This is a genomic window from Streptomyces sp. AC1-42W (genome assembly GCF_003248355.1).
Classification (GTDB): domain Bacteria; phylum Actinomycetota; class Actinomycetes; order Streptomycetales; family Streptomycetaceae; genus Streptomyces.
In genome coordinates this window covers 753,988-869,330 of sequence record NZ_QKWY01000001.1, presented here as the reverse complement: position 1 = coordinate 869,330, position 115,343 = coordinate 753,988, and the positions used below count along the sequence as shown (strand labels likewise).

92 protein-coding genes, 2 tRNA genes and 3 pseudogenes (2 of these 97 only partly in view) are annotated in these 115,343 nt (G+C 70.7%); 43 read left to right on the top strand and 54 right to left on the bottom strand.

The window, feature by feature from the left end:
* From pglZ to DNK56_RS34895, 5 genes are all read right to left on the bottom strand, one after another.
* Positions 1 to 717: the 5' portion of a BREX-2 system phosphatase PglZ gene (gene pglZ, locus DNK56_RS03925; protein WP_111330462.1), read on the bottom strand. It extends 2,025 nt beyond the left edge of the window; only the first 717 of its 2,742 coding nucleotides appear in the window; the start codon lies at positions 715 to 717; the stop codon falls past the left edge of the window.
* A complete protein-coding gene (locus DNK56_RS03920; protein ID WP_111335439.1) occupies positions 717 to 4,598 on the bottom strand; it encodes a hypothetical protein in 3,882 nt (1,293 codons plus the stop codon). The genes pglZ and DNK56_RS03920 overlap by 1 nt, the downstream gene beginning before the upstream one ends.
* A gap of 353 nt (positions 4,599 to 4,951) precedes the next feature.
* Positions 4,952 to 5,404: a PIN-like domain-containing protein gene (locus tag DNK56_RS03915; protein WP_111330460.1), complete on the bottom strand. Its 453-nt coding sequence runs from the start codon at positions 5,402 to 5,404 to the stop codon at positions 4,952 to 4,954.
* A complete protein-coding gene (locus tag DNK56_RS03910; RefSeq protein WP_146610531.1) occupies positions 5,401 to 6,138 on the bottom strand; it encodes a DUF433 domain-containing protein in 738 nt (245 codons plus the stop codon). The genes DNK56_RS03915 and DNK56_RS03910 overlap by 4 nt, the downstream gene beginning before the upstream one ends.
* Positions 6,139 to 6,279: 141 nt before the next feature.
* Complete coding sequence (locus DNK56_RS34895) at positions 6,280 to 7,179, bottom strand: hypothetical protein (RefSeq protein ID WP_158558552.1); 900 nt, start codon at positions 7,177 to 7,179, stop codon at positions 6,280 to 6,282.
* 156 nt (positions 7,180 to 7,335) lie between these two features.
* Between DNK56_RS34895 and DNK56_RS03895 the strand changes: the two genes are divergently transcribed.
* Together DNK56_RS03895 and DNK56_RS35735 are read left to right on the top strand one after the other, a co-directional pair.
* The gene (locus tag DNK56_RS03895; RefSeq protein WP_111330452.1) at positions 7,336 to 8,232 is read left to right on the top strand and encodes an IS982 family transposase; all 897 of its coding nucleotides are present in this window, start codon (positions 7,336 to 7,338) and stop codon (positions 8,230 to 8,232) included.
* 455 nt (positions 8,233 to 8,687) lie between these two features.
* Positions 8,688 to 9,218, top strand: a complete 531-nt coding sequence (locus DNK56_RS35735) for a hypothetical protein (protein ID WP_241989751.1) — start codon at positions 8,688 to 8,690, stop codon at positions 9,216 to 9,218.
* A gap of 175 nt (positions 9,219 to 9,393) precedes the next feature.
* On the opposite strand, the gene DNK56_RS03885 is transcribed toward DNK56_RS35735, so the two are convergent.
* Positions 9,394 to 9,843 carry an ATP-binding protein gene (locus DNK56_RS03885; protein ID WP_111330450.1) on the bottom strand — a complete coding sequence of 150 codons (450 nt, stop codon included), beginning with the start codon at positions 9,841 to 9,843 and terminating at the stop codon, positions 9,394 to 9,396.
* A 272-nt stretch (positions 9,844 to 10,115) separates the two neighbouring features.
* Between DNK56_RS03885 and DNK56_RS03880 the strand changes: the two genes are divergently transcribed.
* Both DNK56_RS03880 and DNK56_RS03875 read left to right on the top strand, forming a co-directional pair.
* Entirely contained in the window at positions 10,116 to 10,943 is an 828-nt protein-coding gene (locus tag DNK56_RS03880; RefSeq protein WP_111335433.1) for a helix-turn-helix domain-containing protein, read from the top strand.
* A 17-nt stretch (positions 10,944 to 10,960) separates the two neighbouring features.
* Complete coding sequence (locus DNK56_RS03875; RefSeq protein WP_111330448.1) at positions 10,961 to 11,146, top strand: DUF397 domain-containing protein; 186 nt, start codon at positions 10,961 to 10,963, stop codon at positions 11,144 to 11,146.
* Positions 11,147 to 11,210: 64 nt separating this feature from the next.
* On the opposite strand, the gene pglX is transcribed toward DNK56_RS03875, so the two are convergent.
* From pglX to galU, 13 genes are all read right to left on the bottom strand, one after another.
* Entirely contained in the window at positions 11,211 to 14,984 is a 3,774-nt protein-coding gene (pglX, locus tag DNK56_RS03870; protein WP_111330446.1) for a BREX-2 system adenine-specific DNA-methyltransferase PglX, read from the bottom strand.
* Between the two features lie 114 nt (positions 14,985 to 15,098).
* Positions 15,099 to 16,565, bottom strand: a complete 1,467-nt coding sequence (locus tag DNK56_RS03865; protein WP_111330444.1) for a hypothetical protein — start codon at positions 16,563 to 16,565, stop codon at positions 15,099 to 15,101.
* Positions 16,562 to 17,956, bottom strand: coding sequence for a KGGVGR-motif variant AAA ATPase (locus DNK56_RS03860; RefSeq protein WP_111330442.1), 1,395 nt, complete (start codon positions 17,954 to 17,956; stop codon positions 16,562 to 16,564). Before DNK56_RS03860 ends, DNK56_RS03865 begins: the two co-directional genes overlap by 4 nt.
* A complete protein-coding gene (locus DNK56_RS03855) occupies positions 17,953 to 18,438 on the bottom strand; it encodes a hypothetical protein (RefSeq protein ID WP_111415652.1) in 486 nt (161 codons plus the stop codon). The genes DNK56_RS03860 and DNK56_RS03855 overlap by 4 nt, the downstream gene beginning before the upstream one ends.
* Positions 18,439 to 18,479: 41 nt before the next feature.
* Entirely contained in the window at positions 18,480 to 19,493 is a 1,014-nt protein-coding gene (locus DNK56_RS03850; RefSeq protein ID WP_111330438.1) for a MarR family transcriptional regulator, read from the bottom strand.
* A 395-nt stretch (positions 19,494 to 19,888) separates the two neighbouring features.
* Positions 19,889 to 24,403: a BREX system serine/threonine kinase PglW gene (pglW, locus tag DNK56_RS03845; protein ID WP_241989750.1), complete on the bottom strand. Its 4,515-nt coding sequence runs from the start codon at positions 24,401 to 24,403 to the stop codon at positions 19,889 to 19,891.
* 109 nt (positions 24,404 to 24,512) lie between these two features.
* A tRNA-Ala gene (locus DNK56_RS03840) sits at positions 24,513 to 24,586 on the bottom strand.
* A 97-nt stretch (positions 24,587 to 24,683) separates the two neighbouring features.
* A complete protein-coding gene (gene sepX, locus DNK56_RS03835) occupies positions 24,684 to 25,823 on the bottom strand; it encodes a divisome protein SepX/GlpR (protein ID WP_111330434.1) in 1,140 nt (379 codons plus the stop codon).
* A gap of 135 nt (positions 25,824 to 25,958) precedes the next feature.
* Positions 25,959 to 26,606 carry a GNAT family N-acetyltransferase gene (locus DNK56_RS03830; RefSeq protein WP_111330432.1) on the bottom strand — a complete coding sequence of 216 codons (648 nt, stop codon included), beginning with the start codon at positions 26,604 to 26,606 and terminating at the stop codon, positions 25,959 to 25,961.
* Positions 26,607 to 26,623: 17 nt separating this feature from the next.
* The gene (locus tag DNK56_RS03825) at positions 26,624 to 27,136 is read right to left on the bottom strand and encodes a MogA/MoaB family molybdenum cofactor biosynthesis protein (protein ID WP_111330430.1); all 513 of its coding nucleotides are present in this window, start codon (positions 27,134 to 27,136) and stop codon (positions 26,624 to 26,626) included.
* Positions 27,133 to 27,633: a cyclic pyranopterin monophosphate synthase MoaC gene (moaC, locus tag DNK56_RS03820; RefSeq protein WP_111330428.1), complete on the bottom strand. Its 501-nt coding sequence runs from the start codon at positions 27,631 to 27,633 to the stop codon at positions 27,133 to 27,135. The genes DNK56_RS03825 and moaC overlap by 4 nt, the downstream gene beginning before the upstream one ends.
* Positions 27,634 to 27,755: 122 nt before the next feature.
* Complete coding sequence (gene glp, locus DNK56_RS03815; protein WP_111330426.1) at positions 27,756 to 29,069, bottom strand: molybdotransferase-like divisome protein Glp; 1,314 nt, start codon at positions 29,067 to 29,069, stop codon at positions 27,756 to 27,758.
* Between the two features lie 4 nt (positions 29,070 to 29,073).
* A complete protein-coding gene (gene galU / locus DNK56_RS03810) occupies positions 29,074 to 29,976 on the bottom strand; it encodes a UTP--glucose-1-phosphate uridylyltransferase GalU (protein WP_111330424.1) in 903 nt (300 codons plus the stop codon).
* 107 nt (positions 29,977 to 30,083) lie between these two features.
* On the opposite strand from galU, the gene DNK56_RS03805 reads away from it, so the two are divergent.
* Positions 30,084 to 30,668, top strand: a complete 585-nt coding sequence (locus DNK56_RS03805) for a 5-formyltetrahydrofolate cyclo-ligase (protein WP_111335431.1) — start codon at positions 30,084 to 30,086, stop codon at positions 30,666 to 30,668.
* Positions 30,669 to 30,739: 71 nt separating this feature from the next.
* On the opposite strand, the gene DNK56_RS03800 is transcribed toward DNK56_RS03805, so the two are convergent.
* Positions 30,740 to 33,493, bottom strand: a complete 2,754-nt coding sequence (locus DNK56_RS03800) for a penicillin acylase family protein (RefSeq protein ID WP_111330422.1) — start codon at positions 33,491 to 33,493, stop codon at positions 30,740 to 30,742.
* A 275-nt stretch (positions 33,494 to 33,768) separates the two neighbouring features.
* On the opposite strand from DNK56_RS03800, the gene DNK56_RS03795 reads away from it, so the two are divergent.
* The 3 genes from DNK56_RS03795 to DNK56_RS03785 all read left to right on the top strand — a co-directional run bounded on the left by DNK56_RS03795 (position 33,769) and on the right by DNK56_RS03785 (position 37,545).
* A complete protein-coding gene (locus DNK56_RS03795; RefSeq protein ID WP_241989749.1) occupies positions 33,769 to 35,391 on the top strand; it encodes a potassium/proton antiporter in 1,623 nt (540 codons plus the stop codon).
* Positions 35,392 to 35,707: 316 nt separating this feature from the next.
* The gene (locus tag DNK56_RS03790) at positions 35,708 to 36,994 is read left to right on the top strand and encodes an MFS transporter (protein WP_111330418.1); all 1,287 of its coding nucleotides are present in this window, start codon (positions 35,708 to 35,710) and stop codon (positions 36,992 to 36,994) included.
* A gap of 209 nt (positions 36,995 to 37,203) precedes the next feature.
* Positions 37,204 to 37,545, top strand: coding sequence for an FmdB family zinc ribbon protein (locus DNK56_RS03785; RefSeq protein WP_111330416.1), 342 nt, complete (start codon positions 37,204 to 37,206; stop codon positions 37,543 to 37,545).
* A 141-nt stretch (positions 37,546 to 37,686) separates the two neighbouring features.
* Here DNK56_RS03785 and DNK56_RS03780 read toward each other — a convergent pair whose 3' ends face one another.
* A complete protein-coding gene (locus tag DNK56_RS03780; RefSeq protein WP_241989748.1) occupies positions 37,687 to 38,853 on the bottom strand; it encodes an IS630 family transposase in 1,167 nt (388 codons plus the stop codon).
* 87 nt (positions 38,854 to 38,940) lie between these two features.
* Here DNK56_RS03780 and DNK56_RS03775 point away from each other — a divergent pair, with 87 nt between their 5' ends.
* The 4 genes from DNK56_RS03775 to DNK56_RS03760 all read left to right on the top strand — a co-directional run bounded on the left by DNK56_RS03775 (position 38,941) and on the right by DNK56_RS03760 (position 41,625).
* Complete coding sequence (locus DNK56_RS03775) at positions 38,941 to 39,270, top strand: hypothetical protein (RefSeq protein ID WP_111330414.1); 330 nt, start codon at positions 38,941 to 38,943, stop codon at positions 39,268 to 39,270.
* Between the two features lie 77 nt (positions 39,271 to 39,347).
* Positions 39,348 to 40,181: an S-methyl-5'-thioadenosine phosphorylase gene (locus DNK56_RS03770; protein ID WP_111335426.1), complete on the top strand. Its 834-nt coding sequence runs from the start codon at positions 39,348 to 39,350 to the stop codon at positions 40,179 to 40,181.
* Positions 40,182 to 40,512: 331 nt separating this feature from the next.
* Positions 40,513 to 41,007, top strand: a complete 495-nt coding sequence (locus tag DNK56_RS03765; RefSeq protein ID WP_446750452.1) for a hypothetical protein — start codon at positions 40,513 to 40,515, stop codon at positions 41,005 to 41,007.
* A gap of 123 nt (positions 41,008 to 41,130) precedes the next feature.
* On the top strand, positions 41,131 to 41,625 hold the full coding sequence (locus DNK56_RS03760) for a large conductance mechanosensitive channel protein MscL (RefSeq protein ID WP_111330412.1): 495 nt from the start codon (positions 41,131 to 41,133) through the stop codon (positions 41,623 to 41,625).
* 22 nt (positions 41,626 to 41,647) lie between these two features.
* Here the strand turns inward: DNK56_RS03760 and DNK56_RS03755 are convergent, their stop codons facing one another.
* From DNK56_RS03755 to DNK56_RS03730, 6 genes are read right to left on the bottom strand one after another with little or no spacing between them, the layout of a single operon-like run.
* Positions 41,648 to 41,863, bottom strand: coding sequence for a hypothetical protein (locus DNK56_RS03755; protein WP_111330410.1), 216 nt, complete (start codon positions 41,861 to 41,863; stop codon positions 41,648 to 41,650).
* Between the two features lie 36 nt (positions 41,864 to 41,899).
* On the bottom strand, positions 41,900 to 42,310 hold the full coding sequence (locus DNK56_RS03750; protein WP_111330408.1) for a hypothetical protein: 411 nt from the start codon (positions 42,308 to 42,310) through the stop codon (positions 41,900 to 41,902).
* Positions 42,307 to 43,128 carry a QcrA and Rieske domain-containing protein gene (locus DNK56_RS03745; RefSeq protein WP_111330406.1) on the bottom strand — a complete coding sequence of 274 codons (822 nt, stop codon included), beginning with the start codon at positions 43,126 to 43,128 and terminating at the stop codon, positions 42,307 to 42,309. Before DNK56_RS03745 ends, DNK56_RS03750 begins: the two co-directional genes overlap by 4 nt.
* Complete coding sequence (locus DNK56_RS03740) at positions 43,125 to 43,727, bottom strand: 4Fe-4S dicluster domain-containing protein (RefSeq protein ID WP_111330404.1); 603 nt, start codon at positions 43,725 to 43,727, stop codon at positions 43,125 to 43,127. Before DNK56_RS03740 ends, DNK56_RS03745 begins: the two co-directional genes overlap by 4 nt.
* Positions 43,728 to 43,734: 7 nt before the next feature.
* Complete coding sequence (locus DNK56_RS03735; RefSeq protein ID WP_111330402.1) at positions 43,735 to 46,059, bottom strand: molybdopterin oxidoreductase family protein; 2,325 nt, start codon at positions 46,057 to 46,059, stop codon at positions 43,735 to 43,737.
* A complete protein-coding gene (locus DNK56_RS03730; protein ID WP_111330400.1) occupies positions 46,056 to 47,225 on the bottom strand; it encodes an MFS transporter in 1,170 nt (389 codons plus the stop codon). The genes DNK56_RS03735 and DNK56_RS03730 overlap by 4 nt, the downstream gene beginning before the upstream one ends.
* A gap of 309 nt (positions 47,226 to 47,534) precedes the next feature.
* Between DNK56_RS03730 and DNK56_RS03725 the strand changes: the two genes are divergently transcribed.
* A complete protein-coding gene (locus tag DNK56_RS03725; protein ID WP_111330398.1) occupies positions 47,535 to 48,290 on the top strand; it encodes a DUF6227 family protein in 756 nt (251 codons plus the stop codon).
* Between the two features lie 93 nt (positions 48,291 to 48,383).
* On the opposite strand, the gene DNK56_RS03720 is transcribed toward DNK56_RS03725, so the two are convergent.
* Positions 48,384 to 49,907, bottom strand: coding sequence for an MFS transporter (locus tag DNK56_RS03720; protein WP_111330396.1), 1,524 nt, complete (start codon positions 49,905 to 49,907; stop codon positions 48,384 to 48,386).
* Positions 49,908 to 49,969: 62 nt separating this feature from the next.
* Here DNK56_RS03720 and DNK56_RS03715 point away from each other — a divergent pair, with 62 nt between their 5' ends.
* Positions 49,970 to 50,932 (top strand): helix-turn-helix transcriptional regulator, encoded by a 963-nt coding sequence (locus DNK56_RS03715; protein ID WP_111330394.1) that lies wholly within the window; start codon positions 49,970 to 49,972, stop codon positions 50,930 to 50,932.
* 139 nt (positions 50,933 to 51,071) lie between these two features.
* On the opposite strand, the gene DNK56_RS03710 is transcribed toward DNK56_RS03715, so the two are convergent.
* Positions 51,072 to 52,070: a sigma-70 family RNA polymerase sigma factor gene (locus DNK56_RS03710; RefSeq protein ID WP_111330392.1), complete on the bottom strand. Its 999-nt coding sequence runs from the start codon at positions 52,068 to 52,070 to the stop codon at positions 51,072 to 51,074.
* Positions 52,071 to 52,423: 353 nt separating this feature from the next.
* Here DNK56_RS03710 and DNK56_RS03705 point away from each other — a divergent pair, with 353 nt between their 5' ends.
* Positions 52,424 to 53,488 carry a questin oxidase family protein gene (locus DNK56_RS03705; protein WP_111330390.1) on the top strand — a complete coding sequence of 355 codons (1,065 nt, stop codon included), beginning with the start codon at positions 52,424 to 52,426 and terminating at the stop codon, positions 53,486 to 53,488.
* 19 nt (positions 53,489 to 53,507) lie between these two features.
* Here DNK56_RS03705 and DNK56_RS03700 read toward each other — a convergent pair whose 3' ends face one another.
* Positions 53,508 to 54,290 (bottom strand): dioxygenase family protein, encoded by a 783-nt coding sequence (locus tag DNK56_RS03700; RefSeq protein WP_111330388.1) that lies wholly within the window; start codon positions 54,288 to 54,290, stop codon positions 53,508 to 53,510.
* 170 nt (positions 54,291 to 54,460) lie between these two features.
* Between DNK56_RS03700 and DNK56_RS03695 the strand changes: the two genes are divergently transcribed.
* Together DNK56_RS03695 and DNK56_RS03690 are read left to right on the top strand one after the other, a co-directional pair.
* The gene (locus DNK56_RS03695) at positions 54,461 to 54,973 is read left to right on the top strand and encodes a MarR family winged helix-turn-helix transcriptional regulator (protein WP_111330386.1); all 513 of its coding nucleotides are present in this window, start codon (positions 54,461 to 54,463) and stop codon (positions 54,971 to 54,973) included.
* Between the two features lie 342 nt (positions 54,974 to 55,315).
* Positions 55,316 to 56,512, top strand: a complete 1,197-nt coding sequence (locus DNK56_RS03690; protein ID WP_111330384.1) for an IS110 family transposase — start codon at positions 55,316 to 55,318, stop codon at positions 56,510 to 56,512.
* A gap of 8 nt (positions 56,513 to 56,520) precedes the next feature.
* On the opposite strand, the gene DNK56_RS03685 is transcribed toward DNK56_RS03690, so the two are convergent.
* Positions 56,521 to 58,095 (bottom strand): MFS transporter, encoded by a 1,575-nt coding sequence (locus tag DNK56_RS03685; RefSeq protein WP_111330382.1) that lies wholly within the window; start codon positions 58,093 to 58,095, stop codon positions 56,521 to 56,523.
* Between the two features lie 192 nt (positions 58,096 to 58,287).
* Complete coding sequence (locus tag DNK56_RS03680) at positions 58,288 to 58,947, bottom strand: TetR/AcrR family transcriptional regulator (protein ID WP_111330380.1); 660 nt, start codon at positions 58,945 to 58,947, stop codon at positions 58,288 to 58,290.
* A gap of 332 nt (positions 58,948 to 59,279) precedes the next feature.
* Here DNK56_RS03680 and DNK56_RS03675 point away from each other — a divergent pair, with 332 nt between their 5' ends.
* Both DNK56_RS03675 and DNK56_RS03670 read left to right on the top strand, forming a co-directional pair.
* A complete protein-coding gene (locus tag DNK56_RS03675; RefSeq protein WP_111330378.1) occupies positions 59,280 to 60,560 on the top strand; it encodes a M6 family metalloprotease domain-containing protein in 1,281 nt (426 codons plus the stop codon).
* Positions 60,561 to 60,607: 47 nt separating this feature from the next.
* Positions 60,608 to 60,680, top strand: a tRNA-Arg gene (locus DNK56_RS03670).
* Positions 60,681 to 61,330: 650 nt separating this feature from the next.
* Here the strand turns inward: DNK56_RS03670 and DNK56_RS03660 are convergent.
* From DNK56_RS03660 to DNK56_RS35725, 3 genes and pseudogenes are all read right to left on the bottom strand, one after another.
* On the bottom strand, positions 61,331 to 63,442 hold the full coding sequence (locus DNK56_RS03660) for a KAP family P-loop NTPase fold protein (protein ID WP_241989746.1): 2,112 nt from the start codon (positions 63,440 to 63,442) through the stop codon (positions 61,331 to 61,333).
* Between the two features lie 142 nt (positions 63,443 to 63,584).
* Positions 63,585 to 64,597: pseudogene (locus tag DNK56_RS03655) on the bottom strand (hypothetical protein).
* 87 nt (positions 64,598 to 64,684) lie between these two features.
* Positions 64,685 to 64,914 (bottom strand): annotated as a pseudogene (locus tag DNK56_RS35725) (methyltransferase, FxLD system); the annotation flags it as partial.
* A gap of 1,078 nt (positions 64,915 to 65,992) precedes the next feature.
* Here DNK56_RS35725 and DNK56_RS03645 point away from each other — a divergent pair.
* The 5 genes from DNK56_RS03645 (at position 65,993) to DNK56_RS03630 (ending at position 71,414) form a co-directional block, all read left to right on the top strand.
* Entirely contained in the window at positions 65,993 to 66,535 is a 543-nt protein-coding gene (locus DNK56_RS03645; RefSeq protein WP_111330376.1) for a hypothetical protein, read from the top strand.
* A 69-nt stretch (positions 66,536 to 66,604) separates the two neighbouring features.
* Complete coding sequence (locus DNK56_RS03640) at positions 66,605 to 69,052, top strand: hypothetical protein (protein ID WP_111330374.1); 2,448 nt, start codon at positions 66,605 to 66,607, stop codon at positions 69,050 to 69,052.
* 334 nt (positions 69,053 to 69,386) lie between these two features.
* Positions 69,387 to 69,764 (top strand): hypothetical protein, encoded by a 378-nt coding sequence (locus DNK56_RS34610; RefSeq protein ID WP_146610532.1) that lies wholly within the window; start codon positions 69,387 to 69,389, stop codon positions 69,762 to 69,764.
* A gap of 151 nt (positions 69,765 to 69,915) precedes the next feature.
* The gene (locus DNK56_RS03635; protein ID WP_111330372.1) at positions 69,916 to 70,479 is read left to right on the top strand and encodes a hypothetical protein; all 564 of its coding nucleotides are present in this window, start codon (positions 69,916 to 69,918) and stop codon (positions 70,477 to 70,479) included.
* A gap of 41 nt (positions 70,480 to 70,520) precedes the next feature.
* Entirely contained in the window at positions 70,521 to 71,414 is an 894-nt protein-coding gene (locus tag DNK56_RS03630; protein WP_111330370.1) for a phosphorothioated DNA-binding restriction endonuclease, read from the top strand.
* A 123-nt stretch (positions 71,415 to 71,537) separates the two neighbouring features.
* On the opposite strand, the gene DNK56_RS03625 is transcribed toward DNK56_RS03630, so the two are convergent.
* Positions 71,538 to 72,929, bottom strand: a complete 1,392-nt coding sequence (locus tag DNK56_RS03625; RefSeq protein ID WP_111330368.1) for an MFS transporter — start codon at positions 72,927 to 72,929, stop codon at positions 71,538 to 71,540.
* Positions 72,930 to 73,191: 262 nt separating this feature from the next.
* On the opposite strand from DNK56_RS03625, the gene DNK56_RS03620 reads away from it, so the two are divergent.
* Together DNK56_RS03620 and DNK56_RS03615 are read left to right on the top strand one after the other, a co-directional pair.
* A complete protein-coding gene (locus tag DNK56_RS03620; protein WP_199563890.1) occupies positions 73,192 to 75,282 on the top strand; it encodes a restriction endonuclease in 2,091 nt (696 codons plus the stop codon).
* Positions 75,283 to 75,304: 22 nt separating this feature from the next.
* Positions 75,305 to 76,186 (top strand): GNAT family N-acetyltransferase, encoded by an 882-nt coding sequence (locus tag DNK56_RS03615; protein WP_111330363.1) that lies wholly within the window; start codon positions 75,305 to 75,307, stop codon positions 76,184 to 76,186.
* 61 nt (positions 76,187 to 76,247) lie between these two features.
* Here the strand turns inward: DNK56_RS03615 and DNK56_RS03610 are convergent, their stop codons facing one another.
* Positions 76,248 to 78,089, bottom strand: a complete 1,842-nt coding sequence (locus DNK56_RS03610; RefSeq protein ID WP_111330361.1) for an MFS transporter — start codon at positions 78,087 to 78,089, stop codon at positions 76,248 to 76,250.
* A gap of 202 nt (positions 78,090 to 78,291) precedes the next feature.
* Positions 78,292 to 80,619 carry a D-alanyl-D-alanine carboxypeptidase family protein gene (locus tag DNK56_RS03605; protein WP_199563891.1) on the bottom strand — a complete coding sequence of 776 codons (2,328 nt, stop codon included), beginning with the start codon at positions 80,617 to 80,619 and terminating at the stop codon, positions 78,292 to 78,294.
* A gap of 179 nt (positions 80,620 to 80,798) precedes the next feature.
* On the opposite strand from DNK56_RS03605, the gene DNK56_RS03600 reads away from it, so the two are divergent.
* The 3 genes from DNK56_RS03600 (at position 80,799) to DNK56_RS03590 (ending at position 83,126) form a co-directional block, all read left to right on the top strand.
* Positions 80,799 to 81,521, top strand: a complete 723-nt coding sequence (locus tag DNK56_RS03600) for a GOLPH3/VPS74 family protein (protein ID WP_111330356.1) — start codon at positions 80,799 to 80,801, stop codon at positions 81,519 to 81,521.
* Positions 81,522 to 81,816: 295 nt separating this feature from the next.
* Positions 81,817 to 82,686 carry a helix-turn-helix domain-containing protein gene (locus tag DNK56_RS03595; protein WP_111330354.1) on the top strand — a complete coding sequence of 290 codons (870 nt, stop codon included), beginning with the start codon at positions 81,817 to 81,819 and terminating at the stop codon, positions 82,684 to 82,686.
* Positions 82,687 to 82,919: 233 nt separating this feature from the next.
* The gene (locus DNK56_RS03590) at positions 82,920 to 83,126 is read left to right on the top strand and encodes a DUF397 domain-containing protein (RefSeq protein ID WP_111330352.1); all 207 of its coding nucleotides are present in this window, start codon (positions 82,920 to 82,922) and stop codon (positions 83,124 to 83,126) included.
* Between the two features lie 157 nt (positions 83,127 to 83,283).
* On the opposite strand, the gene DNK56_RS03585 is transcribed toward DNK56_RS03590, so the two are convergent.
* Positions 83,284 to 84,396, bottom strand: coding sequence for an ADP-ribosylglycohydrolase family protein (locus DNK56_RS03585; RefSeq protein WP_111330350.1), 1,113 nt, complete (start codon positions 84,394 to 84,396; stop codon positions 83,284 to 83,286).
* Between the two features lie 173 nt (positions 84,397 to 84,569).
* Between DNK56_RS03585 and DNK56_RS03580 the strand changes: the two genes are divergently transcribed.
* Positions 84,570 to 85,490: an aminoglycoside phosphotransferase family protein gene (locus tag DNK56_RS03580; RefSeq protein ID WP_111330348.1), complete on the top strand. Its 921-nt coding sequence runs from the start codon at positions 84,570 to 84,572 to the stop codon at positions 85,488 to 85,490.
* 27 nt (positions 85,491 to 85,517) lie between these two features.
* On the opposite strand, the gene eccD is transcribed toward DNK56_RS03580, so the two are convergent.
* Positions 85,518 to 86,987, bottom strand: coding sequence for a type VII secretion integral membrane protein EccD (gene eccD / locus DNK56_RS03575; RefSeq protein ID WP_111330346.1), 1,470 nt, complete (start codon positions 86,985 to 86,987; stop codon positions 85,518 to 85,520).
* Between the two features lie 199 nt (positions 86,988 to 87,186).
* Here eccD and eccCa point away from each other — a divergent pair, with 199 nt between their 5' ends.
* Entirely contained in the window at positions 87,187 to 91,161 is a 3,975-nt protein-coding gene (eccCa, locus tag DNK56_RS03570; protein ID WP_111330344.1) for a type VII secretion protein EccCa, read from the top strand.
* Here eccCa and DNK56_RS36420 read toward each other — a convergent pair.
* From DNK56_RS36420 to eccB, 7 genes are all read right to left on the bottom strand, one after another.
* Entirely contained in the window at positions 91,158 to 92,324 is a 1,167-nt protein-coding gene (locus tag DNK56_RS36420) for a S8 family serine peptidase (RefSeq protein WP_274543583.1), read from the bottom strand. The two genes, eccCa and DNK56_RS36420, sit on opposite strands and share 4 nt — an antisense overlap.
* 128 nt (positions 92,325 to 92,452) lie before the next feature.
* Positions 92,453 to 93,892 carry a hypothetical protein gene (locus DNK56_RS03560; protein WP_111330342.1) on the bottom strand — a complete coding sequence of 480 codons (1,440 nt, stop codon included), beginning with the start codon at positions 93,890 to 93,892 and terminating at the stop codon, positions 92,453 to 92,455.
* 36 nt (positions 93,893 to 93,928) lie between these two features.
* Complete coding sequence (locus DNK56_RS03555) at positions 93,929 to 94,423, bottom strand: hypothetical protein (protein WP_241989745.1); 495 nt, start codon at positions 94,421 to 94,423, stop codon at positions 93,929 to 93,931.
* Positions 94,424 to 94,459: 36 nt separating this feature from the next.
* Positions 94,460 to 94,741 carry a WXG100 family type VII secretion target gene (locus tag DNK56_RS03550; RefSeq protein ID WP_111330340.1) on the bottom strand — a complete coding sequence of 94 codons (282 nt, stop codon included), beginning with the start codon at positions 94,739 to 94,741 and terminating at the stop codon, positions 94,460 to 94,462.
* A gap of 75 nt (positions 94,742 to 94,816) precedes the next feature.
* Complete coding sequence (locus DNK56_RS03545) at positions 94,817 to 95,167, bottom strand: WXG100 family type VII secretion target (protein WP_111330338.1); 351 nt, start codon at positions 95,165 to 95,167, stop codon at positions 94,817 to 94,819.
* A gap of 144 nt (positions 95,168 to 95,311) precedes the next feature.
* Entirely contained in the window at positions 95,312 to 96,643 is a 1,332-nt protein-coding gene (gene mycP / locus DNK56_RS03540) for a type VII secretion-associated serine protease mycosin (protein WP_446750446.1), read from the bottom strand.
* 25 nt (positions 96,644 to 96,668) lie between these two features.
* Positions 96,669 to 98,222, bottom strand: coding sequence for a type VII secretion protein EccB (gene eccB, locus DNK56_RS03535; RefSeq protein WP_111330336.1), 1,554 nt, complete (start codon positions 98,220 to 98,222; stop codon positions 96,669 to 96,671).
* A 247-nt stretch (positions 98,223 to 98,469) separates the two neighbouring features.
* On the opposite strand from eccB, the gene eccE reads away from it, so the two are divergent.
* Positions 98,470 to 99,657: a type VII secretion protein EccE gene (gene eccE / locus DNK56_RS03530; RefSeq protein ID WP_111330334.1), complete on the top strand. Its 1,188-nt coding sequence runs from the start codon at positions 98,470 to 98,472 to the stop codon at positions 99,655 to 99,657.
* Positions 99,654 to 100,373, top strand: coding sequence for a hypothetical protein (locus tag DNK56_RS03525; protein ID WP_111330332.1), 720 nt, complete (start codon positions 99,654 to 99,656; stop codon positions 100,371 to 100,373). Before eccE ends, DNK56_RS03525 begins: the two co-directional genes overlap by 4 nt.
* A gap of 79 nt (positions 100,374 to 100,452) precedes the next feature.
* On the opposite strand, the gene DNK56_RS03520 is transcribed toward DNK56_RS03525, so the two are convergent.
* On the bottom strand, positions 100,453 to 103,035 hold the full coding sequence (locus tag DNK56_RS03520) for a bifunctional FO biosynthesis protein CofGH (RefSeq protein ID WP_199563892.1): 2,583 nt from the start codon (positions 103,033 to 103,035) through the stop codon (positions 100,453 to 100,455).
* Positions 103,036 to 103,286: 251 nt separating this feature from the next.
* Here DNK56_RS03520 and DNK56_RS03515 point away from each other — a divergent pair, with 251 nt between their 5' ends.
* The 3 genes and pseudogenes from DNK56_RS03515 (at position 103,287) to DNK56_RS35710 (ending at position 106,574) form a co-directional block, all read left to right on the top strand.
* Positions 103,287 to 104,486, top strand: coding sequence for an RNA-guided endonuclease InsQ/TnpB family protein (locus DNK56_RS03515; protein ID WP_111330328.1), 1,200 nt, complete (start codon positions 103,287 to 103,289; stop codon positions 104,484 to 104,486).
* A 352-nt stretch (positions 104,487 to 104,838) separates the two neighbouring features.
* Positions 104,839 to 105,664, top strand: a pseudogene (locus DNK56_RS35715) (serine/threonine-protein kinase); the annotation flags it as partial.
* 250 nt (positions 105,665 to 105,914) lie between these two features.
* On the top strand, positions 105,915 to 106,574 hold the full coding sequence (locus tag DNK56_RS35710; protein ID WP_241989742.1) for a hypothetical protein: 660 nt from the start codon (positions 105,915 to 105,917) through the stop codon (positions 106,572 to 106,574).
* 6 nt (positions 106,575 to 106,580) lie between these two features.
* On the opposite strand, the gene DNK56_RS03505 is transcribed toward DNK56_RS35710, so the two are convergent.
* Positions 106,581 to 107,006 carry an ATP-binding protein gene (locus tag DNK56_RS03505; protein WP_111330326.1) on the bottom strand — a complete coding sequence of 142 codons (426 nt, stop codon included), beginning with the start codon at positions 107,004 to 107,006 and terminating at the stop codon, positions 106,581 to 106,583.
* Between the two features lie 133 nt (positions 107,007 to 107,139).
* Between DNK56_RS03505 and DNK56_RS03500 the strand changes: the two genes are divergently transcribed.
* The 6 genes from DNK56_RS03500 (at position 107,140) to DNK56_RS03475 (ending at position 111,075) form a co-directional block, all read left to right on the top strand.
* The gene (locus DNK56_RS03500) at positions 107,140 to 108,006 is read left to right on the top strand and encodes a helix-turn-helix domain-containing protein (protein ID WP_111330324.1); all 867 of its coding nucleotides are present in this window, start codon (positions 107,140 to 107,142) and stop codon (positions 108,004 to 108,006) included.
* Complete coding sequence (locus DNK56_RS03495; protein WP_111330322.1) at positions 108,003 to 108,248, top strand: DUF397 domain-containing protein; 246 nt, start codon at positions 108,003 to 108,005, stop codon at positions 108,246 to 108,248. Before DNK56_RS03500 ends, DNK56_RS03495 begins: the two co-directional genes overlap by 4 nt.
* A 116-nt stretch (positions 108,249 to 108,364) precedes the next feature.
* Positions 108,365 to 109,072, top strand: coding sequence for a polysaccharide deacetylase family protein (locus DNK56_RS03490; RefSeq protein WP_241989741.1), 708 nt, complete (start codon positions 108,365 to 108,367; stop codon positions 109,070 to 109,072).
* A gap of 169 nt (positions 109,073 to 109,241) precedes the next feature.
* On the top strand, positions 109,242 to 110,456 hold the full coding sequence (gene fxlM, locus DNK56_RS03485; RefSeq protein WP_111335414.1) for a methyltransferase, FxLD system: 1,215 nt from the start codon (positions 109,242 to 109,244) through the stop codon (positions 110,454 to 110,456).
* Between the two features lie 116 nt (positions 110,457 to 110,572).
* Positions 110,573 to 110,827 (top strand): type II toxin-antitoxin system Phd/YefM family antitoxin, encoded by a 255-nt coding sequence (locus tag DNK56_RS03480; protein ID WP_111330318.1) that lies wholly within the window; start codon positions 110,573 to 110,575, stop codon positions 110,825 to 110,827.
* On the top strand, positions 110,824 to 111,075 hold the full coding sequence (locus tag DNK56_RS03475; RefSeq protein ID WP_111330316.1) for a type II toxin-antitoxin system RelE family toxin: 252 nt from the start codon (positions 110,824 to 110,826) through the stop codon (positions 111,073 to 111,075). The genes DNK56_RS03480 and DNK56_RS03475 overlap by 4 nt, the downstream gene beginning before the upstream one ends.
* 33 nt (positions 111,076 to 111,108) lie before the next feature.
* On the opposite strand, the gene DNK56_RS03470 is transcribed toward DNK56_RS03475, so the two are convergent.
* From DNK56_RS03470 to DNK56_RS03450, 5 genes are all read right to left on the bottom strand, one after another.
* Positions 111,109 to 111,339 carry a hypothetical protein gene (locus DNK56_RS03470; RefSeq protein ID WP_199563894.1) on the bottom strand — a complete coding sequence of 77 codons (231 nt, stop codon included), beginning with the start codon at positions 111,337 to 111,339 and terminating at the stop codon, positions 111,109 to 111,111.
* Positions 111,340 to 111,453: 114 nt separating this feature from the next.
* The gene (locus DNK56_RS03465) at positions 111,454 to 112,590 is read right to left on the bottom strand and encodes an RNA-guided endonuclease InsQ/TnpB family protein (protein WP_241989740.1); all 1,137 of its coding nucleotides are present in this window, start codon (positions 112,588 to 112,590) and stop codon (positions 111,454 to 111,456) included.
* Positions 112,591 to 112,754: 164 nt separating this feature from the next.
* Complete coding sequence (locus tag DNK56_RS03460) at positions 112,755 to 113,123, bottom strand: hypothetical protein (RefSeq protein ID WP_241989739.1); 369 nt, start codon at positions 113,121 to 113,123, stop codon at positions 112,755 to 112,757.
* A gap of 60 nt (positions 113,124 to 113,183) precedes the next feature.
* Positions 113,184 to 113,642: a hypothetical protein gene (locus tag DNK56_RS03455; RefSeq protein WP_111330314.1), complete on the bottom strand. Its 459-nt coding sequence runs from the start codon at positions 113,640 to 113,642 to the stop codon at positions 113,184 to 113,186.
* Between the two features lie 51 nt (positions 113,643 to 113,693).
* The gene (locus DNK56_RS03450) at positions 113,694 to 114,857 is read right to left on the bottom strand and encodes an ATP-binding protein (protein WP_241989738.1); all 1,164 of its coding nucleotides are present in this window, start codon (positions 114,855 to 114,857) and stop codon (positions 113,694 to 113,696) included.
* A gap of 359 nt (positions 114,858 to 115,216) precedes the next feature.
* Between DNK56_RS03450 and DNK56_RS03445 the strand changes: the two genes are divergently transcribed.
* Positions 115,217 to 115,343, top strand: partial view of an HD domain-containing protein gene (locus DNK56_RS03445; RefSeq protein ID WP_111330310.1) — the start only. The gene runs 467 nt beyond the window's last position; 127 of the gene's 594 nt are visible here — the first part of the coding sequence; it begins with the start codon at positions 115,217 to 115,219; the stop codon falls past the right edge of the window.

Genomic DNA, 115,343 nt, shown 5'->3' with positions numbered 1-115,343 from the left:
CGCGTCGGCGCCTCGTTGGTCGGCGGCCAATGCCAGAAGCGTGGGTGCGGCCGGTCCGACGGCTTTCTCCAGCCACTCGCTGAGACCCGCACGCTCGGCGGCGGGAAGGGCTGCGAACAGGGCGGGGCCGGCGCCGGTCCGCGTCCAGGCGAACAGGGTGTCGGCGTCGAAGTCCAGGGTGTCGGAGGTGGTGTCGCCGAGCCCGAGCCGTGCGGCGAGCAGAGCCCGTACGGCACGGTCACGGGTGAGTACGGCTCCGCCGCGCGGCCAGTGGTCCGCGGGTTCGGCGTCGAGCAGAGCGTCCAGGAGCCACTTCTCGCCGACCATCCGGGCGTCGAGGTCCGTGGCTCCGAAGAGCTGTTTGACGATGTCCGCCGGGTCGACCGTGAGGGAGCGTCTGCGTACGGCGTGGGCGCGCAGGTCCCAGCCGAGTTGGTCGGCGGGGACGGTGCCGGTGACGACGAGAACGCTGTCGCCGTCCGGGTCCTCCTGGGACCGGTGGCGCTGCCAGGCGTCGACGATCCCGAGGGGGGAGTGCTGTTCGGTGATGCGGACCCGGCGTTTACGCCCGTCGATCCGGAGTGTGAACTCGGTGTCCGGGCCCCCTCCGTCGTAGGTGGCGTCGACCAGGACCAGGCGCCGGTCCTCCGCATGCGGGAGTTCGCTCTCCAGGAGGACTTCGATGGCGCGGCGGCCGGCCGCGGGGCGTACGGCCATCAGCTGCCCTCTTCCGTGCTCTGCTCGTCCCCGTTCCTCACCGCACGCCAGATGATCTCCACCGAGGTGTCCGGGTGGGTGGCGCGGAACTGCTCGATCTCCGCGCGGACAGCGTCCAGCTCGTCGCTGAGCAGTGACTCCAGCGACGACGGGCCGGAGGCGATGACCCGCCGGGCGGACTGTGCCGGGCCCTCCGAAGCGACCTGCGGCTGTGGGGGCTCGGGCACCGCCGGGGGAGGGACCGGGTCGGAGGCCACGGGCGGGTTCCCGTGCCGCGAGAGGGGGATCAGGTCCGGTCCCGGAGCAGGGGGCGGCGGCGGGGTCGCCCGCTCCATGTGCAGAGCCGCCTCCACGATGGCCATGCCGGTCTCCGGTACGTCGCCGAGTACGGGTACCAGCGAGCGCTCGAACTCGGAGGACCGGGCCGTATCGGCGACCTGGGTCAGCAGTCGGCGTGCGCGGTCGCCCAGGCTGTCGTCGCGGTCGCTGAGGCGCCGGACGTTCTGGAGGACCCGCCAGGCGGCGTCGGCGTCGTCCAGGGCCCGGAGCACCGCTTCCGCGGTGGTCATGGTGTGGGCCAGATCCCGGTCCGGGGTCTCGTACGTGAGGCCGGAGAGTTCCCGGACGAGTGCGGTCGCGTCGCTGCCGTGGCGGCTGAGCCGGGCGAGCACCCCGGCGGCTTCGCGCAGCATCGCCGTACGCGGGGCGGGGGTGTCGCCGTCGAGGCCCAGCAGCGACGCGTGCTGGTCCAGTGAGGCCCGGATGCCCGTGACGTGGTTCTCGTACTCGGCGGCCTTGTCCCGGACCTCTTCGGCGAGCTTGTTGACGTTCCGTGCGAACAGGGCGGGTTTGGCGCGGACCCCGAAGAGCCGTCCGGCACGGTCCCGGGCGCGGGCGTACTCGTCCTCGCTGGGCAGCGGCTGGGAACGCAGCGCCCAGCCGGGGCCGATCGCGGCGAGTTCGGGCGCGGCGGTCTCCGGGCCGGAGTGGTAGACCCAGGCGCGGTCGTCGAGCAGGGCGTACGCGGCGATCAGGAGGTTCGTCGTCTGCCTGTCGAGGCCGTCGTAGCCGAGGTCCCGGGTGATCCAGCCGCGGATGTCCTCGACGTCGAGCGGTCCGCGTTCCTTGTGCTGGGCGGCGGCCTGGTTGATGCGCGTACGCCAGTCGGCACGCAGCACGAGCGGGCCGTCGTGGACGGTGCCGAGTTCCAGGGGCTCCACGATGCGCTTGACGGTCCTCAGCTGGTGGCTGTCGACCTCCGCCCGTCCGCCCTCGTCCATGGCCCGGGTGATCCACTCCAGGGATGTCCGCAGCTCACCGGTGGTGACGGCCTTGTTCTGGCCGCTGGGGTGGCGGCCGAAGTCGGGGTGCTTGGGGTGGAGCGCGGCGAGGAGCCCTCCGGCGAGGTGCAGCGCGTTGTCGGCGAAGGGTTTTCCGCCTTCCGGCTGCGGGCGCGGGAAACGGGGGTCCAGGCAGAGGACATGGCGGCCTTCCACGACTTCGGCGGCCGTGGTGCCGTCCTTGGCTTCGGCGATTCCGTACACCTCGGCGAGCGAGCCGGTGAGGGTGCGGGTGAGGGTTTCGCGGCCGACCTCCAGCTGGCGGCGGGCCTTGGCGCGGTCGTCCGGCGGGTAGTTGCGGGTGTAGTCGGCGAGTCGGTCGCGCTCCAGCAGGAAGTTGATCCGCATGAGCCGGCCGAGCTGGGCCTTGCGCTGCTCGGAGAAGAAGTCGGGCAGCCAGACGAGGGTGGGAGCGGTGTGCCCGTCCCGGATGAGCTCGACCACACGCTGGTAGTCGTCGGTCGGGTAGTTTCCGTCGTCGTCGAAGGGGTAGTCGACGACGAAGCGGATGTTGCCCGGGGTGGCCGGTGTGAACTGCTCGTCCGACAGGTCCCGCGGGTCGCGTACGTTGCCGAACACGAACTCCGCGGTGCGCCGGGTTCCGTGCCAGATGATCTCCTTCTCGGGGACGAGCCGGCCTTCCCCGACTCCGAGTTCCTCCCACAGCCGGTCCCGCAGCCATACGCGGCGCACGCCCGACCGGTCCTCACCGGCGACGGCGTCGAGGAGGGGTTCGACATCCAGGTCGGACAGGTGCAGCGAGAAAACGGGGTCGGTGTCTCCCTCGGCCCGCAGTTCGGTGGGGTACTCGCCCTGCAGGGCCCGCATCCGGTCGATGACCTTCTGCCCGACGGGCACGGTCCGTGACCGCACGGAACCGTGGTTGAGGGCGGCGAGCCGTGCCCCGGTGAGACGGCGCAGCGCGGGCACGTCGGGGGCGAGCGCGGCCAGCAGCAACGTCTTGACGAAGCGGTCGTCGGCGAGGAAGTCGGGGTGGTCGTCCCGTCCGTACTTCTCCAGCAGGTGGAGACGGGCCTTGGCGTGGAACCGCTGAGCCGCCTCCGACTCGTGCTTCAGCTTGTCGGTGAAGGCGGCCCCGGTTCCGTCGATCAGGACGTCCCAGAGGTCGCCGAGGGGGATCAGCCGACCGAGCTCGGCGTCGGCGTTCTTCTCCAGGAGCTGCTGGACGAGTTTGAGGCCGGTGCGCTCGCGCTGGAGGGCGCCGGAGAGAGCGACGAGGACGTTCAGCAGGGCGGGTGAGAGCGGGTAGACGGTACGGAAGTCGTCCCAGCCCGCGTGCGTGGCACCGCCGTCGTCCAGCAGGACGTCCTTCACCAGCGGGCTGAACCGGTCGACGCCCTCGAAGGCGTTGTCCAGCACGTGTTCCTGCCCGGGCCTGGGCTTGAGCACCCGCTCCTTGATGATCTCCGGGAGGTTGCGGTCCTCCAGGTCGACGACGGTGACGCGCTCCTTGAGGTATTCCAGCGCCTGCTCCATGTTCTGCACGTCGGAGCCGAGGATGTCGGAGCCGACGAGCTGGGAGAGGTCGCGCTGGCGGGAGATGAAGGAGACGATCGGGACCGGGCGGTCCGGGTTGCTGGACTCGATCAGCTTGACGAGTTTCTGGATCTCGTCGTTGACGAAGGTCCGCTCCCGCATCCGGGCCTGCAGCCACAGGATCAGTTCGTCGAGGAAGAGCACCACGCCGTCGTAGCCGAGCGACTGGGCGTGCACGCTCATGGCACTGAGGCCGTCGTCCAGGGACACGTAGGCCGCCGCGTCGCCCCTGATGCTGTCCGCGTACGCCTTGTTGGGCCCACTGACCAGGGCTGATACGAGTCGCGCCCGCCCCTCGTCCCCGTGGGGCGCGGCAAAGGCGGCATCGAGCTCCGCAGTGGTCCAGGCGGTGTCGGCGACGGCACCGATCGGGGCGAGCCCCTCGTCGTCCTCGTCGTCCGCCGCGGTTCCGGGTGCGGCCTCGGCGGTGGGCAGCAGCTTCGCGAATTCCTCGTCCCCGAGGGAGGCGCGCAGGTTGCGTGCGTCGGACAGCAGCGAGTCGGCCTTGAAGACCAGCGGCGTGGGTGCGTCGGGGTGACGCTCGCGCACGGTCTTGACGTACCCCCCGAGCAGGGCGGAGTCCAGGTTGGCCGCCCCGACCAGGTGGTAGGGGACCATGAGGAACTTCTTCCCGCGCAGCCACTCGTCGTGCTCGGCGACCACCTCGCGCAACCGGGGCTTGGCGCGGGTGGCGGGATCGCCGTTGAGCACGGCGTGCAGCACGCTCAGGAAGTGGCTCTTACCGGCACCGAACGAACCGTGCAGGTAAGCGGCGTACGAGCTGTTCTTCTTCACCGCGCCGCGGATCAGTTTCAGCGCGGTGTCGAACTGCTCCCGCAGCTGCGGGGTGACGACGTACTCCTCGACCGTGCCGGCGGAGGATCCGGTGAAGCCCTTCGACAGTTCGACCTTGAAGTCACCGGCGTGGACGTCCTCCTTGATGTCGAGGACGTCCTTCAGCACGATGTCACTGCCCCTGGCCATCAGCCGCTCCCGCTCCCGCTCCCCGATACCTTCCGCCCGGCCGCCGCGGCCGGACACGCGGCGCAGTCACGATGTCACTCGCGTCCCGCACGTACACCCGTCCATCCTGCCAGCTCGGGTGTTCGCGGGAGCAGTGCGGACCGGAATGGATCAGCGGGGCGGAACTTCTGCCACCGGAGCAATGACACGGACACCGTGCCGAGGAGCCGCAGAGCGCGTGCACCCCACAAATACCGTTCCGACGGAACATCAACACGGCCGGGAACACGGGCCGGCGAACGGTCCCCGAAAGGCGCTGATCCGGCGCTGGTGGAGCCTCCGGGCCGGGGCGGCCCGAGCGGTCGTCCTGCGGATTACGCATGTGTACGCCGTCGCGCGGCCGCCAAGCGCTGCACGAGGACCTCTCTCGGGGTGTGGTTCAGTCCGCCGGCCGTCAGCTTGTGCACCCAGGGTCCTGGCTCGGCCGCTGCGGTCACGATGGCGTCGTGAAGGGCGTTGAAGCGCGCGACCTGCTCCGCCACCCTCATGTTGTTGTTCGGGAAGAGGAAGAAGCGCGCGGAGCACTCGACGACGGCTGCGAGCTCCAGCACGTTGGACACGATGCGAATGTCGGAGCCGATACAGATCCGCCCCTCACCGGTGGCGTCCCGGATCCAGTCGACGTCAGGCACTCCCTCGGCAGCCGCCACGCCGTAGCGTTCCCCGATGGTGACCGTGTCGGGGAACAGGCGCTTGACCGCTTCGGCGAACCGCTTCCCGTTGGTGCTCCGATCAAGGAAAAGCTTGATCCCCCCGGGTTCCGTCACGAGGCCGCCCTGAGTCCCATCCGGTCGGACACCTCGGTCACCTCGTCGACGGGCAGATCGAAGTCGTCCGCGATGTCCTCGCACGCCTCCCCTGCCTTCAGGAGTCCCTGGACCACATGGAGCGGGGTCCCGGTCCGGGTGAAATACGGTCGTCCGAAGTTGACCCCCGGCTGCACGCCCAGGTCAGCGACCTCGTACCCGGGCAGCACCAGCTTGGTGGCGTATCCGTCGGCGCTGGTCTCGTCGTACTCGATCCGTTTCATGTTCCGCTCGACGACCTCGCGGAACACGTACTGGCTGTCGCGCAGGACGACCAGCTTCTTGGCAGCGTCCTGCCGGTCACGGTCGCCGAGGTCGTCCACCACCTCGTACAACAGTTCCGCGCCCGAGACGAAGAACCGGCGGGACGCCAGTGCGTACTCCACGCCGAACCGTTGCCGCACCAGCTCCAGCGCCGGGCGGATCCGTTGCATCGGCATGTCCGCCTGCCGCAGGGCTGCCAGGAACATGCCCTCCGCCAGGCCGATGAAGGGAATCGAGGGCTGCGCGGAGGTAGGCCGTCCGAGGGACGTGATCATGGGGTCCCCGACCACGTCGGCGCGGTCGGGGAAGTGATTGCGGTATCCCCGCGCCCACGCCCGGAAGGTCGACGGCGCCATGCCCAGGTACTGCGCGGCCTCCGCCTGCGTGTACAGCGGAACGCTGAACCGCACGTCGTCGCGCTCCTCCGGCATGCTCGCCACCTCCACTTTCCTCAGTGTCCCAGCACCGTGAGGAAACAGTACGCGCACGAGCGAACGCACCGCGCTCCTGCGATGCCGGGCGGTACGTTCGTCAGCTGCGGGCCCGGGACCTGATCCCCTGGGTCGGGCAGTTCAGAAGCGGTCGATCTCGTAGATCTTCTGGCCCGTCGACGAGTAGACGGTTGCGTGGTCGGCGGTGTCGAAGGCCACCTTGTACGTCGCCTGGTTCGGACTCTGCGTCACGACTAGTGTGTAGCGGCCGTCGGCGTCCGGTTCGCTGGAGATAGCGCAGGTCATCGGGCCGCCGATGTCCAGCGGGGCGCCGTTGGCGTAGTAGAAGCCCGAACACCTGCCGTCCTCGCCGAAGACCTGGGGGCTGGAGGATCCGGAGGTCTTCCAGTTGCCGACCATGGCTGCCGCGCCGGCCTTTCCCGCGTCTCCGCCACCGGAGGACGCTGCGGCCTCTCCGCCACCTCCCCCGCCGGAGGACCCTGCGGCCTCTCCGCCACCTCCCCCGCCGGAGGACCCTGCGAGGGCCCTGACGCCGAAAATGGCCGCGACAATGAGCAGGGCTATCGCGATGAGCGTCTTCCAGCGATTCTGCTTGGCGAAGTTGAAGATCTTGGTGGGGGCGCTGATCTTGCCGAAGTTGGGTCCAGTGATGACGGCTCCACCGGCTTGAATGCCGGGGGACGGCACACCCGTTGCCGCGTCGGTGTCCGTGCGGCTCGGCAGCGTCGAAACGATGGCCTCCAGAGCCGCCGCGAACCGGGGGTCGTGGTTCGCTGCGTCCTGGAGAGCGGTCTCCGCACTTGCCCGCGCCGCAGGAGTGGGTTGGCCGTCTTGCTGCGACTCGGACACCAGTCGCCGGATGGCCGGGTCGGTGCCCAGCTTGGCCTCCACGACCTCCGACAGCCGCTGGGCGGCGAGTTCCAGCGTGCGGTCGGTGATCCCGTTGAGCTGCCGCCCCGCGGTTCGCGCCTTCCGTGCTGCCCACATGATCAGCATCCCGGCCACGAGTTCCATGCTCATTGCGCTGTCCTTACTGTCAGTGGTGGGTGTGACGCCGGTGACCCGTTCAAGAACCGACAGGTGCTCCGCATCGGCGGCGTAGCGGCGGTCTAGACGAGTAGTTCCGAATGTTGATGGTCCGCCCGGAGACATGGCGAGGGCGCCCAAGATCGTTTTGTGACGAACGAAGACTTGGACGCCCTCATCACCGGACTGTACGTGAAGATCGACGACGAGATCGGAGGGGCCCGATGCCTGGGCAGGCCACCGCAGTTGAGTGATTCCGAGCTGGTCTGTCTGGCCGTCGCGCAGTCCCTGCTGGGCTTCGCCTCGGAAGCCCGCTGGCTGCGTTTCGCTCACGGCAACCTGAGTGCGATGTTCCCGTACCTGCCCAAGCGGCCGGGATACAACAAGCGGCTGCGTGCGGCGCTGCCGCTGGTGAAGAAGGCAATACGGATGCTCGCGGTGGACACGGACTTCTGGTTCGACAACCAGTGGATCGTGGACTCCACGCCCGTGCCGTGCGGCATGTCCCGCCCGACGGTGAAGCGGTCGGACATGGCCGGCTGGGCCGGATACGGGTACTGCGCTTCGCACTCCCGCTTCTACTGGGGCCTGCGGCTCTTCCTGGTCTGCACGCCGACCGGCATGCCCATCACCTGGGCCCTGGCCAGCCCGAAGATCGACGAACGCGAGGTCCTGGCCGCGATGCTGGACCGCGAACCAGACCTGACCGCCGACCGGCCCGGTCTGCTCGTCATCGCGGACAAGGGCTTCGCCTCCAAGGAGTTCGAGACCGATCTCGCCTTCCGCGGCGCCCAGTTGCTCCGCCCGTCGTTCAAGCGGGAGAAGCGCCGCAAGGGCGAGTCGCTGCTCAAGTCGGTGCGGCAGCTGATCGAGTCGGTCAACGACACCTTGAAAGGCCAGCTCGACCTGGAGCAGCACGGCGGACGCACCTTCGAGGGCGTCGCCGTCCGTGTCGCCCAGCGCATCCTCGCGATGGCCGCCGCGATCTGGCACAACCACAAGACCGGAGCCCCGGTCCTGCGGTCGCTGACCGCATTCGATCACTGAACACATCGGAACTACTCGTCTAGGTGCGGCCCTCGTCGCACGGTCCGTGGCCGGCTGGAGGCGGATCGGGCGGCCTGTGGGCAGATGGCGCCCTCGCGTCCGCGCCACGCGAGGGGAAGCAGGACGTCCGCGCAGGTGAGCGTCACCGGCACCGGTCCTACCCGAAGCCCGACACATCGGGCCTTCCGGTGGTGCCGAAGGTAGCACCGGGGAAGCGCAGTTGAAGTAGTTTTCCCGGCTTTGCCGGGACTCGGCCCACCCGGCGCTACAGCCCTGATCCGGCCACGGCATGGCCCCGCCATCCGGAGTCCCCGCAGAGTCGGCCTCTGGCGAGCCAACGACAAGCCGCTCAAGCGTGAGTAGACTCATTTACGCGCACACGTGCACACTCAAGCGTGAGTAACCTTATAGTGAGTGCAGCCACCCACCAGGGGCGGCAACGGAGGGAGAGAGTTATGCGCGTTCAGGTTCTGACTGGGACCCCTGCAGAGATCGCGGAGTTCCTGCAACTCACCGAGGGCGACAAGGTGGACAATGAGCCCTCTGTCCCTGTGGTCTCGGGGAACGCCATGAGCTCGGCAGAAGTGAGCGCGTTCGTCGAGGAGCGGGGACGTGGCGCCGACACCAACGCCCGGGTTCTGGACTATCTCGAGCGCGTCCGCTCCCTCGGGTCCGTCGAGATCGTCACGGGCACATCGTCCCGGACGAAGGACGGACTCACGGACTACCTGATGATCCGCGATGACGGTGTCCGCCGCTACGGCGCAGCGGCCTACGTGAAGCCCGCGAACGGTGGACTCACCCTGCGCCTCACCAAGGAGGACGTTGCCGACGCCGACCCCGTCCGCATCAAGCTTCGCGACGTGCGGCCGGGGCACCAGTACGTAGTCAACTGCCCGCTGCGGGATACCGAAACGGTGCGCTTCGCCGTGGATCTGACCATCCGCGCCCTCCGCAAGGTCCGCGGGACTGACGACGCGGCGTAAGCCGGCGCGGGTTGCAGGCCGCGTTCCCCGGGGGCGCGGCCACCGTGGCCTGAAGGCTCGCCGGCCTCGTCGGAGGGCTCGGCGATCTGCTTGGTCACAGCGGAACCTTTCCCGTTACGTCGGACCCGTGTGCGGCACCGGAAGGTGCCGCGTACGGGAATCCGCCCTCGGCCGGTCAGTCGCGGGGCGGCACTGTCACCACCGCCCAGACCGTCTTGCCCGGGCCGCCCCTGCGCTCGTCCACGCCCCACTCCTGGCTGAGGGCCGCGACCAGCAGCAGTCCACGCCCCGTCTCCTCGTCGCCCGCGGGAAGGACCGCTCGCGCGGCCGGCCTGCGCTCCCCCCGGGTGTCGCTCACCTCCACGCGCCACCTCTCGCGGGTCACCCGAATCAGCCGCAGCCGGGCGTCGCGGCCGGGGACCCGCCCATGCGTGACGGCGTTCGCCGCCAGCTCCCCCACGATCAGGCCGACCGTGTCGTTCACCTCGGAGCCGTAGCGGTGGCCCCAGGCATGGACGCGGTGCGAGGCGAGCCGCCGTGCCAGGCGGGCGCCGCGCGCGGTGGAGGAGAAGCGCAGCTCGAAAAGGTCGCCGGGGTGCGGCGCGGTGAGGCCGGGGGTCGTCATACACCGAAGGCTCCCGCGCCGAGCATCCCTCTCACCAGGGGAAACGCCCGTACGAGCCGGTTCTGTCGGGGTCGGCGAGGCCACTGACGGGGCTGTACGGGCCCCATGGTCGGCCCCCGGCCGCCTCCGGGCACCGCGCCGAAGGCACGCGCACAGGTCACTCACAAGACGGACGTTTACGTGGAACCCGCCCTTCAGCGCCTCTTACGGTCCTAGCCTCTTGCCACTGCCTGCCGACCGACCGAAGGAGCGCGGGACTCATGGATGTTGCGATGGCCGACCCCGTCGAGAGCGCGGCGGAACCGGGCGGCGGGTTCCTGCGCTGCTTCGGCCGCCAGATGAAGCTGCTGCGCGAGGCCGCAGGGCTGACGCAAGCGGAGTTGGGCCTCATCGTCGGGTACGGCGAGGCCCAGATCGCCGCCGTGGAGCAGGGGCGGCGCATCCCGAAGCCTGAGATGGTGGACGCGGTGGACCTCGCCGTGGGCGCGCGAGGCGTGCTGATGGCGATGAAGGATGAGGTGGAGCGGGCTCGGTATCCGTCGTTCTTCCGCCGGTACGCGCAGTTGGAGGCGCAGGCGACGCAGCTCCACGCGTACGAGAACCACGTGGTGAAGGGCCTGTTGCAGACGGAGGACTACGCGCGAGCGGTCTTCGAGATGTGGCGTCCACTGCTCGACTCCGACACCATCGAGCAGCGCATCGCCGCCCGGATGGATCGCCAGAAGCTCTTCTCCCGACGCCCGGCACCGCTCTTGAGCTTCGTCATCGAGGAGTCCGCGCTGCGGCGCCCGCTCGGCGGACGAGCGGTTTTACGCGGCCAGCTGGAGCAGCTCCTGGTGTTCGGGCACGAACGGAACATCGAGATCCAAATCATGCCGACCAACCGCGAGGAACACGCCGGTCTGGCAGGGGCGTTCACGTTGCTCCACATCGGCGATCAGCGCAGGATGGCCTATACAGAAGTGCAGGCCGAGAGCGCACTGCACTCGGATCCGAAGAAGGTCGGCCCGTACGAATCGACCTACGGCGTCCTCCGGGCCCAGGCACTGACGCCGAGGGAGTCGCTGGCCTTCATCAAGAGGCTGTTGGGAGAACTATGAACAGGGAAGTACCGCCGATGAGCCCAGACGAGCGAGTCTGGTTCAAGAGCAGCTACAGCGCGGGCAACGGGGGCGACTGCGTGGAGGTCGCAACCGTCCACGCGTCTGTGTGCGTCCGCGACTCCAAGCAGCCCGACGGCCCCATCCTGAACGTGGGAAGCGCCGGGTGGACGCGGTTCGTGCGGATGGCCGCGCGCGGCTGACGCGCTCGTGCGCGCAGGTGGGCGGGACCGGCTTCCGGCCCCGCCCACCTGCGCGTGTACGGGCCTACTCCGCGGCCTTCTTCCGGCCGCCCCGCTTCCTCTCGGGGCGCCACGCGCGCAGGTCGGCCTCGGACAGATGGCGCTCGGTGCGGCCCAGGTTGAGCGCGCTCTGGAACTCCTCGGCCGGGTTGCCGTCCCACTCGTCGTCGAACTCGTCGTACCACTGGTGCACCCAGGGCATGACCTCCTGAAACCCGGCGAGAAGCGGCACGAAGCGGGGGTCCTCCTTCGGCCAGCCGTCCTTCTCCGCCCGGTCGTGGACGAGGTTGGCCAGCGCCTCGGCCTGCTCACGGTGGTTCCAGCCGGCCCAGCCGAGCAGAAGGGACGGGTCGTTGTCGGTCGACGCGTCCGGATAGGAGATGAACCGCTCCTTGGGTACGTCGAGCTTGCCCCGGTTCGACCAGTAGGAGTGCTTGAGGAAGTCGGCGCCGGAGTACTTCGGCGGAACCGTGATGTCGAGCCGCTGCCCGGTCCGGTCCTCCTCCCGCTGCTGCTCCCAGACCCGCTCCCACTGCGCGCGCTTGCGGAGGCCGGTCTCCTTGTAGCGCAGGACGCTGAGATACGGGACGTGCTCGGGCTCGATGACAGCGGCCAGCACGGTCGCCAGGGACGCGTCCCGCTTACCGAGGTGGTCGGCGGCGTAGAGAGCGGCGACGGACCGGACGTCCTCGTCATGGCGGAGGGCGTCGGCGAGCTGGTTGACGGTGAGGGGGCGGGGGGACGTGAACTCGTCCCGCTCCTCGAACCACAGGTCCTCGCGCTCGGCGGCGTCGAGCAGCCAGGTGCGGAGGGCGGCTGCTTCGCGCTTCTCCCAGGGCTCGGTGGACCAGCGGCGCTTGTATTCGGGGCGCTCGATGAGGCGGATGTCCTTGTTGGACTCGATGAGGTCGAGACGGGCCTGGACGACGTTCTTGTAGGCGTCGGGCCAGTCGGCGGGGATCTCGGTGATCGGCGTGGCCCCATGCCGCTCGAACCAGGTGGTCTCAGCTTCTTCGTCGCGCGCCCTTCGGGACAATGCGATCTCGAAGGCGCGCTGACCGAGGGCTACGCGCGGCAACTCGGCGTCGGTCAGGTCGGCAGGTTCATCAGGAAGCGTGGTCCGCGCAGTCTCAGTCGGCGTGAGCAGGCCGTACGCACCGTAGACAGCCCAGTCCAGCTCGTCCTGGAGGCCAATCATGCGAGCACGGATGTTAGCCAGGGCATCGCGTGCCGCGTTGAGTGCGGCGCGGGTGGGAACAGCGCGTGCCACGAGAGTCGAGGGCTCGTACGCCGATTGCTCCTGAGCCAGAACGTCGAGTTCACGGCCATGGGCGAGCGGAAGAGCCTCGGGAAGTGGGAACTGTTGAAGTTTTGTTCCCGTGAATTCGTAAAAACGTTCCCATTCTTGAGACTTGAATCCCTCATTGATGCCCTGACTACCCTTGTCATGGCTCACCTGCTTCAACCAGAAGCAAGCCGTCGAGGAGTTCAGCACCCCCAGCAACTCCAGGTGCCGCTCCTCGCCGGCCCCCTCCGGCAACTTGATGACGGGCGCGGAACGATTGAACACCTTGCCACCCCGGTCCAGCACGAAGTGGTTGTGCGTGGCAACGAACGCGAATGCAATCAACGCCGCCGCCTTCGTGCGTTCTCGCGACAGCATGATGTGCTCGTGCCACGCCATACCGCGATCTTCTCTGGTCTTGCCGAAGGTCAGACCAGCCCGAAGAGTGCTTCGGTACGGCCAAAAGAGAGAGAGATCCTGCAACGACAGGTTCGTGGTGTCGTCTTCGTACGGCCAGAGCACAGCGGCCCGCGTGCTCACGAGCCAATCCCTCATCACATCACCGGTCACGAGAGGTTTAGACGCCACTCGCTGGCGCTTCCACGTCGTCGGCACTCGACTGGCACCGAAAACATCGTCCTCGCCCAAGATGTCGTGGAACCCTGTCGACTCGATGACATCACCCAACTTATGGATGCCAGCAGCTTCTACGGCCTCCATGACGGCGCCTGCACCGCCACCGCTGAGCGACCACGGGTACGCGGCGAACCGCCCCCGTTCAGCGTCCTCGACGCTGACCCACTCGGACTCGCTCCCAGGCCTCCGCACCTGATCCCTGATCGCCGTCCACACCTGCCCCTTTGCCGGGTCCTCGGGCTGGTCCGGTTCTCCCCGCACACCAAGCACCGCACGAATCGGCTGCCCCTGCCGTGCCACCTGGTTCCGACCGGCCAGGATCACCGTCGGGGTTCCGTGCCCCGGAATGAAGGTCCCCGACGTATCGATGATGTGCGAGAGCTCCACCCCCGAGAAGTCCCGCTTCCGCTTGCTCTGGGGGTCCTTGTACGAGCCTCCGTGGAAGTACGCCTCGATGAGGACGTTCCCGAATTCGCGCTTCATGAAGGAGTTCGCGGTGATCTGCCCCGTGAAGCCACCGTCCCGGTGGTCACCACCACCCCGCACAGCCAGCTCGAAGATCCGCTGGGCGAACGGCACCGACAGCGCGTACTTCCCCGCGCAGGCCCAGTACTTGTCCCGGTAGTTCTGGTTCTCCTGCTTGTCCTTCACCGTGATGTACGGCGGGTTCGCCACCACCACGTGGTACGTCCCCTTGCCGAGCAGGTCCACTTCCTTCGCGTACTCCTCCGCGTCCTCCGTGCGGTAGTAGAACGTCTCGCGCTCCGCGAACAGCGACTCCGTGACGCCCTCCGCCCCCCGCCCGTGCAGCAGCGAGTCCCCCACCGCCACGCGGATCGGCATCTCCGGCGCGCCGCGCAGTTCCCGTGCGCCGCATTCCTTGAGCGCCGCCACCAGCAGGCGGAAGCGGGCGATCGACGCGGCGAACGGGTTCTTGTCCGCGCCGTGGACCGACTCCAGGGCGCGGCGGATCAGCACCCAGTCGTCCGTGCCGGGCTCCAGCTCGCGCCAGCGCGCCAGGATGCGGGTGAACAGGCCGAGCAGGAAGTGGCCCGAGCCGCACGCGGGGTCGATGCAGCGCAGGCCGCGCACCTCGCCGTCCGTGAGCTCGCCGCGCCAGCCGTCCGGCGTGTGCTTCCAGACGGGGTCGAGGCCGAACTCCTCGATGGCCGGGTCCAGCGTCAGGTCGAGGATGAACTCCTCGACGAACACCGGGGTCTGGAGCAGGGCGTACGTCTTGCGGGCGTGCTCGGAGAGGTCCTGGTACAGGTCGCCGAGGAAGCGGGTGTTCAGCTCGGGGTCGGAGAAGTCGTAGCGGACCTCGCCGTCCGCACCGCGTTCGCGCCAGAACGCCAGCAGCCGGGTCGCCGCCTCGTAGGACGGGGTGACCTCCCACAGCGGGTTGTGGCGGCGGTCGAAGAGGCCGGCCGCCGTCGGGTGCGCGTCGGCCAGCGCGCCGAAGGACTCCGTGAGCCAGTCGCGGTCGTTCAGCTCGGGGCTGCGGCGGAAGAAGTCGTCGTGGCGGTCCTGCGCCTCGGCCAGGCGCTCCCCCGGTCCGGAGAGCCAGGCGTCGGGGATCAGCCCGTTGTCCTCGCTGAAACGGACGAAGACGCAGGCCAGGATCCAGGCGGCCGCGATCTGCACGACCCGCTCGTCGCGCCACGTCTCGTACGGGAAGCCGGTGCGCTCGGACGACAGGGCACGGTCGTACTCGGCGTGCAGGGCCGTCGCGTACTCCGGCTCCGACTCCGTACGCTCCCGGAGGTCCTCCCGCAGGAGCACGACCTGCCGTTGCAGATCCTTGAGCAGGGCACCCTGATCGAGCGACCCGGCCTTCGTACGGTCTTCCTCGGACGACACCGGCGGAACCTCTCCCATTTCCCTGGCAAGCCTGCCGTGACCCACGGCACACGCGCATGCACGCATGCACGCATGCACACCGCCATCCTGCCAGCCCGGACGGGCCCGCCGGGAGCCGTAACCCGCAGCCGGTTATCCCGCCGGCATCGGCACCCCGCCCCGCCGCCCCACCCGGAACGCGATCCGGTACACGTCGGGCAGGTCCAGGCGCAGGTCGCTGCGGCGGCGCATGACGCCCAGGTCGATGAGTTCCTCGACCAGACGGGGCAGGTCGTCGGGGTGACGGGGGCCGGTGCGGACGCGTTCGGGGCCGTCCGTCTGCGCATACCGAGCTGCCTCGTCGCGCAGGGCCTCGGGGAGCCCCTGCTCCTTCCAGAGCCTGATCACCGTGGCTTCCACAATGGGGACCTGGCAGCCGCTGAGTGGCGCTATGGCGGCCTTCACCCACGGGGTGTCCTCACTGACCTCGTCCACCCGGATTTCCGACGCCGCCTGCACGCCCTTGCGGATGGCCTCGTGGTGCAGGGCGCGATCATGGGACGGGTACTCGGAGCGGGTCGATTCGGCGGCGGTGAACAGTGCGTGCAGGAAGCTCCGGGGGCTGACCTGCTCGCGGCCGTCCATGAGGTGGTTGGGAAGCCAGGTATAGGGCCGGCCCTTGCGGAAGTTCGCGCCCATGTAGGGGTCGGCGATCTGCTCGAACAGCTCGGTCTGCGCCAGCTCCTCGTTACGGAGGGCCATCGGCGGGACGTACCGCGGCCCGTCGGCCCCCTCCCAGACTGCGGTGAGTCCGCGGAAGCGGGCCGAGAGCTCGCCCTCCTCGTTGCCCAGGCAGTGGAAGAGGAGGCCGAACAGGTCCGTCTGCGACCACTCCAGCCGGGCCGCGTTGCCGGAGAGCTTGGAGGCATCGGGGAAGTGGTGCTTCGCGCCGTCGAACATGTCCGGCCGGATGAACACCTTGAAGCGGATGTTCCGCGTGCCGAACCGCATCTGGAGGGCGAGCTGGAGAATACCGGCGACCAGCCGGTCGGCCTGTTCCCGGTCACCGTGCAGGTGCTCCAAGGCATCGAAGAGGAGCAGGTGGACGGTGTTCTCCTCGTGCGCCTCCTGGTCCGCCCGCTCGATGGTGCGCTGGGCCGCACCCTCGTTCGCCCGCACCCAGGCGACCTTGTCCTTCCACTCGGGCAGGTTTTTCAGCTCCGGCTGGCCCAGGGCGGTCAGCAGGACCGCGTACCAGATCTCCAGCGGAGGCGTTCCGTCCGCGACCAGGTCGCGCAGGACGAACTGGCTGGGATAGCAGCCGGACTTGAAGTCCATGCCATGCCCCGGGGCGACGTTCAGCCGTCGCAGGCGTGCGATGCGGTACTCGTCGGCCGCGAAGCCCCGCAGGTCGCCGTCGAGGAGCGAGCGGTACCAGAACGTCTTGCCGACGCCCCGCCCGCCCTGCACCACGGTGTTGTCGACGTAGAGGGCGGTGCGGTGCGCGTCCGGCATGAACAGGGTGTGCGCGTCCGGCCGCCGGGTGTCGGCCTCCGTGGCGTCCCGCAACGCGTCCGACAGCAGGTCGCGGTACTCGCGCGCGGTGAGTGGCTCGGTCATCGCGTCCCTTCCTCGTCGCCGGGACCGGCCGTGATCAGCCGGGCGGCGGTGTCCAGGAACTCACCGTACGCGGCCTTCACGAACGCGCGGTCCTGCCAGTTGCGGGCGTCACCGGCGCCCAGTCCCACCAGGCCTGGCTCGAAGAGGATGGGGATCGGGTGGTGCGGGGCGGAGTCGTCCTTCTCGCTCGGCGCGAACGCGTAGCGGGCGATCGTGTCCGCCATGCGCGAAGGGGCCTCTCCCGGCGCCAGCTCGTCGTAGAGCGCGGCGAAGCACTCGTACGAACGGGCCGTGAAGGCGCCCAGATAGTCGTCCTTGGAGTGGTGGACGGTGTCCGGCACCATCGACGCCACCATGCGGAGCTTCGCGCGGATGTCCGGTGCCCTGCCCGAGGCGTGCCAGGCCGCGAAGAGGTCGCCGTAGCCCGTCCAGGTCTGGGCGTTGTCCGCGCCGAAGAGGAGCGCGAGGTCGCACAGGCGGGAGATGGCGACGGCTGCCACGTCGTGGATGCCCGCCCGGCTGTCCAGGAGCACCACGTCGGGGCGCAGGCCACTGTCCCCGAGCTCCACCGCCTTCTCGCAGGCCTCGACCGCATCGGCCAGCCGGTCGGCGAAGGAGGAGCCGGGAAGGTCGGCGTAGACGCGGTTGAGCTTGTCGACGTACGCGTACAGGACCCCGTCCGTGCCCTGTCCGCGCGCGGGCGCCACCCACAGCTCGCCCCTGCGGCTGCGCGGGACGTAATCGGTACGGGCCACAAGCTCCAGCCCGTCGGCGTTGCCCACAGCGGCCTCGACGAGGTGGTCCACGATCCCGTTGGGCGGCAGCCTCTCCGGCCCTGCGAGTAGCGGGCCCGCCCCCGGGGACTCCAGGTCTAGGTCGACGACCAGCACGATGTGGCCGTCGTCGGCCAGTCGGCGGGCCAGCATCGCGGTCGCCGTCGTGCGGCCCACACCGCCCTTGAAGCCGTACAGAGCGGTGCGATGCGTACGGGAGCCGTCGGCCTCGGGTCCGGGTGTGGACACCTTGGCCCAGTCCTCGCCGACTACCGTGTTGTCGAGGAGCCGGACGCTGCCCGCCCCGCCGGAGGGGCGCAGGGTGTCGGTCTCCGCGCGCCGAGAGTTCAGCAGGGCCTCGGCGGTGATCATCTGCGAGGCGAGGGTGAGCGGGCGGCCCGTGACGTAGGGGGTGAGCCGCTCGACCAGCGCGGTGTGCCAGCGTTCCCGCCGCTCGTCGTCCACCGCTTGCTCGCGGTCGTCGACGATCAGAGTGAAGCGTCCCCTTACATCTCTCACGAGCAGCACCGCGTACCCCTCGTCGGCCGCGGAGCGGGCGAGGGAGAGGGCGAGCGGCCGGGCTTCGTCGAAGCGGACGGGGGCGTTGCGGGGGCTCATGACAGGCTTCCGTTGATCAGGGCGTTCTGGTGCAGGGTGACGATGGCAAGGGTCGCTTCGTGGAGCGCCGCGACGGTCTCCTCTGTGATGTGCTCGCAGTGCCGGTAGCGGTCCTCCTCGGTCCAGTTCGCAAAGGCGTCGAGGTGGTCCCCCAACGCGGCGAGCAGTCGACTGCCCAGCGGACCGTGCGCGAGCACCGCCAACTCGGTTTCGCTCCACGGGAGATGTTTGTACTCCTGTACTCCACCGGTCGGCTTGCGTACCCAGGGCACCTTGGCAGCCTCGTCCGGCTTCTTCGGGTTCTTCGGGTCCAGGCTCGCCTCGGTGAAGAGCAGCAGGAGGCTCTTGAGCGCACACTCGGCGGCGAACCCGAGATGGTGGTCCGCGTTGGGCCATCTGCCATCGTCCCGGAGATACTCGGCGTCTCGGAAGTGGCGCTCTGCGGCGCTGGCGAAGTGCTCTTCCACGGAACGGTTCGACACTCTGCGGATCATAAGGTGATCGCGCCGGTCCGGGGCAGGAATTACCGCGACTCCAGCCGTTCCCGCAGTCGTTGCACGTAGGCCCGGACGTCACGCTCGCCAAGAGGGGCGTCCACGGGCGCCGGGCCGTCGTCCACCGGCCGGCGGCAGGGGCGGCACAGGCCGTCGCGGAAGGCCTCGGGCGGGCCGGGTGTGCGGCAGTCGGCGCACTCGATCATCAGGTGGCGGGTGGGGGCGCCCTGCGCGGCGGGAGCGGGGAGCTGCGGCGGGAGCTTGTCGACGAGGCGGCGGCGGACGAAGCCGACGGGTGAGTCGACGGCTTCGGGAAGCCCGGCGGTGAGGGCGCGGGTGAGGTGGTCCGCGTCCGCGCCGCGTGCGAACCACTGGGCGGCCAGCTGTTCCAGCGCCGCGCAGTCGGCGGCGGACAGGACCAGGCGGGGATCGGTACGGCCGAGCTCTGCCAGGGCGAGGTAGGCGGGCGAGGGGCCCTGCGGCCTCTCGGTGCGCTGCCGCGGCAGGGCCGGGGCGGGCGCCGGGGTCTCCGTCCCGGTCTCGGCAGCGGCGGGTTCGGCCGGAACCCACGGCGGTGGGCCCACCGGCGGCGGGCCCACCGGCGCCACAGGTGCCACCGGCGGCTGCGGGGCGCAGCGGGTCTCCTCGGCGGTGAGGAAGGCGGTCCACCACTCGTTGTCGCGGGCCGTGCGCGACCAGAAGGTGCGGGTGACCCAGCGGAGGCCCTCGCCGTCGTCGACCGCGCAGCGGACCTGGCGCAGATGACCGGCCACGGCCAGGGCGCGCAGTGCGCTGCCGACGGCCATCTGCCCGTACAGGGGCTGGCACTTGGCCAGGGACTTGATGCTCATCGCCGCGCCGTCGGGGAGTGTGTCGACGTATCCGGCGATGTACCGCTCCCGCTCGGGGAGAAACGTGAAGTCGTCGGCGGCGGGCGGGTTCTGGCCGGGAACGGCACGCTTGCCGTAACCGGGACTGGCCTTCGGATACGGAGCCGAGCGAGCGGGCATCGGCGGGGCGGGGCTAAGGTTTTGGGTAGCCACGAGATCGGTCTTTCCTTGGTGTTTCGATCTTGAGGTCAGACCCCGGCCGGTGTTGGCACACCGCGTCCGGGGTCGCCTGCGTCTGGCCGCACCGTAAGCAGCCGCGACACCGCGTCGCAAGTCGGTCACCGATAGTCATACTTGCTCGTCGTTACCGGGTAGGGAGGGAGGGGAGGTTTTCCCAACCCCCTTCTTCCACCTACCGGTTGTACAACAGCGCTCGACTCCCGGAGCCCGGGTCCCGACGCCCGGAACCCGGGTCCCAAGACTCGGGCGAAGCGCCCTCCCCGTACACACGAAAGAGGGAACGTGGCCGTTCCGGAGCTCGTATCCCGGGTCCCGGGACCCGAGTTCCGGGAAGCGACCCGTCGCGCCGGGGCAGACGCGCGCGACCCCTACGCCGCGGTCTCCGCCCGCAGCGCCTTCAACGACAGCCCGTCCAGGACCGCCCACTCGCTCGCCCGGTCCACGACGTCGACCGTCCGTCCGTCCAGCGCCGGTGTGGCCTGCGCGTCCTCCGCCGGGACCAGCAGCCACAAGCCGTGCGGTACGTCCGCCGGGCGGCGGGCCGCCTCCTGCAACGCGACCAGCAGCCCCCGCCCACCGGCCTCCCAGTAGCGGGCGGCCATACCGGCCTGATGGGCCAGAAGCACGGTGCGCGGACCCGCCTGCTCGGCGATCCCGGTGACGCGTGCGGTCACGCGCTCCGCCGCGAGACGGGTGTACGAGGCGAGCGCCGCGCCGATGACCCCGGTGACCGCGAACTTCGCGTCCGCCTTCAGCAGTGCCGGCCATCGCACGCCCTGCTCCTCGGCCAGTTCGCGCATCGCGGCGAGGAACAGTTCGTCGAGTGACACCGGAACCACCCCGTACCGGGCGGCCAGTGCGCCGGCCACGCCGGGCAGTTCCGCGCCCTTGAACGTGAGCGCCAGGAAGCCGCCGCGTCTGCGCGCGGTGTCCAGCCGTGCGGCGAGCACCTGGCGGGGGTCCCGGCCTCTCGCCAGTTCGCCCTGCGCCGCGGTGAACAGCGCGCCCGTACTGGTGAGCGCCGACACGGAAACCTCGTGGCGGCTCCCACGCGGCTCGGAAACGCGCGGCAGGAATCGCTTGCGCTGCGGCACGTATTCGAGCGGGAAGTCCGCCTGCGCCAGAGCCTCCGCCAACTCGACGTACGTGGTGTCCGCCAGGACCGCCAGACCGGGGAACCGGGCGCGCACCCGCGCCAGCAGATCCGCCGTGGAGATACCGACATGGGCTCGCACCCCGGCAGGCGCCTGCGAGATCCGCAGCGCACGCGGCAGATCGAGATCCAGCGGGAAAAGCTCCAGCCGCGGGGAGAACCCGACACCCCGGGCCATGGCCGCGGCGAGCTCCACCAGCCGTGTGTCGGCCGGCGGCACTATCCCGTCGGGCGCCTTCACCGCGCGCAGCTCGCGCAGCACGGTCGCCCGTCCCGGCAGCGGGTCGCGGTACGCCACCGCCGCCGCGGCCTCGCCGAGGCGTGCCGCGTACTCGGCCAGCTCGACCGGGGTCGGGTCGTCGGCGCCCGGCTGGTCCTCCAGCGCCAGCACGACCCGCCCGCCACGACGCAGCACGGCCAGCCGTGCCGGGGCCTCGCCCGGCACCCCCGGGTCATCGCCGCGCCTGCGGGCCTCGGTCTCCACCGCCGCCCGGACCACGGAGAGCGCCATGCCCAAGGTCTCCGCGGGACCGGCGTCCCCAGCGCCGTGCCGGGCGCGCAGTTCGGCCGCCAGCTCCTCGGCCGTCATGACCCGGCCCTGTTCGGCCAGAATCGTCACCAGCTCGTCGCGGATCCGGCCGAGCCACGGCAGGAGCGCCCACCGCTCGATCGCGGCGAGCTGGTTCTTGGAGACAGTGGTCTGGCTGACACCGAGCGCCTTCGCGATGGCCGCCTGGGCGGGCCACGGCTCCAGCGGCGCGGCGTCCGGAAGCTGAAGCGTGGCACGTACGACGTCGGGCCGCGGCTTCGTACCGCGGTTGCCCTGTGGCGGAGTGAGCCGGGCCGCCAGTGTGTCCACCGACTCCAGCACCAGCTCGGGGGCGTCCGCGGCGATCGGGGCGGGCGCCCTGGGGGCGGGCTTCCTGCGCAGGTCGTGCGTCCACTGACGGTGGCGCCGGTTGAGCTCCTTACGGATCACGTTGCCCGCGCCACGGGCCCGGGAGATCGTGTGGGGCGGGATGTCCAGCAGCGCGTCGACCGTGGCGGCCCCCAGCCCCGCGGCGACCGAGACGGCTCGGGGCGACAGCCCGGCGGCCTCCAGCGGAGTCGTCAGGGTGGCCGCTGCCGCCGCCTGTTCGCGCGCGTCCTCGACGTCCTCGGCGTTCACGCCCACGGTTGCCGGAGTGGTCGCGGGGCGGGCCGAGTCCGCGGTCCGGAACAACTGCCGCCATGCCTCGGTCATCTGGCGCAGGCTGTCGTAGCGCTGCTCGACATCCCGGTGCAGGGCGCGCTCGAAGAACTCCGTCAGCCCGTCACTGAGCGCCGGATCGAACAGCTCACGCGCCACGTACAACGTGGCGTCGAGGACGGTGCGCGGGTCGCCCTGGCCGTCCCCCCACACGGGGCGCTCGCCGGACGCCATCTCGTGGAGCGTCACCGCGGCGGCGTACCACTCGGCGTGATCGTCGTACCGAGCCCGGCGGCTGTCGCCCAGGAAAGGATCGAGATAGCCGCGCGTGCCGGCATGGATGTCCTGGTCGGGGGCGTTCGCCAGCGAGAAGTCGAACAGCATCAGCTGCCAGGAACCGTCACTGCGCTTGAACAGCCCCAGGTTGTCCGGCTTGATGTCCCGGTGGCGCACCCCACGGGCCGCGAGACTGTCCAGCGCGTCGAGAAGATCGTTCCCGAACCGCTCCAACTGGTCGTACCCCAGCGCCCCCTGGCCGCGCAGCCTGGAACCGAGACTGACCGGGTCCTGATCCCCCTGCGGACGGAACCCGCCGGCGTACTCGATCTCCAGGACCGTGCGACCGGCCACCTCGCGGGGCTCCGCGAGCAGCTTGGCGATATGGCCGCCGCCCACCTCCTTGAGCGCCTCCGCCTCGGCGAACAGGCGAGCGCCCTTCTCATGGTCCAGAGCGACTTTGAAGACACGCGGGAAGTCCTGGTCGGCCGCCCCGTCGGCCTCCGTGCGCCGCACGAGCAACGCACGTGCGGTGGCTCCGGTGCCCAGCACCCGGGTGACCGTCCAGATCCCGTCCAGCGACTGACCCGGCTGCACGGTCAGCGGATCCGCGACCGCGCTCCCCGGCCGGTCGGCCGGTGCGGCATCGGCCTCCGCGGCGTCCAGAAGACGCAGGAAGTCGTCGGGCGAGGAGAGCCGCTCCTGGAGATCGGCGGCGGTCGCCTGGAAGACCACGGAATCCAGGGCGGCCGAGACGCTGTCCGCCACCGCGTACGGGTGCAGCCCGCCCTCGGCGGCCAGCCGGTCGACCAGAGTGCTGCGCCGGTCCGCCGGCGGCCGGCCGGTCAGCAGGAGATAGGCGAGGCTCCCCAGGCCGAAGACGTCGAGGTCGACAGGGTCGGCGAACTCCTGATCCGTCTCGGGGGCGAGATACACCTGGGCTGTGTCCGCGATCAGGCCGGCGTCCAGCGGAGTGTCCCCGAGCGACCGGTGCAGGGACGTCTCGAAGTCACGGGCCGCGGTCTGCCAGTCCGCGATGCGCAGAACCGGTTCGCTGCCGTCCTCCCGCGCGGAAACGTACACGGAGCGGGCGGAGAGGGCGCGGTGGTAGAGCGACCGGTTGTGGGCGTACCGCACGGCCTCGGCCAGCTGCCGCACCAGATCCAGCCGGACCGGCGGAGTGAGCCGACCCCCGTACGCGTCCAGGTAGGCGTCCAGCCGCAGATCCGCCTCACGGTGCCGGAAGAGAATCGCCGGGCCGCCCTGGTGCTCATGGATCTGTACGGCCTGCACGATGCCGCGATGGTTGATGCCCTGCAGCACCTGGTATTCGCGGCGGGCCGCCCGGTCGACGCGGCGTCGCTGCTGTCCGGAGGCGGCCTCCCCGGCCAGATAGATCCTGACCCTGCCGCTCTCCTGGACCAGGCCGTCATCGCGTACGGCGAGCCGGTCCTCCCAGCCGGGTCCGGCGTCGAGGGCGCGCGGCGCCAGGCGCCAGCCGTCCCCGAAACGGAGGTGCGCCGTCGACTGGCTCACGCCGATGCGCTTCATCAGCTTCTCGAGCAGTTGGCTGTCCTGCGGGGTGACCCGCCAGTGCTCCCGCTCGGGCGGGAGCGCCAGCAGACCGTCCCAGATGCCCGGCAGCCCGCTCGCACCGCCGTCGCGCCCGAAGACCGCAGTGCGCTGGAACTCGTCCAGCTCGCTCACCAGGTCCGCGTCATGCAGGAAGACCGCGGGCTTGATGTACGGAATGCGCCTCGGATCCTCCTTCATGGCCCGGGCGGCCCGTTCGAGCCGGCCCTTGAGCTCCTTCGCCTTGAGGTCGGTGAGATGCAGCGGGTTCTTCAGGGTCCGCACCCGGTCGGCATGGAACTGCCACGTGTCCCCGTGGTTCACCACCCTCCCGGGATGCCCCTTGAGCTCCAGCAGATACAGGCCGCCCGGCACGCAGATCAGCAGGTCGCACTCATTGACCCGGCCGGAGTCCGCCGTGAACTGGAACGTCGCCCACGCCCGGTACGGCTCGGCCCTCGGCATCAACCGCCGGACGTGGTCGAGCCCTTCCTGCTCCCACCGGAAGCCGGAACGGCGTGGCTGGTACCAGTGCTCACGCGGAGCGGGAGGGCCCGGCTTCGGAGCGGACCGCCGCGGAGCTGACGCCACCGGAAGACCTCCTGATGTATGACGAGTGCGGGCACGGACAGGGAGGGACGGCGCCTTCGACGCGGTTGCCCTTTGCCCCGTAAGGCTCGGCCGGCCCGCCATACGGTCACCACATGCGCTCTGCGGCATCCCGACCGGCATCCTAATCTCACCGGCAAAGCCGAGAGCCCCCGCCGGGTTTCCCCGGCAGGGGCTCTCTGTTGCAGTGCAGTGGACCTGTGGGGATTTGAACCCCAGACCCCCTCGATGCGAACGAGGTGCGCTACCAGACTGCGCCACAGGCCCTTGCGACGTGTGAAACTCTAGCACCCTCCACGGGGTGCTCGGAAATCCGTTCCGCGCTGGTCAGCCGTGGCGGGTGCCGCGGCCGTCCGGTGCGGGGTCACTCGTTGGCCGCGCGGGGGCGGTCGCCGTCCTCGTACTGGTCGAAGAGCGGTGTGCGGCCCCGGTCGCGGGAGCGGCGGGGCTGCGGGGAGCGGCGGCGCGGCGCCGGGTCGTCGGCGGGCGGCGCGGTGTCCTGCTGGGCCGGTTCGGCGGTGCTGGAGCGGGCCGCGCTCCACGTCTCCGGGTTGCCGACCTCGACCCCGCCCGTGGCGCGCGGGGCGACCGGGGCGGTGACGTACGTCGGCAGGGGGACGGGGACGGGCTCCCAGCTGTCGCCCTGGGCCCGGCCGCGGTCGCGCTGCTGGTCCACCCACTCCGCGTGGTCCGTCTGCTCGACCAGCGCACGGCGGCCGGCCTCCTGCGGGGAGACCGTGGGGGCGGGCTCGGGGGCCGGGTGGCGCGGCTCGGAGTCCTCGTCGGCGTCGGCCGGGGCGGTCGCGGCGGGCTGATGGCGGCGCGGGCGGTTCTCGCGGAGCCGCTGGGCCGCCACCTCGGCGCGCCGCTGGTCCATCGTGAACGCGAACCGGCGCCGCTCGTGCGCCCGCAGATGCGCGATGTACGCGCTGAGCAGCACGGCCGGGACCGCGGGCGCCCACAGGAAGCGCAGGCCGCCGACCGCCGCGACGATCGCGCCGAGCGTGAAGGCGAGGAAGAGGACGACGGTGGTGCGCCGGCGCCGGGCGAGCACCTGGAGGCGCTGGGCGCGCCGGGCGCGTTCCGCGTCGATGCCGCCGGGGCGCGCGCGCCGGGCGGAGCCGGGGGCGCCCGGGTTACCCGAAGCGCCTAGGGCACCCTCCCGCTTGCGCGGGGCGCGCTCGGGCGCGCCGGCCGGGTCGTGCATCCGGACCTCGGTGTGCGCCGGAGGCGCGGCGAAGGCCCGGACGTCCACGGAATCCAATCGGTCCGTGCTCACGTCCGGGTCGGCGTCGGATGCCGCCTCGTCCCCGGTGCGATCCCCCAGCCCCTTGGCATACCGGCGCTCCATCGCCGCCCGGCCGGAGAGCAGCCGGATGGCGGTGCTGAAGCGCTCGGTCGGACGCTCTTCGTTCAGCTCGTCCTGCCTGCGGAGCCACATCGGCACCAAGTAGGCGGCCCAGGCCCCGACGATGACTGCGTAGATGAGGCCGCTGCTGCTCACATCTCACACCGTAGAGGGGTTTGCTCGGAGGCATCCGCCAATTGGCGCGGTGTGTCGCACGATCCGGCCGATATCGCGGACTTTTTTTGTGATTGTTCCGATCAACCGATTCGATTAAATCGAACACATTTTCCATTACGGGGTCGGCGGGTTCTCCGGCCGCTCCGGACGCGCCTGTTCCGCCGGGCGTGGAGCGGGCCGCGACCGGTGCCATCTGCGCAGCAGCCCGTCCTGTGCCTCCTCCGCCGTGAGCGCGTAGATGAGGTGGTCCCGCCAGGCGCCGTCGATGTGGAGATATCGCGGACGCAGCCCCTCCTCGCGGAATCCGAGTTTCTCCACGACCCGCCGGCTCGGCCCGTTCTCGGGGCGAATGCACACCTCGATGCGGTGCAGTCCGACCACCTGGAAACAGTGGTCGACGGCGAGCGCGACGGCGGTCGGCATCACCCCGCGCCCGGCCACCTCCCGGTCCACCCAGTAGCCGACGTGCCCGGAGCACATCGAGCCCCAGGTGACCCCGGCGACGGTCAACTGGCCGACGAGCCGCCCCCGGTACTCGATGGCGAACGGCAGCATCCGGCCCGCGTTGGCCTCGGAGCGCAGATGGCGGATCATCTGGCGGTACGTGGGCCGCTGGGCGACCGGCCCGCCGGGCGCGGGCGGCGGCACCGTCGCCTCCCAGGGGCGCAGCCAGTCGCGGTTGCGCCGGTTGACCTCGCGCCACTCGCGCTGGTCGCGCAGTCTGATGGGCCGGAGGGCGACATCGCCGTCCGCCAGGATCACCGGCCAGGTCGGGACGTTCAGCTCGGGCTCCCCGGTCGGGGGTGGTCGCCGCCGCGCAGCTGGTCGACGGCGTGCACGAGGAGCCGTTCCAGGACGGCGAGCCCGTCGCGCACCCCGCCGGTGGAGCCGGGGAGGTTGACGATCAGGGTGCGCCCGGCGACGCCGGCCAGGCCGCGCGAGAGGGCGGCGGTGGGGACCTTGTCGCGGCCCTCGGCGCGGATCGCCTCGGGGATGCCGGGGATCTCGTGGTCCAGGACGCGGCGGGTGGCCTCGGGGGTGCGGTCCGTGGGCGAGATGCCCGTACCGCCGGTGGTGACGACCACGTCGTACGCGGCGGCGGCGGCGCGCAGGGCCCGCTCGACCGGGTCGCCGTCCGGCACGACCTGCGGGCCGTCGACGGTGAAGCCGAGCCGGGTCAGCGCCTCGGCGATCAGCGGCCCGCCCCGGTCGGCGTAGACCCCGGCGGACGCGCGGTTGGACGCGGTCACGACGAGGGCGCGGTACGGGGACGGCGGCGCGGCGGCGCTCACGCGTCGGCCCCGGTCTCCCGGGCGCGTACCCAGTCGCCGGACTTGCCGCCCGACTTCGACTCCACCCGGATGTCCGTGATGACCGCCGCCTTGTCGACCGCCTTGACCATGTCCACGACGGTGAGCGCGGCCACGGACACGGCGGTCAGGGCCTCCATCTCGACGCCGGTGCGGTCGGTGGTCTTCACGGTGGCGCTGATCTCGACGGCGTCGTCGGCCACGGTCAGCTCGACGCCGACGCCGGAGACGGCCAGCGGGTGGCAGAGGGGGATGAGGTCCGGGGTGCGCTTGGCACCCATGATGCCCGCGATCCGCGCGGTGGCGAGGGCGTCGCCCTTGGGGACCCCTTCGCCCCGGAGCAGTTCGATCACACGCGGCGACACGAGGACCCGGCCGGCGGCGCGGGCGACGCGCGCGGTGACGTCCTTCCCGGAGACGTCCACCATACGGGCGGCACCCGCCTCGTCGATGTGCGTCAGCCTGTTCTGCGTACTCAACTCACTCCGCCTAGCGGTAGGGCGCCGGATTCCCCGGCGCCGCACCGGGGCGCGGGTCCGGGGGCCGGGGGGTGTCCCCCGGACGGCACAGCGCCAAATACCGTACCGCCACGGAGCCCCGGTCAGCGGAGCAGGATCACCTCGGTGTCGGCGCCGGGCTCGGCCGATGTGACGTCCTCGGGCAGCACGATCAGCGCGTCCGCCCGGGCGAGCGCGGCGATCAGATGCGATCCGGAACCGCCGACCGGAGTCACGGTGCCGGCCTCGGCGTCGTACGTGCCGCGCAGGAACTGGCGCTTCCCGGCCGGTGAGGACAGGGCCTTGTCGGTGGCCAGCACGGCCTTCGCCGTGGGGCGGCCGGTCTCCGACAGGCCCATCAGCGTACGGATCGCGGGGCGGACGAACAGCTCGAAGGAGACATAGCTGGAGACCGGGTTGCCGGGAAGGGCGAGCAGCGGGGTGTGGTCGGGGCCGATGGAGCCGAAGCCCTGCGGTTTGCCCGGCTGCATGGCGAGCTTGCGGAAGTCGACCCCGCCGCCGCCCGTCCCGTCCTCGTCGCCGACGGCGGACAGTGCCTCCTTGACGACGTCGTACGCGCCGACGCTGACGCCGCCCGTGGTGACGACGAGGTCGGCGCGGATGAGCTGGTCCTCGATGGTGGCGCGCAGGGTCTCGGCGTCGTCGGCGACGGCGCCGACGCGGTAGGCGATGGCTCCGGCGTCGCGGGCGGCGGCGGTGAGCGCGAAGCTGTTGGAGTCGTAGATCCGGCCGGGCGTCAGCTCGCCGCCGGGCTGCACGAGTTCGCTGCCGGTGGACAGGACGACGACGCGCGGGCGGGGCCGCACGGTGACGGTGGAGCGGCCGATCGCGGCGAGCAGCCCGATCTGCGGCGGCCCGATCACCGTGCCCGCCGTGAGCGCGAGGTCGCCGGGGCGGACGTCGCTGCCCCGGTCCCGGACGTGGGCGCGGGGCTCGACCGGGCGGTGCACCCGGACCTCGCCGCCGGCGCCCTCGGGGGCCTCGCTGTGGGCGCGCATCGCGGCGGCCGGGCCCTCGCCCGTACCGCCGTCGGTCCACTCGACGGGCACGACGGCCTCGGCGCCCTCCGGGAGCGGGGCGCCGGTCATGATGCGGGCGGCCTCGCCGGGGCCCAGGCGCCGGCCGGCGCCGAGTCCGTCGTCCCCGGCGGCGACGTCGCCGACGACCGTGAGGACGGCGGGGAACTCCTCGGTGGCGCCCTCGACATCGGCGACGCGGACCGCGTAACCGTCCATCGAGCTGTTGTCGAAGGGTGGCAGGGCGATCTCCACCACGACGTCCTCGACGAGGACGCAGCCCTGGGCCTCGGGCAGTTGCAGCTCGATGGGCTCGAGCGGCTTCACCGCGGCGAGGATGTCTTCCAGGTGCTCGTCCACCGACCAGATCGTGCTGCTCAACGTGTTACATCTCCTCGGTGACGTACCGGCGGAGCCAGCTGCGGAACTCCGGCCCCAGATCTTCACGTTCGCACGCGAGTCTGACAATGGCACGCAGATAGTCGCCGCGGTCCCCGGTGTCGTAGCGGCGGCCCTTGAAGACGACGCCGTGCACGGGGCCGCCGGCCTTCTCGTCCTCGGCGAGCAGTTGCAGCGCGTCGGTCAGCTGGATCTCGTTGCCCCGGCCCGGTTCGGTCCGGCGCAGTATGCCGAAGACCGCCGGGTCCAGGACGTAGCGGCCGATCACGGCGAGGTTGCTGGGCGCGTCGGCGGGCTCGGGCTTCTCGACCAGGCCGGTGATCCGCACGACGTCCGCGTCGGGCGTGGGCTCGACGGCGGCGCAGCCGTACTGCTGGATCATCGCGGACGGGACCTCCATCAGCGCGATGACGCTGCCGCCCTCGCGCTCCTGGATCTCGGTCATCCGGGTCAGCAGCGGGTCGCGCGGGTCGATCAGGTCGTCGCCGAGGAGCACCGCGAAGGGCTCGTCCCCGACGTGCGGTTCGGCGCACAGGACGGCGTGCCCGAGGCCCTTGGGGTCGCCCTGGCGGACGTAGTGCATGGTGGCGAGGTCGGTGGACTCGCGGACCTTGCGCAGCCGGTCGGCGTCGCCCTTGCGGGTCAGCGCCGACTCCAGTTCGTAGTTCCGGTCGAAGTGGTCCTCCAGGGGGCGCTTGTTGCGTCCGGTGACCATGAGGACGTCGTGCAGCCCGGCGGCCACCGCTTCCTCGACCACGTACTGGATGGCAGGCTTGTCGACGACAGGCAGCATCTCCTTGGGGGTGGCCTTGGTGGCCGGAAGGAAGCGGGTCCCGAGGCCCGCCGCCGGGATGACGGCCTTGCTGATCCTGGGGTTCGACTGGGTCATGCGCTGAACCCTAACGGTGCGGCATGGGCGGAAGATGAGCTTCCGGTTAACCTTGTCCTCATTTATTCCTATACGAGAGCCCGGCAGGTACCCCGTTGAACACCGACATGTCCGCAAAGGCACTCCTGCGGCGCGAACTGCTCGCCGCCCGCCGTCTCCTGACGGACCAGGACATCGAGCGGTACGCCGGAGTGCTCGCCCGCCACGCACTGGAACTCCCGGAGCTGGCCGGGGCCCGTACCGTCGCCGCGTACGTTTCGGTGGGCCGCGAACCGGGCACCCGCGCGCTGCTGGACGCGCTGCGCGCGCGGGGCGTCCGGGTGCTGCTCCCGGTGCTGCTCGCCGACAACGACCTGGACTGGGCGGCGTACGAGGGGGCCGAGGGGCTCGCGAAGGCGGGGCGCGGGCTGCTCGAACCCACCGGTCAGCGACTGGGCCCCGACGCCGTGCTGGAGGCGGACGCGGTGCTGCTGCCCGGCCTCGCGGTGGACGCGCGCGGCATGCGCCTCGGGCGCGGCGGCGGCAGTTACGACCGGGTGCTGGCGCGCCTGACGGCCGCCGGGGCCGCCCCCGCGCTGATCGTGCTGCTGTACGCGAACGAGGTGGCCGCGCGGGTCCCGGCGGAGCCGCACGACTTCCCCGTTCACGCGGTGGTGACACCCGAGGGCCCCCGGCGCTTCGGCGTGAACTGAAGCACCGGGGGCCCTCGGGGGCGCCTGCTACGGCCTGACGGCGAACCGGCTACGGCTTGAGGGGCAGCCCGCTACGGCTTGAGAGTCAGCGTGTCCGTCGTCGTCCCGGCCACGGCGTTCGTGCCGTAGGCCCAGGGCAGCAGTTCACCGTTGACCCACTTGTCGGTCTGGTCGGTGTAGTGCGCGCTGAACGCGTGCCCGGAGGCGCCGGTGAGGTTGATCCAGCGGGACTTGTCCCAGTCCCCCACGTTGACGACCATCCGCATCGACGGCACCCAGACGACCTCGTAACCGCCGGCCGCGTTCCAGCCGGTGGCGTTGACCGCGGCCTCGCCGCCGCCGAGCTCCCAGGGGCCGCGGTTGAGGAGCCGCTGGATGATTCCGGGGCCCTCGGTGCCCAGCGTCTGGTTCTTGAGGGTCAGCCGGTGCAGCCGGCCCCAGTTCCAGGTGGTGATGTCCTTGCCGAGCTTGGCGGTCAGCTCCCAGCGGGCGTCCTCCATGGCGCGGGCGAACAGCTCGTCACGGGTCTCGGTCGCCTTGTCCTTGCGGCTCCTGGGCGACTTCCACCACTCGCTGTCCGGCTTGTCCATGAGGTTCGCGACGACCTGGTACCAGCGGTCGCCGCCGTCCGGCTGGGCGGAGTCCGGGGAGCGCCGGCCGCACTCGCGCACCAGGCGCTCCTGCTCGTCCACCGGGCCGGAGCTCTTGGGGGGACGAACGTTCAGGCACTCGCCCTCGACGCGCAGCTCCTTGGGCAGCTTGTCGCCGAAGGCCAGCTTGAGGATGTTGCGCCAGACGCCGTTGAAGTAGGCGGCGGCGGCCGAGTCGGCCTCCTGGGTGTAGTCCCAGCCCTCCAACAGCTTCTGCGCCTCGCGGACGTCCTTGTCGGCGATGTTGATCTTGAGCAGTTCGGGCACCAGCAGCGCGGCGATCTCGCTGGTGTTGTCCATCTGCATCTTCTGCATGTCTTCGGTCGAGATCTTGCCGCCGCCCTTGAGCTTCGACTGGATGAGGTCGTTGATCCGCTGGCTGCGGCTGCCGTAGCCCCAGTCCTTCGTCAGCAGGTACGGGTACTCGTCCTCGTCGATCACGGCCTGGTTGGCGGTGACGATGTAGCCGCGCTCCGGGTTGTACTCGTAGGGCAGCTCGTCGAACGGGATCGGGTCCTTCTTCCAGCCGTACTCCGACGACCAGCCGGGGCTGGGCGTGGTGCCGTCGCCCTTCTCGCGGACCGGGATCTTGCCGGGGGCCTGGTAGCCGATGTTGCCCTTGGTGTCGGCGTAGATCAGGTTCTGCGAGGGAACCTCGAAGTGCCGGGCGGCCTGGCGGAAGCTCGTGAAGTCCTTGGCGCGGTTCAGCTCGAAGACGGCGTCCATGGAGTGGCCGGGCTCCAGCGCGGTCCACTTCAGCGCGACGGCGTAACCGTCCGCGCGGTCCGGGGCGGAGTTGGTGACGGGCGCCTTCTGGCCGACCTTCTCCAGCTCGCCGCTGCGGTCGGAGACCAGCGGGCCGTTGTTGGTCTCGCGGACGGTGATGTGCCGGTCCTTGCCGCCGGCGACCTTGATGGTCTCCTCGCGGACGGTGAAGGGCTTCGTCCTGCCGTCGTACAGGTAGCCGTCGGTGGTGACCTTCTCCAGGAACAGGTCGGTGACGTCGGCGCCGAGGTTGGTGAAGCCCCAGGCGATGTCCTGGTTGTGGCCGATGATCACACCGGGCATGCCGGAGAAGGTGTAGCCGGCGGTGTCGTACTTGCAGGTTTCGGAGACCTGCCGGCAGTGAAGGCCCATCTGGTACCAGAGGGACGGCAGCATCGGCGCCAGGTGCGGGTCGTTGGCCAGCAGCGGCTTGCCCGTGGTCGTGTACTTGCCGGCGACCACCCAGGAGTTGGAGCCGATGCCGTTGCCGTTCGGGCCGAGCAGCGCGGGGATCTCGTCGAGGGTGTCGGAGAGCGCGCCGAGCTGGGTGCTGAGGCCCTGGGTCGCGCCCGCCACGGTGTTCGGATCGACGGTGCCGGTGTCGGTCGCCTTCGGGTCGAACTTGCCGGTGAGCGAGGAGACCGCGCCCTCGGTGACGATCGGCTCGTGCTTGTCGTACGGGTAATCGGGGTAGAGCTGCTTGATCTGGTCGGCGTCGAGCCGGCTGGTCATCAGCGAGCGGTCGATCTCGTCCTGCATGTTGCCGCGCAGGTCCCAGGCCATCGCCTTCAGCCACGCGACCGAGTCGACCGGGGTCCACTCCGAGGGCTTGTAGTCGTTGGTGAAGCCGAGCGCGGCGTACTCGACGGAGATGTCCTTGCCGTCGCGCCCCTTGAGGTAGGCGTTGACGCCGTCCGCGTACGCCTGGAGGTTCTTCTTGGTCTCCTCGGACAGGACCGTGTCGTACTCCTCCTGCGCGACCTTGCGCCAGCCGAGCGTGCGCAGGAAGGAGTCCGTCTCGACCTGGCCGGAGCCGAACATCTCGGAGAGCCGGCCGGCCGTCAGGTGGCGGCGGACGTCCATCTCCCAGAAGCGGTCCTGCGCCTGGACGAAGCCCTGGGCGCGGAACAGGTCGGCGTCGGAGTCCGCGTAGATCTGCGGGATGCCGTAGCCGTCGCGCTTGACCTCGACGTTGCCGTCGAGCCCGTCGATGCGGATGGTCCCGCTGGTCTGCGGGTACGAGGCACGCACGGTGGAAACGGACCAGTACGCTCCGTAACCGATGCCCGCGATGAGCGCCAACACCAGGACGATCACGAGGAGGCGGGCGCGTCGCCCCTTCCTCTTCTTGCGCGGCCCGCCACCGGCGGTACCGGTGGCTCCGGAAGTGGCGGTTGTTGTGGCGGGCATCGCTGTCCTTCGAGGGCAGGGCGGTCCTGGGAGTGCAGGAGCAACCATAGGCGCAGCGCGCACGCCACTCGGACGCGGTATCAGGATGACTCGGATTGCGTAGCGATCGTACGAATACTCGAACGCATCAAGAAAACGTTAAAGATTAGGTAAGGTAACGAAGTACTGGCCGCCGGAAGACGATCCGGCAGGCGTACGCAGGAAAGGACCGGCCACTGACTGTCCACACGCTCAACGAACTCCTGCTCGTCTGCTCGCTCGTTCTGCTCGTCGCCGTGGTGGCGGTACGCGTCTCGTCCCGCAGCGGGCTCCCCAGCCTGCTCCTGTACCTGGGCATCGGCATCGCCCTGGGCCAGGACGGCTTCTTCGACGTCAAGTTCGACAACGCGGAACTCACGCAGGTCATCGGGTACGCGGCCCTCGTCGTGATCCTCGCCGAGGGCGGCCTCGGCACGAAGTGGAAAGAGATCAGACCGGCGCTGCCCGCAGCCGTGATGCTGTCGCTCGTCGGCGTCGGCGTGAGCGTGGGCGTGACCGCGGCCGGAGCCCACTACCTGGTCGGTCTGGAATGGCGCCAGGCGCTCATCATCGGCGCGGTCGTCTCCTCGACGGACGCCGCCGCCGTCTTCTCCGTGCTGCGCAAAGTCCCGCTGCCCTCCCGCATCACCGGCGTCCTGGAGGCCGAATCCGGCTTCAACGACGCCCCCGTGGTCATCCTCGTCGTCGCCTTCTCGACGGTCGGCGAGGTGGACAGCTGGTACGTACTGGTCGGCGAGATAGCCCTGGAGCTGGCCATCGGCGCGGTCATCGGCATCGCCGTGGGCTGGCTCGGCTCCTACGGGCTGCGCCATGTCGCCCTGCCCGCGTCCGGTCTGTACCCGATCGCCGTCATGGCCATCGCGGTGTCCGCGTACGCGGCGGGCGCCATGCTGCACGGCAGCGGATTCCTCGCCGTCTACCTCGCGGCGATGATCCTCGGCAACGCCAAGCTGCCGCACTGGCCGGCCACCCGCGGCTTCGCGGACGGGCTCGGCTGGCTCGCCCAGATCGGCATGTTCGTCCTGCTCGGCCTGCTGGTCACCCCGCACGACCTGCTGGACGACTTCTGGCCCGCCGTCGTCGTGGGCCTGGTGCTGACCATGGTGGCCCGGCCACTGGAGGTCTTCATCTCGCTGCTGCCGTTCCGGCTGCCCTGGCAGGAGAAGGCCCTCATGTCATGGGCCGGTCTGCGCGGCGCCGTACCCATCATCCTGGCGACCATTCCCATGGTGTCCGGGATCGAGGGTTCGACGCGGGTCTTCAACATCGTGTTCGTCCTGGTCGTCGTCTACACCCTCATCCAGGGCCCGACGCTGCCCTGGCTCGCCAAGGCGCTGCACCTCGGCGACAGTCCGTCCGAGGCGTCCGACCTGGGCATCGAATCGGCACCCCTGGAACGGCTGCGCGGACATCTGCTGTCCGTCGCCATCCCGGCCGAGTCGAAGATGCACGGCGTCGAGATCGGGGAACTGCGCATGCCGGCGGGCGCCGCCGTCACCCTCGTGGTGCGCGACAACGAGAGCTTCGTGCCCTCGCCCTCCACGGTGCTTCGGCGCGGCGACGAACTGCTCGTCGTGACCACCGACCCGGTGCGCGACGCCGCCGAGGCCCGGCTGCGCGCGGTCGCCGAGGGCGGCAAGCTGGCCGGCTGGCTCGGGACACCCGGCGGGCAACCAGCGGGCCAGGAGCCCACCGGGCCACAGCTCGGCGGGGCGCTCAAGACGGTGAAGAAGCTCGGCAAAGCGGACGAGACGAAGAAACGCGAGACCGCCCGGCGCGTGGCGGCGAAACAGGAAGCCGCCAAGAACGGAACCGCGAAACAGGAGCCGCGGCAACGCGACGCGAAGGCCCATCACTGAGCCCGCACCCTGTTCGCAGGCGATGGAGGGCGGTGCGCCCACCATCACAGGAGCGCCGCCCTTCCTCCCTGTAGCATGAAGGAAACCCAGAACCACCGATTGATCGACCAACTCTGCCTGACGCAGAGCTGGCGCGACCGTATGGCGGTCGTGGCGTCCTCCGTACCGGCCGCGCAGCGCGCACCGGCAGCGAGCGCCCGGCATCTACCGCAGTTCCGCGCGAAGAGGACAGCTCTCGGCAGCCCCCGCCCGGCCCGTACGCAGGCGCCGGAGACCACGGGGAGCACGGCCACCAGGCGGCAGAAAGGCAAGGACCGTGGCGTCCACGGTCTCCGACCGCCCCGGATACGGGCAGTTGCTGCGCACCCCCGGTGCGTGGACCTTCCTCCTTCCCGGCTTCGCCGCACGGCAACCCTTCGCGATGCTCACGATCGGCATCGTGCTGCTGGTGCAGCACACCACCGGCTCGTACGGCAGCGCGGGCGCCGTCGCGGCCGTCACCGGGGTCTCCATGGCCCTGTTCGCCCCGCAGACCGGCAAGCTCGCCGACCGGTTCGGCCAGCGGGCCGTCCTGCTGCCCGGCGTCCTCGTGCACGCCGCGGCCGTCTCGCTCCTGGTGGTGCTCGCCCTCGCGGACGCGCCCCTGTGGGCGCTGTTCGCCGCGGCCGTCCCCACCGGCGCCTCCGTCCCGCAGGTCGGCCCCATGGTGCGGGCCCGCTGGGCGGCCCTGCTGGGCGCGGCGCCCGGCCGCGAGGCGTCGCCGCTGCTGGCCACGGCCGCCGCGTTCGAGTCGGTGACGGACGAGTTCACCTTCGTCATCGGGCCCGTGCTCGCCACCGCGCTGTGCACCGGCGTGCACCCGGCGGCCGGGCTGATCGCGGAGGCCGCGCTCACCCTGCTGGGCGGGCTGCTCTTCGCCGCGCGCCGCGCCACCCAGCCGCCCGTCCGCGACCGCGCCCTGCCCGGCGCCGAACGGCACACCTCCGCGCTGTCCGTGCCCGGCGTACGGGTACTGGCGGTGGCCTTCCTCGGCATCGGCTCGGTCTTCGGCGGCATGCAGGTCTCGCTGACCGCGTTCTCCGAGGAGATCGGCAACCCGGGCGCGAACGGCGTGCTGTACGGGATCTTCGCCGCCGGCAACATGCTGGCCGGGATCGCCTGCGGGGCCATCGCCTGGAAGTCCGGCCCCCGCCGCCGGCTGATCACCGGTTACGCCGCCCTGGCGCTGACCGCGTCCGGTCTGTGGGCGACGCACTCGGCGCCGCTGCTCGCCGCGCTGGGGCTGCTGGTCGGCCTCTGCATCGCCCCGGCCCTGATCAGCGGCTACACGCTGGTCGAGGCGCTGGTGCCGGGCTCGGCGCGCACCGAGGCGTTCACCTGGCTGACGGGCGCGGTCGCGCTGGGCCAGGCGGCGGCGGTCACGGTGGCCGGACAGCTCGCCGACGCCCACGGTTCGAGCGCCGGTTTCCTGGTGCCGCTGGTGGGTACGGTGCTGGCGCTCGTCACCCTGGTGACGCTGCGTTCCAGGCTGACACCGGCCCGCGCGACCTTCACAGCCGCACGTGGCACGGTTCACCGCGACTGCGTCGCGGTCAGAGAATGACGATTGATTATTCCTCCGCGGAATACGTCACTGTGACTCCTCCGCCACAGGGTGGCGGCTTCTCGTCCGGGGTTTGGGTCCCCTCACGACGGCCAAGCCCTGACCGCTGCCCTGCGGCAGGTGACAGACATTACTGCAAATGACAGCCCCCAGGGGCTACGATGGACAATCGTTAGCACTCATCGAGTCGGAGTGCCAGGAGGAACAAAGTGCCGACCTACCAGTACCAGTGCACCGAGTGTGGCGAGGGCCTCGAAGCGGTGCAGAAGTTCACCGATGACGCCCTCACGGTGTGCCCGAACTGCGAAGGACGCCTGAAGAAGGTGTTCTCGGCGGTCGGCATCGTCTTCAAGGGTTCCGGCTTCTACCGGAACGACAGCCGCGGCTCCTCATCGAGCAGCACGCCCGCCTCCTCCGCCGCGAAGACCTCCGGTTCCGGATCGTCCTCGTCCTCCGGCTCCTCGACGTCGGACACGAAGTCCTCGGCCGCTCCGGCGTCCGCGTCGTCGTCCTCGTCCTCTTCCTCGACGAGCGGTTCGTCGGCCGCCTGAGCCTCCGGCTCACCCGGCCGTCCCACGATTTCCCGCAGACCCCGCCGAGCGCCTCGGCGGGGTTTCGCGTCCCCGTGCCCGCCTTCCGGGGCGCGGCGGGCGACGCTTAGTGGTCGGCTCCGTAAGTCCTTCGGGGGTTGATCATGGTGCCGGGGCGGCGGAGGATTCTTCGTGTCGGCCGGCGGGGTGCTGGTCGAGTCTGGCCAGCAGATCGTCCAGGTCGGAGGTGGTGAACTTCCACTGGAACGGCTGTGCCGTGGCGTTGTAGCGGTCTTCGAATTCTCGGAGCCGGTCTGTGACCTGGGTGAGGTCGGTGAAGTCGTTGGGCGAGACGACCTTGCGCTGGACGACGGAGAAGTAGATTTCCACTTGGTTCAGCCAGGAGGCGTGCACCGGGGTGTGGACCAGGACCGCGTTCGGGAACGCGTCCGACAGTCGGTCGGCGGCCTTCTTGCCGCGGTGGGAGGAGCCGTTGTCGACGATCCAGAACACGCGTTTCGCGCTGGCGTAGGGCTCGCGGGTCATGACCTGGGTGACCAGGTTCATGAACGGGGTGATGCCGGTGGTCGGCTCGCAGCGGCCGGACACTTTCGCGGAGTGGACGTCGTAGGCGGCCAGGTAGGCCAGGGCGCCGCCGCGCCGGTAGGTGTGGTTCACGCGCATCGCGCGGGCCCGGCCGGGCGGCAGGGTCGGATGACAGCGGCAGCGGGCCTGGATGGAGGTCTTCTCGTCCGCGCTGATGACGTACTCGTCGTCGCCGAGCGGGACGCCCCGCCAGGTACGGGCATACAGGTCCAGTACACGCTCGGCCTTCGGGCGGAAGTCCGGGTCGGTGACGAAGATCCAGGATTGGTACTGCCACGGTTTGATCGCGTCGTCGCCCAGCCAGCGACGGACAGTGGAGGCGGAGATCGAGCTGGCGATGGACCGGGCGACGACTTCGCGGGCAAGCTCCGGGCACGACCAACGCGCCAGCGGCACCCCTGTCTCGGCGGGCAGCCGGCAGGCCAGAGCCTTGACCTGGGCGGCCTGGAGCGCGGTGAACGAGGGGGGCCTGCCCGACCGGTCGAGGTCGCCCAGCCCGGCGAGCCCGTGCTCGGCGAACCGGCCGCGCCAGCGGCGGACCGTGTCCAGATGCAGACCCGTCTCCCGGGCGATGCGCGCGTTGGCGCGTCCGCGCGCCGCGTGCAGCACCACCTGCGCGCGCATCCGCAGCCGGTACTCGGTCTTGTGGCCGTAGGCCATCAGCTTCAGTCGCTCGCGCTCGGCGGCGCGCAGGGTGATCGTGCGGGCGACGGCAACAGGCAATGCAGGCGGGCCAATCCGGAGAAGTGGATCACAACAGGCCGAAGCTTGCCGTATCCGGTCCGTGGCCCCTCGGGCAGGATGGGCGCCATGCCCACGCCCTCGGAACACACCCGCCTCTCGCTGGAAGCCCGCCTCGGCGAGCAGGCCCGCGCCGTCTGGCCCCAGATTGCGCAGTTGCATGTCCGACACCGCGGAGCGTTCGCCTACGTGGAGGCCGAACTGGCCGACGGCGAACGGGTCAAGCTGATGCGACTGCGCTACACCGGCACCGTCAGCAAGAGGTGGGGCTTCGCCCCCTACTACGCCAGTGGCGACCGCTACGAAGACTCCCTGCTGCCCACCGGCAGCCCCACCGGCACCCCCGCGGAGGCGCTCGACTGCGCCTGCGAGCTCCACATCGCTGCAGTCGACATCTGACCCACTACCAGGCACAACGCCGGATCCGAAGTCAACCCCCGAAGGACTTACGGAGCCGACCACTTAGTGTGACGGTCATGGCGAACGCAGAGATCGGCGTGATCGGCGGCTCGGGGCTCTACTCCTTCCTGGAGGACGTCACCGAGGTCCGCGTGGAAACCCCGTACGGAGACCCCAGCGACTCCGTCTTCCTCGGTGAGACCGGCGGCCGCCGGGTCGCCTTCCTCCCCCGGCACGGCCGGGGCCACCACGTGCCCCCGCACCGCATCAACTACCGCGCCAACCTGTGGGCGCTGCGCTCGGTCGGCGTACGCCAGGTGCTCGCGCCGTGCGCGGTGGGCGGCCTGCGCCCGGAGTACGGTCCGGGCACCCTGCTCGTACCGGACCAGTTGGTGGACCGCACCAAGGCCAGGACGCAGACCTATTACGACGGGGAGACCCCGGTCGACGGGGTCCTGCCGAACGTGGTGCACCTGGGCTTCGCCGACCCGTACTGCCCCGAGGGCCGCAAGGTCGCGCTGGCCGCCGCGCGGGGGCGCGACTGGGAGGCCGTGGACGGCGGCACGCTGGTGGTCGTGGAGGGGCCGCGCTTCTCGACCCGCGCCGAATCGCGCTGGCACGCGGCGATGGGCTGGTCCGTGGTCGGCATGACCGGGCACCCGGAGGCGGTGCTCGCCCGTGAACTGGGCCTCTGCTACACCACGATGACCCTGGTCACCGACCTGGACGCGGGTGCCGAGGCGGGCGAGGGCGTCTCCCACGAGGAGGTGCTGAAGGTGTTCGCGGCCAATGTGGACCGGCTGCGCTCGGTCCTCTTCGACGCGGTGGCGGGGCTGCCGGCGACGGAGGACCGGGGGTGCCCGTGCGGGCACGCGCTGGACGGGATGGACACGGGGATCGCTCTGCCGTAGGGGCTCGTGCCGGGGGGGCGCTCGTGCCCTGGGGCGGGGCCCGGCTCGCCCCTGCGGGTGACGGGGTTTTCCACATGCGGTGGACGGTCCACAGGGCCCGGCGGGATTCGGGCGATCGGTGCATCGTGGTGGCTGTCCGGCGGCCGTGACCTGGGGGTTCGCGGCGGCCGGCCGACCCATCGGCTTCTGTACACAGGCGGTGTTCGCGATGCGCTCGTCCGGTTCCTCCTGCCTTTCCCCTGACGCTTCCCCGGCCTCCCGCACGGATGGGTCACCGGGTCCGCTGCCCGCTCCCGCGCCGTACGGGGTGCCGGCGTTCCCGCCGCTGCGGGTGCGCGGGGGTGCCGGGCAGCGGCTGCGGCGGGCGATGTGGCGTCGGCGCCGGTCGATGGCGGCGGGTCTGGCGCTGACGGCGGCCGCGCTGGCCGTCTCCGGGTTCGCCGGGGGCGGGGGCGCGGAGCCCGGTGGCGGTACGGCGCGGGCGGCGGTACGGGAGCGGGCCTCGCCCCCGGTACGCCTGGTGTCGGCGCCGGTACGGATCGCCGACGCGGAGACCGTGCGGCTGCTGCGGCCGGGCGACCGGGTGGACGTGGTGGCCTCGGACGGCCCCGGCGCGGCGGAGGCCCGCGTGCTGGCCAGGGGCGCCCGGGTGGAGCGGGTGCCGGGGGCGGGGGACGCGGGGGACGGGAGCGCGACGGGCGCGGGTGCGTTCGGCGCGGGTTCGCCGGGGGACGGGGCGCTGGTCGTGCTGGCGGTGCCGAGGGCTGCGGCCGCCGAATTGGCCGGTGCGGGGATCTCCGGCGGACTGGCGGTGATCCTGTGCTGATTCGTACTGACGAACTATGCCGTCACCGGGCAACCCTCCTGAATGGGGTGTTCGGCTGCCTTACTGCCGTAAGTTGCCGGGGAGTTCACACCCCTTGTGGCATTTACGGAGGAAAGCGCACCCGTGAGCGAGACGAAGAAGGTCAGTGTGCTGGAGGGCTTCAAGGCCTTCCTGATGCGTGGCAACGTGATCGATCTGGCGATCGCCGTCGTCATCGGCGCGGCGTTCACGAACATCGTGAACGCGTTCGTGAAGGGGGTCATCAACCCGCTCGTCGGTGCGTTCGGCACCAAGGACCTGGACAGTTACAGCTCCTGTCTGAAGGGCCCGTGCAAGACGGACCCGGCCACGGGCGAGGTGACGGAGGGCATCCAGATCCTGTGGGGCTCGGTGCTCAGCGCGACGCTGACGTTCCTGATCACCGCTGCCGTCGTCTACTTCCTGATGGTCCTGCCGATGGCGAAGTACCTCGCGCGGCGGGCCGCGATGCAGGCGGCGAAGGAGGGCGTCCAGGAGACGCTGGAGGTGAGCGAGCTGGAGGTCCTCAAGGAGATCCGGGACGCTCTGGTGGCCCAGCGCGGGGGCGGCGGCGGGAGCCCGGTCCAGGACCGGGGCTAGCACGGTCCCGGCGGGGGCCGCGTCAGATGTGGTGCGGCGGCTTCTCGTCCAGGAAGCGCGCCAGATCGGCCGCGCTGCCGCTGGACGGGGGCCGGTCGCCCCACGCCTGGTCGGTGTCGTCCGAGGCCCGCTGGTCCAGCGGATCGTCGAAGACCAGCGCCGGACGGGGCCGGGGCCGGGCGGGCTCGGCGGACTGCGCGTCATGCGGTTCGGGGGCGGGTCGGGGGGCGCTACTCATGCCCCCAGGGTACGACCGGCCGGCCCCGGCGGGCGGTCAGCGGTCCTTGGGGTCGAGCAGCCAGAGCCCGAGGACGACGAGGAACGAGAGGCAGAGGAAGCCGGCCCCCCACCACGCGGTGCCGGTGTTGCCCTCCATCCACTCGTCCACGATGACCGTCAGCCCCCACAGCTGCCCGATGACGACGCTCATGGCCAGCACGAGGCGTGCGGTGAGTTTGGAGGACCGCTCGGGCTCCTGGTCGGTGCCGGCGCCCGGTCCGGGCCCGGTGTGCCGGACGCGGGGGTCGCCGTAGCCGCTGGTGGGCCGGATCTGCGGATAGCGCTCGTGGACGGGCCGGTTCAGCTCGGCCCGCGCACTGCCGGGGTGGTACTCGGGGTAGCGCGCGGCGGGCTGCGGGGCGGCGGGGCGCTGCGGGGTGCCGGGGCGGGGGTCTTCGTCGCTCATGTCGGGCTCCCCGTGGTGTCGGTGTCGGACGCTCCGGCTCCGGTACGGCTGGTGCGGGTGCGGGACAGGCCGGGGGCGACCGGTCCGGGGGCCACCGTGCGGGCGGCTCCGGGGGCTGCGGGCCCCTCGGCGCCGTCGCGGACGCCGGGGCAGCCGAGCCGCGACGCCAGGTCCGGGCGCTCCTCGCCGAACTGGCGGCACAGCCCGTGTTCGAGGCTCTCGCCGGAGCGGGTGGTGCCGACCGCCCAGACGCTGCCGTCCTCCTGCTCGGTGAGCACCACCTTGGGCAGCCCGCGAGGCGGCGGACCGGCCGTCACCGCACCGCTGCGGGCATCGAAGACGCCCTCGTGGCAGGGGCAGTACAGCTCGCCCTCGGTGCCCCGGTCCTTGCGCCAGAGGACGGCGCAGGCGAGGTGGGTGCAGATCGCGGAGTAGCCGACGAGCGTGCCGTCGTTGAGCCGGACGGCGACCGCGCGGTCCTCCTCGTCCGGGTAGTCGAAGGCGATGGACTCGCCGGGAAGGAGTTGGGAGGCGATCTTCTTGGGGGCCGGGGCCTTGGCGTCGTCCGGGTCGCCGTGGCGGGGCAGGATGCCGGCGGCGACGCCCAGGCCGCCGACCGCGAGCCCGCCGGAGACGGTGGCGACGATGCGGAGGTAGTCGCGGCGGGTGGTGAGGGAGTCGGCGGCGATCCGGTCGTGCAGGGCCTCGCGCGGGTCGCCGGAGGCCGGCCGGCCGGGCGGTCCGGGTGGTGTGCCGGCCGGGTCGCGGGGTGCGGGCTGCTTCGGGTCGCCGGGCGGCGGGTAGTCGGTCTCGGTCACCGTCGCACGTCCTTCCCGTTGATCTCGACGACGGGCAGGCCGCCGGGGACCGGCCACTGGACCCGGTCGGCGGGCACGACCATCGCGACGCCGGTGCGGACCTCGCTCTCGCCGAACACGAAGGAGTCGGCGACCTGGACGCCGGGGCGTTCGGCCTGGAGTTCCTCGGCGGTCCCGTAGAAGAGGGCGCCGGTCGGGCAGACGGTGGCGCACATCGGGGCGAGGCCGTAGGCGGTGCGGTCGTAGCAGAGGTTGCACTTGAGCTGCAGCTTGGCCTGGAGGTCGATCTTCGGGACGCCGAAGGGGCAGGCGTTGACGCAGTTGGCGCAGCCGATGCAGCGGGTGGTGTCGGCCTGCTGGACGACGCCGTCGGCGGTCACCAGGATCGCGTCGGCGGGGCACACCTCGGCGCAGGGGGCGACGGGGTCCTCGCAGTGCATGCAGACCGTGGGGAGGGAGGCGACGGACTGGCCCTCGTCGGTGTAGTCGAGGTGGATCATGGACTTGCCCCGGTGCGAGTCGCACTCGCGGCAGGCGGAGACGCAGGCCTGGCAGCCGATGCAGCGCCCCGGGTCGATGAAGATCGTGCGGCCCATCATGCGGGCATCAGCTCCTCTCCGAGGTGCCGCGGCCCTGCGAGGAGGTGGGCGGCAGCGGGTCGGTGCGGGAGACCTGGGTCTCCGGGTAGGCGACGTGGCCGGGGGCCACCGGGGGCGCGGGCACCTCGTCGATCCGCTCGGCGTGCTCGATGCGGCAGGCGCACACCTTGTACTCGGGGATCTTGGAGCGGGGGTCGAGGGCGTCGATGGTGAGCGCGTTGGCGGCGGTGGGGACCGGCCAGTGGTAGGGGATGAAGACGGTGTCGGGGCGGATCGCCTCGGTGACCAGGGCGGGGAAGACCTCGCTGCCGCGCCGGGTGACGACGCGGACCGGTTCGCCGTTGCGGAAGCCGTGCGAGGGGTGGACCTCGGCCCAGGGGCGGGGGGTCTGTTCGACGAGGGCGCCCAGGCGGCGGGTCTGGTTGCCGGAGAGGAAGTGGGCGACGGTGCGGCCGGTGGTGAGCGTCATGGGGTGCTCGTCGTCGTACGGGTCCATCGGCGGGTGCCACTCCACGACCTGGAGGTGGATCTTGCCGTCCGGGTGGTAGGTCTTGCCGTCCTCGAAGAGGCGGGGGGTGCCGGGGTGGTCGGTGGAGGGGCAGGGCCAGGCGATGCCGCCGGTCTCTTCCAGCCGTTCGTAGGTGATGCCGTAGTAGTCGTTGACGGTGCCGGCGGAGGCGATCCGCAGTTCGTCGAAGACCTCGCGCGAGCTGGTGAAGGCGAATTTGTCGCCGGCGCCGAGGCGGCGGGCGAGTTCGCACATGACCCAGGTGTCGGTGCGGACGCCGGGCGGCGGTTCCTGGGCCTTGTTGTGCTTGACCACGCGGGCTTCGGCGTTGGCCATGACGCCGTCGTCCTCGGCCCAGCTGGTGACGGGGAAGACGACGTGTGCGTTGGCGGCGGTCTCGGAGAGGAAGAAGTCGAATTGGGCGTGGAACTCGGTGGCGTCGTAGCCCTCCTTGACGACCCGGTAGTTCGGCAGGGAGACGAAGGGGTTGTTGCAGATGCCGATCAGGCCGCGGATCTCGCGGCGCTGCATCTGCCAGACCATTTCCATCATCGAGGTCCCGGCGGGCGGGAGTTCGGACTCCTCGATGCCCCAGATCTCGCAGATCTGCCGGCGGTGCTCCGCGTTGTTGATGGAGCGGCCGCCGGGAAGGAGGTCGGACTTCTGGCCGTGCTCGCGGCCGCCCTGCCCGTTGCCCTGGCCGGTGATGGTGCCGTAGCCGGCGCCGGGCTTGCCGATGTTGCCGGTGGCGGTGCAGAGGTTGATCACGGTGAGGCAGTTCTCGACGCCCTGCGAGTGGTGCTCGATGCCGCGGGCGTGCCAGGCCATGGCCTTGGGGGCGCGGCCGAAGACGCGGGCCACCTGGACGATCTGTTCGGCGGGGATGCCGCAGATCTCGGCGGCGCGGGACGGCGGATACTCGGCGGCCTTGGCCCTGACCTCCTCCCAGCCGGTGGCGTGGGCGGCGAGGTAGGCCTCGTCGGTGAGGCCCTCCTCGACGACGACGTTCAGCACGGAGTTGAAGAACGCCGAGTCGGTGCCGGGTTTGAGGGCGACGTGGATGTCGGCGGTCCGGGCGACGGCGGTCTCGCGGGGGTCGATGACGATGAGGGTGGCGCCCCGGTCCCGCGCGCCCCACACGTACTGGGTCATCACGGGGAAGCACTCGCCGACGTTGGAGCCGGCGATGAGCAGACAGTCGGTGAGGAGGATGTCGGAGAAGGGGTTGCCGGCCCGGTCGATGTTGAAGGCGAGTTTGTTGGCGCCGGCCGCGCTGACCATGCAGAGCCGGCCGTTGTAGTCGACGTGCCGGGTCTTGAGGGCGACCCGGGCGAACTTGCCGACCAGGTACGTCTTCTCGGAGAACAGGCTCGCTCCGCCGAGCAGCCCGAAGGCGTCGTTGCCGTAGGTCTGCTGGATGCGCCTGATCTCGGCGACGGTGAAGTCGAGCGCCTCGTCCCAGGAGACCTCGCGCAGGGGCTCGTCGCGGGAGCGGCGCATGAGCGGGGCGGTGAGCCGGTCGGGGTGGTTGACCTGCTGGTAGGCGTTGACGCCCTTGGGGCACAGCCGCATCCGGTTGATGTCGTGGTTGCGGGGTTCGACGCCGAAGACCTTGCCGCCCCGGTCGACGCGCAGATACATGCCGCACTGGACGCCGCAGAAGCAGCAGTGGGTGGGGACGAGCGTCTCGCCGTTCTGGTCGGCGTGCCAGCGGTCGGCGGGAATGCCGCCGGCGTCGCGGAAGGCGCGGGTGCCCGGCGGTGCGAGGGAGGGGTCGAGGGGAACGACCGCGTGCGGTTCTGGCGTGCGGGAGTCCGCGGTCACTTGAAGCCCTTCTTCACCTGGGAGAGATAGGCGCTGCCTCGCAGCACCCGCTTGCAGCGCGGGCAGTATTCGGCCCACTCGTCGAAGTCGAGGCTGAGGTCGCGCATGGTGCCCCGGAGGTTGTCGACGTACGGGGTGGTGTCGATGGGTTCCTCGCAGCGGCGGCAGGCGAAGACCTCGTCGTCCTGCCGGCCGGTGTACTTGAACAGCTGCATGCCGACGGCGGCGGGGCGCTGGACGATGTGGAAGAACTTCCCGAACGGGATGTAGATGAGGGTGAAAACCACCGAGACCATGTGCAGGATCGCCAGGAACTCGTAGCCGCCGCCGTGCAGGAAGATCGAGGAGAAGGTGAGGAGCAGCCCGGTGACCGAGATGACGATGAGTGCGATCAGCGGCACCAGGTCGTAGGCGAACCGCTGGCCCGTGACGGCCCCCCGGTCCTTCATCCGCCGCCACAGGAAGTAGGAGGCGCCGGGGATGACGAGGACGGCGGCGATGTCCAGGCCGTGGAACATCAGCCAGCCCAGGAAGTCCAGGGAGTCGAACCCGATGATCTTGAAGCCCCAGATGCGCATCTCGTAGCCGGGCCCCGAGCCGGTGCCCGAGGTGAAGGTGAACCAGCCCCAGGTCAGCGGGAAGGTGATCAGCGCGGCGAGGACGCAGCCCCAGAAGATCAGCTGGTGGGCGGCCCAGCGGGCGTGCGAGCGGGCGCCGAGGAACTTCTGGAAGCCGAGGTAGGTGGCGATCATCTTCGGCAGCGCGGTGGGCGCCCGGCGGAAGTTGTCGGCGGAGAAGAGGCTCCCCCAGCCCTTCTTGAACAGCCGCTGGGCGCCCGGTGCGGAGACCCAGACGGTGTACCGGTACGCGACGCCGAAGGCGAGGAACACGGTGGCCACGGCGTACGGCAGCAGCGCGGAGTCGAAGTGCTCCAGCAGCCGGCTGCCGAGCACGATGGCCACGACGAGGAGCAGGGAGACGATCACGCCCGCGGCGGTCGCCCGCGCGGTGACGGACCGGGGCACGAACCCTCCGGCCCGGCGGGAGCCCCCGGCGAGGCCGGTGCGTCCGGTGTCCGGCGGACCGCCGCCCCCGTCCACGGCCCCGTTGCGGACTCCGGCGGCGGGCTGCGCGGCTGCGCCTGCGGCTTCAGGTGGCTCGGTCACGCTGCCACGGTAGGGCGGTACGTGATGATTGGTCCTGTTTTGTGGGCTCAGAGGGTGAGCGCGTCGCTGCGGTGAGCGACCGGCCCGCCCGGCGCGTCAGCGCCCGGAGCAGGCGCGCGGCGCGAACACGCGCCCCTGTTCACCACCACGCGCGACCGGGTCGCGACCTCGTCGTGCGCCGAACCGCGCACGGCGTGGAACCTTCCGCGCACGCCGTGCGTTTTTCTGAACCCCGGTCCTGATGTCAGCCCAAGGGGCTACGTTATGCACGCACCAAGTCACACGCGGCGACGGCCTGGAGACAGCACTGTGAGCGATCCGTACGAGACGACCGAGCAGCACGTCGAGCGAATCCTGCGCCGGACTCTCAACTCGTTCGAGCTGTCCGACCGCACGGTGGAGCGGCTGGGCACCGCGCTGGCCCACAGCAGCTCCCTGTACTCCTCGCACCACAGCGCCACACTGCACCGCGAGACCTACCGTCACACGTATCTGCTGAGCGACGGCTCCCCGCTGACCCTGTGGGAGCTGGTGCACGGCGGTCCGCGCGGCGCCGGCCACCCCGACACCCGCCGCCACGAGCTGTACGACGACGAGGCCGACGCCCACATCGCCGCCGCCCGGCTGACGGGCAGCCCGTGGGACGTTCCGGAGTTCGGCGACGAGGAGACGGCGCAGGCCGACCTGGAGCTGCTGTCCGCCCTGATGGCCGCTCCCCCGGCCCCGCACCCCCGGATGTACGCCCCGGACAACTCGGCGGACCACGCCCGCCGGGTGCTGCGCCGCGCGGAGAACGGGGACGGGCCGGGCGAGGAGACCGCCCGCCTGCTGCGCGCCGCCTTCGCCCACCACATCACCCAGGTGTTCGGCCGCCGGCTCCAGGTGGAGGGCCGCAACGCCGGGTTCACGCTGTACGAGCACGCGTTCCTGCTCCTGGACGGCAGCGAGACCAGCCTGTGGGAGGTCGAGCACACGGCGACGCCGGACGGCCGCCACATGTGCGAGGTGTACGGCGACGAGGAATCGGCGCGCTGCGCGATGGAGTCCCGTACGCGCATCTGCTGATCCGGGGCCCGGCGGAGGGGGCCGCGCATGCCGGTACCCGCGTCCCCCCCGGGGGGATGCGGGCACCGTGACTCTGCCGCGTACGCCGTCGGCTCAGTGTGTGAGCGCGGGCTCCCTGGCGGGCTCCTCCGCCTCGGCGGGCTCCGCCGCGTCCCCGCCCTCCACGTGCTGCTTCGGCCTGGCCGGCAGGGCGAACATCACCACGAAGATCAGGGCCAGCACACCGGCCACCCACCACAGCGACTGCTCGAAGGCGTCGGCGAAGGCCGGGCCGATCTGCGCCGGGGTGAGCCGGTCGCCGATCGCCCCGTAGAAGACGACCGACACCAGGCCGAGGCCGAGCGCGTTGCCCATCTGCTGCACGGTGTTGAACAGGCCGGAAGCGGAACCGGCGTGCTCCTTGGGCACCTCGGAGAGCACCGCGTCGGCCAGCGGGGCCACGATCAGGCCCATGCCGATGCCCATGACCACCAGGGGCAGCGCCATCTGGAGCGACGTGATCTCCATGCCGTAGTGGTGGGACTCCCAGATGTAGATCAGCAGCCCGGCCGCCATCAGCAGCGCGCCCGCCTGGAGGACCTTGCGGCCGAAGCGGGGCACCAGCTTCTGCACGGAGAGGCCGGCCGCCACCGAGACGGAGACGGAGAACGGGATTCCGGTCGTGCCGGCCCGCAGCGCGCTCCAGCCGAGGCCCATCTGCATGTACAGCGTCCAGACCAGGAAGAAGATGCCGAGCCCGATGCCGAAGGTCAGCTGCACGGCGATACCGGCGGCGAAGCTCCTGACCCGGAACAGCGACAGCTCCACCAGCGGCGACCCGTCGCGGTTGCCCTTGCCGCGCTCGAACAGCACGAGGACCAGGAAGACCAGGACGCTGCCCGCCATCGACAGGTACCCCCACAGCGGCCAGCCCAGCTCACGGCCGCGCGTCAGCGGGTAGATCAGCATCAGCATGGCGAGCGTGACCAGCACGACGCCGACCAGGTCGAGGCGCAGGGCCCTCGGCGACTTGGACTCGGTGATGTACTTGGCGCCCAGGATCAGGCCGAGGATGCCGACCGGCAGGTTGATCAGGAAGATCGGACGCCATTCCAGACCGGCGATGTTCCACTCGGTGAGCAGCGCGCCCAGCAGCGGACCGGACACCGCGCCGAGACCGACGATCGCGCCGAACAGGCCGAAGACCTTGCCGCGCTCGTGCGCGGGGAAGGTGGCGTGCACGATCGACAGCACCTGCGGCACCATCAGCGCCGCCGTGGCCCCCTGGAGGAAGCGGGAGGCGACCAGCATCTCCGGGTTGGCCGCGAAGCCGCAGAGCGCCGAGGCGAGGGTGAATCCGGCTATGCCGATAAGGAAGAGCCGCTTGCGGCCGTAGATGTCACCGAGGCGTCCGCCGGTGATGAGACCGGCCGCGAAGGCCAGGGCGTACCCGGCGACGATCCACTGGATGGAGCTGAACGAGGCGCCGGTGTCCCGTTCGATGCTGGGGATGGCGATGTTGACGATCGTGACGTCGACGAGGTCCATGAAGGCCGCGGTCATCACGATGGCCAGGGCGAACCACCGGCGGCGGTCCGAGGGAGCCGCGGGCGACGGCAGTGGTGCGGTGGAAGTCATGGAAAGAACTTAAACCGGCAATAGGTCAGTTCATGACCTGATGAGCGCGCATCCTGAGTGACATGACCGATACCCCGGCACGTCTGCTGAATCTGCTGTCCCTGCTCCAGACGCCGCGCGAGTGGCCGGGCAGCGAGCTGGCCGAACGGCTCGCCGTCAGCCCGCGCACCATCCGCCGCGACATCGACCGCCTCCGCGACCTCGGCTATCCGGTGGAGGCCTCGCGCGGCTCGATCGGCGGCTACCGGCTGGTGGCGGGCGCGGCCATGCCGCCGCTGCTCCTGGACGACGAGGAGGCGGTCGCCATCGCGGTGGGGCTGCGCGCCGGTGCCGGCCACGCCATCGAGGGCGTGGACGAGGCGTCCGTACGCGCGCTGGCGAAGCTGGAGCAGGTGCTGCCGGCCCGGCTGCGCCACCGCGTCTCCATCCTCCAGAACGCGACGGTGCCGCTGGCCCGCGGAGACGGCTCGACGATCGACCCGGAGACACTGACGGTGATGGCCTCCGCGGTCACCGGCCGGGAGCGGCTGCGGTTCGCCTACCGGGCGGGCGACGGGGCGGAGACCCGGCGGCAGGTGGAGCCGTACCGGCTGGTGAGCACCGGGTGGCGCTGGTACCTGGTGGCGTACGACCTGGGGCGCGAGGCGTGGCGCACGTTCCGGGTGGACCGGGTGAGCGACCCGTTCGCGACCGGCTCGCGGTTCACGCCGAGGGAGCTGCCGGAGGGGGACGCCGCGGAGTATCTGAGCAGTTCGATGGCGCGCCGGCAGCCGGAGTTCGAGGTGGACGTGAGCTTCGCGGCGCCGCGGGAGTTCGTCGCGTCGCGGCTGCCGGGGCGGATCGGCCCGCTGGAGCCGGAGGGCGAGGACGGCTGCCGGCTGCGCGCCGTGGTGCGGGACTCGCTGGAGTGGCTGGCGCTGCGCCTGGCGCTGGTGGACTGCGAGTTCACCGCGCATCAGCCGCCGCAGCTGGTGGCGTACCTCGCGGACCTGGGCGGCCGGCTGACCCGCGCGGCCACGCCCTGAATGAAGCGGGGGCGGGCCACGTAAGAAAGCGGGCCGCGTAAAGAAATGAGCCCCGGCGCCAGGGGGGGGGGTGGGCGCCGGGGCTCAGCTTCGGGGGGCCGGAGTGAGCGGCCCGATTCGGAGGTTACTGGACTCGGGCTCAGGCCGCAGCGTCAAAGCCCGTGTCGTGAGCCATTCGCTTCAATTCGAGCAGCGCGTGCTTCTCGATCTGGCGGATGCGCTCGCGGGTGAGGCCGTGCTGCTTGCCGACCTCGGTCAGGGTCCGCTCGCGGCCGTCCTCGATGCCGTACCTCATACGGATGATCGACGCCGTCCGGTTGTCGAGCTTGCCGATCAGCTCCTCCAGCTCCTCGCTGCGCAGCAGCGTGAGCACCGACTGCTCGGGCGAGATGGCGGAGGTGTCCTCCAGGAGGTCACCGAACTGGGTATCGCCCTCGTCGTCCACGGACATGTTGAGGCTGACCGGGTCACGGGCCCAGTCCAGGACGTCGCCGACGCGCTCCGGCGTGGAGCCCAGCTCGGCGGCTATCTCCGCGTGCTCCGGGTCGCGGCCGTTCTCGCGGTTGAACTCGCGCTGGACCCGGCGGATGCGGCCCAGCTCCTCCACCAGGTGGACGGGGAGCCGGATGGTGCGGGACTGGTCCGCGATGGAGCGGGTGATGGCCTGGCGAATCCACCACGTGGCGTACGTGGAGAACTTGAAGCCCTTGGCGTAGTCGAACTTCTCGACCGCGCGCACCAGGCCCGCGTTGCCCTCCTGGATCAGGTCGAGCAGAGGGAGCCCCGCGCGCGGGTAGCGGCGGGCGACGGCGACGACGAGACGGAGGTTGGAGCGGATGAACACGTCCTTCGCGCGCTCGCCCTCGGCGACCAGCGCCTCCAGCTCCTCGCGCGAGGCACCGCCGGCCTCGCTCTCCACTTCGCCGTCGAGGATCTGGCGTGCGAACACACCGGCTTCGACCGCCTGCGAGAGGTCGACTTCCTTGGCCGCGTCGAGCAGCGGTGTACGGGCTATCTCGTCCAGGTACATGCCGACCAGGTCGCGATCGGCGATCTCTCCGCCCACGGCGCGAACACTGCTCGCCCGGTTGGTCCCGCCGGTGGCGGACGAACGACGGGCGACGGCACGGGTTGCCATGCGTGCTCCCTTGCTGAGTAGGTCGCGACACCCTCTCGGGTGCCCTGCATCCGATGGAAACAACGACTGGAATCCGGACAGAATTCCCATGCCTGGCATTCAATTTCGCGATCATGCAGTACTCTGTTCCGCCACCAGGCCGAGCGCAGGGTGCACGAGTACCCCGGAAGACGCCGCTCACCGGCTCCGAGTTGCGCCCGAAGCCGCGCTGTGACGGGCGTCCCAGCCCCGGACCGGAGCCGGACGGAGCCGGAGCCGGACGGAGCGGGACCGGAGTCCTAGGCCCCATGCCCCGCGCGCCCTGGGACCGCAGCCCGTTACCGGGCAGGCGCCGGGTGCATAGCGTCACTGCTATGAACGAGACGACCCCCCGAATCGCATCCGAGTCCACCGCCGCCCCCGACGCCTCCGGCACCCTCGACGAGGCCCTGGAACGGCTGCACTCCTACGGCCCCGAGCACAACGGCTGGCTGAGCAACCACGCGCCCATGGCCGTCGAAGCGCTCGTCCGCCACGGCCAGGCGCCGGGCGTGCACCGCTGGATCGACCACTACCGGGCGAAGCTGGAGGACATGCCGGACCGCTTCGCCGAGGTCACCCCGGACAACTGGCGGGAGGCCCTGGGCGACCCCCGCCGCATCGCCGACTGGGCGGTGTACTTCGAACGGGAGACCGCCGACCGCCCCTGGCGCGACGTGCTCGCCGAGTGGTGGCCCCGGCTGCTCCCCGGCATCGCGGGCGGCGCCACGCATCCGGTGATCCGGGTCGGCCACAGCGTGCGCACCCTGCTGGCGGCCGAGGAGAGCGGTCCCCGCGTCGGGGAGCTGGCCCACGCCCTCGGCTACTGGGCCGCCCGCCACGACCCGCTGCCCCCGCTGACCCCGCTCGCCCCCGTCCCGGACGCCGGGGCCGCGCTGGCCGCCGTGGCGCGGGTGCCCGACCAGAGCGGCGGCATCCGGTCCCGGCTGGACCAGCTCACGGGGTTCCCGCAGTGGCCGGGCGCGCCCCTGAGCGATGCGCGGGAGGCGCGCGACCGGCTGGCGGAGCTGGTGCGGGCGGCGACCCACCGCTACGCGGAGTACGGGCACGGCGAGCCGGTCATGCTGGTGCACGCGGCGACCGCGCCCAACGCCGTACTGCGGACGCTGCCGGCGCTGCCGCCCGAGCTGTGGGCGCCGAGCGTGGCGGCCGCGTGGGCGGCGAGCGCCGCGGTGACCGCCGCCTACACGCCCGCCGAAGCCGTCGCGCCGCCGGCCGGGTACGCGGCCTCGCTCACGGCCGACGAGGTGTTCGCGCGGGCGGCTGCGCACGGCGACGACCACACCATCAAGTTCACGGACACCGCGCTGGACATCGGTGACGCCACGGCGCTGGCGGCCGCGCTGCGCTCGGTGGAGCTGAACCCTCCGGCGTTCTGAGCACCGGGGGCCGTGACCGCTACCCGAACTGCACCGACCGCTTCGCCAGTCCCATCCAGAAGCCGTCGATCACGCTGCGGCCCCGGTCCAGCTCGCCCTCCGCCGCGCCGAGGGTGACGAACAGCGGGGCGAAGTGCTCGGTGCGCGGGTGGGCCAGCCGGCCCGCCGGGGACTTGTGCTCGAAGTCCAGGAGGGCGTCGACGTCCTGCGCCCGGAGCGCGCGGTTCCCCCAGTCGTCGAACTCCGCCGACCAGCCGGGGGTGCCGCCGCCCGCGTGCCGCAGGGCGGCGAGGTTGTGCGTGAAGAAGCCGCTGCCGATGATCAGGACGCCCTCGTCGCGCAGCGGCGCCAGCTTGCGCCCGATGTCCATCAGCTTCTGCGGGTCGAGCGTCGGCATGGAGATCTGGAGCACCGGAACGTCGGCGTCCGGGAACATCTCGACCAGCGGTACGTAGGCTCCGTGGTCGAGGCCCCGGTCCGGGATGTCCTGGACCGGCGTACCCGCGCCGCGCAGCAGCTTGCGTACGCTCTCGGCGAGGTGCGGGGCGCCGGGGGCGGCGTAACGCACCTGGTAGTAGTGGGCCGGGAAGCCCCAGAAGTCGTACACCAGCGGGGCCGTCACGGTCGCGCCGAGCGCGAGCGGAGCCTCCTCCCAGTGGGCGGACACGATGAGGATCGCGGTGGGACGCGGCAGGTCCGCGGACCAGGCGGCCAGCTCGCCGGGCCAGACGGGGTCGTCGGCCAGGGGCGGGGCGCCGTGGGAGAGGTAGAGGGCGGGCATGCGCTCCGCGGTGATTGTCATGACACTCCCCAACTGCGGCTGCTCAAGGTAAGTCTTCGGCGGGAGACTCAAGGTTCGAGACTCATAGGTTCGAGCTTCGATGTTCGACAGGGAAGATTATTTAATCTTCAAGCTCCTACCTTGAGAGACCTTAGCCTTATCTAGTTAAACTTTCAAGAAAAGGTCGTACAATGGAGTACATGACCACGGCATCAACCAGTGCGCCGCACTGGCTCACCGACGAGGAGCAATGCGTCTGGCGGGCCTATCTGCACGCCACCACGCTCCTGGAGGATCACCTCGACCGCCAGTTGCAGGCCGACGCCGGCATGCCGCACATCTACTACGGCCTGCTCGTCCAGCTCTCCCAGGCGCCGCGCCGCCAGATGCGGATGACGGAACTGGCCAAGGCCGCCAAGATCACCCGCTCGCGCCTCTCGCACGCGGTCGCGCGGCTGGAGCGGAACGGCTGGGTACGCCGCGAGGACTGCCCCTCCGACAAGCGCGGCCAGAACGCCGTTCTCACCCCGGACGGCTACGAGATGCTCCGCCGTTCGGCCCCCGGCCATGTGAAGGCCGTCCGTCAGGCGATGTTCGACCGCCTCACGCCCGACCAGGTGCGCTCGCTGGGCGAGATCATGAAGGTGCTGGCGGCCGGCCTCCAGCCGGAGAGCGCGGACGCCGACCTTCCCTGGCTGCGCTGAGACACTTCCCTGGCTGCGCTGAGACATGGGCCTGCCCCGGTTCCCTCTGTACGGGGAACCGGGGCAGAAACGTATCCGCGCGGGGGCGGTGCCGGGCACCGGCCGTCAGTGGGCTCTACCTTCTTGATCGGGTTGATCGAGCCATTCGTAGGGTTGGGTCGCCCAGGGGTGCTGGGTGTGGCTATCAGTGGGCTGCCGTTTCGTGGCTACCATCGCTTCGCCGCCCGGCGCCCCACGACGACTCGGCCGCCGATTAGGAAGTGCGAACAAGTCGCTGTGTAGAGCAATGCCGGCGAGGTCGTCCGTGGTACGAACAGCACGCACACGTACGTCAGGAGCACGATGAGCCGGATATGGGCGGGGATCGACAGTGGCAAGGGCCACCATCACGGCCTCGCGCTGGACGCCGGGGGCAAGACCCTGCTGTCGCGGCGGGTCGCCAACGATGAGCCCGAGCTGCTGAAGTTGATCGGTGACGTCCTCGACCTGGCCGACGGCCGCCAGGTGACCTGGGCCATCGATATGACCGGCGGGGAGCCCGCGCTGCTGCTGGCTCTGCTGATCAACCACGGCCAGGAAGTCCTTTACATCCCCGGCCGTCTGGTGAACCGGGCATCCGACGGCTACCGCGGCGAGGGCAAGACCGACGCCCGCGACGCCTACGTGATCGCCGACCAGGCCCGGATGCGTCGTGACCTGCGGCCCATCCGCCCCGGTGACGAAGCCGCCATCGAACTCAAGCTGCTGACCGGACGCCGTGCCGACCTGGTCGAAGACCGCACCCGCGTGGTGAACCGGCTGCGCGGCACCCTGCTGAGCATGTTCCCGGCCCTTGAGCGTGCCTTGGACGTGACCAACACCGGCCCGCTCAGGCTGCTGACGGGCTACCAGGCTCCGGCCGCGATCCGCCGCGCCGGGACCGCGCGGCTGACCAAATGGCTGGCCAACCGCAAGGTCCGCAACGCAAGAGCCTTGGCCGAAACAGCAGTTGAGGCCGCCGAGCGACAGCACACCGCCGTCCCCGGGGAGAAGACCACCGCCAAGCTGGTCCACACCCTGGCCGAGGAGGTGATGGCCCTCAACGAGCAGATCTCCGAGATGGACAAGCTCATCGAGGGCCGGTTTCGCGAGCACGAACTCGCCGACATAGTCCAGAGCGTCCCGGGCATCGGCACCGTGCTCGGTGCCGAGTTCCTCGCCGCTATCGGCGGCAGCCTGGACGACTTCGGCTCCCCGGACGCCCTGGCGGCCTTCGCCGGCGTCGCCCCCGCCCCTCGCGACTCGGGCAAGGTCAGTGGCAACCTCCACCGGCCGCTCAATTACCACCGAAGACTCCAGCGCGTCTTCTACACCTCCGCGCTGGTCAGCGTCCGCTACGACCCGAACTCGCGGAAGTTCTACGACCGCAAACGCGCCGAGGGGAAGAAGCACGTCCAAGCCGTGCTCGCCCTCGCCCGCCGACGCGTCAACGTCCTGTGGGCCCTGATCCGTGACCGACGGTGCTATCAAGTCACACCCTCAGCGACTGCGGCCGTTTGACAACAGCATTAGGAAGCGACGACCGGGACCCTGAACTCGTCCTCGACGCCGTCGGCGCCACCCTCCGTGCCGGAGGCGGAACCGGCGGCAGAACCGGAACCGGAACCGGAACCGCCGCTCGTCGGCGTGCCCGCTGTCGGACGGCCCGCGTTGATGAAGGTCAGCGCGATCGCGGCGGCCACCACCAGGATGCCGACCGCCCACCAGATGGCTCCGGTGAAGCCGTGCACCATCGACTGGAGCTTCAGCAGCTCGGGGTCCTTGGCGCCGAGCGCGGCGTGCGAGGTGGCGTACGCCGTGGCGGCCGAGGCGGCGATCGTGTTCAGCAGGGCCGTACCGATCGCACCGCCGACCTGCTGCGAGGTGTTGACCATCGCGGAGGCCACACCGGCGTCACGCGCCTCGACCCCGTGCGTCGCCAGCGACATGGCCGGCATGAACGCCGTGCCCATGCCCAGACCCAGCAGCAGCTGGCCGGGCAGGATGACGGCGGCGTACGAGGAGTCGATGTCCAGCCGCGTCAGCAGCAGCATGCCCACGGCGGCGGTCAGGAAGCCGGGGCCCATCAGCGTACGGGCCGGAATCCGGGTCATCAGCCGGGCGCCGATCTGCGTGGACCCGGTGATCATGCCCGCGATCATCGGCATGAAGGCGAAGCCGGTCTTGATCGGCGAGTAGCCCTTGACGACCTGGAGGTAGTACGTGAGGAAGAGGAACAGGCCGAACATCGCGATCACGGCCAGGCCCAGCGAGAGGTAGACGCCGCCCCGGTTGCGGTCCGTCACCACGCGCAGCGGGAGCAGCGGCGAGGCGACCCTGGACTCGATCAGGACGAAGGCCAGCAGCAGGACGCCCGAGGCGACGAACGAGCCGACGGTCAGCGCGTCCGACCAGCCCGCGGACTCGGCGCGGGTGAACCCGTAGACCAGCGCGACCAGACCGAGCGCGGACAGGACCACGCCGGGAATGTCGAGCGGGGAGCGGTTGCGGCTGCCGGCCGGCTCGCGGATGACGAAGTACGCGCCCGCGGCGGCGATGATCGCGAACGGGATGTTGACGAAGAAGGTCCAGCGCCAGTTCAGCGTCTGGGTGAGGAGACCGCCGAGGATCAGGCCGACGGCGCCACCGCCACCGGCGATCGCCCCGTAGATGCCGAACGCCTTGGCGCGCTCCTTGGCGTCGGTGAACATCACCGCGAGCAGCGAGAGCGCGGCCGGCGCGAGCAGGGCGCCGAAGACGCCCTGGAGCGCGCGGGAGCCGAACAGCATGCCCTGGTTCTGCGCGGCGCCGCCGAGCGCGGAGGCCAGCGCGAAGCCGACGAGTCCGACGACGAAGGTGCGCTTGCGGCCCCAGAGGTCGGCGATGCGTCCGCCGAAGAGCAGCAGCCCGCCGAAGGCGAGGGCGTAGGCGGTGATGACCCACTGCTTGTTGGCATCGGTGATGCCGAGGTCGGTCTGGGCGTGCGGCAGGGCGATGTTCACGATCGTGGCGTCGAGCACGACCATCAACTGTGCGAGCGCGATGAACGCCAGCGCCTTCCAGCGACTGGGGTCCGGGAGTCGGATATCAGCTGTTTTTGACATGGGAGTAGCCACCTAGGAGCGCGCGAGGGCGCGGGAGATCGCGAACCGTGCGTGCCGCTGGTCACGGGCACGGCTGAGGTCGGGTCCGACCGGAAGGTCCGACCGGTAGGTCTGACGGGTAGGTCTGACGGGACTGTCGTCGGGTGTCGGGTTCGGATGCGGAAGAGGGAGGAGGGGCGGGCGCCGAGCAGGTCAGCTGCGGCGCCGCAGGTCCTCCAAGGTCGCCGCCGTTCCGGGGAGTACGGAGCGGGCCGGGGCCTCCAGTCCGTCCAGGAACAGCTGGATGTGGCGATGGGTGAAGCGGTCGATGTTCGGGCAGGCGATGCCCGGCAGCGGCCGGGTGAGCTGGGAGAGGGCGACCAGTACGTCACCGACGGCGATGTCGGTGCGCAGGCGCCCCGCGGACATGGCGCGCGCGACGAGCCCTTCGACGGCCTCTTCGAGGCGCCGGCGCTCGGCGAGCAGTTCGGGGTGGTCCTTGTCGAAGCCGCCGGACAGCATGGGGCACAGGGCGCCGATGCGTTCGTCGGCCGCGGCGTGGACGAAGCGGCTGAGCGCGGCGAAGGGGTCCGCCTCTTCGGCGGTGGCCTCCTCGGCGCGGTCGGTGGTGCGGGAGGTGACCGCGAGCACGACCTCGTGGACGAGGGCGGCGCGGTCGGGGAAGTTCCGGTAGAGGGTGGCGTTGCCGACGCCGGCGCGGCGGGCGACCTCGTCGAGCGGGACGTCGGGCCCGAACTCGACGAACATCTCGCGCGCGGCCGTCACGATCCGCTCCCGGTTGCGCAGTGCGTCGGCCCTCGGCCTGGGCGTACGCGGCTGCGCGGGGGCGGTTGCGGTACGGGCGGCGACCACGGCTGCGCTCCTTGTCTTCCGGTTCGCTGTTCTACGGCTCTCTTCCCCTGCGGCTCCGGTTCGGCGAACCAACCGGGGACCGCTTCCCCGTTTCGCGGGGACACCGATGCAAACGGGGAAACACTCCCCGCTTATTTCCGGGCACTTTGTGACCTGCGTCACGTGCACTGTCACCGAGGAAACCGACTCGGGCCGCCCGGGGAGACCGGCTCGGGCCGCCGGGGAAACCAGCCGAACGGCGCACCCAGCGAGCGCCCGGCGATCACCCGGCGGAGGCTGACGGCAGAGCGCAGCCGGGGCCGGCCGACTGCCGCGGACCGGAAGGTGCCCCGATGCAGCAGCACCGCCGCCGGATACGCAATCGCCGCCGCCCGCTCGCTCTCGGCGCCGCAACGTCCCTGGTCATCGCGGCCCTGGCGACGGCCAGCAGCACCCTGCCCCTCCAGAGCCCGATCGCGGCGGGCCCGGCCGCGACGGCCCCGCTGGCCACCGGACTCGGCCCCTGCCGGATCGCGTCGGCGATGGGCGTCCAGATGTCGGAGGGCATGCCGACCGAGCCCGGCTACGCCCGCTCCACCGGCCGCGTGCGCGCGCTGAACCTGATGATCGACTTCCCGGACGCGCAGGGCACCGGGCCGGCCATGGACCGGCTGGCCGAGTTCTTCCCGCAGACCACGGACTGGTTCCGGACGAGCTCGTACGGCCGGCTCACCTACATACCGGAGGCCCCGATCCGCTCGTGGCTGCGGATGCCGCTGCCCTTCGCGGACTACGGGATCGAGCGAGGCTCCCCGTACGAGCCGGGCTACCGCCACCTGGTGCAGGACATCGTGGCGGCGGCCGATCCGAAGGTGGACTTCGGCGCGTACGACCTGGTCAACATCCTGGTCACGCCGAACGCCGGGCCCTCGGCGCTGGACACGGTGCTCTCGGTGACGTTCTCGGGGAACGACGACGCCCCGCTCGCCGACGGGGTCCCGCTGTCCAACACCTCGTTCGTCTACAGCCGCCAGGACGACGGCTCCGGCTCGTACGCCCAGACCGGCTACCGGGTCCTCCCCCACGAGAACGGCCACGTCTTCGGCCTGCCCGACCTCTACACCCTGGAGGGCGGCGGCTCGGTCGGGCACTGGGACATCATGTCCGAGGACTGGGGCGCCAACAACGACCTGCTGGGCTGGCACAAGTGGAAGCTCGGCTGGCTGGACAACGACCAGGTCAGCTGCGCCGCCCGCCCCGGCACGACGGACCACGTCCTGGAACCCCTGGCCACCCGGGGCGGCCTGAAGCTGGCGTTCATCCCGCTCACCGCGGAGTCCGGCTACGCGGTGGAGGTCCGCACCCAGGCGGGCAACGACGAGGCGATCTGCCGCCCCGGCGTCCTCATCTACAAGGTCAACTCCGACGTGGACACGGGCCAGGGCCCCATCTCGGTGACCGACAGCACCAAGGACAGCCCCGGCTGCACCCGCCTCCCCAACGTCCACGCCGAACTCTCGGACGCCGCCTACCAACCGGGCGACACCTTCACGGACCGGGCGAACGGAATAAGGATCTCGGTCCTGGAAAAGGACACGAAGGGCGACTACCGCGTCCAGGTAACCCGCTCCTGACAACCACCCCCGCCCCCACCACCCGTTACACTGACGGCGGCGACCAAGCCTTCGTAGCTCAGGGGATAGAGCACCGCTCTCCTAAAGCGGGTGTCGCAGGTTCGAATCCTGCCGGGGGCACAGCTGCTAGCAGCGCGAACGCCAGGAAGGGCCAGGTCAGGGCACATGCCCGGCCTGGCCCTTCGTCGTCAGGTCCCGTTGCGCTCACGGTCTCAGACGTTCTCAGACGGTCTGATCACACGACCTCCGCCCCCAAACCGTCCCCCGTGGATCTTGATGTCTGCGCAGGTGGGGCGCCGCAGGTGCCGGGCACGAGGGTGCCGCCGTCGAGCCCGGCACGGTTGTGGTGCGCAGTCGCCAGCAGACGGTGAAGGGGCACATCCACCACCTACGCCAGATCGTGCCCGAGCCCGCGGAGCAAGCCATCGAAGACCCCGCTTTCGCAGCTCTCACCGCGGCCCTCACTGAGGCAGAAACAGCCGGACATGACCCGGATCGGCTCCTCCAGCAGGTCGCCGACCAGCGAGCCTTGGGCGACGCGCGCCGCCCCGCACGAGTCCTGACCTGGCGCATCCAACGCCAAAGCGCAAGGCCGACACCCAGCACACGGGCCCCGCAGCACAGCGACCCGCCGCTCCAAACCACACGGCAGCAGCCGCCACAGGCACGGCGGCACTGATCACGACGGCATCGACACTGGGTGTGAGCAGTTCCAGAAGGGCATGTCTGAGTCAGAATTGCGTCACTCGCCCCGCGGTCACGGCGCACGGTCAGAACTGAGGGCGCCATCCTGCGGAGTACTTCTCGTACAGGGCTAGAGCAGCTGTCAGTTCCTCATTTGACTCAACCGTGCCATCGTCGAGGGATTGGCGCAGGGATGCAACGGCTTCAGTCAGACCTGTCTCCCCACCGAATACGTTCACCAACGAGTCCCAGACGAGCTGCTTCTCAGTCCTCACCGCCACGCTGCCCATCGTCTGACTGTGCACAGGCGATATTGCGCTCTCGAACAGGCGCGCGACGACCCGGGCATCGGACAGCGATTCAGGGGTTGGAGGATCGTCTGTGTCGGCTGTCGCCACGACGACTGTCCGTAGCAGCATCCTTTCACTGGCAAGGTCCTCGGGGCGAGCCGCGCGAAGGAGAGAACAGAGTTCCTGCCTCATGGAGCGCGCGGATTCCTCCGTGATCAATCCGTGCTCGCTTGAGCCGCCCGCAGTCATGCTGAGCAGCAGGACCTTCCCGTAGAGGCTCTCAGTACCGTTGAAAAGACCTCTGACGGTGCGGTCGATCGAGTCTCCGCTGAGCGTGCGGAGCAGAACCTTCACCGGGCTCAGCACAGCCCACTCGCCACCGGGAGAGAGCATCCCAGTCGATCCCAACTGAACGCGCGGCAGCTGACGCATCAGCGCCATAGCCGTGGGCAGCACCTGCTCCTCGGACACGTCGCGAAGATAGGGGACAAGACGTTTGAGGACGTCGTCCAGCAAGGGATCCGGCACCTGGTCCAGCGCCTCGGTGAGTGCGGTCTCGTCGCCGAGCTTGTCCGCGACGTGGTCAATGCACCAGATGGGTGCCCGTCCGGTGGGAAGCTGCCGGTGAAGGTAGAAGTCCAGCACCTTGCTACAGGCCACGCGTCGGTCCCGCTCCCAGGTCGGGAGCCAATCAGAGCCGTAAGCGCTACCGCCGAAGAGCCTTTCGGCGGCAGGGAACAGCATTCGGATGACCGACTTGGCGTGGCCGTCCAAGAGACGGGTGAAGTCCTCCACGAAGGCGTTCTCGTGCGGTGTCTGCTCCCCGCTTCGCTGGTAGATCGAGGTGGTACGCGTGAGCAGGTCCACGCCGACCGGCAGCAAATCGTGCGCTGCGGGGTACCGGACACGAAGCGCCTCAAGCGCCAGGACGTCGACCAGACTCACTTCCGCGCGCAGGCTGCGAACGGTCAGGGGCACGGACGCCAGGTACCGCTTCACATCCCGAATGGTGGAGAACATGGGAAGAATGAGCTGCACGAACACATCCGGCCACCGCGCTTCATCGAGCGGTCCGGTGTTGATCCCATCCAGCGCCTCGACCAGTCCCCGGGTGATGACTGGTGAGAGCGCCTGCGTGGGGAGGGGAGGCACCTCCATCGAGATCTTCACGATCTTCTCGAGGTAGGAGGACCCCTCGACAGCCCCGTCCGTCAGCGCCGTCTCCACAACGCTGCGGTCGAAGCACAGGACGTAGACGATGTTCGGGAACGAGCCTGTCAGCCGCACTAGCCGGAAGAGGTCTCGGATCTCCTGCTGTGACAGGCGGTCAATATCGTCGATGAAGACCACGATCCGCCCCGGCAGGTCCGCGAGGAGTTCGGTGAGCTCCTCTCTCTGCTGGTGGATGGTCTCCTGCTCCTCGCCCAAGAGCTTGGACGCGCCCTCAGCGACGGCGCTTGCGCCTCCCAGGACGGCGCCAGCACCAGGGATGAACTTCAGCGGCGACAGGGCGGACGAGTACTTGCCCAGGCGCTCGGCGACTGCGCGGCCCGCGCTCTTGAGCTTGTCCTTAAGCCCGCGTCCGTCCCGCAGTTGTCCGGCGAGTTCGTCGAAGAAGAACCGCATGAGCTGGTCGGTGCCGGAGAAGAACCACGGGTTGAACTTGACGACCTGGACGTCGTCGGCCGCTGCCAGTGCGCTGGAGGTGAGGTTCAGCAGGGAAGTCTTGCCTGAACCCCATTTTCCCGTAAGCGCGACAACCGCGCCGTGCTTCGCGGAGGTCCTGCGGATCTCCGCCGCGAACGCGTCCGCGAGGCCGGCACGCTGCAGCAAGTCTTCGCTAGCGTCTTCAATAGGATCGTCCCCATTGAAGAGACTGCTTGCGTTGATCGAAGCACCGTCGTCCATGCCCACCCGCCCTTGGTCACTGTGGAAAGCGAGCGTAGTGCTGCCCACTGACACCGAGACGGTTGTCGGACGGCGACAGAAGATCATCCAACGCTGCCCGTCGGGAGGGAGCATTGGGTGGTTCGGCTGGGGCTTCAGCGACTCAGAAGCTTGCGAGGCTAACGCAAATCACGCAGTCGCTGGCGTGCAGAGCCGCTGTCAGTTCTCCTCGCAGTTCGTCCGGGAGGATCCCAGCGCCGAGGGAGCAGGCGCGCACCAGCGCGCGGCAATCCTGCACTTGTCGGTCCGTGGCGATCTCGGTGAACAGAGGATGAGCCAAGTTCTCGCGGTCCAGGTAGCCGTCTTCGGCGTCCGTCATCCTGCAGTGGAGGTCCTCGACGATGCGGTGCGCGGCGAGCGCCTCGGCGGAACCGATCGCGTGGAGGACCGTTAGTTCGAGCCGGGTGTCGAAGACGGTCACCCCAGGTTCGGTCTTCCGTCCGAGGTAGGCCGTCACCAGGTCCGTCAGGTAGCCGCCGACCGGCTGCCCGGCGTCGCGTCGGCATAGAACGGTCAGGCATGCCGTGACGGCTTGCTCCCACGGATCGCCGGGCACCGTGTCGGCAAGGAGGACAGCTGCCCACGCGGTGTCACCCGCAGCGCGGGCGGCGAGTACGGCGACCTGCCGACCGTCGAGTATCCGCATTCCGATGCCATGGTGGGCTTCGATGTGCGCCAGCGCCTCGATCCATCGCCCCTCGGCAGTGAGGGTGCGCGTGTCGTCTGCGGGGAGGACGCGCCACAGCCATGCGCGAACCTCCTGGCGGTCTTCACCGGTCGCAGTGAGGTTCGCAGGTACGTTGGCGCCCTCGAACCGGGCGGTGGTGCCCGCCTCGACGGCCTTGTACAGATCGCGCTCATGCCGGGGGGAAGGCGTGAAGGTAAGCGGGTGGCGTGCTGGTGGCACATCTCGCGGGCGAGATCGGAAAGGCCGAGGTCGAAGGCGATGAGCGCGGCCTGGTTGTAGACGGCCGATGCAAGCCCTTGGTCGGTCTTGTTCACCACAGCGTCGGCCAGGTCGACGAGACTGCGCACACGCTCGGGCAGTGGCAAGCAGGCGGGCCGGAATCGGGCGACGGGCGGGAAGCGCTGGGCTGTGGGGCCGTGCGGATCCATGTGTCCCCCATTGTGTGGGGGAGGGCTGGTGGGGCGAGGGTGCCCGCCGGCTGCGTGCCGCAGGCACCGTCCGCTACACATGGGGCGTCATCGCCAGTCGACGACGATGCGGTTCAGCGGGGTGCCGAGGCGAAGAGACCGGTGCGCTGCTCGATCTCGGGGGTGTCGAGAGGCTGAATCTCGAACGTGGCCTAACGGTCGCGGTAGTCGCGGTCCCCGGTGCGGATGACGTCGGCGACCCTCGCGGCCAGCTCATCGCTGCCGGGGCCGTGGCCGACGACACCGAACTCCCAGAACTTGCCACCCTTCGGGAGTCTTCAACTTCCCTCGGCTCTCGACCCTCGCCGAGCCCCCGATCGGTGTAGTGGGCAACGTGCCGCCGCAGAACGCGGCCCAGCGCCCGCATGCGCGTCCGCGTACGGAAAGCAATGCCATCCTCGGCGGGCACTTCATCGAGGAGCGGGAGAATTCCTGCCGCTGCGCATCGACCTCCTCCCGGCCCTCGGGAAGACCGGCCCTCCAAGAAGCAGCCGATCTGCTCCACCAGAAGCGCGACCTGGACTTGCATCGCTGCGAACCGGCCAGCTCGTCGCCTTCGTCTTCGTCTTCGCCACCGAAACCTGGACCGGCGAGCTGATCAACGCGGAGCCGGACAAACACCTGGCGATCCAGTGGGTTCCGTGAACCACCTGTCCGAGCCCGCGTTCCCGACCACCGTGCCGGCCTTGGCCGCGTACCGGAACGGAGGCCCCTCCCCCTCCCCTACAGGTGGCCGCTCGCTGCTCGGTGACGGGCCGACGCCACTATCCCGAGCGCACCAGCTGCTACCCCCGCAGCGCCGAACCCCGAACCCTGGCTGTCGATGGCTTGGGCCGGCATCGTCTGGAAGTAGAGATCGAATACCAACGGGCTACGGCATCTGCAATCCGGATTGCATGGTTCCGGAGACTCAGGAATTCGAACAGTGATTCCAACGGCCGAATTTCGATCCAGCCATCGTTCGACACCATGCCACACTCCATCCGTGACGCCCTTTCGATGGATCTTGGCACCTTTGACAAGTTGGCACGCGGTGCGACTCATGCGCGTCTCCGGGGACCGGCTTGAGCCAGACACGGCTTGGAGAATAGCTCGCGTGTGGCTCAAACCCGACGAGTTACCGTTCCTCCTGCATGGGCACAGGGTGGTCGACACCGCGCCACGCGACTGACTGGCTCACATTCGAAGATCTTTACTGGTCGAAATCTTGACCGATTAGTTGGCGAATTAAAGATCACTATCAGCTTCGCGTCGTTAAGTTTCGGCCATCATCCTCACTTGTGGCGCATCGCTAACCCTTGGCGATATAGGAATGGCTGTCTGGTAACCAGACATGACCTTCCCGAGGGGGATCCGATGTCCGACGTCCTCAGCCTCTCTGCCGTGGCCGCCGCGGCTCTCCAGCCGACGTTCACATTCCTCTACGGGCGCCTTGAGGCACTCCTCAACCGCCACGAGGGCCGCGACGTAACCGACGAACTCACCACATCTGAACTGCCGTCGACGCTTGTGGGAACCGTCGCCCTGCCGCTCGTGGCCAACGGACAGCGCCTCGATGAGCACGCCTCACAGCTGCGCATGGCGAGGACCGTCCTCACGCGCTACCAGCATGATCCGGCCCTGGTGGTGCCGGACGACTCGATGCTGACTGACGTCCTCGGGCAACTCCGCGTGGTGCTTGAAGAGATCTACTCGCACCGTTTCACCTTCATCGGCGAGAGCCGCGAACGTTCCGGCCCGTTGGTCGTACAGCGAATCGACAACGTGTCCGGCAATGTGACCGGCATGCAGGCGGGTGCGGCAATTTTCACGGGAAAAGTCGATCAGGAGTTCAAGACGGTGAGCAGTGGATCCACGGTGATCGGGATGTCCGCCCCCGTCATCGGTGGTGAGGCTTGAAGGCCTGATTCCACAGTCCCACGAGCTCTCCCCGGCTCTCAACTCGCCTACAACCAGGAGAAGCCCATCATGGACTCGCCCTTCCGTTTCTTGGGTAACGGTCCGGCCGATGAGCAGCCGTCGGCTCAGCCGAAGTCGTCTGCCTCCCCTCCCATGGACGGGGAGGCAGACGACTTCGAAGCTGCACACGATGCTGTGGACTTCAGCAGCATGAACCAGAAGCCACAAGCCAGTGCTCCTGGCATGCAGGACAGCGCGCCGTACGAGGCGCCGGCCTTGGCCTCCGGCGATTCCACCTCGGGCGGTCACGCAGACGACGACCACGCGACACCCGAAGACCGCCACAACCGGCAAGAGGGGAAAGTCTCGCAGGGGCGAGAAGCTCTCCAGCAGTTGCTGAACCGCACTGGGGCAGAGGAGCCGCACACGAATGCCGTTGTCGAACCTGACGAGCGCATGCCTCTCGGTAGCATCCAAGAGGATGCCCCCGGCTTCGAAGTGTCGTCCGGCCGGTCCGAGTCCACGTCGGTACGACAAAACTTCGGCACAAACAACGGCGTTGCAATCGGCGTGCAGTTCCAGAACATCATCAACGGAATGCGCACCGTTGAGCTGCGCGATGACTGGGTCGACCAACAGCTGGCCGTCTACGTACCGCCCAAGAACGAGAAGGATGCGGCCGACAAGTTGCGTGCCGAGCACGTCGTCGTGCTCCTTGGTGAGAGCGGCGCGGGGCGGCAGCCCACTGGTCTCCGTCTGCTGCGGGGGCTCGACGAGGAACTCACCTTCAAGCGCTTTCATCGCGAGCCGAAGGATCCCTTTTCCCTCGCCGACCTGACTGGCCAGCAGAAAGTTGGCTGGCTTCTCGACCTCCGGGCAGAGGGCGATACCGTGTCGGGCGGCCTGGGGTTCTCGTTTCAGGACACCACTGCGCTCAAGACAGCGATGTCATACCTCGTGGTGCTGGCCAGCCCCGAGGTGTGGGAGCCGATCAGCAATGGCGGAGGCGACGTAGCCGTAACGCTGGAGGCACCAGAGGCTACGGACGTCTTGCTTGCCCATTTGCGGGCGGCGCAGTGCCGGATGCCCGAGAAATGGGCCGTCGATTCTCGGATCGCTCAAGCCATCACCGGAAAGCTACCGGGCAAGGTCAAGCGATGGTCTGACGCCATCATGGCTGAAGAGGGCCGCTCGGTGGTCGCAACAGCCACCGCCGCCACCAACGAGCAGATCGCAAGAGAGTTCAACGAGCGGGTAGAACGTGTCATCGAGGCTATGGCCGACTGGCGTAACCAGCTTCGTACATGGCACATCGAACATCCCGACAGCGATCACCGCAACTTTCTCCTTGCGGCGGCTTCCATGGACCGCACTCCGGTTGACCTGATTTACCGTGCTTCGGAGAGCCTTGCCAATACCCTTGGCGAGAAGCCCAAGCCGAGGCCCGGTCAGCAGGGTCCGGGCATCATCGAATTGACATACATGATCGGCGCTGAGCTCACTGCCGATGGCACCGTCATGCTGCCGAGCGATGGCTACGCCGAAGCCGTCGTCGAGTACTTCCTGATGGACCGTGCCCATCTCGTCGATCGTTTCACGGAGTGGACCGCAACGCAGGCCGCCAAGCTTAAGGGTAGCCTCGGGACACAACTCGCAGATCGCGTTGCAGTGTGGGTGATTCGCCACACCCAGAAGAGTCGTTCCGTGAACGTGCTGAAGTCAGTTGCAGGCCAGTGGTCCAACAGCAAGATCCTTCAACGGCACGCCCGAGATCTTTTGTCGGTTGCAGCTGTCGACAGCGAGATCGGACGCCTGGTCCGGGACGGAATCCTCGTGTGGGCTCGCGATGACGAGGCGCCAGAGAGCCTTCTAATCACCTTAGCTGGCGTGTGCCAGCAAGTGAGCCAGGTCTACCCAAAGGAAGCGCTTCTTCGATTGGGTGAACTGGCTGCGAGCGACAAATCCGCAGTAACCGCCGCAGTGGGTGAGGCGTTCAATGCGATGTGGGATCGCCCTGGGCAACGGCATAGCGTTCGGAAAGTGCTGCGGACGTGGGCCAGGAGTTCCACGGGATCTCTCCGTCGTTCCAGCAGCCATGCGTTCCTTTATCTCGCCAGTCGTGTGGAGGAGAACGGCGCACCATCCTTGCTGTTTGCAGGAAACGACTATGAAAGCGACCTCCCCTGGATCGTCCAGAGTTGGCGTACCACCCTGGAGTACGACCCTGCTCCCGATACCGCCGTCGATGCCTTCAAGGTGTGGATGGAAGGTGCTGCCTCCGTGCCGAACACCCGCGACGCTGTGTTCAGCATTCTCGCCCGGGCGGTCCACGACGCTCCCGAAGACAACAGCGCTGTCCGCTTCCTGGGCCTGAACCGGCTGGCCACCCACTGGGAACCGTCCGAACCGAGGAAACCTCTGACCGACCGCGCCCGCTTCCGTGACTCGCTGATCGACTGGGTCAGGGCTGCGGACCCCGCCAACCCGGGAACTGGCTCCAGTGTTCCGAAGCCGTAGTCCCAAACTGCGCAATGGGACCTTTCACGTCACTGGCACGATGCCTAGCTCGGCTGACTGCTATCGATTCCACTTCGAGGCCATGGGTCATTGGTATGACTCCCCCGGACCCAAACGTCATCATGACCCCGAGGCGGCTGCCGCGGATCATGTCCTGACTGTCGTTCGAGAGATTGCCAGAGCCCACGCCCTACCGGATGCGCTGACCGTAGAGAAGCGCGTCAACGCTCACCTTGGCCTGTCGAGCCCTGTACCTGGTATGCCGGTCTCCCTCAGTTGGGCTTCCGTACGACTGTGGGGAGCATCCGACGATATTGACAGCGCCATACGGTCCATGCAACGCGTATACGAACACAAGGCGAAGGAGGAGCGACACCGGAGAGAGATCGAACTCAGCGAGGCCTTTCGAGACGCGATGCGCAAGGATCCAAGCTTGGCACTTGCCCATCTTGCCCTTCGACACCCACAGGGCCTGTCGTCAGAAGCCATCAGCCAGATTGACCAGCTTATTGTCAGGATCGCGTCCTGTGATCCTGGTACATCTTGGGTTGCAACGGCCAAGCTACTTCAGGAGCTCATCCGGGACATGCAGGCGGATACAACGTCCTACCTCCTTGAGGAGCTTGCTGCTCTTGCAGCCCGATTCGGCCAACCAGCGGCTGCCGAGCATCTCCGAAGCCACCGTCGACAGGCTGAGGTCGCCGCGGAATGACCGCGGTTGAACTTCCGGTGGCTACCTCGCAGTCAGCCTCTCTTACCTGCTTTGGAGTCACATCAGGCATGGGGCGTTCAGTCGGCTTGCAGCCGCTGAACGCTTGCATGCGTCGGCGGCTGGGCGGCCGTCCCGTCCCTACCGTGGGTACATGCGTATACGTCAATTCCTGCCGGTCTGCTTCGCAGCCGTCGGGCTGCTCGTCGGGTGTGCCGAAGCGGGCGAGGAGCCGGACGGGGCGGCGGGTCGGTCGTCGGCGGCGCCCGACGAGCCGTCGAGCGGGCCGCCGGGTGACGGCAGCCGCGCCTGGGAGCCGGACGACGCGATGCGGCGGGCGGAGCGGGCTCTGGAAGCGGTCTCCGACAGCGACGCGCGTCCGGAACTCGTCCACGCCGCGAGCGCGTCCGTCGCGAGTGGCATGGACCAGGAGTACAAGGCGCCCGGCGACCGGCCGTACCTCCTCGGCATCACCTGTGACACGGAGGGGATCGGGGAACTCACCCTCACCCTGTCGCGAGGCGATCAGGAGCAGGCGTACGGGATCGGGTGCGGGGACCCGGAGGCCGACCAGTTCAACATCCCCGCGGGTGAGCCGTTCACCGCGCGGGTCGACCCGGTCGAGAACGGCACCGGCCTGATCCTGTGGCGCCTGGACACCATCGCCCGGGATGCCGTGGAGGGGTGTGACGACGACATCGATGGTTGTGACGGCTGAGCCGGCGGGCGGTCGCGCGGGGCCGTCTACCATCAGCCGGCATGGAGTGGATGGAGCGCGTCGCCAAGTTGAGGCAGTGGACCAGGAGCGGGGCCCGGGCTCCGCACAAGCCGTTGCTGCTCCTGTACGCGCTCGGCCGGTTCCGGGCGGACGCCGACGGCGATCTGCCGTACACCGCCGTGGAGCGGGATCTCCAGCTCCTGCTGAACGAGTACGGGCCGCCCAACAAGACGACGCCCGCCTACCCCTTCCATCACCTGGTCAACGACGGGGTGTGGGAGGTGCGCACCGATCGTGGGCCCGGCAGTCCCGGGAGCGGGGTGCGGGATCTTCGGGAGAGCGGCGCCACCGGGCGGCTCGCGCCGGATCTGCGGGCGGCGCTGCGGCGTGATCCGCAGCTGCTCGGCAGGATCGCGGGGCTGCTGCTCGACCTGCACTTCCCGCCCTCCCTCCACGGCGAACTGTGCGAGGCCGTGGGCCTGGAGTCGGAGCCGGCGGAGACCGGGCAGTTCGCCGCGGCGCGCAGGAACCGGGACCCGCGCATGCGGGAGCAGGTGCTGATCGCCTACGAGTACCGGTGCGCCTTCTGCGGCTACGACGGCAGGATCGGCGCGCTGCCGGTCGGGCTGGAGGCCGCCCATGTGCGCTGGTGGGCGTTCGAGGGACCCGACGACATCGAGAACGGGCTGTGCCTGTGCTCGCTGCACCACAAGCTCTTCGACCGGGGCGTCCTCGGCGTCGGGGACGGTCATCGCGTCCTGGTCTCGCAGAGCTTCGTCGGCCACAGCGCGGCGGCCCGCGAGCAGGTCATAGCCCTCGCCGGCCGTCCGCTCGTGGGGCCGCAGGCCGGCGCGGACCGGGTCGCCGCCGCTCACCGCGACTGGCACACCCGTGAGGTCTTCCGGGGCGTGCCGCGCCCCGCCGCGACCGCCTGACCGCGCGCCCGACGCGCCCGACGCGCCTGACGCGCCCAACCCACACGGCGCCACACGGCGGCGGCCCGGCCGTCCCCGGGTGGGAGCGGGCGGGCCGTCGCCGTGGTGCGGGGGCCGGGTGGGTCACGCCTTGGCGGGGTCGGGGCGCATCGTCAGGAGGGTGATGAGGCCGCCCACCGCGGCGATCGCCGCGGCCGTGGTGAACGCCGCGCTGTAGCCGTCCGTCAGGGCCGGCAGGTCGCCGAGGCGGCCGGCGCCCTGTGAGGTGGCCAGGGCGGTGAGGGCGGCCAGGCCGAGGGCCGAGCCGATCTGGTACGTGGTGTTGACGATGCCGGAGGCCAGGCCCGCCTGCTCCGCGGGGGCGCCGGACATGGCCGCCATCATGGCCGGGATGTACGCCAGCGACATGCCGAGCGCGGCGACCAGCGAGGCCGGCAGCACGTCCACGGCGAAGGAGCCGCTGGGCTCGACGGCCGACAGCCACAGCAGGCCGGCCGCGAGGACGAGCAGTCCGCCGCCGATCAGCGGCTTGGCGCCGAAGCGGGCCAGCAGCCGCGCCGTGATGGCGGTCATGAAGACCATGAGCAGCACGGTCATCGGGAGCAGCGCGGCGCCGGAGGCGAAGGCGCCGTAGCCCAGGACCTGCTGGAGGTAGAGGTTCAGGAAGTACCACATGGGTATCCACGCGGCCCCCAGCAGCGCCATGCCCAGGTTGGCCGAGCCGAGGCGCGGCACGCGCCAGATGCCCAGCGGCATCAGCGGCCGGCGCATCGTCTTCTGGAGGATCAGGAAGAGCGTCAGCAGGGCGGCGGCGCCGACGAGTTGGAGGACGGTCTGCGCGGTTGCCCAGCCGACCTCGGGGGCCCGGACCACGGCGAAGACGGCGAGGGCGAGGCCGGCGGTGACGGAGGCGGCGCCGAGTACGTCGATCGCTCCGCGGCTCGGGGCGACCGACGGCAGCAGCCCGGTCGCGGCGAGCGTGGCGAGGCCGATCGGGATGTAGATGATGAACACCCAGGGCCAGCTGAGCCACTCGGTGAAGACGCCGCCGAGGAAGACGCCGGCGGTGCCTCCGGCGGGCGCGGCCGCTCCGTAGAGGGCCATGGCCTTGCCGAGTTCCTTCGGGTCGTGGGCGAACAGCGTCATCAGCAGGGTCATCGCGGCGGGAGCGATCAGTGCCCCGCCGACGCCCTGGACGGCGCGTCCGACGACCTCGACCCAGGCGGTCTGCGCGGCCGCCGCGACGACGGAGCCGGCGATGAGGACGCCCCAGCCGGCGGTGAACACCCGGCGTGCGCCGAGGAGGTCGGAGAGGCGTCCGCCCAGGAGCAGCAGTCCGCCGAAGGCGATGACGTAGGCGTTGAAGACCCACTGCAGGTCGCCCTGCGAGAAGCCGAGGTCCTTCTGCATCTCGGGGAGCGCGACCCCGATGATCGAGGTGTCCATGATCACCATGAACTGCGCGGTGGCGAGCACTGCGAGTGCCCACCAGCGCTTGGGACTGACGGTTGGCATTGCCTTCCCCTCTCAGGAATCTCCCGGAGTTCTCCCGGAAATCCAGCTCCTGCTACCCCCTCGGGGTATCTGAGACGGGACCATAACATACCCCTAGGGGGTATGCATCGGTCGTGCGGGAATCAGCTCGTCCGGCCAACCCCGTCAAGTCCATGGGCTCAGGCGTTCGTTGCGCACTAAAGTTGCTCCATCACTGCTGGTTATGGGGCCGGGGCTCATTCGCGTGCGCGGACGGCGTCCCGGTGGGGAGGGCCTGCGCGGGATGAGTCGTCGCTCCAATGGGTTGGTCGGGATCTGGGCCGAGGCACAGCGCCAACAGCAGCTTCAGCAGGAGGCGCGAGCCAGGTATCAGCGGGATCAGGAGCGGGCGCAGCGGGCCCACGAGCGCGAACTGGCGCGCAGTCAGCGGGAGCGGAAGGCGGCGTACCGGGAGCAGCGCGAGGCGGAGGCCCGGCGGCGTACGCGGGAGCTGGACGCCCGGGTCGACGCGCTCCAGGGACTGTTGGCGGCCGGCTGCCGGGCCCCGGCGTTCCGGGCCGCCGCGCTGACCCGGCCGGAGCAGGTCGAGCCGTTCGCGCCGGGTCCGCTGGCGCAGCCCGTACGCATGCCCGATCCGGGGCAGTACGAGGCGCAGGGCGGCGGCTGGACCGCGGGGCGCCGTGCCCAGGCCCAGGCGGAGGCGCGGGCCAGGTTCGAGCGGGACTGGCAGGCGGCGCAGGCCGCCGAGGCACAGCGCCAGGCGCAGTACGCCACCTACCAGCGGCAGTACCAGCAGTGGGCCGACGCCCGGCTGGCGGAGATCCGGCGGCACAACGCGGGCGTCACCGAGATGACGGCCGGGCTGCGCAACGGGGACGCCGAGGCCGCCGTCGAGTACTTCTCGGCCGCGCTCTACGCCTCCACGGGCTGGCCCGACGAGCTTCCCCGGCAGGTGACGGCGGCCTACGACTCGGCGGCGCGGCAGCTGGTGCTGAACTGGGAGCTGCCCCGGTACGACGTCGTCCCGGAGGCCAAGTCGGTGCGGTACATGATCAACGCGGACCAGGAGAAGGAGTCGCCGCGGCCGGTCACGCAGCGCCGGGCGCTGTACCGCGACGTGCTCGCCCAGTGCCTGCTGCTCGTCCTGCGCGACCTCTTCGCCGCCGACGAGTTCGGCGCCCTGGAGTCGGTCGCGCTGAACGGCTTCGTGGACGACCACGACCCGGCGACCGGGCGGCGGGTGCCCATGTTCCTCGGCACGGTCATGGCCCCGCGGGCGGACTTCGCCGAACTGCACCTGGAGCAGGTGAACGCGGTCAACTGCCTGGTGGACGGGTTGCGCGGCCAGTTGTCCACGCGCCCCGACCAGTACGCGGCCGTGCGGCCGGGCCGCGTCCCGGAGGACGTCGGCAACGGCGTCGTGACGCACGGCGGCGACGAGGAGCCGGACCTGTACGAGATGGACCCGCTGGCCTTCGAGTCGCTGGTCGCCGATCTCTTCCGGGCCATGGGCATGCAGGCGGTCACCACACAGCGCTCCAACGACGGCGGGGTGGACGTCGACGCGCTGGACCCGGCCCCGATCCGGGGCGGCAAGATCGTCGTCCAGGTGAAGCGCTACCGCAACACCGTGCCGCCGACCGCCGTCCGCGACCTGTACGGCACGGTCCAGGACACCGGCGCCAACAAGGGCGTGCTGGTCACCACGTCCAAGTTCGGCCCCGGCTCCCACACCTTCGCGAACGGGAAGCCGCTGGAACTCGTACCGGGCTCCGAACTCGTCGACCTGCTCCACCGGCACGGGCTGCGCGGCCGGCTCGGCGGCGGCGGGCAGGGGCAGGCGCCGGTGCCCGCCCAGCGGACGGCGCCGGACGACGAGATCCGGGACGGCGACCACAACGTGCTCGGCATGTACTGGTCGGGCACCGTCGCGCTGGACGTCTGCGCGCTCGTCTGCCAGGGCAACCGGGTCCTGGACGACGACCACTTCGTCTTCTTCAACAACCCGGCCACCCCCGACGGCACGGTCCGCGCGCTGATCCCCGTCGCGCCCGACAAGGCCGCGATCCGGGTCGACTTCGACGCCCTTCCGGCGCGCGCGGACCGGCTGGTCGTCATCGCGGCCGTCGACCCCGTCGCCAACCCGCACGCCGACCTGTCCGGCTTCACCGACGCCGGCATCCGGCTGCTGGACGCCGAACGCGACCCGCTCGACCAACTGGACGTGTCGGACGGCCGGCCCGGCGAGACCGCCCTCGTCCTGGGCTCCTTCCGCCGGCGCGCCAACGGCGACTGGGAGTTCGTCACCGGCGGCAAGGGCTACCGGGGCGGCCTGGAGGAGCTGGTCCAGGACTTCGGCATCGAGGTCGAGTAACGCCCGCACAGGAGGATGAGCCATGGAGACCTCATCGGCCACGTCGACGTGGCGCCCGCTGCCCGACGTCCACGCCTTCCTCGACCGGGCCGGTGGCTTCCTGCGCTCCCGGCCCGCCCCGCACACCGTCCCGCTGACCGTGACCGAGCAGCTGCGCACCTGGGGTGCCGGGGCGTACGGGGAGGACGCGCCGGTCTTCGGGGTGCTGGAGCGGGGCGGTGAGGTACGCGCCGCGTATCTCCGGACGCCGCCCTACCGGCTGATCGTCACGCCCCTCACGCCCGAGGAGGCCGGTTCGCTGGTCGCCCATCTGGTGACCGCCGGCCACGAGGTGCCCGGGGTCAACGCGGACAGCGGCACCGCCACCGCGTTCGCGGCGGCGTGGCGGGCCCGTACGGGGGTCGAGCCCCGGCTGCACGAGCGCATGCGGCTCTACCGGCTGGGCGAGCTGCGGCGGCCCGAGCCGGTGCCGGAGGGGCGGGGCCGGATCGCGGACGAGCGGGACCGGGAGCTGCTGGCGCGGTGGTACGCGGAGTTCGTGCGGGACATCGGCGGGAGCGGCGTCCGGGACCCCGGTGCCTGGGCCGACCGGCACACAGCCGAGCGCCGCATCACCCTGTGGGAGACCCCGGACGGGGTGCCCGTGTCCATGGCCGGGGTCACCGCCCGGGTCGCCGGGCAGCTCCGGATCGGCCCCGTCTACACCCCGGCCGGGCTGCGCGGACGCGGCTACGCGGGCGCCGCGACCGCCGGGGCGAGCCTCGCCGCGCTCACCGCCGGCGCCGAGGAGGTGCTGCTCTTCGCGGACCTCGCCAACCCCACCAGCAACGGCCTGTACCAGCGCGTCGGCTACCGGCCGGTGACGGACTTCGCGGTGTACGACCTGCCGGGAGCCGGTGGGTGAGCGGACACCTCGCGGGCAGCGGGCCGCGCCCCGTAACCCGTCCCGGCGCCCGCCGGGCCCGTCAGCGCAGTTCTTCCGGGCACGGGGTGCCCGGCTGGAACTGGTACGGGGCGCTCAGCCGGTAGGTGCCGGGGCGGGGGGCGAGGAGTTCGGTCCACTCGTCGCCCTGCTCGTCCTCAGCCACCTTGATCAGGCAGCCGTTCTCGTTGACGAAGGACCTCGGGGATTCCTTGTCCGGGCGGTTCTTGGACGCCTCGGTCTCGCGGGGGCGGTCCAGGCCGTCGCCGTCCTCGTCGACGAGGGCGAGCCAGGGCGAGTAGGGGATGCGGATCAGGACCCGGCCGGCCTTTTTGACGTGGATCGTCAGCTCGCCCTCGCCCGCGCGCTCCACCGTCGCCGGCGGGTCGGCCAGCGGCACCGGGCTGTCCACCTCGAACAGCCGCCAGTCCTTGTTGGACCAGATCGCCTTGAGGTAGGGCAGGCCGTTGCTGACCAGCTCGGCCTCCTTGCGGGCGCCGCTGTAGTCCGGGTCGCCCTGCGGCAGCACCACGTAATGCACCGCCCAGCGGTCGAGCCACTGGCGGTAGTTGATGGCGTCCAGGGTGTCGTCGTAGAAGAGCGGGTTGCGCTTCATGTCGGCCTGGCGGTTCCAGCCCCGTGCCAGGTTGACGGAGCGCGGCAGCGCGGACGCCTCGCGGTGGCTGCTCGGCGGGACGACCTCGACCCGGCCCCGTTCGGCGCCGATCTTCTGGAGCTGGTTGACCAGCGGGCCCAGCGAGCGGGTCCAGGAGGCGGTGGGCGCGGTCCTGACGATGTCGTCGATGCCCTTGAAGCCGATCCAGAAGTTCAGCGAGGCGAAGGCGAGGACCAGCGCGTACCAGCGCCGCGAGCGGGGCGTGGTGTACGGCAGCGCGGCCAGCAGCACGACGCCCGCGAACAGCATCGCCATCCGCGAGACGTTGGAGCCGATCTGCGAGTCGATGATGAACGTGAGCAGCGTGCCGATCCCGTACACGGCCGACGCCGTGCGGACCGTCTTCCAGTCGCTCGGTACGAGGAAGAAGACGAGCCCCGAGAAGATGAACGGGCCGGAGAGCGTCGCGACGGACATCGGCTGGGTGCCCGAGAACGGGAACAGCCACGCGGACAGTGCGACCACCACGACCGGCGCGAGCCCCAGCGCGTACGCGCCCGGCCGCCGCTTGTTCAGGAACAGCGCGGCCGCGACCACCCCGAGGAAGAGGCCCGCCACCGGGCTGCCCGCCGTGGCGAGACCGGCCAGCGGCGCGGCGACGGCCGCCTTCGCCCACCGCTTGTAGCGCCACCGGTGGGGCCAGCAGAACACCGCCGCGGCGGCGCCGACCGCGAACATCATGCCGAGCCCGAACGTCACCCGGCCCGACAGCGCGTTGCACAGGTACGCGAAGACGCCCGCCATCGAGCAGGCCAGCGGGTTGCGGACCGCCTTCACCCGGTACAGGATCAGCGCCGTCAGCCCGGCCGAGACCGTACCGGCGACCATCATCGTCGTCCGGACGCCGATCACCGACATCACATACGGCGAGACCACGCTGTACGAGACGGGGTGCATGCCCCCGTACCAGGCGAGGTTGTACGCCGTGCCCGGATGGCGGCCGACGAACTCGGCCCAGGCGTCCTGGGCGGCGATGTCGCCGCCGCTGTTGGCGAAGAAGAGGAACCAGACGATGTGGGCGACCGCGGCGACGGCGGTCGTCAGCAGGACCGGGTGGCGCAGGCAGCGCCGCTTGACCCCGGCGAACCGCCCGGCCCCCGCGGACGGCGTGGCGCGCGATTCGGCGGTCGCGCCGGCCGTGGCGTCAGCCGTGTCGGCGGTGGCGTCGGCCGTGTCGTCGTCGGCCCGTGTGGGCTCGGCAGTGGTCACTGCGTCTCTCCCCGTCCCTCCCCGGACGCGTGATTTCGGCCGGCTCTCCTGCTCGGGTCTCATGGGCCGAAAGACGCGTTCCAGGGTCCACGCGTTGCCCCGGGGACGCTAACACGCGGCGCGGCGCGGCGGACCGGAAGGCGGTCCGGCCCGGAGCGCGGGTGCGGGGCGCCCGGGCGGACGCCCCGCACCCGCACCGTCCTCAGCCCAGACGGGTCAGCTTGTCGGTCATCGAGGGCTCGGCGAGATCCTTCTGGAGCGCGACCGCCACCTTCACCTGGCTGCGTCCCTCGCCCACGGTCAGCGTGCCGACATGCGTACCGGCCACCGCCTCGTGGGGGATCGTCCTGCCGTCGTCGGTCAGCTCCAGCTTGACCGTGAGACCGGACCAGCCGACCGCCTCGACGTCCTTCGTCGCGACGACCGGGGTGGTGTGGCCCATGCCGTCGTCCACCTGGCCGACCACGTCGCCCTTCTTCACGACCTTCGCCCCCTCCAGCAGGTCCAGCGTGGCCAGCATCACCTTCTTGCTGACCCGGTTGACCTCGTCGATGATCGAGACGTCGTCGTACTGCCCCAGGATCGCGCCGACGATCAGCTGGTCCGTGCCGTCGATCATCTTGTGCGCCGCGAAGAGCAGGTTGCCGCCGGCCTTGGAGGTGGAGCCGGTCTTGATGCCCAGCGCCCCGTCGAACGGCACCAGCGTGTTGTAGTTGCGCCACGTGTGGCCGGACGGGTCCTTCCACTCCGGCAGCTTCGTGATGTCCATCAGCGCCGGGAACTCGACCAGCTTCTCGCCCAGCTTCACCAGGTCCTCGGCCGTGGAGACCGTGGAGGCGGTGAGCCCGGAGGGGTCGGTGTACGTGGTGTTCTTCATGCCCAGCTCGTCGGCGGTGGCGTTCATCTTCGCCACGAACGCCTTCTCCGAACCGGCCTCCCAGCGCGCCAGCAGCCGGGCGATGTTGTTGGCCGACGGGATCATGAGGGCCGACAGCGCGTCACGCTCGGTGAGGTAGTCACCCTCCTTCACCGTGTTCAGCGTGGACTCGCCCTCGGTGTAGAGCTTGCCGTCCGCCTCCGCCTTGGCGTCGATCCTGATCTTCGGGCCGTCCTCGCCGCGCTTGAGCGGGTGGCTCTTGAGCACGAGGTACGCCGTCATGGCCTTGGCGACGCTCGCGATCGGCACCGGCTTCTGCTCGCCGAACGAGCCGATCCGGCCGAGGCCGGTGGCCGCCATGTAGCCCTGGCCCTGGTCGGGCCACGGCAGGCTCGGCGTCCCGCCCTCGAACGCGTACGTCGACTTCGCCGTCATCGTCAGCGACGGGTCCGGCAGCGGGCGCACGATCTGTACGATCGCAAACACGAGGAGCAGCAGCAGGACCAGCGGGGTCCAGATCTTGACCCGGCGCACCGCCGTGCGGACCGGGGTCTCCGGCGGCGGCGGGGTGTTGGTCAGCTCGGCGAGCAGGTCGAGCGGCGGCTTGGGCGGCATCGGCTGCTGCCGGGTCCGCTCGGCCCCGCTGAGCGCCGCGGCCGGCGCGGGGCTCTCGGGCCTGCGCGGCCCCGGCGTGGACGCGGGCGCCGGCCGTACGTCGTCGGTGCGCAGCGGCACGAAGGTGCTCTTGCGCTCCGTGAGCGACTCGGACTCCGCCGCGACCGGGCGGCCCGACGCGGACCGGGTAATCTTCAGCGCGGTCGTCGGCTGGTCGACCTGCGGCAGCCGTGGCGCCTTGAAGACAGCGGTGGGCTGATCGACGGGCGGCTCGGCTTCGGGGGTTTCCGACTCGGCGGTGGGCGCCTTCGGCTTCGCGTCGGGGGTCTTCGGCTCGGCCTCGGCCGCCTTCGGCTCGGCCTCGGGGGCGGACTTCTCGCTGGTGGGGGCGGTGTCGTCGGCCGGGGCGTCGTCGGGGCCGGAGGCTTCGGGAGCGCCGGAGGCTTCGGGAGCGTCGGCCTCGGGCTCCTCGTCCTCGGCGGCAGACTCGTCCTCGGCGGCCGGCACCCGCTGCCCGCCCTCGTCGGAGGCGTCGGCGTCGTCGTCGGCGTCCGCCGCGCCCTCGCCGTCACCGTCCTCGTCGTCCGTCTTCGACACCCACGCGGCCACCGCCGCCCGCAGCCGCGCGTCGCCCTGGGAGCCGCCCTCCCCCGAGCCGCCGGACTCCGGCTCACCGGCCTCCTCCGCGTCCCCGGCGGCGTCCGACGCCCCCGCGGGCCCCTCCGGGGCGTCCACAGGGCCCTCCGGCGCCTCCTCGGGCGCCTCCGTGAGGTTCGGAGCGCTCTCAGCGTCATCGGCGGCCACGGGGGCCGCCAGAGGCTTCCCGGCGTCCGTGCGCGCGTCGCCGTCCGGCACGGCGGCGGGTTCGGCCGGTTCGGCGGGCGCCGGCTTCTCACCCGTACCGGACACACCGGACTCCGCCCGGTCCGGTTCGCGGAAGACGCCGAGGCGCGGGTCGCGCTCGTTCCGAGTCGTTCCCGACGACTGCTGCTGCTCCGACTTGTCGGGGGACTCGCCCGCCACCGATGCCTCCTCCATGCGGCGCGGGGAACCACCCGCGCTGTCCGAACCGTCTACCAGTGTCCCGTGCGAACCCTTGGCCGGGCTGCTAGACGAGAACGACATACCTACTGGTTCCCATACAAAGCCACCAGGCACCCTCGACAGACAGATGTGAGAGGGGTCACCCTGTCATTCATCCACGCGGGGAGGCATGGATGGGCAGGAGCCGCAGAACAATTCCGGAGGAGCTTCTGCTGCTCGCTCTGGACCCGACCACGGGTACCACAGCGCAGCCGCAGTCGCTCGACCTCGGTCTCGCCGGAGCCCAGCTAGTGGAGCTGGCCCTGGCAGGACGAATAGCCCCAGACGGGGATCGTATCGCCGTGGTGATGCCACGGCCGACAGGAGATCCGACCCTGGACTCCGCACTGGAACTGCTGCGCAGGCGCGGCAGCCCGGTACGGGCGGTCCACTGGATCGGCGGACCCCGGCTGGGGCTCCGCCAGATCTATCTCGCCCATCTGGAGCGGTGCGGCATGGTGCATGCCGTGGCGGGCCAGATGTGCGGGGTGCTGCCGACGACTCGCTACCAGGCGACGGACACGGCGATCAGCCGGGACATCAGGGCCCGGCTGGACAGTGCGATCCGCACCGGCGTACCGCCGGACCCGCGGACCGCGGCGCTCGCCGCGCTGGCCCACGCGGTCGGACTCGGCAAGCACCTCTACCCCGGGAACGAGGGGCGTTCATCGCGCTCCAGGCTCCGGGACCTGATCAGGCACGACCCGATGGGCGGTCTCGTGGCGCACGCCGTGATGGACGTCCAGAACGGGGCGGTCGCGCAGCCGCGCCGCGGCCAGGCGGCCGGCGTTCCGTTGCAACCGCAAGCGCAGCCCCCGTCACGCCGAGGCGGCATGGCGCACACCGCGGCCCACTAGGACCGCGTCGCGCGCACCCCGCGGCCCGCCAGGACCGCATCGCGCGCAACCCCCGTAACACCCGCACCATCGCGTCAACGCACCACGACACACGTCAACAATCGAACACCGCCGCACCGTTGTCCTCGCGCGTCGCCGAGACCCGGTTCGGGAGCCGCACCAGACGCGGGGCAGCCGGATTCACCGGCCGCCCCGCGCCGCTGTGTGTGGCCGTTTCCCAGCGCGGCCGGGGGCAGGGGTGGCAATCTGCTCAGCAGTAGATACGCACAGCTACATAGCCGGAGGTGCCGTTTCCGTGCCGTCCAACGTCAATCCCACCGTCAGGCGACGTCGGTTGGGTCAGGAGTTGCGCCGACTGCGCGAGATCAAGGGGATGACCGCCGAGGAGGTGGCGGAACGGCTGCTGGTCTCGCAGTCGAAGATCAGCCGCCTGGAGAACGGCCGCCGCTCCATCAGCCAGCGCGACGTGCGCGATCTGTGCGGGGTGTACGAGGTCGAGGACCACCGGGTGGTCGACTCGCTGATGCAGATGGCCAAGGACTCCCGCCAGCAGGGTTGGTGGCACGCGTTCGGGGACATCCCGTACAGCGTGTACATCGGGCTCGAAACCGACGCGGCGTCGCTGCGGGTGTACGAACCCCAGGTCGTCCCCGGCCTGCTCCAGAGCCGCCAGTACGCCGAGGCGCTGATCGCCGGCGGGCTGCCGGAGGCGCCGCAGACCGACATCGACAAGCGCGCGGGCGTCCGGACCCGCCGCCAGGAGAGGATCACCGACCCGGAGCGGCCGCTGCGGATGTGGGCGGTGATCGACGAGGCCGCGCTGCGCCGGATGGTCGGCGGCAAGCAGGTGATGATCGAGCAGCTGGAACACCTGGTGGAGCTGTCACACCTGCCGCACGTCACGGTCCAGGTGCTGCCGTTCGAGGTCGGCGCCCACCCGGGAATCAACGGGCAGTACGCGATCCTGGAGTTCCCGGACACCACGGACTCCAGCGTCGTCTACATCGAGGGCGTGACGAGCGACCTCTACCTGGAGAAGACCAACGACGTGCAGCGCTACAGCGTCATGTACGAACACCTGCGGGCACAGGCGCTGAACGTCGAGCAGAGCCGCCAGTTCATCGACCGGATCGCGAAGGAGTACACCCGCCTGCCCACAGAGTGAATCCGGCCGGTGGGCCCCACCCAACCATGTCTGGTTTATGGGGAATTCGACGAAGCATCGGGAAGGCGGCGGCAAGATACACCGCCGCCAGCTCTCCACGGAAGAGCTGAGCCCCGGAATCACCCGTTCGGGTGAACGCCCGCTTCACGCAGGGGAGTTGGCGAGTAGCGTCGATCAAGCCAGTCGGAGCCTCGCTGGCACACCCCACACAACTCTCTGGAACCGGAGTGAACATGGCTATCCGCCAGGGCGCCACCACCACATGGACGAAGTCGTCGTATTCCGGGCCGAACGGAGCCTGCGTCGAGGTCAGGTCCCCGCTCGCGCGGGCGGTCGACGTGCGTGACTCGAAGGTGACCGGGGGCCCCTCGGTCACCTTCGTCCCCGGCGCGTGGAGCGCGTTCGTACGCGAGGTCGCCAAGGGCGTCGCCGACGCCTGACCGATGCCCCCTGATCGACCGCCGCCGTCGACACCTCGCACCGACCGGCGTCACCACAGCCCTCTCGACCGGCCCGCCGTCCTGGCCGAGAGGGCTTCCGCCTTTTCCGGGCCCGTTCCCGGACGGCGCGAAGGAACCGGATCGGCAAGGGCCCGGATCAGCGCGGGTAGCGGGCCAGCCAGCCCGGCGCCGCGCTGTCCGGGCCGTGCAGGGCGGGCCCCTGGGTCATCTCCAGGGCGAAGTCGTCGGCGAGTTCGAGGAGGGTGGCCCGCCCCTCCAGCTCGGCGAGCCAGCCCGGCGGCAGCGCGGTCTCGCCGTGCAGCGCCCCCAGCAGCGCCCCGCACAGCGTGCCCGTGGCGGCGGACGGCCCGCCGTGGTTCACGGCCAGCCGCAGCCCGTGCCGTACGTCCTCACCGACCAGGGCGCAGTACACCGCCACCGCCAGCACCTCGTCGGCGGAGTCGGTGGCGCCCAGGGACTCGATGAGCTCGGGGCCCGGCACGCCCCGGCGCACCGTGTCCAGCGCCCGGCCCAGCGCCTCGGTGACGGGTTCGTGGCCGGGGCGCTCCGCGAGCAGCCCCAGCGCGTGGCCCACCGAGCCGTCCAGGGTGTCGCCGCGCGCCAGGCCGTGCACGATGACGGCGAAGGCACCGGCGGAGAGCAGGGCGGTGGGGTGGCCGTGGGTGTGCGCGGCGCACTCGACGGCCAGCTGGAGCACGAGCTGCGGCTCCCAGCCGACGAGCAGCCCGAAGGGCGCGGACCGGGTGAGCGCGGCGGCGTCCCGCGCGGCGGGGTGCTTGGGCCGGTCCAGGGTGCCCATGGTGTCGTCGCCGAGGCCGTTGAGGCATTCGCGGGTGGGGGCGCGGCGGGCGTAGAGCCATTCCAGACCGGCGAGCCAGCCGTTGTCCTTGCGGCGCTCGTCGGGGCCCCAGTCGTGCTGGGTGGCGGCCCAGCGGAGGTGGGCGCGGTGGACGTCGGTGGGCGGGTGCCAGGCGCCGGTGTCGCGGCGGACCTGGGCGCGGATCAGCCCGTCGACGGTGAACAGGGTGAGCTGGGTGGCGGCGGTGACGGTGCCGCGCGCGCCGTGGGCGGGCACGAAGTCGGTGACGGCGTCGGGCCCGAGCGCGGCGCGCATCTCGTCCAGGGTGAGGGTGCTGACGCCCGCGCCGAGCGCGTCGCCGATGGCGCCGCCGAGGAGGGTGCCGCGCACCCGGCTCCGGAAGTCCTGCTGCTCGGCCCGGCCCCAGACGGCCGTGATCCCTGTGCTCACCGCGCCACTCCCGTATGCCGTGGTTTTCGTTCCCCTGTGCGACTGTGCGGTAACCGCACAGCACTGTAATCGAACAGGCCCGCCGCTCCGGGGGTCCCGAACGCTTTTTGTACGGCTCCGAGGCGCGTCGAATTCCGTTGCGGCGGGCGGGCGGCGGGGCGGATGATCGCCCGATGCCCTCTTCGTACCCCTCTCCCCGTCCCGACGGCCGCGCGGGCATCGACGCCGCGCTCGTGGAGCGTCTGATCGCCGCGCAGTTCCCGCAGTGGACGGGGTTGCCCGTGGTCCCCGTCGAGGTGGACGGCTGGGACAACCGGACGTACCGGCTGGGCGACGCGATGACGGTCCGGCTGCCCACCCGCGACTGGTACGCGCCCGCCGTGGAGAAGGAGCACCACTGGCTGCCGCGCCTGGCCCCGTCGCTCCCGGTCCCCGTGCCACCGGTGCTCGCGCTGGGGGCGCCCGGCGAGGGCTATCCCTTTCCGTGGTCGGTCCGCCGCTGGCTGCCCGGCGGGACGGCGGCGCGCGAACGCATCGGGGATCTGCCGGGCTTCGCGGTCGCGGTGGCCGGATTCGTGCGCGCTCTCCAGGGCTGCGACGCGGCCGGCGGTCCGGCGGCGGGCCCGCACAGCTTCCACCGGGGCGCGTCGCCCGCGCGCTACGACGAGGAGACCCGCGGCTGTCTGGCCGCCGCGGCGGACCGGGTGGACGCGGCCGGGGCGGCGGCGGTGTGGGAAGCGGCCCTGGCCGCCGAGTGGCAGGGGTCGCCGGTGTGGTTCCACGGCGATCTGGCGGCCGGGAACCTGCTGGTCCGGGACGGCGAGCTGGCGGCCGTCATCGACTTCGGCACCTGCGGGGTGGGCGACCCGGCCTGCGACCTGGTGATCGCCTGGACACTGTTCGACGGCGAGAGCAGGGCGGCGTTCCGGGACGCCGTGTGCCAGGACTCCGGTACCTGGGCGCGGGCCCGTGGCTGGGCGCTGTGGAAGGCGCTGCTCAATCTGACGCGGGACGCGGGGCTGCACGGAACGCCGGAGGAGCACGAACTGGGCGTGATCGACGCGCTGCTGGCCGACCACGACGCGTTCGGCTGAGCGCGGGCCCGGCAGCCGGCCGGCCGGTCAGCTGGTCATCGAGCGGGCCGCCGCGTACAGGTCCAGGACGGCCAGGCAGAGCGGGATCAGGGCCAGGAGCAGCAGTATTTCGGCCAGATCGGACAGGCGGCCCCAGAACGGGGACAGGCCCTTGCGGGGGACGACCAGCGCGATGCCGGTGAGCAGGGCGGCGCCGGCCGTGACGGCCAGGGCGAGCCACAGCGTACGGAGGTCGAGCGCGCCCGGGTCCTCCCCGGTCAGGATCGCGGCGACGGCGTCGGCCGGCGGGTGGAGGGCCAGCCCGATCACCAGCAGGCTCAGCGCGATGATGCCCGCGCCCAGCACGGTGGCGACCTGGGCGGTGTGGCGGAAGAGGCGGGCGCGCAGCAGCGTCGCGAGTCCGGCGACCAGGGCGAGGCCCCGGGCCCAGCCGTCGGCCGAGAAGCCGAGGACGGCGCCCGCCGCGACGACCACGAGGCAGCAGCCCCCGACGAGGCCGAGGAGGAGTTCGTGCCCGCGCCGGGCCCGTACCGCGATGCGCTCGGTGTCGACGGGGTCGGGGTCGCCGAGGCCGGGCTCGTCGTCGGGGTCGGCGTCCGTCGCGGACTGCGGGGCCGCGTACCCGATGGGCAGCCGGGCCACCCGTGCGGAGAGGCCGGGCAGGAACGCGACGGCGCCGATCGCGACGACCACGCACACGGCCGCCGTCTCGCGCGGCCGGGCCTCCGCGACGATCGACAGGAACGCGGCGAGGGTGCCGACCGCCGACGCGGACACGACGGCGACGAACGGGGCGTCCCCGGCCGGCAGCGCCACGACGAGCCCGGCCGAGACCACGAGCACCGCCGCGCAGCCCAGCATGAACTGGAGGCGGCCCGCCCCGGTGCCCGGATCGAGGGCCAGCAGCCCGGACCCGGCGATCATCACGTGCGGCAGGGCCGCCAGGCCGAGGGCGACGGCCGATGCCCGGTCCCCGTAACGCCGGGCGCGGACCCCCGCGAGCACGGCGAGCAGCCCGCCCACGGCGGCGGCGACGATCCCCGGCAGCCCGTGCATGTCGTGCCGGACCGGGTCGGCGAACCAGAGCACGAAGGCCGTGAGGACCAGCAGCAGCGCCCCGCCGAAGAGCCCGGCCGCACCCAGCAGCCGGTCGCTCCACAGGGCGCGGTCGCGCCGGACGGCGGAGGCGACCGCGTCGGCGACGTCGTCGAAGACGGCCGGTGGCAGCGACTCGGTGAACGGCCGCAGCCGCAGCACGTCCCCGTCCGGGACGCGCTGCACGCCCAGCGTGTGGGTGGCGTCCAGGACGGTGTTGTCGCGGCGGGTCAGGTGGAAGCCGGGCGGTGTTCCCGGCGGGACCTCCTGGCCGGTCAGCCGCAGGATCTCCGGCAGGAGATCGGCGACGGGGACGTCGTCCGGCAGGGCGACGTCGATGCGGCCGTCCGGCGCCACGACCGTTATGCGGCAGAAACCTGCGGTTGTGACGGTCGAACTCACCTGCTGTGCCCCCTCGTTCGCTCCCCGGCGCGCCGCCGATCGCTCACGCGCCGGTCAAATCCCCAACCACCGACGGCCGTTACCCTATCCGGGGCCCGTCCCCTCCCTCGATTAGGATGATCGGCGCGCGGAGCCGAGCCGCTGCCAGGGGGGTGCCGGCACACCATGCTCCGGGCAGCACTGAGGGACTGATTCGCCGGTGACCCAGATCGTCGTCAAGCGCCCGCCCCGCACGATGCCGCCCGAGGCCGCATCGGCGGAACTGCGGCTGGAGCCGCCGCCCGAGCTGCCGCGCGGACAGCAGGAGGGCATGGCCATGCAGCTCCTGCCGATGCTCGGCATGGGCTCGTCGGTGGTGTTCTTCTTCATGCCCGGCTCGCATCCGTTCATGAAGATCATGGGCGTCATGATGCTGCTGTCCACCTGTGCCATGGTCGTGGCCCAGGTGATCCGCCATCGCAAGGGCACCCAGGGCCAGTCGGCGCAGGGCCGCCGGGACTACCTCAAATACCTGGCGCAGACCCGGCGCAAGGTGCGCCGCACCGCCCGCGCCCAGCGCGACGCCCAGTTCCATCTGCACCCGGACCCGGGCCAGCTGTGGTGCCTGGTCGCCGAGGGGCAGCGGCTGTGGGAGCGCCGGATCACCGACGACGACTTCGGGCAGGTACGCGTCGGCCTGGGCCCGCAGCAGCTGTGGACGCCGCTCGTCGCGCCGACGACGGCCCCGGTGGACGAACTGGAGCCGCTGGCGGCGGGCGCCATGCACCGCTTCCTGGCCGCCCACGGCTCGGTGGACCGGCTCCCCATGGCGGTGTCCCTGCGCGCCTTCTACCACCTCGTGGTCTCCGGCGACCCCGAGTCGGTACGCGGCTGCGCCCGGGCGATGGTGGCGGGGCTGACCGCACTGCACTCCCCCGAGGACCTGACGGTCGCGGTGGTGGCCGCCCCGGACACGGCGGACCTGTGGGACTGGACGAAGTGGCTGCCGCACACCCAGGTCCCCGGCTCGACGGACGGGGCCGGCACCAAGCGGCTGTTCGGCGACGACCTGGCGGAGGTGGAGGCGCTGCTCCACAGCACGCTGGACGGCCGCTCCCGCTTCAGCCGCGAGGCCACCCCGCTCCTGGACCAGCCGCACGTGGTCCTCGTACTGGACGGCGGCGTCGTGCCGCCGGACTCGCTGTTCGCCTCGGCGGAGGGGCTCCAGGGGGTCACCGTCGTGGAACTGGTCCCGGAGGACCTGGCGGAGCCGCGCGGCGGCCTGCACCTCGCGGTGCGGCCGGACCGGCTGCGGGTGGAATCGGCCGGCGCCGCCTACCACGGCACGCCCGACCTGCTGCCCGTCGAGGCGGCGGAGGCACTGGCCCGCCAGCTCGCCCCGTTCCGGCTGGGCGGCGGCGGGGACGACGACGAACCCCTCCTGGCCAACCTGGACTTCACCGACCTGCTGAACATCGGCGACCCCGCGGCCGTGGACCCGGACACGGTGTGGCGGCCGCGCTCGGCGGCGGAGCGGCTGCGGGTGCCGATCGGTGTCGGCGAGGACGGCTCCCCCGTCATGCTCGACCTCAAGGAGGCCGCGCAGGAGGGCATGGGCCCGCACGGGCTGTGTGTCGGCGCGACCGGTTCCGGCAAGTCCGAACTGCTGCGCACCCTCGTCCTCGGCCTGGCGGTCACCCACTCGTCGGAGACCCTCAACTTCGTCCTGGCCGACTTCAAGGGCGGCGCCACGTTCTCCGGGATGTCCAAGCTCCCGCACGTCGCCGCGGTCATCACCAACCTCGCGGACGACCTCACCCTGGTCGACCGCATGCGGGACTCCATCACCGGGGAACTCCAGCGCCGCCAGGAGCTGTTGCGGACCGCCGGCAACTACGCCAACCTCACCGACTACGAGAAGGCGCGCGCCGCCGGGGCCCCGCTGGAGCCGCTGGCCTCACTCGTCCTGGTGATCGACGAGTTCAGCGAACTCCTCACCGCCAAGCCCGACTTCATCGACATGTTCATCCAGATCGGCCGCATCGGGCGGTCCCTGGGCGTGCATCTGCTGCTGGCCTCGCAGCGCCTGGAGGAGGGCCGGCTGCGCGGCCTGGACACCTACCTCTCGTACCGGATCGGTCTGCGGACCTTCTCCGCCGCCGAGTCCCGCACCGCCCTGGGCGTGCCCGACGCCTACCATCTGCCGTCGGTGCCCGGCTCCGGGTTCCTGAAGTTCGGCACCGAGGGGATGACCCGGTTCAAGGCCGCCTACGTGTCGGGGATCTACCGGCCGGGCACCGCACCGGCCCCCGGCGACGGGGAGCCCGTCATCGACCGGCGCCCCGTCCTGTTCACCGCCGCCCCGGTCGCGGTCCACTACCCGGAGCCGGAACCGGAGCCGAGCGCCCCCTTCGTACCCGGACGGACGACACCGGACGCCCTGGCGGACACCGTCCTCGACGTCATCGCCGGCCGGCTGGAGGGCCAGGGCCCCCTCGCCCACCAGGTGTGGCTGCCGCCGCTCACCGAGGCCCCCTCGCTCGACCGGCTGCTGCCCGCGCTCTCGGTGACGCCCGCGCGCGGCCTGCACGCGCCCGAGTACGCGCGGGGCGGCGGGCTCACGGTGCCGTTCGGCCTGGTGGACAAGCCGTTCGAGCAGCGCCGCGACACCCTCGTACGCGACTTCTCCGGCGCCGCCGGACACATGCTGATCGTGGGCGGGCCGCGCTCCGGGAAGTCCACCCTCGTACGCTCCCTCATCGGCGCCTTCGCCCTCACCCACACCCCGCACGAGGTGCAGTTCTACGGGCTGGACTTCGGCGGCGGAGGCATGACCGCCGTCGGGGGCCTGCCGCACGTCGGCGGAGTCGCCTCCCGGCTCGACCCGGAGAAGATCCGCCGCACGGTCGCCGAGGTCGCCGGCATCCTCAACCGGCGCGAAGCCCTCTTCCGGGACCGGGGCATCGACTCCATCACCACCTACCGCAGGCTGCGCGCGGCGGGCCGGCTGCCGGACGAGGCGTGGGGCGACGTCTTCCTGGTAATCGACGGCTGGCAGTCCTTCAAGACGGACTACGAGTTCCTGGAGCCCGTCGTCGCCGACATCGCCGCCCGCGGCCTCGGCCTCGGCATCCATCTGGTCGCCACCGTCTCCCGGTACATGGAAATGCGCGCCGCGCTCAAGGACCAGCTGCTCAACCGCCTGGAGCTGCGCCTCGGCGACCCGACCGACTCCGAACTCGACCGCAAGATCGCCAAGAACGTGCCGGTCGGCACGCCGGGACGCGGTCTGACGGCGGAACGGCTCCACTTCATGGGCGCCCTTCCGCGCACCGACGACTCGGCGGGCGGGGGCGGCGACGACCTGTCCGACGCCACCGCCGCGTTCGTCCGCTCGGTGGCCGACGCCTGGCCCGGCCCACACGCCCCGGCGGTCCGCATGCTGCCCCGGACGCTCGCCGCCCGCGACCTGCCGACCGGCCCGGACGGGGAGCGCGGCGGTGTCGCGATCGGCATCGACGAGATGAACCTCGCCCCCGTGTACGTGGACTTCGACACCGACCCGCTGTTCGCGGTGTTCGGCGAGTCGGAGTCCGGGAAGACGGCGCTGCTGCGGCTTCTCATCCGGCAGATCACCGCCCGCTACACCCCTGCGGAGGCCCTGATCTGCGTCGGTGACTACCGGCGCGGACTGCTGGAGTGCGTGCCCGAGCCGTACCTGGTCGGCTACGCGACGACGCAGAACACGTTCGAGTCGTACCTCAACGACATGAACACCCTCATCGGCAGCCGTATCCCGGGCCCCGACGTCACCCCGCAGCAACTGCGCACCCGCAGCTGGTGGCGCGGCCCGCGCGCGTTCATCATCGTGGACGACTACGACCTGGTCGCCACGTCCTCCGGCAACCCGCTGGCCCAGTTGGTGGACAACCTGCCCTTCGCCCGCGACACCGGCGTCAACTTCATCATCGCCCGCAGCAGCGCGGGCGCCGGACGCTCCTCGTACGAGCCGTTCATCCAGCGCTTCAAGGAGCTGGGCGCGCAGGGCGTCCTCCTGTCCGGCCACCCCAACGAGGGCGAGCTCCTGGGCAGTGTGAAGGCCCGCCCGCTGCCCCCGGGCCGCGGCGTGTTCGTCGCCCGCCGGGGCACACCGGCCCTGATCCAGACGGGATGGCTGGCGCCGGAGACGGATTAGGGCGCGAAGGGGGCACCGCGCCCAGCGGTGTTCCTGCGCCGCAGCAGCAGGATCGCGCCTACGGCGACGGCTGCGACGAGGGCCGCCCCGGCGGTGATCCACACGCCCGTGCCGATGGCCTTCCCGCCGCTCGCGCCGGCCGCCGCGGGGGCCGCCGTCGGCTGCTCCGCACGGGTCGCGGTGCCGCCGGGGGCGGTGCCGCCGGGCGCGGACGCGGCCGGTGACGGGGACGCGGCGGCGCGGGCCGCGACGAGCGGGTTCACGTCGGCGGGGCCGGGGTCGCCCGGATCACCGAGGACGGCCATGCGCGGGCGGACCGTGCCGTACCCGATGTAACGGCTGGGCACCTCGCCCTCGGTCGGCCGGGCCGCGGTGTTCATCAGGACGCGCAGCACTTGGTTCCCGGTCCAGTCGGGGTGCATGGACCAGATGAGGGCGGCGGAGGCGGATGCGATGGCGGTGGCTTGGCTGGTGCCGCCGCTGTTGCAGTAGCTCTTGTTGTCAGTACCGCATGGAACCTGAATCTCATCCCCCGGTGCCGCGAGCGCCACTTGAGGCCCCGACACCGAGAACTTAGCCGCCGCGGCCATCTCGTTGACGGCTGCGATGCCTGCGACGCCGAGACTTGCTGCGGGGTACTCGGCGTCGTTGCCCTCTGCACCGGAGTTCCCGGCGGAGGCCAGCAGCAACTTCCCACGCTGCACGGCGTGATCCACGGCTTGCTGGATCGCTTCTCGCTCGTCACTCTCAAGCGAGTAGTCCTCGAAACCCAACGACATGCTGATGATTTGGGCATCGCTTTCGGCAGCGTACCGAATAGCCTCGACCAGGGCTGAAACGCTGTTGATGCCGGATTCTTTGGACGACCCGAAGACGGTCAGGGGCAGGACCCGGGCGTCGGGCGCGAGGCCCTTCACGCCCTGACCATTTAGCCCGTTGCCGGCAATTAGCATTGCCATCCCCGTGCCATGACCGTTCTTGTCCTGGTGCGCCCCACGCTCGGGTTCCACAAAGTTCTTGCCCCGCAGTACCTTCCCCGTCAATTCGGGCGCTGTGGGATTCACCCCCGTGTCAAGCAGAGCGACGGTGATTCCCTTCCCGGTGCTGACCTTCCACATCTCCGGAGCCTGCATCCGGTCCAAGTACCACTCGCGCTCGCGCACGGTGTCCGCTGTCGCGGCCGGTGCGAGGGCGCCACCGAAAAGGAGTAAGGCGCCCAACGCCGACGCCACCACCGAAGCACGCCGACGCCGCCGCCCGGCCGTTGACCTCATGCCACCCATTCGTGTTCCTAGTCGATTACGGGCGGGACCACACCGTCGCCACCGGTCGCCCAGGTCTCCTCGTCCTCGGTGAGGTAGTCCGGGGACTCGCCGTCCCGTTGCGTACGCCGCCGGGCGCCCTGGGCACCGCCCATCGGCCCCATCGCACCCATACCCGCCGGACCTCGGACGAGACCGCTGCCCCCAGGTGTGAACTCCCTCGCCGCTCCCGCCTCGCGCGGTGCCCGCACCGTACCGCCGGGCCGGGTGACCAGACGCTGCGAACCGCCGGTGACACCCCCACGCCCCATCGGCGAGCCGACAGCTCCGACTCCATGGCCGCCCATCATTCCGGGGCCGGTCACAGGTCGTTCCCCGCCGATCACCGTGCCACGAGGACCACCTCCGGTCGGACCGGTCACGGGCCTGGCCGGTGTCCCGCCGTGGATACCCGGATCAGCCCGGACGATCGCGGGCGGTCGGACGCTCTCGACGCCTCCTCTGCCCACCGGCCCGACCGGCTCCCCCCGCCGCGTACCACCACCGCCGGGACCGGTCGGCCCCGTCTGCGAGGGCAGCACCACGGGCGGAATCGGGGTCTGCCCCCCGCCGCTGACCGGAGTCTGCGGCACAGGCGTCCCCGTGGCCGGAGGCGCCGTGACCACCGGGGCCTCCGGCAGCGTCACCGTGTCGATGTTCGTGCCCGTGGTGTCCGGGGCTCCAGAAACGATGGGCGTCGGCTGGGGAGCGTGGGTGGATACACCGGCGACGGGCGATGATCCGCCTTCGACGGGCTGCACCACGCCGGCGTGAGTGCCAGCCACCGAGCCACCTGCGACCAGCCCGCCGGACTCCGGAGGAGAGGCCGTAGAGGGCCCGGCCGAGTTGTAGGGCGTGACCACCCAGCCATACCTGTCCACGCTAGGCATCACCTCCTGCGGCAACGGCCGAAAGTTCGGTTCCTGCTGTGCCGCAATCGTCTGCTGCGCCATCAGGTAGTACGAGGCGAGCTTGTTCATCTGCGGAATCGCCTCGTTCCGCGCCTTTTCGACGGCCTCCAGTCGGGCCTTCTCCTTCTCCGCGTCCGCGTAGCACATCGCGGTGGCGTCGGGATGGCCCTGCATCGCCGCAGTGACCTCGCTGAGAGCCTGGCCGGCCGTCTGGAGCGAGGTGCCGGCGGCGCCCGCGTAGTCGGCCAGCTTGAGCGTCTCCCTGGCGAACTCGTCGCCCCACTCGTGGAACGCGTCGCCGCCCTTGCCCTTCCACGTGGTGCGGCTGACGTGCTCCTTGAGTTCGGTGCCGATCTTCTCGATCTCCGCCTGCGCGTCCACGAGCGCCGTGCCCCGGTCCATGATCGCCGTGGGGTTCACCCCTCGGATCATGCGGAGCATGTCCTCGTACGGCATGTTCTCGAAGTCGGTCGTGTGGTACTGCGCGTTGAGCGGCGGCAGCTTGCCCTTGTCGCCCATGGTCCGTTCCCCCCTCGCCCCGTTCGGATCGCGTGGCTAGAAACCGTCGGGGCCGCTGGTGGTACCCGTGCCCGCGGGCGGAACGTCCTTCGGCTGCCCGGTGTCCGGGCCCGCCTCCGGCTTCTGGTAGCCGGCCGCGACGCGCTTCTGGATCGCGTGCAGGCGCTCCGCGTACTCCTGGTCCACGTTCTCGTACCCCCGGTCGGCCAGGTCGACGGTGATGCCCATCGCCTCCAGCTGCTCACCGAGCGTCCTGGAGAGCTGGGTGAGCCGCAGGTGAACCACCTTGTACGTGACCGACAGCATCATCGCTTCCGCGAAATCGGTCCCGTACGCGGCGGCCTGGATCTCCTGTTCCCCGATGCGACTGTGGGCGGCCGGTGAACCGTCGAGCTTCGTGAGGAGCAGGTCCACACGTGTCTTGAACTTCTTCAGCGACTCACCCGGTGTGGCCAGGTCCGGCGCTCCGGGCCCCCCGCCCGGATGGCTCGGGTCGTTCAGCGGTGGGTCGTCCGGAAGACGCAATCCCATGCCCGCACCCCCCTATGGTGCCGTGATGCCCGCAGGTCAGCCGTGGAAGCGACGGGACTGGGCGAGGTCGTTCGCCGCGTAGCCCTCGGTCGCCTCCAGGAGCTTGTTCGCGATCGTCGTCAGCGTCTCGTGCATGTGGTTCACCTTGAGGTCCCACCCGCTGTGACGGTCGTAGAACGCCCGCTGCGTCTCACCGTCCCAGGTCGCGACGACGGCCTTGACCTTCGTGTTGAGCTCGTCGAGCTGGGTCTTGATGGTGCCGGCGGTGGTCCTGACCTGGTTGGATGCCTCGACGACACCCGAGTACGTGATTTCCATGGAACGGTCTGTCTCCTGAACGAAGGAACGAAGGTACGAAAACGAGTACGGCTACGGGCCGCGCGGAGGCGGCGGCTAGGAGACCTGGAACCGGTCCAGGATGCCGTTACTGCCCGTGTGGTCGACGCCGTCGATGCCCTTGAAGCTGTTGAGGCGCTCGACCTCCTCGGCGTCGAAGCCGTCGCGGCTCATCTGGACCGCTTCCTTCGTGAAGGCCAGGAGCTCCTTCAGGTTCCGCACGTCGAGGTTGACCTGCGCCTGAAGGCCGTTGTACGCGTTGGCCGCGACGCCCTTCCAGTGGCCCTCCACGGCGTCGATGACCCCGTTGAGCTGGGTGATCCTGCCTTCGAGCGTGTCGTGCATGTGACCGAGCTCGATGATGAGCTTGTCGATCTGCTCGGATGAAAGCTTGAGCCTGTCTCCCATGACGTGCCTTCCCCCAGGAGTGGATGGTGCGGGACACAGGCCACCCGCTGTCGCGTCCGGGCCCCCGCACCGCTTTTTTGCTGTTTCACTTTAGCTACGCGCAGCAACTATTCCAACATGCTTATGCGCCAAGCGAGTTGTTACTCATTCATCTACTTCAGGGCGCTCGTCGTCCCGGGTGCGCAACAGGACCGCGACCCCCGCGATCACCATCGCGAGCACGCCCGTCACGGCCAGGACGTACGTCGCGAGCCGGGTCATGCGCTCCTGCCGGGTCTCCCCCAGCTGGAGCGCCACCGGTTCCGGCCCGACCGGCCCGGCCGAGACCGCCCGGTCCGGGGTGGGCGCGTCCACCGGGTGCGCGTCGTCGTTGAGCGCGCGCACCGGGTCCACCACACCCCACCCGATGAAGTCGTCCCGGCCGTTCACCGCGCGCTCGGCGGTCTGCTCGATCTGGGCCACCACCTGGCCCTGCGTCCAGCGCGGGTGCTTGGCGCGGATGAGCGCGGCCACCCCCGCGACGTACGGCGCCGAGAAGCTGGTCCCGTTGTCCACGCACTGGCCGCCGCCGGGCACGGTGGACACCATGTCCACGCCCGGCGCCGCGACGCCGATGAAGTCCCCGGTCTGCGAGAAGGGCGCCCGCTCGTCGTTCCGGTCCGACGCGGCCACCGCGAGCACCCCCGGATATGCCGCCGGGTACGTCTTCTCGACCCGGTCGGTGAGCCCGTCGTTGCCGGCCGACGCGACCACCACGATGTCCTTGTCCAGCGCCTCGCGCACCGCGCGCGCCAGGTCGGAGTCGGCGCGCAGCGGCTTCGCGGTGTCCTGGGAGATGTTGATGACCTGGGCGTCTTCGCTGATGGCGTGCCGGATGGCCGTGGCCAGGGTCGCGGCGGTGCCGGTCCCCCGGTCGTCGTTCTGCCGGATCGGGATGATCGTCGCCTCGGGTGCGATGCCGACGAACCCGGTGCCCGCGCGGGGGCGGGCCGCGATGATCCCGGCGACCTTGGTGCCATGGCCCACGCGGTCGGCGGTGGCGTCACCGCGCCCCCTCGCCTTGCCCTTGCCCTTGCCCTTGCCCTTGCCGCCGGCCTTCTCCCCCGCCGCCGAGCCGTCCGGCTTCTCCGGCGGGAGCAGGTCGAGGCCGGCCGCGCGGTCCACGGCGGTGCGCAGTTGCGGGTTGACGGCGTCCACGCCGGTGTCGATGACGGCGACCCTCACCCCCTTGCCCCTGGTGTCCTGCCAGAGCTGATCGAACACCAGCCGCTGGAGCGACCAGGGGCGGCCCCGGATCTGCTTCGGCATCGGAAAAGTGCACTCGCCGCTGCCCTCGGCGCCCGTTTGCGGAACGGAATCCTCGGCGGCGGCGGGCGCCACGGGCAGGACCGGAATCCCTCCGGCCACCGTGAGCGTCAGCAGCAGTACGGCAGCGGCCCTGCGCGCCGGAAGGGCGATCGCACCATGGGTGATCATCTCGTAGGTCCCCTCCCCCGCTCTCTCAGGAACTCTGCGGCTGCTTGGCGCTGTTGGTGTCGAGGCGGGGCCCCTTGGGCAGCAGGTTCGACCAGTTCTCCGGCACCGGGACCGGCCGGACGTTGCGGTAACCGAGCCTGATCTGCGTCTGGTTGACCTCGACGGTCCGCTCCCCGGGGGCGCCGGGTTTCGCCGTCTCGCCGATCTCCGAGGGGTCGGCGCTGCTGTCGTTGTTGGTCTGCACCGCGTACCGCAGCCCCGTGTCCGTGACCAGGAAGAGCGAGCCGGTGGTGGGCGACGCCCCGCTGAACTGCCGGTACAGCACTCCGCTGCCCGGCGTCACGTAGGCGCTGGTCGCCCCGTCCAGGAAGCTCACCGGGTAGCGCGGGCCGGCCCAGGTCGTCAGCTCGGCCACCCCCTTGGCGTCCACCCCGTGCAGCACGTTGCAGACCGTTCCGGTCCGGGCGGCCGTGTCGTTGGCCTGGACGGGGATGCTCGCGGGCCAGCCCTTGTCCGCGTAGAACTCGTCCGGCGAGGGCGTGAACGACTGCGGGGCGACCTCCGCGGCCTGCGCCTTCTGGCCCAGCACCGCCGCCTCCGGGCTCGTCAGGAGCAGCCGGGCGACGAAGTCGGACACCGGTGCCACCTCGCCGGGCAGTACGACGTAGTGCTGCATCCCGGTGCCGGCGACGGCCTTGAGGACCATGCCCACCTTGTCCAGTCGGGCGTCCAGGCCGCCGCCCACCCCGGCCGGGGCGCCGGCCTTGCCGGGCAGCTTCGGAAAGTCGATGGCACTGCCGGTGTGCAGGGTGCGCAGCCAGTCGTCGGTGACCCGCTGGGGCCGGGCGCCGTCGCCGAACAGGGAGCGGCGCAGCACCTCTTCACGGGCCGGCGGCCGGTCGCCTCCGGTGGTCCCCACGGCGTGCCGTGTGCCGTCGGGTTCCACCAGGTACCGGGTGGCCTCGTCGCCGTCCGCCTCGACGTAGAGCGCCTGGCCCTCGTGCAGCCGCCGCTTGCCGCCGACCTTGCCGGCCTCCCGGTCGGCGAGCAGGAAGACGGCCTTCTGCACGGTGCGCCCCGCGCCGGCGCCGGGCTGTTCGCAGACCACCCACAGCTTGCCGCGCCCCGCCTCGGCGGCGCTGGGCAGCCGGTCGGGTGCGTAGGGGATGCCGAGCATGGGGCCGCGCTGGATGCCGCCGCCGTCGAGTACGGACTCGGGGACCTGCATCACCGAGGAGTTGTCCGGGTCCAGCAGCAGTTTCGCCGAGGCGAAGTTGAGCACCGGGTGCAGGCGCTTGACGCCCTTGGTCTCCAGGACGACGTACCGGGTGGTGGATTCGCTGCCGACGATGACGTGGGCGCCGGGGGCGCTCCAGCCGTTCGGCACCTTCGGTTTGAAGATGCCCCAGGCGCCGAAACCGGCCAGCAGCAGGGCGCCCACCACCAGCCCCGGCAGCACGGCGCGCAGCGGGCGCGGTGCCGCCTCGTCCGTGCCGGCCGCCGAGGGTTGCAGAAAGGCGGCGACCAGTCGCTTCTTCGCGAAGGTGTAGGCATTGAGTTCGTCACGCCGTGATGCCATCTGCCGGGCTTCCCCCTGGTTGTGTACGCCTCGCGAACCGCACCCACTATGCCCGCCCGGTCGGCGCCGCGCTGTACGGGCCCCGTTTTCGGGGCAGTTGGCGGTTGCCGGTCGTCGTGCCGATAGCGTGGGTGCGCTCGCGGATGCCGAAGTGCCGTGACGCGGAGGGGACACAGCGGGGATGAGCAGCACGACGAGTACGGTGACGAGGTTGCGATCGCATCCCCGGCCGGGACGGATCGGCGGTGTGCGGCTGCACCAGTTGGTGCTGCTGGAGGCGGCCGGTGCGCTGGTGCTGGTCGCGTGGGCCGCGCACCGCGCCCTGCTGGTGCCGGCGGCCGTGGTCGCCGCCCTCCTGGTGCTGGTCGCGGCCCTGCGCAGGCGGGGGCGTCCGGCGCTGGAGTGGTGCGCGACGGCGCTGGCGCTGCGGGCACGGCTGCGCGCGGCGCGCCGGCCGTGGTCCGCCGAGGGCGTCGATCCCGTCCTGGCACCGGTCCTTGAGTGCGCGGGCGCGCTGCGCACGTACACCTACCGGGACCGGAAGCGGGAGCGCGGGATCGGCATGGTGGGCGACGGCTCGTTCCTGACCGCGCTGCTTCTCGTGCAGGCCCGGAACGAGCCGCTGCGGGCGGAGCGTGCGGCGCGTCCGCTGGAGCTGGGGCTGCTGTACGAGGCCCTGGAGGTGGACGGCGTCCGGCTGGAGTCGGCGCAGGTCGTACAGCACACCCGGCCCGCACCCGGCCCGCGGCTTCCGCAGGATTCCCCGGCCACCCGGTCGTACGCGTCACTCCAGGCCGCATCGGGCACTCCGGCGGTCCGGCTGACGTGGATCGCCCTGAAGCTCGACCCGGCGCTGTGCCCGGAGGCGGTACGGGCGCGCGGCGGCGGGCTCGGCGGGGCGCAGCGGGCGTTGCTGCGGGCGGCGGACCAGCTGGCGAGCCGGCTGGCGGCGGCCGGGTTCGAGGTGTCGCTGCTGTCCGAGGAGCAGGTGGTGTCCGCGCTGGCGACGTCGGCCGGGGTGTCCGCGCAGGCCGTTCCGCCGGGGGCGGGGCCGGACGGGCCGGACGGGCCGGTGCGGCGGACGGCGGAGTCGGGCCGGGCCTGGCGCTGCGACGACCGCTGGCACACCACGTACTGGGTGGGGCGCTGGCCCCGGCTGGGTGCGGGGGCGGCGGCCTCGGCGGAGTTGGTGGCGCTGCTGACGTCGGCGCCGGCTCCGGTGAGCACGTTCAGTCTGACGGTGTCGCGCGGTACGGGCGGGGCGCCGGCCGTCACCGGTCATGTGCGGCTGACGGCGCACGGCGCGCAGGAGCTGGCCGGGGCGGGGCGTCGGCTGGAGCGCGCGGCGCGCGGTGCGAAGGTCGGCCTGGTGCGGCTGGATCGCGAACAGCTGCCCGGTGTGCTCGCCACTCTGCCGCTCGGAGGTGTCCGGTGACCGCTCCCCGTACCCGCTTCCGGGCCGGGCTCGGGCTGTTCGGTCCGCGCCGGGGCCGGCACACGCTGCCCGTGGACCGGCTCGCCGCGCTGCGGCTGCCGGTGGGGGACGACGGGGTCGTGGCGGGCAGCGACGCGCACGGGCGGCCCGCCGTGCTCGGCCTGTTCCGTCCGGAGCCGCTGGACGTGGTGCTCATCGGGGGTGTGTGGACGGCCCAGGTGCTGGCGCTGCGCGCGGCCGGTACGGGGGCGCGCGTCGCGATCGAGACGGCCCGGCCGCAGGCGTGGTCGGGGCTCGCGCGGTCCGTGGCCGGCGGCGAGCCGTCGATGACCGTGCACGAGGTGCAGCGGGTGGCTCCGCAGGGCGCGTCGGCGTCCGGCCCGGTCCTGGTGGTCCGGGACTGCGGCATGCGGCCCCCGCGCAGCCGGCTGGCCCCCGGGCCCTGGCAGTCCGTGCTGACGCTGCTGCCGTTCCCGGGTCCGGCGGCGCCGAGGCTGGTGGAGCACGCCGGGCTCGTCGGTGTCCAGCGGGTCTCGCCGGAGGAGGCGGCGGTGCTGGGCCGGGTGCTGCGGCTGCCGCGCGTGAACGCGGAGGCGCTGTCGCAGCTCGGCGACGACATGGTCCTGTGGTGCGCTCCGGGCCACCACAAGCTGGTCAAGCTCCTGCCGACGGACGTCGAGACCGGCCTGCTGGGCGCGCCCCGCCGCCTGGACTGACCGGGGGCCGCCGACCCCACCGGGCGCGCCGCCGACCCCGCCGACCCGCCGGCCCCGACGCCGCGCGCCGGCCCCGCGCTCACTCCGGCAGCAGCGGCAGCAGTTCCGGCAGGTGCCCGTCCGATGCGGCGGCCGCCGCGACGCGTTCCGCCGGGACCTCCTCGTACAGCGTGGTGCGCGGCTTCGCGGGCCGGCCGGCGAGTTCGGCGATGGCGGTCAGGTCGCGCACCGAGCGGTACGAGCCGTAACTCGACCCGGCCATACGGGAGATGGTCTCCTCCATCAGGGTGCCGCCCAGGTCGTTGGCGCCGGAGCGGAGCATTTCCGCCGCGCCCTCCGTGCCGAGCTTGACCCAGCTGGTCTGGATGTTGGTGATGTGCGGGTGCAGCAGGAGCCGGGCCATCGCGGTGACGGCCCGGTTGTCGCGGTCGGTGGGGCCGGGGCGGGCGATACCGGCGAGGTAGACGGGCGCGTTGGTGTGGATGAAGGGCAGCGTCACGAACTCGGTGAAGCCGCCGGTCTCCTGCTGGAGCGCGGCCAGGGTGCGCAGGTGGCCCAGCCAGTGGCGGGGCTGGTCGACGTGCCCGTACATCATGGTCGAGGAGGAGCGCAGGCCCACCTCGTGGGCGGTTTTGATGACCTCCAGCCAGGTCGCGGTGGGCAGCTTGCCCTTGGTGAGGACCCAGCGGACCTCGTCGTCGAGGATCTCGGCGGCGGTGCCGGGGATGGAGCCGAGCCCGGCCTCCTTCGCGGCGATCAGCCAGTCCCGGATGGACAGGCCGGTGCGGGTGGCGCCGTTGACGACCTCCATGGGTGAGAAGGCGTGGACGTGCATGCCGGGCACGCGCTCCTTCACCGCGCGGGCGATGTCGAAGTACGCCGTGCCGGGCAGGTCCGGGTGGATGCCGCCCTGCATGCAGACCTCGACGGCGCCCACGTCCCACGCCTGCGCGGCCCGGTCGGCGACCTGGTCCAGGGAGAGGGTGTAGGCGTCGGCGTCGGTGCGGCGCTGGGCGAAGGCGCAGAAGCGGCAGCCGGTGTAGCAGACGTTGGTGAAGTTGATGTTGCGGGTGACGATGTACGTGACGTCGTCGCCGACCACGTCCCGGCGCAGGGTGTCCGCGATCCGGCACAGCTCGTCCAGGGCCGGGCCGTCCGCGTGGAGCAGCGTGAGCGCCTGGTCGTCGGTGAGGCGGGTCGGGTCGTCGGCGGCCCGGCTCAGCGCGGCGCGCACGTCCCCGTCGATCCGCGAGGGCACCATGCCGGGGGCCGCCGCCTCGCGCAGCGCCTCCCAGTCCCCGTAGACGACGTCGAAGTCGTCGCGGCGGTCGGCGGTGCGGCCCTCGGTGTCGATGGTGCGGTGCAGGTCGGTGCGGCCGGAGGCGTTGAATCCCTCGTCGGGCTCCTGCCAGGGCAGCCCCTCGGGGATCGCGCCCTCCTTGGCGAGCCCGGTCTCCGGGTCGGCGAGCGCGCGTACGTGCGGCAGGAGGCGCGGGTCGAGCCAGGGTTCGCCGCGCCGGATGAACTCCGGGTAGATGGTGAGGCGTTCCCGCAGGGCGAACCCGGACTCGGCGGTGCGGGCGGCGAGTTCGTCGATGTGCGGCCAGGGGCGCTCGGGGTTGACGTGGTCCGGGGTGAGCGGCGAGACGCCGCCCCAGTCGTCGATGCCGGCGCCGATGAGCAGGGCGTACTCGGCGTCCACGAGGTTCGGCGGGGCCTGGATGCGGGCGGACGGGCCGAGGATGTGGCGGGCGACGGCGATCGCGGCGGCCAGTTCCTCCAGCTCGGCGTCGGGCATGCCGCGCATCGCGGTGTCGGGCTTGGCCCGGAAGTTCTGGACGATGACTTCCTGGATGCCGTGGTAGGCGCGGGCGGTGCGGCGCAGCGCGAAGAGGGCGTCGGCGCGTTCCTCGTACGTCTCGCCGATGCCGATGAGGAGGCCGGTGGTGAACGGCACGTTGGACCGTCCCGCGTCCTCCAGGACGCGCAGCCGTACGGCGGGTTCCTTGTCCGGGGAGCCGTGGTGCGGGCCCCCGGGCTCGGACCAGAGCCGGGTGGCGGTGGTCTCCAGCATCATGCCCATGGAGGGGGCGACGGGCTTGAGGCGCTGGAGGTCGGTCCAGGTCAGCACGCCGGGGTTGAGGTGCGGCAGCAGCCCGGTCTCCTCCAGGACCCGGATCGCCATGGCGCGTACGTAGGCGAGGGTGTCGTCGTACCCCTCGGCCTCCAGCCACTCCCGTGCCTCGGGCCAGCGGTCCTCGGGCCGGTCCCCCAGCGTGAACAGGGCCTCCTTGCAGCCCATCGCGGCGCCCTCGCGGGCGATGGCCAGCACCTCGTCGGGCGACAGGAACATGCCGTGCCCGGCGCGGCGGAGCTTGCCGGGCACGGTGACGAACGTGCAGTAGTGGCACTTGTCGCGGCAGAGCCGGGTGAGCGGGATGAAGACCTTGCGGGAGTACGTGATGACCCCCGGCCGGCCCGCCGCTTCCAGACCCGCGTCCCGCACCCGGGCGGCGGACGCGGCGAGGTCTCTCAGGTCCTCGCCGCGCGCCCGGAGCAGCACGGCGGCCTCCGCCTCGTCGAGGGCGACACCGTCACGGGCACGCTTGAGGGCACGCCGCATGGCGTTGGTGGTGGGGAGTCCGCGCTGGGGGTCGGTCATCCGGGTCCTCATTCGTGAGTAGGCGATTCCGGCTCGGCCCGGAGTGGGCTGCCGGACCGTCGAGATGCGCTGGCTTCGTAGTGGTCCCGTGGGCGTTGGGCTGTCTTTCCTGGATACCCCCGCGTTCGGATGGGGCGGCAGCGAAACCCCTGCGGGGCAGGGCAGGGGGCGAAATGTTGCCCTCTGGGTATGGCCGTTCCTCCGACCCGCGGGTTTGGATCTTCACCTGTAGTCCGGCTAGCGTGTGAGGTGTGGCCACGGTTCACGTGAAACGGGCGTTCAAGTACCGCTTCTATCCGACGGATGCGCAGGCGGCAGAGCTGTACCGCACGTTCGGCTGCGTGCGGAAGGTCTACAACCTCGCCCTCGCCGCCCGGACGGAGGCATGGACGCGGCGGGAACGACTCAACTACAACGCTACGTCGGCGATGCTGACGGCTTGGAAGAAGACCGAGGAACTCGCGTATCTCAACGAGGTCTCCTCCGTCCCGCTCCAGCAGGCGCTGAGGCATCTCCAGACAGCGTTCGCGAACTTCTTCGGCAGGCAGGCGAAGTACCCGCGTTACAAGTCGCGGAAGAGGTCGCGGAAGTCGGCGGAGTACACCACCAGCGCATTCCGGTTCCGTGACGGCGGGCTGACGCTGGCGAAGATGGCTCAGCCGCTCGACATCGTGTGGTCCCGTCCGCTGCCCGAGGGGGCGTCGCCGTCTACGGTGACCGTGTCCCAGGACGCGGCCGGGCGCTGGTTCGTGTCCCTGTTGTGCGAGGACCCCACCGTCCAGCCGCTGCCCGCCACCGACGCGGCGATCGGCGTTGATATGGGTCTGGACCATCTGCTGACTCTTTCGACCGGTGAGAAGGTCGCCAACCCCCGGCACGAGCGGCGCGACCGCGCCCGTCTCGCCAGGGCTCAGCGGCAACTGGCACGCAAGGCCGAGGGCGACGGCGCGAACCGGGCCAAGGCCCGCCGGAAGGTCGCCAAGGTCTACGCACGTATCGCCGATCGCAGGCGTGACCATCTGCACAAGCTCACCACTCGGCTCGTTCGTGAGAACCAAACGATCGTGATCGAGGACCTCGCCGTTCGGAACATGGTGAAGAACGGCAGCCTGGCCCGCGCCATCAGCGACGCCGCATGGTCGGAGTTCCGGAACATGCTGGAGTACAAGGCCCGCTGGTACGGTCGCGAAGTAATCGCGGTCGACCGCTTCTTCCCGTCCTCCAAGCTGTGCTCCGCCTGCGGCAGGTTGCGGGACAGGCTGCCGCTGAACGTCCGTACCTGGACGTGCGGCGGCTGCGGCACGACCCACGACCGGGACGTGAACGCGGCGAACAACACTCTGGCCGTCGGGCTGACGGCATCTGTCTGTGGAGCTGGTGTAAGACCTCAACGGAGTACTCCGGTCGGGCAGCTGGCGACGAAGCAGAAATCCCCACGGCGCGATCCGTAGGGATCTCCCTCCCTCGGGAGGGAGAGAAAGCCAAGGTCCGAGCATACGAGCGGGGCCCGGCTGGATCTCGCCGCAGGCCATCGCGTGCCCGGTTCGCCGCGTCGGCCCGTGCGGCGCCGGTCAACGGCTCGCCGGGGCTTGTCGCGTACGAGAAGGTGCCCCCGCGCGTCGAGTACATCCTCACACGGGGGTCCGCCTCAACGAGGCCCTGAAACTGCTGGCGGCGTGGGGCCGCGAGCGGGAGGCCGGGACCGCCCCGCCCATGCCCCGGGTCCCGTGAATCCCCTGCCGCCGGGCCCCGGCGTCTGGTGGCCCCGGGTGGGCGTTCGGCCCCTCGCGTACCGTTCCGCCCATGACTGCGGGTTTCGAGGGACGCGTGATCGATGGGCGCTTCGAACTGCTGGAGCGGCTCGGTGGCGGAGGCATGGGGCTGGTCTGGCGGGCGCGTGACATCGTCCTGCACCGGGAAGTGGCGCTGAAGGAGGTACGGCCGCCCGATCCGGAGCTGCTGCGGCTGCGTCCGGACGCGCCGGAGATGCTGCGGAAACGGGTGCTGCGCGAGGCCGTGTCGCCGGCCCGGATCACCCACCCGAACGTGGTGACCATCCACCACATCGTGAGTTCGCCGGAGGTGGAGCACCCCTGGCTGGTGATGGAGCTGGTCTCGGGCGGCTCGCTCCAGGACCGGCTGGAGCGCGGCCTGTGTACGCCGGCCGAGGCGGCGCGGCTGGGCCGGGGTGTGCTGGCCGGGCTGCGGGCCGCGCACGAGGCGGGCATCCTGCACCGTGACGTGAAGCCGGGCAACGTGCTGCTGCGTACGGACGGCACACCGCTGCTCACGGACTTCGGGATCGCCGCCGTGCGCGAGGCGACCAGCCTCACCAACACCGGTGAACTGGTGGGCTCCCCCGACTACATGGCCCCGGAGCGGCTGCGCGGGCACGACGACGAACCGTCGTCGGACCTGTGGTCGCTGGCGATGATGCTGTACGTGGCGGTCGAGGGCCACCATCCGATGCGCCGCTCGTCCACCCTCGCGACGCTGGCCGCGATCTTGGAGGAGGACGTTCCGGGCCCCCGGCAGGCGGGGGCGCTCGGCCCCGTACTGCGGTCCGTCCTGGTCAAGGACGTCGCCTCGCGGCCGGACGCGGAGCGGCTGGACCGGCTGCTCGCCGAGGTGACGGACGAGCGCCCCGCGCCGGTCGTCGAGGACGCGCGACCGGCCCCCGGCCCCTCGGCCGCGTACACCCCGACGGAGGCCGGGACCCCGGCGCCGACGGCCGGCTACACCCCACGGAGCCGGGAACCCCGGCGCCGGCGCGGCCCGAACCGGCCGACGCCCGTCCGGGCGGGGACACCGAGGGACGGGGCGAGCCTGCGGCGACGACGGGCCGAACGCCCGTGCAGGCCACCGGGAGCAGCCGGGCCGTGCGCCGGGTGCTGATCCCCGGAGTCCTGCTGACGGCCGTGGTGGCCGGGCTGCTCAACAGAGGGCTCATACCCGGCCTCGGCGACGACGACAACGCGTCGGCGGGCGCCAAGCCCACGCGGTCCGCGACCCACTCCCACTCCTCCACACCGAGCCCGACACCGACGCCCACCCCCACTCCCACGCCCACACCGACTGCGGACACGGACCTCGTCAGCGCGGCGGGCGGCCGGCGGATCGTCAAGGAGCTCAAGGCGGTGACGGGCGGAACGAAGGTGCTCGCCTGGTTCTCCATCCACCAGAGCCACGCCTCGGGCAACGTGCCCGTGAAGGACAAGGAGATGCCGAACGACCGGGTCTACGACGGCTTCTCGTACGACGAGGGCTCCGGCAAGCTCGACGGCAACAAGGGCATACTCGACGGTCAGACCCCGATGGACCTCAGCCAGGTCGACTGGGACAGCTTCCCCCGCCTCCTGCGCTTCTGCTACAAGGAAATGGGGGTACGGAACGCGGACCCCACCAAGACCTATGTGATCTTCGACTGGGAGAACGGCAAGCAGGCCATGCGGTTCTACGTCAACGGCGACTACCGGACCTCGGCCATGCTCACCGTCTCGTTCGACGGCAAGATTTTGCGGCGGAGCGACGCACGCTGACCCCGGCTACGGGGTGCCCGAGGCCACCCGCGCCCACACCGTCTTCCCGATGACCCGGTCCGCGACGCCCCACTCCGCCGCCAGCGCAGCCACCAGCCGCAGCCCGTACCCCGACTCCGCGTCGGGCCCGCCCGCGCACAGCTCGGGCCGCCGCTCGCCGCGCGCGTCGGACACCTCGACGCGGAACCCGCCCGCCGCCTCGGGGAGCACCCGCAGCTCGAAGTCCCGCCCCGTCACGCGGCCGTGCAGCACCGCGTTGGCCGCCAGCTCGGCCACGACCGCGGCGACGTCGTCGGACAGCTCGCTCCCGTAGGGCACGCCCCAGGCGTCCAGCTGTTGCACGGCGAGCCTGCGGGCGAGCCGGGCTCCGCGACGGGAGGCGCTGAAGCGCTGGACGAATTCGGTACCCACAAGAGTGATTTCGGCGTTCATGTGACTCAGCGTGGCCGCGTACTCGTACGCTGACCAGGAGTGACACCACGACTCCGTGGAGCGGTACGGCCCTGCCCTACCGGCTGTACGGGAAGTCGGCCGTGACCGGACGGACAGAGGCGGTACGGGGCAGATGACGAACACGCAACGTGAGGAACGGCCGGAGCGCCCGGCCGAATCGGACGGCACGGCGCACCTGTTCAGGGCGCTGGGCCGCCAGTTGAAGTTTCTGCGCGAACAGGCGGGCATGAGCCAACGGGAGTTGGCCCAGGCGACGCACTGCGGCGAGGACCTGATCTCCGCGATGGAACGGGGCGTACGCACCCCGCAGGTGGAGTTCCTGGCCCTGGCGGACAGGGCGCTGAACACGGGCGGACTGCTGTCGGCGGCGGCGGAGGAGGTGAGGGAGGCTCTGAAGCGGGCTCGCCTGCGGCATCCAGGGTGGTTCCGGGACTTCGCCCGGACGGAGGCCGAGGCTGTGGCCCTGCACGACTACAACAACCAGGTGATCCCTGGCCTACTCCAGACCGAGGAGTACGCGCGAGCGGTATTCACCCAGCGGCGTCCCTTGCTGGACGAACGGACCATCGAGAAGCGCGTGGCAGACCGGCTGGCACGCCAGCAGATCTTCGACCGCTGGCCTCCTCCGACACTCAGCTTCATCATCGAGGAAGCCGTCCTGCAACGCCCGATCGGCGGACGAGCCGTCCACCGAGCACAGATGCAACGGCTGCTCACCGTGGGGCGCATGCGTACGGTCGAACTCCAGGTCATGACGACGGACCGGACCGAACACCCCAGCCTGAACGCATCATTCACGCTAGTGACTCCGAAGGGTCGGCCAGAGGCCGCGTACACCGAGACTTACGGGCATGGAAGGCTGATCACAGACCCGGCCGAGGTACGAGTCTTCACCGAACGCTTTGGCATTATGCGAGCGCAGGCTCTCTCCCCCAGGGAGACCCTGGCGCTCATTGAGAAGATGTTGGGAGAGCAATGAACACTGAGCAACTCCACTGGTTCAAGAGCAGCTACAGCGACGGTGAGGGCGGCAACTGCATCGAGGTCGCCTTCGACTGGCGCAAGTCGAGCTACAGCACGGGCGAGGGCGGGGAGTGCATCGAGGTCGCGTCGTGCGACTCCGCCGTGCATGTGCGCGACTCGAAGAACGTCCCCGGCCCCCACTTCGACGTGGCGCCCACGGCCTGGTCCGCGTTCGTCACGTACGCCCGCCAGGTCTGACCCGCCCCGGACGGCGAGCCCCGGACGGGCGCTCGCCGTCCGCCCGCCGGAGGCGCATGTTCCACTTAGTGACCGAGCCTTGACTCTCCGCTTGGTCTATACCAATGATTCGACGCATGCCGAACATGAGAAGAACTCTCGCCGCGCTCGCACCGCTGCTGCTGGCCGCGGGCCTCGCCGCCCCCGCCTCGGCGGCCCCGGCCGCTGCCTGGCCGCCGCCCGCCACCGCCTACAACCACGTCGAGACCGACGACCCGGTCCTCTTCATCACCATTGACGACGGCTGGGGCACCGAGGACGCAGCCGGGGCCCAGCGCCTGCTCATCGAGCGGCGCATTCCCGCCTCGCTGTTCCTGCTGCCCGACGCCTACAAGCGCGACCCGGCCTACTACCGCACCCTGCTCGCCAACAGCCCGGTGCGGGTGGAGAACCACACCCTGACCCACCGTGACATGACCACCCTGAGCGAGACCGAGCAGCGCCAGGAGATCTGCGGGGCCCGCGACCGCCAGCTCGCCGCCTTCGGCGACAGCCCCCAGCTCTTCCGCCCGGCGGGCGGCGCGACCTACCAGTGGCCGTACTACAACGACGCGACCCGGACCGCCGCCGCTGCCTGCGGCGCCCGCTCCGTCGTCACCTGGACCCACGACCTGACCACCTGGGGCGAGTGGTCACCCGAGGTGCCCGAGCTGAAGTCCGGGGACATCGTGCTCCTCCACATGGGACCGCAACTGGAGGGCGACCTGCGCCGGGTCCTCGCCGCCGCGGACGAGGCAAACCTCACCCCGGCCCGCCTGCGCGACTACCTCCGCACCGCCTCCTGACCCCAGACCGGCAGCACCGACGGCCCAGGCGGTGGGCGTGTGGCAGTACTCGCCGAGCCTCGTGCCCGGCCTGCTCCACCGCGCCGACCGCGTCGTCTTCCACCGCCCCCTAGTGCCGCAAAGCACCCGAAACGCCTCCGGCCAGACCACTACAGTCAGGCCCGTGACCATGGACACCACCCCCGCCGCCACCGATCCGCCGGCTCTGCGCGAGGCCCTCGTCGCGAAGATCGACGGCCTCGGCACCTTCCGCACCCAGGCGGTCAAGGACGCCTTCCGCACCGTGCCCCGGCACGTGTTTCTGCCCGGCACCGACCCGGCCACGGCATACGCGCCCAAGCAGGTGGTGACCAAACGCGCGGCCGACGGGACCGCCGTCTCCTCCGCCTCCAGCCCCAACATCGTGGCGATCATGCTCGAACAACTCCAGGTCGCCAACGGGCAGAAGGTGCTGGAGGTCGGCGCGGCCACCGGCATCAACGCCGCCCTGCTCAGCGAGCTGGTCGGCACCACCGGCACCGTGACCACCATCGAACTCGACCACGACCTCGCCGAAGGCGCCCGCACCCACCTCGCCGAGGCCGGGTACGACCGCGTCACAGTGTTGTGCCGCGACGGCGCCCTCGGTGATCCGGACGGGGCTCCGTACGAGCGGATCATCGTCACGGCCGGCGCATGGGACATCCCCGCCGCCTGGTGGCAGCAGCTCACCGCCGGAGGACGCCTCGTCGTGCCCCTACGCCTCCACAGCAGCGGCCTGACCCGCTCGCTCGCCTTCGAGCGCACCGACAGCGCGAGAATGGTCAGCACGAACGCCGCCACCTGCGGTTTCGTGCCCATGCGCGGCGCCACCGAGATGGGCGAGATCCACGTCCGGCTCGCCGACGAGACCATCCTCAAGGTCGATGCCGACGACCTTCCCGACGAACCCGCCCTCGCCGCGGCTCTCGGCCATCCCGCGCACCAGCAGTCGACCGGCATCCGTATCCAGCACGACGAGATGGCCGCCCACCTAGACCTCTGGCTCGCCACCGTCAACAGCGGACTCCACTTCGGCAAGCTCTCCGTCTCCGATACCGCCCGCGCCCTCGGCCTGGCCGACCCCGCACGCCAGTGGTCCGGAGCCGGCCTGTACCGGAACGGCACCGTCGCGTACCTCACCACCCGCCCTGTCGACGATGACACCTACGAGTTGGGCATCACCACCCACGGCCCGGACGCCAACAAGATCGCCGCCGAAGTCAACGACCTGCTGCACCACTGGAGCCGGGAGCGGCCCGCGCAACCCATCGTCACCGCATACCCCGCCGCTACGCCGGACGACCACTTGGCCCACGGCGCCCGCGTCGACCGGCCCGAAACGCGCCTGACCATCGGTTGGTGAACCCGGCCCAACCCACCTGGTGGCCGGTGCGGCGAGCAGGTCCTCCTCCGCGCGGCCTATGCCCCCCGCTCGCCGCCCACCAGGCCGAAAGGCGCGTAGAGTGTACACTTCTTTACATGAGTGACACTCTGCCGATCACCGAGGCCCGCGCCCGCTTCGGTTCGCTTGTCCGACGGGCGTCCCACGCTCGCGAGCGCATCACGATCACTGACCACGGCCAGCCGGCGGCCATACTGATCAACCCGCAGGAACTCGCCGACCTGGAAGACGCATTGGCTCTCGCCCGGTACGAGGCCCGCCAGGCATCCGGAGCCGTCGAAACCGTTTCCCACGACGAGGTCCGCGCGCGGCTCGGCCTGGAGCGGCGTTGACCTACCTGATCACCTGGGACGAGCACGCAATCGACCAGGCCGCCAGGTTCCTCAAAGACGACCCGGACGGCCTGCGCCTGCTCATGGATGCGGTCGACCTGCTTGCCGAGAATCCACTCCCCGAAGGGGCCGCACCCTACGGCTCCCCCATGCGGCGCCGCATACACGTCGGACGCTACCGAGTGCTGTACGAGGTCATGGAGGCTCGGGTCACCATCATCGTGATCCACGTCGGCCGCGTCGGCTGAACTCCGAGCCCACACCGGCCGGCCCCGGTCCCCTCACTCCAGCCCGCGCTTCGCGCGCTCCGCTGCGGTCAGGGTTTCCAGAAGCTTCGCCGGGTCCACGTGGTAGTCGCGCTCGTCGAGGGCGTCGTAGTCACGGGTGGCCGGCGGCAGCCCCAGGGCGTCGAGTTGGGCGACGATCTGCCCGTACGCGAGGCGCTCGTCCGGCTCGTCCTGGTAGGCGGACTGTTCAGCGGCGGCGGCCTCGGTGAGGGTGGTGCCGCGCATGTGCCACAGAGTCAACTTCTCGGCCTTGAAGGACCGGGCTTGTCACCCGATCGTCCAAGGCTGTGATTGCAAGTGGAGCGCGACTGGCTGCCGCGTGGTCCCCTGCGTCCGGTCCTACCTTGCGGTGGGACTGGGGCGGTTGACTGCGCCCCGCTGCCACACAGACATCGCCCGGTGGGCGATGTTGCGGGAGCCGTTGTGGTCCGCGTGCGTAATCACGCCGCAGGACCGGCACTCGAAGCGGGCCTGGGAGACCCGGTTGGCGCGGTGGGTGTGCCAGCACTCCGAGCACTGGCGGGAGGTGTTCCTCGGGTCCACGTGGACCACCGGGACACCGGCCCGCCGTGCCTTGTAGGCGACGAATGCGCCGAGCTGGGCGAATGCCCAGGAGTGCAGCTTGGCCCGCTGGTCCTTCTTGGCCGTAACCCTGGCGCGGATACCGGACAGGTCTTCCAGTCCGATTCCCCGCGAGGTGCGTTCAGCGGTGGCAACAAGCGTCTTGGCGATGATGTGGTTGGTGTTCGCCGCGTGCCGGGCTTCCCGGCGGCGGACGCGCTTCAGGACCCGCTTGGCGGACTTGGTGCGCTTTTTCTGCAACTTCTGCCGCAGGTCACGGTGCCGCTTGCGGTACCGGTTCAACCGGCGCCCGGCAAGGATCTCGCCGTCGGACGTGGTGGCGATGTTGACAATCCCGAGGTCCACACCGAGGAAACCGTCCGGCTCGAACAGTTCGGGTTCGGGCACGTCGATGGTGGCGACCAGGAAGAACATCCCGTCCCGCGCCACCAGGTCCGACTCGCCCTTGCGCGAGGCCAGCAGGCGCATCGCTTCGGGCGAGCAGACGAACGGAATCCGCTTGAGCCTGCCGGCCACCGTCCAGATGGAGACGGTCCGGGTGTCCAGGTTCCAGGTCAGCATCCGGTCGTCGTACGGCTGGGCCGCACCTTCCCGGAAGCCGATCGGCCTGGACTCGGCACGGGCGCGCCGCTTTGAGCCCTCACGGCCGAGGTTCCCGGCCTTGATGTTGGCCTTGAGCGTGGTGTACGCGTCGCACACCTTCGTGATCGTGCGCACCGCCGCCTGCGCCCCGAGGTCGAAATCGGTCCGGAGCCGGTGGTAGACGGCGTCCTGCAACACGTTCCGCCGCTTGAGGTCCTCGGCGAACGCCACCTCGGAGGCCGCATTCGCGGCCCGGTTGCAAGCACGCAGGGTCGCTGCCAGTGCGTCCGCGTCATACGCGGACACAGGCATTAGTTTCACCTGCGCGACAATCTTCACGCAGAAAACCCTATTAGGGCTGACCGCAGGAGATCAAGTTGAGGTACCGGCAGATGCGCGGCGAACTCCGGCGCTTTGCGCCTCCGCGCCAAGGACCAATTCCCCCCGGGGCCGAACCCCGGGCTTCCTTGGAGAAATCAGGCGAACTCGGTGTCGAGGCCGATGGGTCGCCAGGCCGGGGACGCGGGCTCGTCGGGGTGCAGCCAGTAGCCGACCCAGCCCATGCCGCCCTTGGCCACGAGCTTGACGTACTCCGCCATCCGCGCAGTGGCGGCGTGGACGGTCTGCATCTTCGGGGCCGCCAACTCCTCCTCGCTGAGGTAGTCGGTGTCCAGGAAGGGGTGGAGTTCGTCGGGCTCGAAGAACTCCAGGTCGAGCAGGCGCGCGAAGTCGCTTCGGCCCTCCCACTGCGCGATCAGCAGCGTGCGCAGATCATCCGGCACCGGGCGTCCGTCCAGCCGCTCCCGCGAGAACTCCGCGAGCTGTTCGTCGTACAGGGCGTCCACGTGGCCCCTCCCGCGGGGTCGGTCCTCGATGCTGCCGCCAACGTAACAGCGACCTCGGAGTCAGGAGTAGGTCCACCGCCAGGCGCTCCCGCTGTAGCTGCACTTGATCCGCGCACCGGTCGCCGTGGTGGTCACCGCGCCGTGGTCGCCGCCCCGGCAGAACTGCCCGGCCCGGTAGCAGTTGCCCGCGTTGGACCGGATGGAACAGGTGCCGGTGGCCTGGGAGCCGCCGCCGCCGGACCCCGAGGAGGTCGCCCTGGTGACCCGCACCGTAACGGTCGGACCGGGAACCTTCACCTCCTTGGTCCGGGTCACGGTGACCGTGGGCGCGGGGGCGGGCGACGCGGTCTCGGTGGCCGTGGCGGTGGCGGTCACCGTGACCGTGGCCGCCGGCTTCGCACTCACCGTCGCAGCACCCGAGCCGCCCTGCCCGGACTCCGAACACCCGACGGCCCCCAGAGCCAGCAGGGCCACCCCGCCGATCCATATCTGCTGGCGCCGGCTCAACACCTTGCCCATGCGGTCCCCCCACACGTCTCGTCCCATTCCACGTCAAGCGAAGCGACCGTATTACTTCGAACGAGTTGTGTGGACGATCTGGTCGATGACGGCTGCGGCCCGTTCCGGGGATTGCTTCAGCCACCTGCCGAGGTGGTTCTGTACGGCTTGTCCGACACAGTCGCGTACTTCGGAGTTGCCGAGCACGCCGCGCGTGGCGCCCTCGAACTCGGGACGGTCCAGTTTCACCGACACAACCGCCGTCAGGCCCGCGCCGATCCGATCGGCACCGATGTCGGGGTCCGCAGGTGTCAGCAGCCCCTGCTCCCGCGCGTACGCGGTGACGGCGGCCGCCGTCCCGTCGCGGAAACCCACCATGTGCGTACCGCCGATGGTGGGCCGGCTGTTGGCGAAGCTCTGCACTCGTTCGTCCGGGCAGCTGCACCAGCGGAAGGCGATGTCCATCTCCCCCGCCATCCGAGGGTCCTCTCGTTCGAAGGTGATGGTCTCCATGGGGGTGTGCGCCGCTGCGTGGCCGTCGAGGAAGTCGACGAAGGCCCGCGTCCCGCCCCGGAAGCAGAGCCGTGCCGAATGGGACTCATCCAGGCTGCGCAGGTCGGTCAGCGAGATCTCCAGGCCCTGGTTCAGGAAGGCCAGTTCTCTGAATCGCTCCTCCAGCCTATGGAACGGGACCTCTGTGGCTCCGAAGATGTCGGCGTCCGGCCAGAAGGTAATGGTGGTTCCGCTTCCGGTCGCCGTCCGCACCTCGGTGAGCGAGGTGGTGGCCACGCCGCGCGCGTACTCCTGGACCCATCGGACTCCCTCCCGCCGCACCTCGGCCGTCATCCGGCGCGACAGGGCATTGACAACACCGGGCCCCACGCCACAGAAGCCGAGCGTCACGTCGTGACGGCCTCCGGCACCCGCCCCGATGTGCATTCGGGTGAGCAGGGCTTCGAGCCCGGGACCGGCGACGCCCTCCGTCCCGTCGGCGGGAACGCCCGGCCCGTCGTCGGCGACGCGCACGCCGCCATCGGGCGTCAGAGTGATGTCGACGGAGGCGGCACGGCCGGCCAGAACCTCGTTGACCGCCCGGTCCACGACCTCGAACACCATCTGGCACAAACCGCGTTCGCCCGTCGAGCCGACGTACATCCCAGGCCGCTTCCGAACCGCTTCCCACCCCTCCAACGCTTGGATGTGGCTGGCCTCGTACCCGGTGTCTTCCTCGCTCACGATGTCCCCTCCGATGATGTCGGGCAGAACCTCCCAGGCTAGGCAGATCCCAGGAAAACACCAGTTCAGAGGCGCTTCTCGGATGCCGGAGGCGGACGCGTGAGCGACTGTCCGGAGGCTGTCGCCCCAGGGGGCGTGAACCGCCGCCGGGCTGCGGCTACGACCCCATCGAGGGCTTGGACGGCACCCTTACCAGTGACCCTTGAGGCCCCAATTCCGCCTCCGTCGCTGCCGAACCGGCCATTCATTACGGCCAACTCCTGGACCAACACGAGTTCTCCCCGCAAGCACGGCGGGAACTCAGCACCGTGCATTACGTTCTACGCAAGAACCGCACATGACACATCGGAGGCGCATTCATGGCGGACGCGGAGCAGGAGCAGGAGCAGGAGCAGGTCAAGGGGACCGCGGGGTTTCTGCTGGAGATGGGGATGCTCAAGCGCGCCAAGCGGAGCGGCTGGTGGATCGCCGGGGTGAAGGACCCCG

Excerpts from the sequence above, each read along its gene's own strand:
- DNK56_RS03920 (WP_111335439.1), bottom strand. The coding sequence starts at position 4,598 with ATGGCCAGGGGCAGTGACATCGTGCTGAAGGACGTCCTCGACATCAAG.
- DNK56_RS03910 (WP_146610531.1), bottom strand. The coding sequence starts at position 6,138 with ATGCCGGAGGAGCGCGACGACGTGCGGTTCAGCGTTCCGCTGTACACG.
- DNK56_RS34895 (WP_158558552.1), bottom strand. The coding sequence starts at position 7,179 with ATGAGCATGGAACTCGTGGCCGGGATGCTGATCATGTGGGCAGCACGG.
- DNK56_RS35735 (WP_241989751.1), top strand. The coding sequence starts at position 8,688 with ATGCGCGTTCAGGTTCTGACTGGGACCCCTGCAGAGATCGCGGAGTTC.
- DNK56_RS03885 (WP_111330450.1), bottom strand. The coding sequence starts at position 9,843 with ATGACGACCCCCGGCCTCACCGCGCCGCACCCCGGCGACCTTTTCGAG.
- DNK56_RS03880 (WP_111335433.1), top strand. The coding sequence starts at position 10,116 with ATGGCCGACCCCGTCGAGAGCGCGGCGGAACCGGGCGGCGGGTTCCTG.
- DNK56_RS03875 (WP_111330448.1), top strand. The coding sequence starts at position 10,961 with ATGAGCCCAGACGAGCGAGTCTGGTTCAAGAGCAGCTACAGCGCGGGC.
- pglX (WP_111330446.1), bottom strand. The coding sequence starts at position 14,984 with ATGGGAGAGGTTCCGCCGGTGTCGTCCGAGGAAGACCGTACGAAGGCC.
- DNK56_RS03865 (WP_111330444.1), bottom strand. The coding sequence starts at position 16,565 with ATGACCGAGCCACTCACCGCGCGCGAGTACCGCGACCTGCTGTCGGAC.
- DNK56_RS03860 (WP_111330442.1), bottom strand. The coding sequence starts at position 17,956 with ATGAGCCCCCGCAACGCCCCCGTCCGCTTCGACGAAGCCCGGCCGCTC.
- pglW (WP_241989750.1), bottom strand. The coding sequence starts at position 24,403 with ATGGCGGGCCGGCCGAGCCTTACGGGGCAAAGGGCAACCGCGTCGAAG.
- galU (WP_111330424.1), bottom strand. The coding sequence starts at position 29,976 with ATGACCCAGTCGAACCCCAGGATCAGCAAGGCCGTCATCCCGGCGGCG.
- DNK56_RS03805 (WP_111335431.1), top strand. The coding sequence starts at position 30,084 with ATGTCCGCAAAGGCACTCCTGCGGCGCGAACTGCTCGCCGCCCGCCGT.
- DNK56_RS03800 (WP_111330422.1), bottom strand. The coding sequence starts at position 33,493 with ATGCCCGCCACAACAACCGCCACTTCCGGAGCCACCGGTACCGCCGGT.
- DNK56_RS03775 (WP_111330414.1), top strand. The coding sequence starts at position 38,941 with ATGCCCACGCCCTCGGAACACACCCGCCTCTCGCTGGAAGCCCGCCTC.
- DNK56_RS03770 (WP_111335426.1), top strand. The coding sequence starts at position 39,348 with ATGGCGAACGCAGAGATCGGCGTGATCGGCGGCTCGGGGCTCTACTCC.
- DNK56_RS03755 (WP_111330410.1), bottom strand. The coding sequence starts at position 41,863 with ATGAGTAGCGCCCCCCGACCCGCCCCCGAACCGCATGACGCGCAGTCC.
- DNK56_RS03750 (WP_111330408.1), bottom strand. The coding sequence starts at position 42,310 with ATGAGCGACGAAGACCCCCGCCCCGGCACCCCGCAGCGCCCCGCCGCC.
- DNK56_RS03740 (WP_111330404.1), bottom strand. The coding sequence starts at position 43,727 with ATGATGGGCCGCACGATCTTCATCGACCCGGGGCGCTGCATCGGCTGC.
- DNK56_RS03720 (WP_111330396.1), bottom strand. The coding sequence starts at position 49,907 with ATGACTTCCACCGCACCACTGCCGTCGCCCGCGGCTCCCTCGGACCGC.
- DNK56_RS03715 (WP_111330394.1), top strand. The coding sequence starts at position 49,970 with ATGACCGATACCCCGGCACGTCTGCTGAATCTGCTGTCCCTGCTCCAG.
- DNK56_RS03710 (WP_111330392.1), bottom strand. The coding sequence starts at position 52,070 with ATGGCAACCCGTGCCGTCGCCCGTCGTTCGTCCGCCACCGGCGGGACC.
- DNK56_RS03705 (WP_111330390.1), top strand. The coding sequence starts at position 52,424 with ATGAACGAGACGACCCCCCGAATCGCATCCGAGTCCACCGCCGCCCCC.
- DNK56_RS03700 (WP_111330388.1), bottom strand. The coding sequence starts at position 54,290 with ATGACAATCACCGCGGAGCGCATGCCCGCCCTCTACCTCTCCCACGGC.
- DNK56_RS03695 (WP_111330386.1), top strand. The coding sequence starts at position 54,461 with ATGGAGTACATGACCACGGCATCAACCAGTGCGCCGCACTGGCTCACC.
- DNK56_RS03690 (WP_111330384.1), top strand. The coding sequence starts at position 55,316 with ATGAGCCGGATATGGGCGGGGATCGACAGTGGCAAGGGCCACCATCAC.
- DNK56_RS03685 (WP_111330382.1), bottom strand. The coding sequence starts at position 58,095 with ATGTCAAAAACAGCTGATATCCGACTCCCGGACCCCAGTCGCTGGAAG.
- DNK56_RS03675 (WP_111330378.1), top strand. The coding sequence starts at position 59,280 with ATGCAGCAGCACCGCCGCCGGATACGCAATCGCCGCCGCCCGCTCGCT.
- DNK56_RS03660 (WP_241989746.1), bottom strand. The coding sequence starts at position 63,442 with ATGGACGACGGTGCTTCGATCAACGCAAGCAGTCTCTTCAATGGGGAC.
- DNK56_RS03645 (WP_111330376.1), top strand. The coding sequence starts at position 65,993 with ATGTCCGACGTCCTCAGCCTCTCTGCCGTGGCCGCCGCGGCTCTCCAG.
- DNK56_RS03640 (WP_111330374.1), top strand. The coding sequence starts at position 66,605 with ATGGACTCGCCCTTCCGTTTCTTGGGTAACGGTCCGGCCGATGAGCAG.
- DNK56_RS34610 (WP_146610532.1), top strand. The coding sequence starts at position 69,387 with ATGCAACGCGTATACGAACACAAGGCGAAGGAGGAGCGACACCGGAGA.
- DNK56_RS03635 (WP_111330372.1), top strand. The coding sequence starts at position 69,916 with ATGCGTATACGTCAATTCCTGCCGGTCTGCTTCGCAGCCGTCGGGCTG.
- DNK56_RS03630 (WP_111330370.1), top strand. The coding sequence starts at position 70,521 with ATGGAGTGGATGGAGCGCGTCGCCAAGTTGAGGCAGTGGACCAGGAGC.
- DNK56_RS03625 (WP_111330368.1), bottom strand. The coding sequence starts at position 72,929 with ATGCCAACCGTCAGTCCCAAGCGCTGGTGGGCACTCGCAGTGCTCGCC.
- DNK56_RS03620 (WP_199563890.1), top strand. The coding sequence starts at position 73,192 with ATGAGTCGTCGCTCCAATGGGTTGGTCGGGATCTGGGCCGAGGCACAG.
- DNK56_RS03615 (WP_111330363.1), top strand. The coding sequence starts at position 75,305 with ATGGAGACCTCATCGGCCACGTCGACGTGGCGCCCGCTGCCCGACGTC.
- DNK56_RS03605 (WP_199563891.1), bottom strand. The coding sequence starts at position 80,619 with ATGGAGGAGGCATCGGTGGCGGGCGAGTCCCCCGACAAGTCGGAGCAG.
- DNK56_RS03600 (WP_111330356.1), top strand. The coding sequence starts at position 80,799 with ATGGGCAGGAGCCGCAGAACAATTCCGGAGGAGCTTCTGCTGCTCGCT.
- DNK56_RS03590 (WP_111330352.1), top strand. The coding sequence starts at position 82,920 with ATGGCTATCCGCCAGGGCGCCACCACCACATGGACGAAGTCGTCGTAT.
- DNK56_RS03580 (WP_111330348.1), top strand. The coding sequence starts at position 84,570 with ATGCCCTCTTCGTACCCCTCTCCCCGTCCCGACGGCCGCGCGGGCATC.
- DNK56_RS03560 (WP_111330342.1), bottom strand. The coding sequence starts at position 93,892 with ATGGGCGACAAGGGCAAGCTGCCGCCGCTCAACGCGCAGTACCACACG.
- DNK56_RS03555 (WP_241989745.1), bottom strand. The coding sequence starts at position 94,423 with ATGGGATTGCGTCTTCCGGACGACCCACCGCTGAACGACCCGAGCCAT.
- DNK56_RS03550 (WP_111330340.1), bottom strand. The coding sequence starts at position 94,741 with ATGGAAATCACGTACTCGGGTGTCGTCGAGGCATCCAACCAGGTCAGG.
- DNK56_RS03545 (WP_111330338.1), bottom strand. The coding sequence starts at position 95,167 with ATGGGAGACAGGCTCAAGCTTTCATCCGAGCAGATCGACAAGCTCATC.
- mycP (WP_446750446.1), bottom strand. The coding sequence starts at position 96,643 with ATGATCACCCATGGTGCGATCGCCCTTCCGGCGCGCAGGGCCGCTGCC.
- eccB (WP_111330336.1), bottom strand. The coding sequence starts at position 98,222 with ATGGCATCACGGCGTGACGAACTCAATGCCTACACCTTCGCGAAGAAG.
- DNK56_RS03520 (WP_199563892.1), bottom strand. The coding sequence starts at position 103,035 with ATGACCGACCCCCAGCGCGGACTCCCCACCACCAACGCCATGCGGCGT.
- DNK56_RS03505 (WP_111330326.1), bottom strand. The coding sequence starts at position 107,006 with ATGAACGCCGAAATCACTCTTGTGGGTACCGAATTCGTCCAGCGCTTC.
- DNK56_RS03500 (WP_111330324.1), top strand. The coding sequence starts at position 107,140 with ATGACGAACACGCAACGTGAGGAACGGCCGGAGCGCCCGGCCGAATCG.
- DNK56_RS03495 (WP_111330322.1), top strand. The coding sequence starts at position 108,003 with ATGAACACTGAGCAACTCCACTGGTTCAAGAGCAGCTACAGCGACGGT.
- DNK56_RS03490 (WP_241989741.1), top strand. The coding sequence starts at position 108,365 with ATGCCGAACATGAGAAGAACTCTCGCCGCGCTCGCACCGCTGCTGCTG.
- fxlM (WP_111335414.1), top strand. The coding sequence starts at position 109,242 with ATGGACACCACCCCCGCCGCCACCGATCCGCCGGCTCTGCGCGAGGCC.
- DNK56_RS03480 (WP_111330318.1), top strand. The coding sequence starts at position 110,573 with ATGAGTGACACTCTGCCGATCACCGAGGCCCGCGCCCGCTTCGGTTCG.
- DNK56_RS03470 (WP_199563894.1), bottom strand. The coding sequence starts at position 111,339 with ATGCGCGGCACCACCCTCACCGAGGCCGCCGCCGCTGAACAGTCCGCC.
- DNK56_RS03465 (WP_241989740.1), bottom strand. The coding sequence starts at position 112,590 with ATGCCTGTGTCCGCGTATGACGCGGACGCACTGGCAGCGACCCTGCGT.
- DNK56_RS03455 (WP_111330314.1), bottom strand. The coding sequence starts at position 113,642 with ATGGGCAAGGTGTTGAGCCGGCGCCAGCAGATATGGATCGGCGGGGTG.